This is a genomic window from Pseudomonas sp. SWRI50, assembly GCF_014269095.1.
Lineage (GTDB): Bacteria > Pseudomonadota > Gammaproteobacteria > Pseudomonadales > Pseudomonadaceae > Aquipseudomonas > Aquipseudomonas kermanshahensis.
Genome location: NZ_JABWRW010000002.1, coordinates 223,567 through 336,581 on the forward strand (window position 1 = coordinate 223,567; position 113,015 = coordinate 336,581).

A 113,015-nucleotide genomic window follows, 5' to 3' on the forward strand; every position below is an offset into this window, starting at 1 on the left:
GGGGATTGAGGGGGAAAGACCATGGTTTACAGCAGCGTTTCGGGTGCAGTCGTTGCCGCTCTGGCGGCGGGCGAGAAGGGTTCGGCGAAGGCCCAGGCTTGGCAGAAGCTGTACAAATCGGCTGAAGAGGAGGGCGGGTGCTTGGCCTCACTGGGTGGGCGGTCGGACGGCATCGATCGCACCCAGGTCGATTACTGGCTGTCGGCGCGCTTGCATCACATGCTCAAGGGGCGGCACTGGGATGCCCTGGTAGCAAAATACAGCACCAATAAGGCGAAAAAGGTGCAGGCGATCACGCTGATCCGACCACTGATCGCGAGCCCGGCACCGGCACTGTTCATCTACAAGGCAGTGACAGCCTGGGCCATCCCAAAGCTCAAGGGCACACGCCGGAAAGCGCCGCAGCCTGTCTCGGTCGAGATCCCGCTGGACGCATCGGCTTGGCGTGTTGCAGTCACTGTGGTTGCTGCCGTGGCTGCCGGCAAGGCAGCCAAGAAGCGTGTCGAAGCGCTCGAAGAGGATGTGATCATTCTGCCGGACAGCTTCTATGACATGAATACCTGGGATCTCGATGCCACGCCGGAGTCGACGCGCCGTCGCTGGAGGCTTGAGATTAACGAGAAGCTCGACGGGATGATCGACGACGCGCTGGCAGAGGTGCGGGTGATATTGGAGGCCGAAGGTCTGCTGAATAAAGAGGCTGCATGATTGCCTGTTGACATCAGTGAGCGACTGAGCGAAATTATCTCCATCCTGTCATTCCTGCGCACGTTGAGGACTGACCCAAGAAGCCCAGCCATAGTGCTGGGCTTTTTCGTGGTCAAGCTGATAGCAAAATGATGTCTGGAAATGTAGAGTCCTTTCGCACTGAGAAAGGAGTCTGCTGTGAACGATATCGTTGTCTCTTTACCGCTCGCGTTCTACTTTGATACCAAGACGCCTGTACCTATCCCTGAAATCATCAAGTCCCTTGATGGCCTAGATAAGCTGGCGAAATCGTTACCAAGATTCTTCACTGAGCTCAGCGGCGCGAAAATCGACGGTGTCGAGCTTAAGGTCGAGCGGATTGAGACAGGTAGCCTCAAAGAAAACTTCGAATGCCTCTTGATGTTCCTGACAGAGGCAGAGAAGGAAAAATTCAAGGTATGGCTTCAGGGGACGAAGATGGGGACGGGGCTGCGGTATGTGGCTTGTGCTGGTGTGGTAGCGGCCGCCTTGACCATGGTGGCTGTCGGAGCGGTTGCGGCCTACGACAGCTTCACTGGTGGTAATACTCCATCGATCCAAGCCAACAACAATACGATCATTAACATCGGCGCCGACGCCCTTTCTGTCTCGGAAGACCAGCTGAAGAAAGCGATCGACGCGGCTTTGTCCAAAGACAAGAAAAAAGCAGTTGCTGCTGCCATGAACTTCATTGCCCCAGCCGGTACTGAAAACGGCGGAACCCTATACGCGGGTGACAAGGGCGCGGAGTTGAACGTTTCCGTCGAAATGGCGCGTGACACTCCGCAGGCTCCGGATTTCAAAGTTAAGGACCAGGTGCTGGCTTACGAGCGGGTTCCCGTCTCAATCAGGGCGCTTGATCGCGACAAGGAAGACACCGGCTGGTGGATCGTGCTACCGACCATATCTGCTGAGAAAAGGCTCCGGATGACTTTTGCTGATGATGCCGATACCGCTAAAGCTAAAACTGAGTCCGAGATCGTAGCTGACGTGCTGGTCACCTACAGCCAAGACTTCAGCCAAGGGACTTTAGTGCCGAAGGGCGTCGAGATTCAGAAAATTTACTAGCGGTACCTAGTTTCACCAACAAGCCCTGGCAATTGTCAGGGCTTTTTCATTTGTGCTCCCCGCAACGGGAGGAACCGAGATGGCCCATATGCCAGAGAAAGACCCATCCTTCTGGGTGCTTGTACTAACAGCCCTAAGAGAGAACGGCCTGGCGATGGGCCTGACATTCGCCCTGACCTGGTTGCGTATTCAATACGATGGCCAAGAAACTCGCCCAGTCCGGCAGCTGATTGAGGCCACTCTTGGCGCGTTGATCGTGATGGTGGTCGGTCTGACCGTGAAGGAATTCGGCCTCAGCATCGCTTGGTCGTTCGCCACCGCTGGCTTTGTCGGCGTGCTTGGCGTTGAGCAGGCTCGCCAGCTTGGCAGGCGCTGGGCGGAACGGAAGGTCGACGGCTGATGGCCAGGCTCAAGACACTCGGTTCTCGCATCAAGGAGAGCACAGGCTCAAGGATCAAGGCGGTGACGCCCGGCAGCTGGCGTAGCGGAATGACCAGCTCCCAGCGTGGTTACGACTACAAGTGGCAGAAGGCGCGGGAGCAGTACCTCAATGACAACCCGCTATGCGTCTACTGCGAGCGGAACGGCCGCACAACTGCGGCCAGGGTTGTCGACCACATCGTTGCTCACCGTGGAGACATGGTTCTCTTCTGGGATCAGACCAACTGGCAGAGCCTCTGCAAGCCTTGCCACGACTCCGTCAAGCAGGCCGAGGAGGCGGCTGGCCTGGGTGGCTGACACGTCAGCGGATCGCCGAAACTCAATGCGGTGATCAAGAGGCACGCCAGTGACGTGCCGCGAAAGGGGTAGGGGGGGCAAAAGCTTGGGATTCTCATCTAGCTAGACCGCCACCGACCCCACGTAGACATTTTTCTCCCCCCTAAAGGTTTTTGTTAATGGTGTTAACAGACAAACAGCGACAGTTTGTTGACGCTAAGGCCCGGGGTGCGTCCAACAAAGAAGCGGCGGAAGCCGCGGGTAGCAAGCCCTCGACGGCTGCTGCCGCTGGTTCGCGCTGGGCCAATGATCCCAAGATCGCATCCGCAATTTTGGCTCGCAGAGCAGAGCTAAGTGTTAACCCTGAGCCGAAAAAGCGGCGCGGCAAAGCGAAGGCCGATGAAGCCAGTGCAGAACCAGTCGAGATCAATGAGGCCGATGGCGAGTTCCTCAGTTGTCTGCCTTCCACTGATGATCCATTGGTCTGGCTGCTCGCACTAATGAACGAGCCCCGGGCGAAGGTCTTTGATCGCCGCAATGCTGCGCAGACCGCCGTGCCTTACATCCACGGGAAGAAGGCGGAGGCGGGCAAGAAAGAGCAGAAGGCGGAGGCCGCGAAAGAGGCGGGCAAAGGCAAGTACTCCCAAAGCAAGCCGCCCCTTACCGTCGTCAAGGGGTAGCGCATGCTTTGGACTACGGCCTGCCCAGATTGGTGGCGGCGTCTGGCCGCCAGTGAATCTATCATCCCCGAACCGCTTTTCCCCCAAGAAGCAGAAGAGAGCCTTGAAGTCTTCAAAGGGCTTCGTATTGTCGATGCCCCTGGCAGTCCAACCATTGAGAGCGCATGTGCCCCATGGGTACTCGCTTTCGCAGGAGCTGTGTTTGGCAGTTACAACAGCGAGACCGGCGAACGCCTGATTCGGGAGTTCATGCTTTGCATCCCGAAGAAGAACAGCAAGTCGACCATCGCTGCCGCAATCATGTTGACGGCCTTGGTGCGTAATTGGCGGATGTCGGCCGAGTTCATCATCCTCGCGCCGACCAAAGAAATTGCCGACAACGCCTTCGTGCCGGCCAAGGACATGGTCAATAACGACGAGGAGCTGAAGGATCTGCTGCATGTGCAGCCACACCTGCGACTGATTACTCACCGGGAAACGGGAGCCACGCTAAAGGTGGTTGCCGCTGACAGCGATGTGGTCGGCGGCAAGAAGGCCGTTGGCGTGCTGATCGATGAGGCCTGGCTATTTGGCAAGAACCCTAAAGCGGCAGACATGATTCGGGAAGCCACAGGCGGCCTGCTGTCGAGGCCCGAAGGCTTCGTCATCTGGCTGACCACGCAGTCGAACGAACCGCCCGCAGGTGTGTTCCGGTCGAAGCTGAACTATGCCCGCGGCGTACGTGATGGCCGCATCGACGACAATCGATTCTTGCCGGTCATCTACGAATTCTCCAAGGAGATGATCGACAGCGGCGATGCTCGCAAGCCGGAGAACTTCCATCTGGTTAACCCCAATATGGGGTTCTCGGTCGATCGTCCAACGCTTGAGCGCTTGTTCATGCAAGCGGAGATCGACGGAGAGGCGGAGCTGCGTGGCTTCCTGGCCAAGCACCTCAACATTGAGATCGGCTTGGCGCTTATGTCTGACGCCTGGGTTGGTGCCGAATTCTGGGAGCCCCAGGCCGCCAGCTGGTTGAGCCTGGACGAGATCCTTGATCGATGCGAGGTCATCGACGTCGGCGGCGATGGCGGCGGCCTGGACGACTTGCTTGGTCTTGCAGTTGTTGGGCGTGAAGCGGGCACTCGTCGCTGGTTCCACTGGGCCCATGCCTGGGCACACCCTTCAGTGCTAGAGCGGCGCAAGTCCGAAGCCCCACGCCTCAAGGACCTTGAGGCGATTGGTGACCTGACCCTCGTCAAGCGGATCGGCGACGACGTTGAGGAATTCGCTGCCATCGTCAAACGCATCAACGAGACAGGTCTGCTGGACAAGGTCGGTCTCGATCCAGCGGGAATCGGCTCTGTTCTCGACGCCTTAGCTGATGCTGGGGTCGAAGAAGACAAGATCGTCGGCATTTCTCAGGGCTGGAAGCTCACAGGCGCGATCAAGACGACCGAGCGGAAGCTCGCTGAAGGCTCTCTGTTGCACTGCGGTCAGCCGCTCATGGCCTGGTCCTGCGGCAACGCCAAAGGGGTGCCATCGGCCAACGCCTTCTTGATCACCAAGCAGGCCTCGGGCACAGCGAAGATCGACCCGCTGATGGCTACATTCAACGCCGTTTCTCTGATCAGCCTCAATCCTGAGGGGCGCGGGGGAATGGACAATTTCATGGCCGGCATTCGGGACCCACTGATCGCATGAACGCATTTCATATTTTCATCGCCTGCGCAGTGGTCGCTTTCTGTTTGGCATGCAGCGGGGTCTGGATGCTGGCTGGTACCGGCTGGGCTTTGCTGGCTGGATCGCTGAGCTTCTTCTGCATCGCTGGCTTCATTCGCAGAGGGCTTGTCAGTGATTAAAACCCTATCCCAGGCACTGGGCGCTGCTGCCACCAAGCCTTCAGCCACCATGAGTGAGTGGCTGGGCAAGACTATCAAGCTGTCGGATGGAGGTTTCTGGAGTGCCTTTAATGGCGCCCAGTCCAGTAGTGGTAAGTCAGTCAGCGTCGACAAGGCCTTGCGCCTGTCCACAGTGTGGGCATGCGTCCGTATCATCTCGACTTCGGTAGCCGGCTTACCGTTGAGCATCTACCGGCGGATGCCTGATGGTAGTCGTGAAAGCGCCCGCGATTTCCCGCTGTACGACGTTGTGCACAACAGCCCCAACGAAGACATGGCGGCCTTTCATTTCTGGCAGGCAGTCGTTGCTTCCATGCTGCTGTGGGGAAACGCCTATTGCGAGATCCATCGCTCTGCTGGGCGCGTAATCGCCCTAGACTTCCTGATGCCTTCGAGAGTCGACCTTGAGTTCGACGACGATGGACGACTCAGGTATTTCTTCAGGCCCCGAAAGGGAGCTCGCCGAGAGATCCAGCGGCAGGACATGCTGCATATCCCAGCCTTCACCCTGGATGGCCGAGTCGGCCTTTCTGCTATTCGGTACGGCGCGGATGTGTTCGGTTCTGCGATGTCGGCAGACGATGCCGCCAATAGCACATTCCGCAACGGCATGATGCCCACAGTCGCTTTTTCGGTCGACAAGACGCTTAACCCGGCTCAGCGCGTCGAGTTTCGTGAGTACGTTAAGACAATCTCCGGGGCATTGAATGCCGGCAAGAGCCCAGTACTTGAGCAGGGCGTGAAGCCGGAGATGATCGGGATCAACCCTGCCGATGCGCAGTTGCTGGAGTCGAGAGGGCATAGCATCGAGGAAATTTGCCGATGGTTCGGCGTTCCGCCCTGGATGGTGATGAAGACCGACAAGGGCAGCAACTGGGGCACCGGCCTGGAGCAACAGCAGATCGCGTTTCTTACGTACTGCATCATGTCCTTCACAGCGCCGATCGAGCAGTGCGTGAACAAGTGGTGCATGACGGCGGTTGACCGGATCAAATTCTACGCCGAGTACTCACTTGAAGCGTTCCTGCGTGCGGACAGCGCCGGTCGGGCAGCCTATCTCAGCACGATGGGCCAGAACGGCTACCTGACTCGAAACGAAGGGCGGCGGAAAGAGAACCTTCCAAGCATGCCAGGTGGCGACGTGCTGACCGTGCAATCGAATCTGGTGCCGCTGGACCAGCTGGGCAAGCAAGACGATGGGCAGGCCGCAAGGGCCGCTCTGATGAACTGGCTCCAACAGCCCGAAAAGTAAATCACGGGAGTAATCCATGAAGCACAAGATCCAGTCTCGCGGCCTGCGCAGCGAGATGAGCCCGCGCGCGCTCGACAAATGGAATCCCGCGATCCAGGCGGCCGTCGAGAACACCTCAGACACCATCACCGTGTACGGCGTGATCGGCGAAGACTGGTATGGCGAGGGCGTCACGCTGAAACGAATCGACGCCGCCTTGCGGGCGATCGGCGAGCGTGATGTCACCGTCTACATCAACTCGCCAGGCGGTGACATGTTCGAAGGCATTGCCATTTACAACCGCCTTCAAGAACACAGCCACGAGGTCACCACCAAGGTGCTCGGCATGGCGGCGAGCGCTGCTTCGATTGTCTTCCTCGCGGGGAAGAAGCGAGAGGTGGCCAGCAGCGCCTTCCTCATGATCCACAACTGCTGGACCTGGCTCGCCGGCAATCGCAAATACCTCCGTGATATCGCCGACGATATGCAGGAGTTCGATGCCGCGATGGCTGACCTCTACGCCGAGACGAGTGGGCAGTCGGCGGAGGACATGGCCGAGCTGATGGACGACGAAACCTATATCCGTGGTAAGCGCGCCTTGGAGCTTGGCCTGGCGACTGGGGTGTTGTCTTCCAGCGAAGTTACCGAACGCGAAACCGAGGACGCGGCCCAGAACAATGCGCTCAAGGCCATGGATGTCGCTCTGGCCAAGGGGGGGATGCCTCGATCCGAGCGCCGCGAACTGTTCGCCAATTTCAAGTCCGGCATGCCTCGCGCTCCCGGCGGGGGCACGCATAACGCTGCCTCGACCGATAAGCCCAGCGCTGTCGCGCCAGACCTCTCCGCCTCTCTGAGCGCGGCAACCAATCTCCTCAATTCTCTGAAAGGAAAGTGACCATGGACTTTGAAGCCCAAGTCAAGGAACTCAACGCCAGCCTCAAGGGCATTGGCGATCAGATCAAAAGCCAGGCCGAGGCGACCGAGAAGCAAATCAAGGCTTCCGGTGAAATGAATACCGAAACGCGTGCCAAGGTCGATGAACTGCTGACCAAGCAGGGCGAGCTTCAGGCGCGCCTGGGTGAGGCAGAGCAGAAACTGGTGAATGCAAGCCGGGATCGGAGCCATCAGGAAGAGCCGCAGAAATCGGTAGGCGCTCTCGTGATCGAGAGCGAAGAAATGAAGGACATGAACTCGTCCTTCCGTGGTTCCCGCCGTGTCTCCGTGCCGCGCGCGGCCATCACCACCGCAACTGGCGGTGACCTGGTGCAGACTCAGCGCTTGCCGGGGATCATTGCCCCGCCTCAGCGCCGACTGACGGTCCGCGACCTGGTCGCGCCAGGTACCACCGAATCGAACTCCATCGAGTACGTCCGTGAAACCGGCTTCGTCAATAACGCCCGCACTGTGGCGGAGAACACTGCCAAGCCGTACTCCGACCTGACCTTCGGCCTGGCCACGGCGAACGTGCGGACCATCGCCCATTTGTTCAAAGCCAGCCGCCAGATGCTGGACGACGCCAAGGCACTGCAAAGCTATATCGACGGTCGTGCACGCTACGGCCTCACCATGGCGGAAGAAGCTCAATTGCTATACGGCAACGGCACTGGCGTGAACCTGCAGGGCCTCATGACCGTCGCTCAACTGTACGCCGCCCCGGCTGGTGTAGCTGTAGTGGGCGAGCAGCGCATTGACCGCCTGCGCCTGGCGCTGCTGCAGGCCGAACTGGCCGAGTTCCCATCCGACGGCATCGTGCTCAACCCGATCGATTGGGCGGCCATTGAGCTGACTAAGGACGGCGAGGGGCGCTACATCATCGGCCAGCCTCAGGAAGGCACCAACGCGAAACTCTGGAATCGCCCTGTGGTTTCTACCCAGGCCATGACACAGAACGACTTTCTCGTCGGTGCGTTCAAGCTCGGCGCCCAGATCTTCGACCGCATGGAAATCGAAGTGCTGATCTCGACCGAGAACGGTGATGACTTCGAGAAAAACATGGCAACGATTCGCGCTGAAGAGCGCCTGGCCTTTGCCATCTATCGCGACGAAGCGTTTGTCACTGGCCCGCTGGTCACGCCTTAACCCTTCCGCAACGCGGCGCCAGAAATGGCGCCCCAATGGAGTAATCCAATGGCACGTAAACAGGAAACACCAGCATCCACGACTGATGCGAAGGATCCAGTCTCGACCGTTGATACCAGCAGCGGCCCGTCTGGGGCTGCCGGTTCGCCTCTTTCGCCTGGCGGTGCGATCGGTCCAGCTAGCGGTGACCCTGGCAATTCGGGTGTCCCCGTAGTTGCTCCAGGCCAAGCGGAAGGCTCAAACCTGGTGCTGCCAGAAGCGCAAGTGGCTGCTGGCACTGGGTCGGATGTCGTCACGGGCGGTCAGGGTGCCAGCGCTGGCATCGCCGCAGCTGACGCTGCGGCATCCGAAGACGCCAACCATGCCGCATCATCCTTGGTCGACAGCAGCACCGGCGCTGATTCATTGGCACCAGAGGATCAGGTGAAGCTCAATCCTGCGACTCTTCAGATCTATCCGCTGCGGTCATACATGGATGAAGGCGAACTTCGCCGTCGCGGCGGCCCGGCGTATACAGTGCCGCGCCGGCACGCTGAAGAGCTGGTGCAGCGGAATCTGGCATCCCTCGAATCACTGAAGGAGTGAGGGTATGTCGGTCATCAGTTTGACCATTGCCCGTCATCACCTGCGGGACCCCGACGACGATGACGATTACCTGGAGCTCCTGATCGAGGCGGCCGAAGGGCAGGCGATGGACTATCTGAACCGTCGTTTCTATGCCGACCAGCAGGCGCTGGATGAGGCTGTCGCCGCCGGGGATGCCGGCGAGTCTCCAATGGTCTGCAACAAGCAGATCAAGGCCGCTTCGTTGCTGATCCTCGGCCACCTTTACGCCAACCGTGAGGATGTTGTGACCGGGACCATTGCCACTGAGATGCCGAAGGGCTCCGAGGCACTCCTGTCCCCGCATCGTATCGGGTGGGGCGTATGAGGGCCGGCCCGCTACGTCACCTGTTCGAGGTGACCCACCGACATGAGGAGCGCAATAAGTCTGGGGGAGCAACAGTGACGTGGCGTCCTGCAGTTCGCCCTGAAATGTGGGGCGAAGTCCGCACCCCTAATGGGCGCGTAACAGCAGTTGCTGAAAAGTTGAGTGCTGTTGTCACGGCCGAGATCATCGGTAGGCCGCGCTCAGACATCATTGCCGGGTCGCGTCTGACGCGCCGTGGGGTCACTTACCAAGTCGAGGCAGTTTTACCGGACAACGAGAACACCCTGATGAGGCTGCTCTGCTCATCGGTACCGAATCCATGAGGTGAACTATGAAAATCCGAGCACTGGGCCCGTTGACGGGCGCATCTGGCGAACGAGAGAAGGGCGAAGAGTTCGAAGTCGCCAAGGAGTACGGCGAGGGGCTGATTGCTCGCGGCTACGCCGAGGCGGTGGACGAGAAGGCCGCCAAGCCAGCGAAGGCCGACCAGGCCAAGGAGTAAGCCATGGCCCGCCGGTCAAGCATTCGCGGCGATATCCGGCTACGCCGCACGCTACGTAACATCCATCGGACGATGGACAACGAGTTGCAGCCGGCGATGCTGGAGGCGGCCAACCGCATACTGGAATCCCAGCGGCAGCTCATGCCCAAGGACACCGGCGCGGCCGCCGCAGCGCTGAGGGTGTATGTCTCGCCCAGCGGTCTGGACGCCCAGATCGGGATCCGCGGAAAGCGCGACAACCGGCGGTTCTTCTACCTGCGGTTCATCGAGTACGGGACCAAGGGTTACCTTGGAGGAAAGCGCTCTGGCAACCGCAACCGGAAGGCCTCTAACAAGAGCGACGGCACGCACTTCTTCGGCAAATATCCCGCCATGCCGGCCAGACCTGCCCACCCGTGGCTCCGGCCGTCGATGCAGGTCAACCGGGAGTACGTCATGGCAGACATCGAAGCTGCGGTGCGCCGCACGCTGCGAAAGGCAAGCCAGGGGGTAGGCAATGGCTGATCCATCACTGGCCCTGCAGGAGGCCATCTTTGCCAGGCTTCAGGCCGAGGTCAGCTGCCCGATCTATGACGGCGCGCCGCTGAACGCCGAAATGCCGTACGTCTCAATCGACCGGGAGGTCTCAGTCAACAGCAGCCCGATCTCGGGCCGCAAGCGCGAAACGCGACTGCTGTACCTGTCGGTCTGGTCTGATGCCGTGGGCCAGGCCGAGGTCAAACGCATCAACGGCGAGGTCATCGCCGCACTGGACGAACGCCGCCTCCCGCTGGAGGTGGGCCGCGCGGTATCCGTCCGGGTCGAGCAGGCCGACGCTCAGCGCGACGCAGACGGCATCACTTACCAGGGCTCGATCACCCTCCGCGTGATCACCACCCACTGAACCACCTACCGGCCGCGCCGCGGCTTTTATCCAATGTGCCTTTGGAGGAACACCCATGGCCGATGACAACCTCAACACAGCTGCCGGCTGCCGCTTCTTCCTCGGCGGCAAGACCGGCGCTGACACCGAAACTAAGTACAAGGCCGACACCTACGTCGAAGTGGGCGAGATCGAGGACCTGGGTGAGTTCGGCGATACCTTCAGTGGCGTGAATTTCACGTCGCTGAAAGACGGCCGCGTGCGGAAGTACAAGGGCACTGCCGACGCTGGCGACCTGACGCTGACCGTAGGCCTGGACAATGGCGATGCTGGCCAGAAGGCCGTCAAGACTGCCCACAAGGACCGCAGCAAGGGCGATTACAACATCAAGATTACCCTCAACGACGGCGACCCGGATGCCTCCCCAGCGATCAGCCCGACCACGTTCTACATGCGCGGGAAGGTAATGAACAACACCGTTGCACCTGGTGCTGCTGACAACGTCGTGCGCCGCAACGTCACTATCGGTATCAACTCGGACATCCTTGAGCTGCTGCCGGCCCCGGTCACCCCGTAACTCTCCCGGGGCTCCGGCCCCGGATTCACAGGACTGAGCGATGAACAACACTTTGCACGGCACTATGACCGTGAAACTGGGCGACGAGGAATTCACCCTGCGACCCACCCTCAAGGCGGTGCGCGCAATCGAGAGCCGTTTTGGTGGCCTGCGCGGTGCTTCGGAGGGGCTGCGCGCGGTCGGGGTTGATGCCTTGGCGATCATCATATCCGCTGGGGCCGACCTTGAAGTGAAGGCAGCTGAGGCCTTGCCTGAGAAGGTCTGGCAGCAAGGCGCCGCCGAGCTGACGCCGGTAGTCACCGCCTACCTGTATGCGCTCTACAATCCCCGCGGCGCCACTTCGGGAAAGGAACAAGCCGGGGCGGCGTGAGCGTCGTCGAGGACGGCAGCTACGTCGACCGGCTATTCTCGATCGCTACCGGTTGGCTGGGCTGGGCACCCGACGTGGCCTGGGTCACGCCTCTCCCGGAGCTGTTCATGGCGATGGACGCCAGGCTGGAATGGGTGAAAATGACCAACCCGTTTGGTGCGAGTGGCGCGCAAACGCCGAAAGAGAAGCCCCACGCTGCCAGTGTGGCCGATAAGCTTCGACAGGCTCTAACCGGCAGAAAACCACAGTGACCTTGTGACTGACTTTGATACCCTTCCTATTTTTGAAGAGGAGTCAGTTATGCGTGAATGGATTTGTGCTGGGGCTTTACTGATCCTCGCGGGCTGCGGGGCGGGTGATTCTGATACAAAAAATAGCTTCGAAGTAAATGGAACCATCGATGAATGGATTCTTGCAGACTATCCGGATAACTCCATAGTTATCGGTAGTGATAAGTCCGACCCTACATACGGCAAGCTCAAGGATGAAATACCACGAGTTAATAAAGAGAAGAATGAGGCCGCTCATTTAGTTGCGAGAAAATGCAAGCATGTTGTTAATGTTTTATTCTTGCGCCGAGAAAGCTCTCTTGAAGAGCTAAAATTTATAGTTGATTGCGAAAGTGGCGAGCGGTACGAGCTCACAAGCTCTGACCTGGTTAAAGGGGGCGCGGTCAAATCTAATTCCGATAAATCGATAGGAAGAGCCGACGCGATTCAGAAGTGCAAGGATTTAGTGAATGGTAAGATCCTAAATAAGCGCTCGTTGGATTTTCATGAGCTATCAGATTCTAACTATTACAAGGCTCCAAATGGCAACGTGAGGCTCGTTCTTGGGTTCGACGAGCAGGGGCTGGGTGGCGCAAAAACTAACTGGCGTGCAGCCTGCACGTTTGATGCTGACTGGAAGGGTGATGTGACCATCAACCCTAACTGATAAAACATGATTTATTAGCCTGGCCGATGCCAGGCTTTTTTTGGGGCAAAAAATGGCCGATCAACAAGTGCAGGGTATGCTCGTCCAGATCGAGGCGACTACCGCGCAGTTGCGGCGCGAGTTGTCGAGCGCTGATCAACTTGTAGCGAAGACCTCTCAGGCGATTGATCGAAATCTGGCCACGGTGGACTCTGCTTTTGATCGGGCGGGAGCGGCTGCTCAAAGCGCAGGAACACTCATGCGCGGGGCTTTTGCGGCGGTGGCAGGCGCAGGGCTGATTGGGGGTATTATTAAGCAGGTCGATGCCTACGGCCAGATGTCGGACCGGATGAGAGCTGCCGCAGGCAGCGCCGGTGAATTCCAGATGGTGCAAGAGCACCTTATGCAGACCGCTCAGGAGACATACCGGCCACTCGCCGAGGCCCAGGAGCTTTACATCCGCACTGCTGATGTGATGCGCAGTCTTGGATTTAATACTCAACAAACGTTAGACATCACTGACAGCTTTAGCTTTCTTCTTGTCACCAACGCGGCTGCCGCTGACAAGGCTGGCGCCGCCTTGGACGCATACTCCAAAGCATTGCAGACCGGAAAAGTCGAGGTGGACGGTTGGCAATCGATCCAGGCGGCCATGCCAACTATTGTTGATGCGATAGCCAGCGCGACAGGCAAGAGCGCAGCCGAGGTCCGAAAGCTGGGCAACGAGGGGAAGCTCTCGCTTGAGGACATCAACACCGGGCTTTTGCGGACGGTTGAAGTAAACCGCAAAGCCGCAGCTGACATGTCCACCAGTGTTCAAGATGCCTTGAACAACATCAGCAACGCCACTGGCACCTTCCTGGGCAAGCTGGAGGAGCAAACCGGTGCCGTCGCAGGGTTGTCTAAGTTCTTGGTGCTGTTGGCGGATAACGTCGACCTGGTAGCGGTAGCAATGGGGGGCGCAGGCGCCGCAGCTCTCACCACATATGCGGCAAAAGCCTACGTCGCTGTGAAAGCACTGTTGGCTCAGCGTGCTGCTGCGGTTAGAAGTGCAGAGGCTGCTGTAATCGCCGCTGATGCTCAAAGGCTTTTCGCTCAAGCGCAACTGCAGCAAGCTCAGGCTTCTGTGGCCGCCGCTACAGGCCTGCAGCGTTTGACTCTAGTCCAGACACAGTTAATCCCAAAACAGGCCGCGCTCACCGCCTCAACAGAAGCGCTGGCCATTGCTCAAGCTAACTTGGCCCAAGCGACTATCCGAGGCGGCCTTCTCGCCGCGCTAGGTGGCCCAGCGGGTCTTGCCGTACTGGCCGGTACTGCCGCTGCCAGCTTCCTGCTGTTGCGTGACAACTCGGATTCACTCGAAAAGAAGTTGGGCGACCTCAGTGACCCGCTCGACAAGTTGGTCGAGCGCTTCAACAAACTGAACAGCGCAACCCAGGCAGTCGCGCTGCGTGAGCTGCAAGGCAAAATCGAGGACACCCAAAGCCAGTTATCACAAGTATCTGGGTCGATTGCCGATCGCTTCGAGAATGACCTGCGCGGCGTAGGCGCGGCCGGCGTCGAAGGGCTGATGGTTGGCCTGGCACCTATGCCAGGGGAGGCCCAAAAAGCACTCGACCTGGTGCGATCTGCCGCGAACGATTTTGCGAAGGGGGCGGTGGTAGATTGGAAGGCTGTCGCCGACCAGGTACGCGGCATCCCTGGCGTGACCGAAGCAATGGCCCAGGCTATCGAAAAGGGGCAGATCAAAGCCTCCGATCTAAGTGGTGAGCTGCAGAACCTTAAGTCGAAGCTCGCCGAGCTGACAGGCGAGACTGACCGAAATACGGCCTCGACTTCTGCCAACAACGCCGCGAAGGCCGGCATGAGCACGGTGGGGCAGACTTACCTCGATACGCTGCAGAAGCAGCTGGCCGGCCTGCAAGACAATGGCGATGCCACCAAGATTGCTAATCGTTACCTTGCTGAACACACCGACCTCACCGAAACCGATCGCCTAGCGATCTTGTCGGCAGCCAGTGCCATCGAGGCGCAGAAGAAGGCCAACCAGGGCGCGAAGCAGGAAACCAAGGACGCCACCACTGCGCAGACGAAGCTGGCGCAGCAGCTCAAGGAAGCGGCAACAGCCTATCAGCAACTGAAAAAGGCTTACGACCCTGTAGGTGCCGCGTCCGATGAGTTCCAGAAGCAGACCAAGAACCTTGACCTGCTGCTGGCCGAGAAGAAGATCACCACCGAAGAATACGGCAAGGCCATTGGTGCGCTGGCCGAACAGTTCAATACTGCTGTGCAGGCTTCAAGCAGTCTGACTCGGGCAATGAAGTACCAAGCCGACCTTGAGCGTCAGCTGGCGATTGCCCGGGAGCAAGGTGACGCAGCTGCAGCAGCAGTGGGGATGGGTGACAAAGCCGCTAGCCGTGCTCAGGCCAGGCTGGCGCTTGAGCAGGACAACAACAGCAAGATCCTGGCCCTGCGCGAGGAGCTGGCCACCGCGTCGACCGCAAAGCAACGGCAGGAGCTGGAGCAACAGATCGCGCTGCGGCAGGAGTATGGCGACAAACTGGTCAAGGTGCAGGAAGACAGCTTCGCCAAGATCGATGCGGCGCAGTCCGACTGGACCAATGGCGCCTCGGCGGCTCTGCAGAACTACCTCGACAGCGCTGCCGACATAGCGGGCCAGACCCAGGACCTGTTCGGGAATGCTTTCAGTAACCTGGAGGATGGTGTCACCCAGTTCGTGAAGACTGGGAAGTTCGAATTCAAGGACTTCGCCGACTCGATCATCGAGGACCTAATCCGCATCCAGGTGCGACAGGCCGCAGCCGGCTTCCTGAGCTCGGCGTTCGGCTTCCTCGGCGGCGGCAGCGCCGCCCTCGGGAAAGGGACAATGACCGGCTTCAGCGAAGGTTCATTTGGTCCACTTGTGGCCAATGCAAAGGGCGGGGTTTACGACTCTCCTAGCTTGGCTTCGTTCTCCAACCAGGTGCACGACAGCCCTCAGATATTTGCTTTTGCCAAGGGCGCGGGCATCTTCGCTGAGGCAGGGCCAGAGGCAATTATGCCCCTGGCGCGCGGCCCTGATGGTTCGCTTGGCGTGGTGGCAATGAGTGCCGGCGGCGATAGTGGCGCAGGCTCGATCTCTTTTGGCGGCATTACCCAGCACATCCAGGTAGGCGGTCAGGCCAATGCTGCCACTATTGCCGATGTTCGACGCGCTGCAGAGCAGGGCGCGCGGGATGGCTACGAGCTCATGCTGCGTGACTTCAAGACCAATGGCGCCGGGCGGCAGATGCTGCAGCGGCGGTAACTATGCTTGGCCCGCTTCGGCGGGCTTTCTTTTGGGAGTGACCAATGGCGGAGGAATGGCCCGAGGACCTGGAGCCCACTGAGGTCACCTGGGGCGTCGTCTACAACAACCGGGGGTTTACTTCCTCGCTGTCGAACGCCCAGCAGATCGTGGCTCAGCCTGGTTCCTACTGGAAGTGCACCATGACCTTCGGATTTCTTTACGAGGAGGATGAGCGCGAGCTGACATCGCTGCTGGGCCGCCTGCATGGCATGTTTGGCACGGTAACCATTCCGTACCTCACTCGTACGCGGTCCGACAATATCGGCGCGCCGACTGTCGCTGTGGCAAACGCCCAGGCTAGCAGCATTCAATTGCAGGGCCTGCTGATCAGCCGGAAAGTGTTCAGCCGGGGTGATCTCATCACGATCAGGGGTGAAATGTTCGAGGTGGTGGAGAACGCCATGTCTGACGCTGCCGGCAAGGCCGTAATTTCAGTTAACAAGCGCATTCGCAAGTTGATCCCGGCCGGCAGCCCAGTCGAATACAAAAATCCCTACTGTGAAATGCGCCGCATGGATGACACCAACGAGTGGACCACTCAGCCGGTGGTGTCGAACTCGACCCTTCAATTCCGCGAGGCATTCTGATGGCCAATGGCGTATTTCCGTTCAGCCAAACCGTCGTCGACATCATCGCCAAGGGCAACTTCATGGCGGTCTACGCCTGCCAGTTGGACTTCCCTGATGGCATGGTCTTCGCGCACACCGGTACCGGTGACCTGGTAATCGACGGCATCACCTACCAGGGCGTAGGCACCTTTGGCGCGGTCGGCCAGTCGCAGGAGAGCAGCAACTCGGGATCGCCCATGTCCGTTGACCTGACGCTCAATGGCCTGGACACCCAAATCATCACCGAAACCTCTCTGAAGGGATGTCGGGGCCGCAACGGCAAGCTGATGTTCGTTGTGTTCGACGAGGACGGTACCTACGCGGCTGACATCCTGTTCAGCGGGCGCATGGATGCCGCCAAGTTCTCTTACGCCGGCAATGGCGAGGCAGGCAACAGCATCACGGTTCCACTCATCGACCGCATGGCCGAATGGAACCGGACCGGTACCGAGCGCTGGACCGACGAGAACCACCGGGCGCGCCGGCAGGATGACCGCTTTTTCTTCGCGATCGCCCAGATCGCTGACTGGCCCATTTACTGGGGCGCCTCCAAGGACGCACCGAAGTTCACCTACGAGACATAGCCATGCGAAAGCGCGATTGGACGACACAGCTTGCCAACACGATCAAGGCCGCCATCGAGCGGCCTTTTTCATGGGGCGAATTTGACTGCTGCCTGTTTGCCGCCGACTGCGCTCTGGCTGTGTGCGGTGTCGACCCTGCGGAGGCTTACCGGGGCCGCTACTCCTCCGAGGCCGGGGCGAAGCGCTTGTTGAAGAAGCTGCATGGCTCGCTGGAGGGAGCCTGGGACGACTGCTTTGCCCGCATTCAGCCAGGCCTGCTGCAGCGGGGTGATATCGCCCTGTACGACGGCCCAAACGGCCGCGGTGTGGCGGTTTTCTGGGCGGATGAGTTCTGGTCGGTATCCCCCGATGGGGTCTGCCGAATCGAGTGTGAGCCGTTGATGGTGTGGAGAGTTGAATGAGTTCAGCAGTCAGCAAGGTTGCCCAGATCGCTGTTGGCGCGGTGATTGGCTTTGTCCAGGGTGGGCCGTGGGGAGCCGTGGCCGGTGCGGCCCTGGCCTTCTACGTGTCGTCGCAGCAGGACAAGCTCGATACCGGCTCGCTGCGTGCCAGTGAGCCATCCAGCCAGACCCTGCGCTCGTCGAAGGCAGCTGCTCGGTACGTGTTGGGCCGCGTGAGCACCGGCGGCGTGCTCGCGTGGGGGCAGGAGCAGGCAGGCGACCAGACCGATGGCGAATGGCTGCACATGGTCTATGTGCTGTCGGAGGGCGAGATCGACGGGCTAGAGGACATCTTCCTTGGTGAAGAGGTGATCGCGGCCTACGGTGATCATGCTTCCTATGAGCTGGTCACCAACCCGACCCAGGTGAACGCTTTCCTGAAAGCCAACAGCCCGGATTGGCGAGATACCCAGATCGGCCGCGGGCTGTCGTTCGCGCGCGTCTCGTTCAAGTACAGCGCCGAGAAGTACCCCTCCGGTATCCCGGACGTGCGCTTCGTGATCCGCGGGCGCCGGGACATCTACGACCCTAGGATTGGCGTTACCGGCTACAGCGAAAACACAGCGCTGCACATCCTCTGGTTCCTGCGCAACCGCTGTGGTGTGCCGGACGACGAGATCGTATTTGCCAGCTTTGCCAACAGTGCCAGCGTCTGCGACGAGATGGTGGCCAACGCAGACGGCAGCACCGCACCGCGGTACCGCTCTGGCTGCGTGATCGGCGCCGATGAGTCGCGGACCCAGGTTATGCAGAAATTGGAGGCTGCCTGCGGTGGCAAGCTGATCCGTGTCGGCGGCCGCTGGATGCTTCAAGTCGGGGCCTACTATGGCCCGTATGACTTCGAGATCACCGAGGACATGGTCACCGGTACGGTCACGGGCAGCCCTGAACCGTCCAACGATTCGGCACTTAACACCGTGCGTGGCACCTTCATTGATCCTTCGCAGGCGTGGGCCGAGACGGACTACCCGGAAGTGTTGGTCAGCGAGTGGGTTATTGCTGACGGCGGCGAGGCGGCGGAAACCCTGTCGTTTTCCTATGTCAGCGACCCTTATCAGGCCCAGCGCCTGGCCAACATCGAGCTGCGCCGCCGCCGGGCAGGCGGGACCCTGTCGATTCCCATGAACTTCATGGGTTACAACTGCCGGCCCGGCCGGTCGGTGAAGGTCAACCTGCCGTCGTTGAACATGGTTGGCGAGTTCATCGTCACTGATTGGTCCATGAGCGCTGATAGCGGTTGTACCGTGGCAGTCTCGCAGAATGAGCCGGCGATCTTCGATGACGCAGTGGGGCAGCCCTACAACCCGATCGGCTTCATCAGCCTACCAACTGGCGGGCTGGGCAGCCCAACAGGGCTTACCTGGTCGACTCAGGACAATGCCGAGGTAGTGCAAGGCACCCTGTCGTGGCTGGCGCCGAATGGTGTGGTGACCGGCTACGCCATCACCGTACGACAGGGGGCGGCTGCAGTACAGGCGCTGCAGGTGCCGGCGACGACCCTGCAGCTTCCGCTGTCCGGGCTTCCTTCCGGTAGCTACACAATGAGCGTGGCTGCACTGGGCCCGCTGACCCGCTCCGGTGAGGCCAGTATCCCCGTGAGCATCGACGGGCCGCCAATTCCGGAGTCGTGCGTGGTTCAAGCCACCATCGACACGATCACGCTGATCCCGGGCAACACGCTGCATGGCCTGAATGGCGGCACCTACGAGTACTTCTTTTCGACCAACCCGCAGGCAACGCAAGGCGAGTACCTAGGCCAGGGTCTGACCCTGACCCACACCGGCCTGGCATTCGCCACCAACTACGCTTACTTCGTGCGCTCGAAGAATGCCTACGGAGTGAGTGCCTTCCTAAAGGTGGTGGCCTCTACGTCGAGTGATGTGGCCAACATGCTCGATGCGCTGAAGGACAAGATCGAAAATGGTCAGCTGGCCCCGGCGTTGCGGGAGGAGATTGCCTTGATCTCCGGACCACCCGACCTTCCCGGCTCGGTCAACAACCGCCTGGAAGAGCTGGACGAGCAGGTCACCGAGATCACCGACCAACTGGGCGATGCGGTCACGCAGGTCCAATCCAACCTCGACACGGCCACCCAGCAGGCTCAGCAAGCCATTAACCAAGTTGCCGAGGCGGCCCGGCAGGTGCAGCAGGACCTCGACCAGGCCACGCAGGACCTGCAGGGACAGATCGACGGTGTCAGCCAGATCGCCAAATCGCTGCCGTACAACGCCGACAAAACCTACACGGCTGGCCAGACAGTGCTCGGCGCCGACGGCAAGCTGTACCAGGCATCGAAGGCAGTACCGAAAAATACCGCGCCGCCTAATGCCAGCTACTGGACCGATGTCGGCCAAGTTGTTCAGTCGGCCAACGGGCTCGCCGCCCGCGTGCAGACCGTGGAGACCAAGGTCACCAGCCTGGAGGGCACCACCAGCTCGCAGGCGACCCAGATCACGGGTTTGCAGTCGAGCCTGACCACCACCAACCAGAATGTAACCGCTGCCCAGCAGGCCGCTCAGGACGCGGCCACCCTGGCAGGTGGTAAGGGCAAGGTTATCGTCCAGTCGGCAACGCCGGCAGTAGCCGATAGGCTGGCGCAAAACCTGTGGATCGATACCACGGGCAACGCGAACATGCCAAAGCGCTGGAGTGGCACTACCTGGGTAGCGGTCACCGACAAGGTTGCAACCGACGCAGCGGCTGCCGCAGCGAACGCGCTGACCGTGGCGCAGACCAAAGCCGATGCCTCGGCTGTCAACAACCTGTCGACCCGCGTCACTGATGCAGAGGGTGTAATCACGTCTCAGGGCCAGGCTATGACCGGCCTGAAAAACAGCTTGGTCACTACCAACCAGAACGTGTCGGCCGCGCAGCAGGCGGCGCAGGATGCTTCCACCCTGGCCGGCGGGAAGGGCAAGGTGATTGTCCAGTCTGCTGCTCCTGCCGCAGCTGATCGCCTGGCACAGAACCTCTGGATCGATACGACGGGCAATGCCAACACGCCGAAACGCTGGAGCGGCAGCGCCTGGGTAGCGGTCACTGACAAGGTGGCCACCGATGCGGCAGCCGCTGCGGCCAGTGCGTTGTCGGTTGCGCAGACCAAGGCCGATGCCTCTGCTGTTGATTCGCTGTCCACGACCGTGACTCAGCAGGGCAACACGATCACGTCGCAAGGCCAGGCACTCACTGGCCTCAACAACAGCCTGACCACCACCAACCAGAACGTCACTGCAGCCCAGCAGGCAGCCCAGTCCGCGTCGGACCTGGCCGGCGGCAAGGGCAAGGTGCTGTTCCAGGCAACAGCACCGGCGGTAGCCGATCGTGCGGCCCAGAATCTCTGGATCGACACTACCGGCAATGCCAACACCCCGAAACGCTGGAACGGCAGTGCCTGGGTGGCCGTGACAGATAAGGTGGCCACGGATGCGGCGGCTGCAGCGGCTGCGGCAAGCGCGCTGGCGCAGACCAAGGCTGATGCCTCTACCGTGACCGCTTTATCCAATACGGTCACCCAACAAGGCAACACGATTACTGCGCAAGGTCAGGCGCTGACGAGCGTGCAGGCTTCGGTCGGCAGTCTTGCCGGGAGCGGGTCCAACCTGCTGCCTTCACCTTATAGCTGGCTAACCTCAGCACTCCTGCCCGGTGTTGCGTCGGGAGGTCATGCGACAATTTCCGGTCTTGCGGTGCCTGAGTCAGATACCGGATTTGGCTACAGATTCAGCACCAATGCCGGAACTGTCGTGACCACCAGTCTTTACGTGATGCTATCGGCTACCAACAACGCGGCCGGGCGGAACATCCGCATCGAGCCGGGTACCTACTTGGTTTCAATGTATATCCAGGTCAGTGCGGAGAGTCGTGGCCGTGTCTCACTGTACGATGGGACGCACCGCTACTCCCCGGTGGTGCCGCTGTCCACGACACGAACCCGGGTGACATTCCCTGTGACGGTAACGGGTAGCGCGCTGGTATCTCTTACCATTTATCCAAACACAGATGCGCTGGCTGGAATTGTCGCGATCATCGACTCGGTAATGGTCGAAGCTCGCATCGGTGAGAGCAATACGCCGTCTCCCTATGTGGCCGGTCCAACGGCTGGCCAAGTTGGGGCACTTGCTTCGACTGTCCAGTCCATCGACGCTCGAGTCTCGCAAACTGAATCAGGTGTTAGTAGCCAGGGGAGTGCAATTACCGGTCTGCAGAATACCCTGACGACCACTAACCAGAATGTCACGGCGGCCCAGCAGGCCGCGCAAGCGGCTTCCGACCTTGCAGGTAGCAAGGGCAAAGTCATCGTGCAATCGGCCGCCCCAGCGACGGCTGACCGCCTAGCGCAAAACCTGTGGATCGATACCACCAGCGGGGCCAACACCCCCAAACGGTGGAGCGGTTCTGCCTGGGTGGCGGTGACCGATAAAGTCGCCACCGATGCGGCCGCCGCCGCGGCCAACGCGCTGGCACTGGCGCAGACCAAGGCCGACGCAACTGCCGTGAATAGCCTGGGTACCCGGGTGACGAGCGCGGAGGGAAAGATCGAGGCGCAGGGAACGGCGCTGACGAATGTGCAGGCAGCGGTAGGGAACATCGCGGGCAGCGGGTCCAACCTGATGCCTGCCGAGTACGCGGTGTTTGGCGCTACAGTGCCTGCGCTGGTGCTGGGCGGCGGGCAGACAGCCTCGGTTGAGCCTGACCCGCATGGCTTCAATGGCTATGTGCTGCGGCTACTCCAGACTTCCGGCTCCGGCACGACCTACTTTGCCCCGAACAACATTTACTCGGGTGCCAACATTGCCCTGAAGAACAAGAAGTACATTCTGGCTTGGGACGCCAAGAGTACTTCCGGTGCCAAGCAGATGCAGGTCAGCCTGCGCACGATCACCGCGGACGGTGTAGTCAGGTTTGCGCCTGGCCAGGACGTTGCTATCACCGATCAGTGGGCTCGGTACAGCGTTTTGTTCGATGTTACCAGCCCTGCATTTGTAGCTGATCGGATGGTCGTGTGCGTGTCTGCATCTGCCAATCCAAAGGACGGGATTGCCGTTCTGGTGGACCGTCTCATGCTCGAGGAGCAGGTTGGGGCTGGCGTGGAGCCATCCACGTTCACGGTAGGAAACAGCGCCGGCCAGGTCGGCGCCCTGGCAAACGCTGTCAGCCAGCTCGATGCCCGAGTGGTGCAGACTGAAACAGGATTGACCTCGCAGGGTATTGCGCTCACCGGCCTGCAGAGCAACTTGACCACCACCAATCAGAACGTGACTTCGGCTCAGCAAGCTGCGCAGTCTGCGTCGGATTTGGCTGGAGCGAAGGGCAAGGTGCTGTATCAGTCAGCCGCCCCGGCTGCAGCTGACCGTCTTGCGCAAAACTTGTGGATCGATACGACCGGCAACGCCAATACGCCGAAGCGCTGGAACGGCTCGGCGTGGGTCGCGGTGACCGATAAGGTCGCTACCGATGCGGCTGCCGCTGCTGCGGCTGCGAACGCCCTGGCCGCCACGAAAGCGGATGCCTCGGCGGTTCAATCGCTGCAAACGACTGTGACGCAGCAGGGCAACACCTTGTCATCGCAAGGCAGCAGCATTGTCAGCATCAGCGCCGCGCTAGGAAACTCGGCTCAGGAGGATGTGCTGCTTAATCCGACCTGGAACGCGGCAGGGCAACTCAAGACCGAGAACGGCGCCGTCTACCAGATGGACTATGCGAACGCCACTGATTCCGGCGTGCCCGCCAATGCTCCTGCAGAGAGGCTTCTGTGGCGGCTGAAGAAGGCGGCCGATGCCGGCTGGGGTGGTAACGTTCTGTTGTCGACCAACAAGATCGGCGATACCTACCAGATCTTCAGTCGGGCAAACGCTGGGGATGTGATTAACCTGTCGTGCCACATGTTCTGTGAGAACGCGGCGACCAACGCAGGGAAGATCGCTATCACCCCGGTCGATGCTGCCGGCGAAACCATGGGTGTCGGCAACATTCGAATCCTGGGCTATGTCGCAGCTACTGGTGGCTGGCAGTTCCTTTCGGCGCAGTACAAGATCCCGGCTGGGGCGTCTGGATTCAGGATCTATGTTGTGCCTGAGGGTGTCGCGCCGGTTGGCTTCAAGATGTGGGTCGCCAATCTGAAGGTAAGCCGGCAGGGCGCGGGCGAGTCGGCGTTGGCTTCGGCCACCCAGGCGCTCGACTCCAGAGTGTCGCAGACCGAGACCGGATTGACTTCGCAAGGCTCGGCCATCACCGGCCTGACGAACAGCCTTTCTACTACCAACCAGAACGTCACCGCGGCACAGCAAGCGGCGCAAGCTGCTTCGGACCTGGCGGGCGGAAAGGGCAAGGTGATCATCCAGAGCGCGACGCCAGGCACGGCTGACCGCCTGGCCCAGAACCTCTGGATCGACACCACGGGCAACGCCAACACGCCCAAGCGGTGGAGCGGCAGTGCCTGGGTCGCGGTGACGGACAAGGTGGCAACGGACGCCGCTAACGCTGCCGCGAGTGCACTGAGCCAGGTCGCCGCCAAGGCTGATGCGTCAACGGTCCAGGCGCTGACCAACACGGTCACCCAGCAGGGCACAACCATCACGGCGCAAGGCAGTGAAATCACCAACATCAAGGCTTCGGTCGGTGTGGTTTCGGCTGAAAACCTGCTGTTCAACCCGGCGTTTGCGGATGGTCCGGTGTTCTCTGGTTCGCCAGGGTTCAGCGTGCTGGCGCGCAACGATGCTGCGGTGCCTGCTGGGGCGCCGTCACCCCGGGTGGTGAAGTGGCCCGTGGCAACGTCTACGGGCAACAACTACCTTGGCTTCCAGAGTGCGTTGAACGTGCGGCCGCCGGAGAACGCGGTGACCTCGCAAATCGCGGTCGCTGGCGGTGAGGTCTACGACTTCGAGCTGTACGCCTACAGTTCCGTCGCGCGTCAGCATGGGTTGTGGATTCAGTTCTACGATCTCGACGGAACGAGCGTTGGCCACAATTGGGTGGTTGCCGCAGGTGACGGGGTTCGCCTTACGAATGTTGCGCAAACCTGGACGAAGCTGACGGGGCAGGCCACGGTACCGGCCGGCTGTGTGCGAATGGCGATGACGTTCCGCGTATCGGTAGGCGATGCCGCCGATGTGTTCCTGTCCTCGCCGATCGCACGCAAGCGCGCCGGCCAGGACAATGCCCAGGCGAGCGCACTGCAATCGGTAGACGCCCGTGTGTCAGTGACGGAGGGCGCGGTCTCCAGCCAGGGATCGGCCATCACCCAACTGAACAACGCCGTGGCAGGGAAGGCGGACAACAGCGCGCTGCAAAGCCTACAGGGTACCGTGACCCAGCAGGGCAACACGCTGAGTACGCAGGGACAGGCAGTCACCCAGCTCCAGAGCTCCATCAGTGGCATTGGGGGCAGCGGTTCCAATCTGCTGGCGGATGACTACAGCTGGCTCACCTCCACCACGCTTCCGGCCACGTCAGTGGGTAGCGGTGTGACTCGGGAGGGGGTGGCGGTACCGGATGCTGATTCCGGGTTCGGCTACCAGGCCGGGAGCAGTACCAATAGCTTTCTGATGCTGAGCCCGACCAACAACCTGGCCGGCTGGAACGTGCGGATTGAGCCTGGCGTGTACCTGGTGTCGATGTACATCCAGTGCAGCGCTGCCACCAACGGGCGCATCTCGCTTTACAACGGCACGCATCGGTATGGGCCCACGCTTGCCCTGCCGACGACGCGGACACGTGTGACCTTCCCGGTCACAGTCACGGAGAGCGCGAAGGTCGGCATCACCATCTACTTCAACATGAGCGCTGTTTCCGGGCTCACGGCCATCATCGACTCGGTGATGATCGAGAAGCGGGTGGGGGAGAGCAACACGCCTTCGCCGTTCGTGGCTGGACCTTCCGCGCGGGCCGTGAGCGGGCAGGCCACGGCCATCAGCCAACTGAACACCACGGTGAACCAGCAAGGGACTGCGATCACCGCTCAGGCCAGCCGCCTGGATGGGCTGTATATCCAGGTGAACCCGGAAATGGAAGGCGATAGCACCGGCCTGGCCGGCGCTATCGGCAGCCTGGTCGGTGTCTGGACCGAACAGTCGGCCCGCATTGAGGATGGTGTCGCCATGGGCAAGCGGGTGGACACTGTCCAGTCGCAGGTCGGCGATGTAGAGGGTTCGGTGCAGGCTGTGAGTGCATCGGTGCAGCAGGTGTCGGAGACGATCGCCGGGGTTGATGGACGGGTCTCGGCCATGACCACGATCAAGGCTGAAACCATCACAGGCGGTCGGAGGGTGATGGCCGGCCTTGCAATAGGGAGCGATGGGCAAACAGGAGAGATCCTGGCCTTCGCTCAGCGCTTCGCGATCGTCGACGAGTCGTCTGGGCAGGTGACCCTGCCGTTTGTTGTTTCGAACGGACAGGTGTTCATCAACCAGGCGGTGATCAACCAGGCGTTTATCCAAAACATCGTGGCCGGCATGACAATCCGCTCCCAGGCGGTGAACTCACAAGGGCTGCCCTTGCTGGAGCTGAACTTTGTGACGGGGGCAGTGAGTATTCGTGGGCAGGATGCCAACGGATCGACGCTGCTCAATAACGGCGGCTTGTACGTCTACGACGCCAACGGCATAGAGCGTACGGCGGTGGGGAGGCTCACCTGATGGCTGATCTGTACGGACTTCGGACGCGGGATGCGTCCGGGGTTATTACCCTCGATACCACGATCACCTCGGTGCGATCGTTGAAGATGATGCAGGTGACCGGCAACGGCGCATTCGACCAGTACATCTCAATACCGGAGATCCAGGCGCAATCCTTCGTGGTGGTGGATGCGTTGTATGACGGAGGCGAAAACACGACCAGCCCACAAGCCTGGTTCTCGACAGGGCAGTTGCAGTTGCGGCAGCCCTACACCCGCGCTTGGCAAGTGATGATCCTTTCGCTGGGTGGCGAGCCATTCGCTGCTCCTGGCTCCTATGGCATCCGCGCTTCGAACAACAACATTCGCACGCAGATCGATTCGGTGAACCAGGTGCTCACGGTTCGCCACAACGGCAGATTCAACATTGGCTTTCAAGGTCCTGGTAGCAAAAACCAGATCCAATGGGCCGATGTGGACTTTGCCTCGCCCATCACCACGTACGAAAGGCCTTTGGTCTTTCTTAACGCGGACAACTACATGATGGTGGGCAACTTCTCGGTCAAAGGTAGTCCTGGGAACTGGACGGGATTTCGGCTGAAGGCTTGGAACAATCAGGTGGCACACGGAGAGACTGCGCTCTATCCCATGATGATCAACTGGTATTGCGCAAGTTATCTAACGCCGTCTACCCCGTCGGGGGAATACGGGGCATCGGTCCGCAACAGCTCTGGAAGCAGGACTTTTGTCACCACTGCTAACCTAGCCCTACTCAATGGGCAGCCAGCCTCCAGTTCATTTGTTCAAGCGGGCGATCCGATAGCGAGTGGCGCCTATTACTGCCCGAGCCAGCAGATGCCTTGGACCGGTAACTATCAGGATTATGTTCTGGCCAATGCGCTGTTTTCGGTAACCAACATCGGACAGACCACGCAGCCACTGCGCGCTAACTTTGGCGGGTTCTTGCCCGGTAACAGGTCGGTGTTGCAGATGTATTGCGATAACGGCTCTGGCATTAACCCGCTTACGGCTAATGGGCGGACGCTGTTTGCGTCCAGGCCAATGAAGCCACTTTGAGGCAGCATAATGACAAAACAAGTGATCAACCTTGGCACCGCGCCGAGCGGTACAGGTGGCGATGATCGACGCAGTGCCTGGGTCAAAGCGATTGCGAACTTTGACGAGATCTACGCAGCGCTCGGTGGTAACTCGATACCTGCAGCGCTTCCAGTTGCGAAAGGCGGCACGGGCGGGACTACTGCAGCTGCTGCGCGAACAGGCCTGGGCCTCGGCGCAGCGGCTGTAGCAGCTATTCTCGGCAACGTAGCGTCAGGCACAGCGCTCCAGCAAGTGATCACCAACGCCAACGGCACGGCTTACCGATTCGCTAATGGGATGCAGGTGTGCGTGCTACCGCGGGGAAGTGGGGCTCAAACGGCCTCGGTGGGGGCGACAGCGGTAGGGAACTTTCTTTGGACATTCCCGGCGCCGTTCGCCAATTTGAATTACAGCCCCGCAGCGTCATTTGAGCCAATGCAGAGCGTGGACCACTTCGGCTATATCCACACCGGGAACTGGGGGACGGCGTCCTGCACCCTGTGGGTCCGTAACGGCCCAGCTGTTGCACAGGCATTCATTGTATCGGCCATTGCAGTTGGGAGTTGGCAGTAATGAAAATCAGTTTTTCTCCATCCTATCGGGACTATCCGCTTTCGTTATACCGAGCGGGAGACGTCCTGTACCTCAACGGAGAGCAGTTCGATTTCTCCAATCTCCCTGAAGGAGCAACTCTTCCACCTGGCGCTGTCAACAGCGAGTGGTTCAAGGGAGAGGTCACCCGGATGAATGGCGAACTCGAGTTCACTCTAATCCTGCCCCACGGATTAAACGCTCCGGAATCGACCCGCTTCCCTCAGGCCATCACCCTCTTTGGCGATGGCACTGTTCAACTCCCCCCCTACAACATCGAGGTAGAAAATGCAGATCGACTGGAGCCAGATGGTGACTCGGGAGATGAAGGAGCAGCAGCACACACAAGTCTTGGCGGCCAAGGTGACCCAGCAAATCCAGAGCCTCAGACAGGTAGCTGATTCCGCTATTGCGCCTCTCCAGGATGCTGTTGAGCTGGAGGAAGCCACCGATGCCGAGGCAGTAGCACTCAAGGACTGGAAGCGCTACCGGATTGCATTGAATCGCCTGCCCGAGCAGCCCGGCTATCCCGAATTGATCGACTGGCCGGCACAGCCCGCCTGACGCTTAGCGTTACCTCAAACCCAACCGCCGCCCGGCGGTATTTTTTGCCTGGAGAAAACCCATGCCTTTCATCGTCATCGACACCACCAACGACTACAACCCGCTGAACAAGCGCCAGTTCTCCACCGAGGCGGAGGCCGAAGCGGCTGCTACTCAGGAGCTGCGGGCCAATCCACGGGTAGTTCTGTCCACCGCGAAGGTGCTCAAGGTCTTCAAGGCTGAGGTCACGGTCACCGCCCAAGAGCCTGCCGAGGTTGAACCGCAAGTGCCGGCGGAGGAGCCAGCATGATGGCACCCCCTCGCGGCGTCCGGAACAACAACCCCGGCAATATCGATTTCAACCCACGGAATGCCTGGCAGGGTCAGTTGGGCGTCGAGGAGGGCGTGGCCAAGCCGCGCTTTGCCCGGTTCGACTCTCCCGAGAACGGTATCCGGGCCTTGGGTAAGCTGTTGCTCAACTACAGGGGTAAGGACGGTATGCCTGGCGTCGGCCGCCCAGGCATCGACACTCCCCTGGAGTTCATCAGCCGCTGGGCACCGTCCAGCGAGAACAACACGCTGGCCTATGCCCAGGCCATTGCCAAGCGCCTAGGCGTGGGCGTCCGCGACTCCACCGACATCTCCAAGCCACAGGTACTGCGTGAGGCCGTGGTCGGCATCATCGTCCACGAGAACGGTGGCAACCCCTACAAGGCCGAGGTGATCGACGAAGGTATTCGGCGGGCGCTGGCATGAAGGGCTGGTCCATATTGACGTTTGCTGTACTGCTGGCATCCCACGGGGCGGCCTATCAGCACGGTCGTTCGGTAGAGCGAGCGAACGCCGGAGAGGCATCAGCGCAACGAGACAGCGGTGACCAGCTTGCCGAAGTGATCGGCGAGCGAAGTGCCCGGCAGGAAGAACAACGACGCGCCGCAGCGCAGGAGGAGGCGAGAGCCCATGCCCAGGAAGAACGAACGATTGCTGATGCTAGCGCTGTTGACGCCGATGCTGCTGGCCTGCGGCTGCGCAGTGAAACAACCCAATTCGCTGCCGCCGTCAGTTGCCCCGGCCAGGATACCGCCGTTATCGCCAGAGGCCAGACAGCCACCCGCGCCGCCATGGTGCTCTCCGACTTGTTCGCACGGGCTGATAAACGAGCGGGAGAGCTGGCGAAAGCTTATGATCGCGCCCGGATAGCAGGTCAAGCTTGTGAGGCGTCCTACAATGCGCTGATCAAATGATCGAGACAGGACAGTGGACAAACGTTCGTTTATCGGGATGGTCGAGGCCGGCGAGCCGCTGATCCAACAAGCTGTCGACGCCATGCGTGCATATCACCTGGCTCAGTACAGTGGTGCGCCACTTGAAGAGATTGAGCGCCTGCGCCTCTTGGCTGAGTCGCTGTCTTGCGGAAAGCCTGCAGCGTTGAGTTTAAGGTGACGGCGCTGTTTGCTGAGTGTCGGCAGCGGTTTGGCCACCAAAAGTAGCTCGAAGCGATGTCCGTATCGTGGTGATGCCCTTCTATTGCATAGATGTAACTTGATTTGGTTTTTAGTTGGTATTGGTCGCGAGAATGCGGGCAACGCATAATTGGTAGCCCGCGTCGCTCTTTTGATTCACTTCAGAATCAGCGCACCGAATAAGTGGTGATGCTTTAAATCCCCAATAAATCGTCTAAATTTTCCATTCCGTTAGAATGTTTCTTGCAGAGGCTGTGGTACGTTTCTACGATTGCTCTCAGATATGTTATGGAGAATGAGCCCATCCCCTCGCCTATAAGTTGCATGGCTCTAGAACGATAGCTGAGATGCTTTGACTCGACTTCGAAAGATCGCTCTTTTCCCCCAAGTTCATCCAGTATTTGAGCTTTTAGCCTGTCGAATACTTCTGCTGGCGGATACTTGAAATCACTGCACATCTTGATAGCTAGATGCGCTACATCCATTTCGGTAGCTTCTCCAGATTTCAAAGTGGCCCGTATGCCCCGCTCATCCACCCAAAGTGATTTGTAGTTAAGCTTGAATAGGCGTGTTGCGTGGGTTATTCCAGGCTTGTTTTTTACCCCAATAGAAGAAATTAGATGAGCTAACTTTGGTATTATCAATGCGCGCTCAACGAGGCCAGGATTGATCTCGTAGAGAAGTTCAATGACGAGGTCGGATCTCATTCGCTTCCAGTATCGATTCAGGAGCTTTTCTTGGATCTGGGGCGAGGCAGTTGAAATATGCAGGGCTACGAAATACTCTTGGAATGACCGGTGAGCATAAGCGATATCTAGACCATCTTCTATGAGTAAGCATGCCGCTGCAAGCAGGTCGGATAGATAGTCTTCAGGTTTGAAGTCTTGTCTTATAGCCTGTTTGCTCTTTGTGATGTAGTTCAAGCAGCTCGTTCTAGACATTCTGAACTCGCTGCGATCGTATGTTTGGAGCGAGAAAACTGAGAAGACTCTGCCGAAGTCTTGTATGTCTAGTGATGTAAGCCTGTCTCGACTGTATCCCCCTTTGTAAGCGTCATGCCTTTGAAAAAGAGCTTCATACGCTTGATTGTAGAACAGACTTAGTTTCGAAGGTATTTCTGAGTTCTCTCCGTACGTTAAAAGCATGATAGATAGTAATAAAGGATTCGACAGAAACGACTGATGGTCTTCGAATAAACCGTTTTCCAGACCTGCACAGAATTTCGTTTTTATCTCTTCGTCATACGGGAGCTTGGTGATGAGGCCCTTAGCGGATTGCAAGTCGAGTGGTAGGACATTAAATATGGAGAAGTCATCGACTCCGTTAAGCATGTCGTCAGGTCGAGAGGATATAATGATCGGGCACAGAGGGTACTTACGCGATAGTTTTTTTATTTCCCTCATTAAGGTGCTGCGTCGTGAATGAATCACCTCGTCGTACCCATCAAAAAAGAAACAGAAATTTCCATTCTTTTTTGATTTTTCGATGTATTCACCAGATGTTTTAAATCCAAAGCTATCTAAAGTTTCGCTGATGGCTTGATCCAGACTGGCTTCACCGGCATTAAGATCTCGAAGCTCGACTAGGATCGGAGCGTAAACACCCATGCGGATACAGTCTAGAAATAAGTGCTTAATCAGCACAGATTTCCCGCTTCCGCCAGAACCTTTAATAATAATTCTTGTGTTTTGCTGCAGGCATTCAGTTATCGTTGGCTCTTGAATGTGCGTGCTATGACAGTAAATCCCAATTGGGACATAGTACTCATAGAGATCTGTGGGCTGGTTGCGAATAAAAAAAGATTTAGATTTTGAAAACTTTGAGGCAGAGTTCGTTAGGTAGTTCGAATAGGCTGACTTTACTGCAATCTGCAGTGCCTCATCTGCTTTTCCATAAGCTGCAGATATTTTATCAAAGTTTTTTGCGAGGAAACCTGCAATTGTAGCGCTCGTTATCATTTTTCTACCTGAGACTTCGACTTAGAAACAACGTTAAGGGCGACTGATCGTCAATCTTCCTGACTATGGCTAAACGCTATCATCATTTTCACTGTCATGACACCCTGCTGAGGTAGTTTTCAGCTGTGGGTTGAGCGCCTACGCTTGCTGGCCAAGTCGTTGTTCCAGGCCGTTTTCGATTATCAGCTTCGTGTCGTGGCCATGTGGCGCTGCAAGCATTTGCCGCCGCTTCACTGATCCGCTGGTCGGCAATTGCCCCCGATCACGTCTGCTTTACGATGCTGTAATTTTATACAGTATTGGTGCTCCATGTATTTCCTACTCGTTCGCCGCCGCGTGAATGGCGTGGCCATACCTTCCGATCAGATCAGGAAGGTCCAGCCCCTTAGGGCCGACATCCACGTTGGCGACCATAACAGCGAACCGCTGGGCCGGGTATCGACCCAAGCCTGGATGTTCAATCCTGCGCCGGGGCCCGACATCATCCCTCAGTTGCATGACGTTAAGGTCAATGGGCATGGCCCAGCTCGGCATCAACATCAACGGGGTCGAGGAAGTCGACAGCGCGCTGCATGCGCAGTCTTGGTGGTGCAGGGCAGAATGATGAGGGGACTACCGAGAGCATGGCTGGACGAGCTAAACGACCAATGCGCGCTGCTCACCGATCCAGATAGTCGGGCCGCTGTTCTGAGTGATATGGCCATGGCCGCGCACCGGCGTGGCGAGCTTGACGCCGACCTGTTGTGCGAGATGCTTGAGTTTGCCGAGTCAGCCCGGCTGTATGGCCTGAACGAAATTGACGCTGCATATGCCATGGGGCTGTTCGGCTACCACGAGCCTCTTACGAAATGAGGCATCTAGGTCATCAAGGGGGGGACGTAGGTTCAGGCCGCTAACGGCGCGGCCTGAGGGTCAATTCTCACACTACTGCTGCAGTACTGGAAGTCTCTATTCCGTTACGCTTTTGGGAGTGGTCGATATAGGGCCTAACACGGTCGAAGAGCAGATTTCATTAACCACTCCGGCCATCGAGCCACCTTGAATCACTGTATTTGCGCCCGGGGCTATTACTGTCCAGTTGAAGCCGGTATATGCGCCATAGGAATTTTTTCCGTTCACTTCGATACAGATAGAGTCCTTTGATCTGTCTCGGGCATCTCCCTTGGGATCAGCAGTGACATAGAAGGCGTCCCTGAATTTTGCTGCGTCAGGGTCTTTCAAATCCCGCGCCGCGATGGCCTGGGCCGACTGCACAACGCTTGTTGGCATCGGATAGCGATATAGCGTTTTTTGCTGTGCAGGCTTGGGCTGGGATGTAGGTGGCGTGGAGCATCCAGCCAGCGCAATCGCCAAGATAGGAGCGAGGTAAAGCTTCATCGGAACAATCCATTAATGTTGATGGCCTGATGATGCCATATCACCTTACCAACCAGTATTGCCTTCGAGCTTGAATTGGTTCGGTTCCCTTTTCGAGTCTGTGTGTTTGTCTATGACCACATCCTCTCTCCTTATGGACGGTTGGCCCGACAGTGAAGACAGCAGTCCATACAGCCCATTTTTAGGCTTGGCTTTCTTGAGCTTAAGCTTTCCGCTACGAATGAGCGCGACTGTTTTTTTTCGCTGTGCGTCCGCCCGCTCTCTCTCCAGAGCACGTCGATTTTCCGCCTTCTGAAGACATTTTTCTTTCTCCTTCTCCCGTTTTTGGGTGCCTGCGGCCCGTGCTTTTTTGCTCATGAATTTGCCTCCAGAAGGCCGGGGTGATAGGCCTAAATCAGTTCCAAAATTAATACGGCGCCCCTTAGAATGCGGGTTGCAACTAGGCAAATCTAGATTCGTTTTGGAACTTATTTTGTAGCTTAGACCGCATGAGGCGGCAATTCTTGGCTCTGATTGCAAATCCGGGAAAAGGCCTGGTTTAGGTCTCGAAACAGCCAGCCTCTGCAGCGCTACCGTAACGTTCGCACGTCGAATAGGTATGATCCGATGACTTCTGCACGCCGAGCGAAGTGCTGGATCTCTTTTCCTTTGAACAGTTCGTGTCCTGGTGTGCGCTCGGCGATGACGTCTCGAATGGCATCATAAAACTGTTCGTAGGCTATCGAATAGCCAAGCTCTTTGAAGGTCGCGTGCAAGGCCTGGTGAAAGCGTTCTTCATCGTTAGGGTGTCTAGTGTGCCAGGTGTCAATGTGTAGCCACGGTAGGAGAAACAGCTTGAGTGCCTTCATGTCCATGGTGAGCTTCCTGCAGGTTCGGAAAACGCGATTCTATCGACGTACAAATCGATTCCAAAACTGAAACGGCGACCCTTGCAGTATGCGGCCTGTAGCCGTGCCGTTTAGTATTTTTTTTGAAATCGATTTCGGAGCTGGCACTGCATGGATCTGGCGATTGTACTACGGTCTTGAAATCCGTTGCGCGTAGTATGGGTGGCCGGACATGACCGTGATCTACATGCGATAAAAATCCTGCTATAGCTCATGAGCGGATGAGGGGTATGTAGATTGGGAGAGTAAGACGATCTAGCCAGTTGCTAGGTAAACAAGAGTAGCAAGAGGAAACCTGAGGCTGCCAAGCACGGGAGCAACTTAGTATTTTTCTGGGTAGATGTTGTGTCTCGGCGCGACAGAATAAAAAGGATCCCCGAACAGGCCGCGATTGGCGCAACCTAGTTCGGGCCTTTAAGCGGCAAAAAATCATGCTTGCCCATGTGGCTCGTCTAACTTCAAATATCCGGCTGTCGAGACTAATTTGCTTGGCATTCGAGCCGTGCTGAGGCGAAGTTTGGCACACTGATACAGGAAGTGGTCGCGCCAGTATGGAAGGGCATGATCAATAGATCGTTTTAGTGCGAAGTCATCAAGGATATCTTGAGTGATTTCGTCATCAATTAGGTATTCGACAACGAACTCTCCTTCTATTGTTCCAAGAATTGACCTGGCATCAATTTTGTTTTTGCCTTTGGGTTTGTTTTTCGTGAGTTTCTGTGTCTTCCAGCGGGTGCCAAAACTGACGAATACTCTAAATAGTCCTTTATCTCCACTCTCTTCCTTAAATCTCTCCGAGCGCTCGATGAACTCCATTGTTTCAATGGATAGATCAGCTAGGTCGTGAGCAAACTTTGGATGGAAGTCAGGAGTAAGCTCGCTTTTGCATCCAAGCATATACACATCATGCAGCTCGACGGCCGATAAGATTTCAGATGCGGTGGCGGTCATAATCCTGCTCGCTGTAATTTGGTCTGTGCAAATATGTTTGGTTTTCTTCCTTGCCGTATAGTCGAACTTGTGGGAAGTTTTTTACTGGTTCGAAATGTTCGATAGGAAGAACGGCTGCAGTTACCATCACCAGTTGCTCCGCTGAAGGAGCATCAACTATGGTTTCAGATGCTGCAGAAATGTATCCTGCGTGCAATGCGCTTACTTGATGTTCGAATTTGCGGTTGTAATGGGATTTGGTAGGCTTGCTGGATATTATACCGATGCTAGCACGCGCTGACATTTGCAGAGGTGTTTGGATGTATGCTTTTTCAAATAGCCATCGTCTAGCTTCAGGTACCGCCTCTGCAACGCGAAGAAGATTATCCATGGCCTCCGACTGAATAATATCGTCGGCTTCGTATTTAGCGAAAGCTACCGGCCCGCCGCCAAATATTTTGCCAGCTTGAGCTTGAGTGATAGACCATTTCTTCCTAAGCATCCGCACTTCTGTGCTAGTCAATAGGCCGTCAATTTCTTTAGTTGCCGACCTAATTGTTTTTTGATTTCTTTTGCTCAGAGCGTCATCCGCGAACTCAGAGCCGCAAGCGTTGCACTCGGCGCAAATCAGAATCAAATTGCGGGTCTTTCCTTTATACGAAAAAGATTCGGTGAACTGCTTCTCAGTGACCGTCCCTTCTCCGCAAATCGAGCAGAATCTGAGGCTGTTGGTCATTGGTTTCTCCGAGGTTCTTCGAGATGGCAAGAGGCCACAATCATGATTTTTCCGCTCACGCCGATGCAGAATTTTAGGTAGTAGCAATACGTAAAATCTTTGAAGGCAGCTGGGCACCACTCATCCCGTTTGAGGGTGTAAGCATCGCAAGCGGCCCAGGGCCCACCAGGCTTGCTCTCGCACCACTCTGACTGAAGGTAGGTTCCATTGAGCACGGCTTCACGTATTAGGTTAGCGACATCAAGGTTGCTGAGGTCGAGCTTGGCGGCGTCTGCTACGCATTTCCTAGACCAGAGTAGGACATTTTGAGGCTGCACCCCACGTAGGAGTTCAACGATTTCGTTTGCCGAGTAGAGCGGTACATGCTGGATCACTCGGTCAGCGCCAACCTCAGGTAAAGGGCCCTTATGGCGGCTAACGATTGTAGTGTTTACCATAATGGTAAGTCTACTCCTAGGCAAATCTGCGTGATGGCAACAGCTCGAGATGCCTTTGGTTGGCGTCTTAGGCGCGAGATCCTATCGCAGCTATCCCGTTGTTACAATTGGGGATGCGATGAGAATCATCAGCTCAACCAGCTCAGTAGAGGGGAAGAAAACCGTTAGCCGCATCCGTATCAACAGCAGGCTGTAACAGCCTGCTATTTGGGCCCGTCTGTCGGCCTTCAGGCCGAGCATAGGCAGCGATCGGCGTGGCCTTATGTCGATTTTGAGTACTACTGCTGCAATTCTGGTAGGTACTGGTTGAACGTACAGCTGGTTCGCACCAATTTTTGTTCCCATGACTGTGTTTCGGAGGGTGGTGCAACGTATTGTGAAGGGCTGGAGAGCGTGTAAATACGGGGCCTCTCCACTTTTGGGAACTCGCCAAACCCCCAAAATTTATTTGGAGGTATGACTGAGCATCTGAAGAGGGGCCCGGTCATTATCGAGGCGTTGCTTGAGGTCGATAACAGGCGAGACTGAAAGCTCGCTAGGCGTCGCGTCGAAACCGGACAGCCAACGGCGGATGCCAGGGTGATACCAATTCTGATACCACTGATGGGTGAATGAGGGGGAGTGAAGGGGGCTTAAGCCTAGTAAAATCAACCCCTTAGCACCGCCAAACACCCCTTAAATACTGCATGGTGATGTTGGCGGTAGAAATCAAGTGCTTGTCCTGCGGGGGTTCCAGAGGTGTATTTAGGCCCTGGTGTCAGTTTTGGGCCAATTTTGGGCCAATTCGACGCGGGGCGGCAGCTTCTCCAGCTCCCTCCAGTCCGAGGAGGAGCTGATCCATTTCGCGTATGTAGAGAGCACCATCTCAACGCTATGGCCGAGCTGATTCGCGATGAACGCAGGATTCATCCCAGGCATCAGGCACAGGGTTGCGTAGGTGTGGCGGGTGTCGTACTGACGGCGATCACGGATGTCCAGCGCTTGAGCGCTGATTTGAATGGGGGGATTGTAACACTTGCATCGCAGCTCCACAGCCCACCTTTGCTTGGTTGGACCACGAAGGGCCTCGGGCAGGCGATATCACCAAAGGACCGTGTGCGTTGTGCAATGCCTCTTGACGCACGCCGAAGCACAGCTTCACCTCTAGGGTAAGTGGAACGTGCGTTGCCCTTAGTGCCCGAGGTGAAGCTGTTTGTACCGGATCATAAAAGCGGGCTTACCCTCGGATCACCTTAAGGCGCGCCCGCCCAGCGTCCGTGATGGCGTTTTCGCCTTCATCGCTGATGCGGTAGCGGCCGGACACTGACTGTGTAATGGTGAACCTCACCAGTCCGCTCTTGGACAAAGCCTCACCCACTTCAAAGCTCATTGCACGCTCTAGGTCGAAGATTTTTGTTTCTCCGATTTTATAGCGGGCAAACGCAATCAGCGCCGAATCTATCGCCGCTTGGTCTATCACCTCAACACGCATTTGACCTCCTGGTCTGAATCGCCCAGGTCCGTGGGCTTGCAGTTAACGGACCTGGAAGTTCGTAGAATGCGCAACGCTACTACGGAGCCGGGCGTGTTAGTTACTGGCTTTGCGTCCATGCTGGATGGGTGGCCAGTCATGATCGTTAGTTTTAGTCTGCGTGCGGCGCTGCAGTGTCCGTTAACGACATCTCTTTTGGAAACACGTTGATAAACGCACTAATAACAGGCTTGTCGTCATCATCGATATTGATCTTCGGTGTTTGCGACGATCGACTGATGTCCGTTGCAAAATTAGCGGCCCTCAGCGCACGTTCGATTTGCTGGCTTCCCGGGCTGTCATACAGCACTGCCTGAACGCCCGTGGCCTCTTTGGTGAGCATCAACTGCTTTATTTGTACCCGCACGCCTGCTTTGGTCAGGGCAACGGCGATCTGCTTGGAGAACGCCAACGCTTCGTCGTCGTTTCTGACGATATTGAGCAGTACGGTTGGGGCTACTTTGTCTTTTGCGAGCGCTGCCGCCAATGCCTGGAACGCGGCCTGTGCCTGCGCTGTCAGCTTTCTAGGCCGCAGGCGATGTTCAATGGCCTGGCGCTCTTTTTTCGCGGCGTCCAGTTGTGCCGTCAACGCCGCGTTCTGTTGCAGGAGCTCTTCGATTTTCAACTGGGACTGGGCGGCGGACTGGTTGGCTGTGGCGATCAGTTGGCTGGCCTCGGCCATGGACCTGTCGGACTCGCTGCTTTGCACCTCGGACGTCAGGTGCGCCAGTATGACCGCGCAGGCCGAGACTAAGGCGGCAATGATGGCGGTTGTTGTAGCAATGCTGTGAATAAGGCTGGCGTTATCTGCTGAAATTTCTGGCATTAGCGTGCTCTTGAAATTTAGTTTCCATGATTTTGCTTTTCGATTTCGCGGCAGATTGCCATAAATTCACCGTGCAAGCGACCTCTGGCGTCGACGGTCGGTGCTTGATTTGGCATGACGTGATGGCCTGCGTGGGCAAACGAATAACGCTTTGTTTACTGGTGATTGCCAGTTGTCCGATTCAGCTCACATTTCGACTGAGTACAGTTGCGCGCCGTTTGCCTTTGGCTATGGTGGCTTTAGGTATACAACTAAAGTCGTAGGAGGGGCGACATGCGGATTCGCGGCGACGTTTTCTGGGGCTGGGCTGACCCGACGCTTCACCATCGGACTCACGACGAAACGTTATGTGACGGCAGCTACATCGATGTCCAGGTGCGACTGTCGCGAACAGGCAATACGCAGATGTTCATCGGGGTTTATGCCCCTAGTGGCATGGCCATTCATGAAGAAGCATTCGATTCGCGTCCAGGCGAATCGATGACCCGTGCCTTGGCGTGGGGCGTGGGCAGGGCACGGCGGATAGCAAGCGATGCGATTCCCGTGGCCGAACAGTTCGCCTGCGCTAAGTAGCGAGCTCTGAAGGTTGCCGCGGGTTGGGCGTAGGTCAGGGTTCATCCTTGATCTTTGCTGCGACGGACCTCAGCTCACTGGCAACCCCATCGATGGACTTGATATGAGCGCGTACATCGATCTCGCTGTCTGCGGTCGCCCGGGCTTCCATGAACTTGGCGTGCCCGGTCATGGCTTTACTGAGTTCATTCAGGTGGTCGGCGGTTTTGACGAGATCGGCTTTGATGGTATGAAGCGGTTCCATGAGCGTGAGTGCGTTCCTTGAAGTGTGCGTCTACAACCCTGTCCGGCCGTTCAGCGAAGCGTGCGTGACATCAGCCACTGCTTGTTGCCCCACGCCTCGAACTGCTCAACTACCGTCCAGCCACGCTTCTCATAGTAAGCCTGTTTATCATGGGTGTGCAGGTACAAGGTTTCGAAGCCGGCAGTGCGCGCATGGGCACATAGGCGCTCAATCAGGTGCTCGGCGATACCGGCTCCTCTGGCTGCCGGGTCAACGAACACGCAGGCAAGCCAAGGGCCGAGGTCCGGGCGGGAAGGCAAGTCTTGGGCTGCTAGAGCGGCACCGCCCAACAACTGGCCTTGCTCTAGGGCAATCAGGCATTGCCAGTCACCATTGCCCTGGCCTTCTGCGAACTCGTGCTGCCATCGCGAAAGGTCGATGCCGTCGAACTCATACGTGAATTGCTGATGAATCCACTGAGCGAAGGCGTTGCAATGGTTCATGTGATTCGCGAGCCAATCAAATTGAGGCATGGGCATCCTGCACGGTAGTACCTGTTCAGCGCATCATGACACAACCCTCAAGTGGAGACGCAAGTGAAGTTTTTCATGCTAAGGCTAGTCAGTGTCCGACTTACCTGATTCATTACCTTGTACCTGTAAAACTGAGCCTTTATCGTCCGTTGCCAATAAGCCACTTTGTGCGTTGGCGGCGTTCAGCTCTGCATGCGCGATGTTCGCTGCACCCCGAAAGATAGCGCGGCTTTCTTCACCTGTTTTCAGCGTGTGCAGGTGACCATTCTGATAGAAAAATTGCGTACGGTTGGATGGCATGGGGAGCGCTCCTTGTAATGCACCACGCTTATGAGTATCTGCACGGGCTACTCTGTGCCCGCTTCACGACTATGGCTACTAGCAGAATTAACAGGTGACCGCTCTAATGAAGCTCCGATAAAATCTTCACGCTAAGCAAAACGCACCACGACCTTGGTTGATTGGAACTAAGTTGCGACGCTGGGTAGAATGCCCTGTATCTCTATTGGTCAATTGCAAATGCCTACATTTCGTATCTTTGTTTGCACCTTGTTGACTGCCAGCCTTGCCGGTTGCGCAACACCGGGTAACCCCACAGCCAGTAAGCTGACCTCCAAAACCCCTGCACAATATGCCGCCTGTGTAATGCCCAAGTGGCAAGCACTGGCGCCCCTCGCCAACCAGAAATCGATTGCCCACGGCTATCGATTGACCGCGCCAAGCGCAGTGGCCTCCGACGATGTCCTCGAGGTGGTTGAGTCGCGCGACGGCAGCCGCGCCACGTTCTATAAAGGCAGCTTCCTTTCGGGCGACAAACTGCGCCAGGCTGCAAGAGAGTGCCTGGAATGAGCTCAGTAACCTGAGCTGCCCATACCGCCCATGTTGGTAGCTGGCTGCCAGTCAGTTAAGCGTCATCGGCGGTGAATGGGGCTGCTGTGCAGCCCATCGCAGCGGCCCCCGAGGCAGCCGCCGTGTGCGGCGCGCACCTGCTTCGGCGACTTCCCCTCAGCGTGCTTCGAGTTTCGTGTTCATCCGCTGGCATTGCACTTCTGCATCGGTCCTGTTCGGGTAACTGGGTTTGAGCCGCTCCTTCGCCAGGTTGTCATAAATGTCGAACCCACCGCATACGGTCGCTGCGTAGTACCGGCTACCGACGCGGAATGACTCCTTTTCGATGGGTACCGCCGGAACGATAACGAATCTTGGTTGCATGTTTCGTGCCTCCCCAGGCAGAGACCTAAGTATTAGTCGGGCAGTTGGTAACCATCAAGCTGGCTCATGAGCAAGCGACGAATAGCCCGGGGCATGACACCAGTGATTGCACGCCCGTTCGTCGGTACAGTGGGGGCAAAGCGCCTGCCAGGCCTGCAGGCGGGTGAACAACGACCGAGACTACGGGTCTGTAGAAACACTGCGCTTGTGTGGAGAAGGGCGCTGTCATTTCTTCCACTTTTGGACAGATTTAGACCCATCAGTCGCTTTGTGTAAGGTTTTTGTAAAAGCGTCCGTTGTGCATACAAGGACCGGTATCGTGTTTGTACTGTCCAGTCCAAAGTAGCAAACGATGAACACACTTCCGTCGCAGCCCAGTGCTGAACGCGGGGCGTTCTCCAGTTTCGAGGCGTGTCGCAATACTCAGCAAGGCCCCGTGGTGATTCTGGCCTCGGGTGCTTCAGCCAGGCATTTCCCGCTGGCTGATTTTGCCCATCTGCCGATCATTGCCATGAACGGTTCAGTCGCCATGACAGCAGAGCATGGCGTGAAACCGTTTTTCTACGTGTGCACCGACAAAAGCTTCGGCCTGCAGCAACCTGATCTGTTTGCCACCGCCCTGCGTGACAGCCAACGGCTCGCGCTGTGGCCAGAGCAATTCGAGGGTGCCGACATACCAGCTGCTAGCGAATGCTATACCTTGCACAAGGCGCACACACCCGGCCTGCTCGACGGTGTGCGCGGGCACGGTGACAGTTGCGTCTGCAGCCGCGCATTGTGGAGCAAACGGGCACGGTCGATCGCCTTCAGCAAAGACTTGTCGCAGGGTTTTTTCGATGCCCGCACAGTCGCCTACGTGGCGCTGCAACTGGCTTATCACCTGGGGTTCGAAGAGGTGCTGCTGGTGGGGGTCGACCTTGACCAGACGGTGGGGCGCTTCTACGAGACCGAAGAAGGGCAACATTCACCGTGCGGACTGGACCAGCATTGGGACAGCCGCATCCTGCCGTCACTGACATTGATGGCGCGGCAAGTGGTCAATGAGCATTTTCACGTCTACAACCTGTCGGCGGCGTCGCGCATCCCGGCCGAACTGATCCCCAAGGTCAACCTGTCAGAAGCCAGGCGGATTGCCGGCTGCGGGATTGGTTGAGCAAGAAAGCGGGTGCGTGTGGCCTTGCGCCTGCGTAGAGTGCGCTGACCATCTCGCACCCTGCAGGAGCCCCCAATGTCCAGCGCCTTCACCTTCATGCAATCCCCCGTTGGCACGCTGACGCTGGTCGCCCGTGGCGAACGGCTGGCAGCCGTGCTCTGGGAGGAGGAGCGGGAAAACCGCGTGCGGCTCGGTGAGCTCCATCGTGATGACCGGTGCCCGGTACTGCTGGACACCGCCCGCCAGCTAGGCGAGTACTTTGCCGGCACGCGGCGACGCTTCGACCTGGCGTTGGATTTTGCCGGTACGCCGTTTCAGCGCGAGGTGTGGGCTGCCTTGCTGACCATTCCTTTCGGTGAAACCCGCAGTTACGGCGACATTGCCCGGCAGATCGGCAACCCCAGCGCAGTCCGTGCAGTAGGCGCGGCCAATGGCCGTAACCCGATCTCCATCATTGCGCCGTGCCACCGGGTAATTGGTGCTTCAGGCAACCTCACCGGCTTTGCCGGAGGGCTTCAGGCGAAGCAATACCTGCTGGCGCTGGAAGGCAGAGAAAGCCTGGCCTTGGCACTCTGAGCCCGGCAAACCTAAAAGATCCAGTTGGCGACCAGGCAGGCCACCAGCGCCAGCGCTGATCCGGCCATCAAGGTGTACTGACGGTGGGCCCGCCGGGCATGGGGCCGGACCTCTCGCAAGTATTCGCCAGCGGTGGGCGCACCCGGTCGATGGCGCAGGCCTTCGGCGATTTCGGCCAATTGACCCTGGATCAACAGCCCAACCAAGTAATGCGTGGATGCGTAGCTCGCCAGCGTCAACAACAGATACTTCACGCAGTCAGCACCCTCAGTGGCACAGCGGTCGCGCTGGAGTGGGTGGTATCCAGCAGAATCAGCCCTTCGCAGGTGTCATTCAGGCTGGCCAGCAGCCGACCCTGGTTATCCCAGGCCGCAGACCCACCTGCGCCGATGAACGTATCGGCAGGCCCCACGCAGTTGGCCAACAAGACGGTAAGGCCCAGCGTGCGGGCGACCTCCGGGTAATGCTCGTAGCCCTCACCAATGCCCTTGGCCGTTTTCGCCACACTGGCCAGGTACACTTGCGCGCCCTGTGCCCGCGCCTCGGCAGCATGTTCGATGAACATCGACTCGTAGCAGATGGCAGGCGCTACCCGGTGCTTGGCCACCTCGAGTACCAAGGGCTGATCGCCGGCGGCGAAGTAGGGCAGTTCATCGCCGTGCAGGCGCCGTTTGGCATACGCCTGGCGGGGCATGCCTGGGCTCAGGATCGGCATGCCGATGCGAATGCCGTGAGGCGTTGGCAAGGGCAGGCCCACGGCGACTGTGAGAGCATGCTGGTCGCACAGTGCCTGCAGTGGCTTTAGCCGTGGGGTGGATAACGGCAGGGCGAGCTGGCGGGCCAAGGTCGGCTCATAGCCGGTCAGTGACAGTTCAGGAAACACCACCAGCTCAGCACCCAGCGCCGCAGCCTGCTCGATGCAATACAGGTGACGCGCAAGGTTGCCCTGAATATCGCCTTTGAGCGACGCCAGTTGCACGGCGCAGATCTTCATCAACAGCTCCTTCCCTGGTACGAGTCAAGGGCCGAGCATACGCCTGGCCGCAACACCTGTACCAGTGAAGGGTTTTTCAGGAAGCCGCGTGCGGTGCGAAGCGCTGGCGGAACCAGTCGTTCAGCATGGCCTTTTCGGCATACAGGCGGTCGCTGCTGCTGGTCACGCGCCCCGGGCGGCTGAGGTACATCTTGTCGCTGACCCGTTCCTGCGCTTGCTGGGCAGGTTTGCCGGGCTGGCTGAGGGTGTAGCTGAGGTCGATGGTCGGCCAGGTGATTTCGCGCATGAAGCGCACATCGTAGGCATTGCTGTGCCAAGGCTCGAAGCGCCCGGCCAGGTCGATGTCACGGATGTCGATAACCAGCTGCTGGTCAGCTTGCAAGTAACGCTGGCCGAGCTTCTGCAGGTACTCGGTCAGGGCCTTCATGACATAGGCATCGGCACCCCGTTCGTAGCCGGCACTGTCGAGGCTGGCATCGCGAAATTTTTCGGGATGGTCGAATCGCACCTCGACCTGCGCAGCCGGAGCACCTTGTGCCATGCTGTTCAATGACAGCGCCACGAGCACGGCACACACGAGGGCGGTACGCATGATGCACCTCCAAGGTGAAAGACGTGTCCTTTTATTCTACGCCTGCCATGACAGCACCCGCAGAGGAAGTTTGTAATGAGTCGGTTTCGGCGGGTAGCCGCCAACCCCCTGGGTCGAGACCTGGCGGTGGGTGATATCCACGGGCACTTCGGGCGCCTTGTTCGGTGCCTGCAAGCGGTTGGGTTCAACCCCGCAGTGGACCGCCTGTTCAGCGTCGGTGACCTGGTCGACCGCGGTCCGCTCAGCCACGCGGCGCTGGCATGGCTGGACCTGCCCTGGTTTCATGCCGTGCAGGGGAACCATGAGGCGCTGGCGGTTACCTACCTGCGCGGTGGCCGGCTCGACCTGGAGATGTACCACGCCGCCGGTGGTGGCTGGTTTCTTGAGCTGCCCAAGGCCGAGCAGCGGCGTTTTGTCGAACGCTTCGAGCAATTGCCGATCGGTATGGAAGTTGAAAGTGCAGCGGGCCTGATCGGTCTGTTGCATGCCGACAGCCCCTTCGCCGATTGGCCCGTGTTACGTAGCTGGTTGGAACTGGATGACGACCCCGAGGTACGCGAAGTCTGCCAATGGTCGCGGCGCCGGCTGAAGGAGGGCGACACCCGGCCTGTGCACGGCATCCGTGCCTTGTTGGTCGGGCATACACCCGTGCTGCAGGTCAAACAGCTGGGCAATGTCTGGCACCTGGACACCGGCGGCTGGGCCAGCGGCCATTTCAGCCTGCTCGACCTGGCCACCCTTGAGCTGATCAGCCCCGCGCAAGGTGCACAAGCAACCCCCCGGCCAACACCATCAGCATGACCCCCGAAGCCCGCTCCAGCCAGGGCAAGGCGCGGGCGAAGCGCTGCAACACGCGCTGGTTGCCGATGGCCACGGCGACCAGCAGGTCCCAGAGCAGCACGATGCAGAACATCCAGCCCGCATACACCACCTTCCAGCCGACACTGCTGCTGGCGACCATGCTGGCGAGGCTGGCGTAGAACAGCGCGTTCTTGGGGTTGAGAATGCCCGACAAAAAGCCCATCGCCAGGCTGCGCCACCCACTTGGTACAGCGCCATTGCCGGCAACTGCGGCCAGGTTGGAATGCCCGGCGTAGCGCAAGAATTGTGTGCCGATGTACAAAAGGTAAGCCGCACCGGCCAGTTGCAAAGCAATGAACAACGTGCTGCCTTCGCGCAAAATCGACAGGCCGGTAAAGGCCATGGCGATGAAGGCGCCATTGGCCAACGCGATACCCAGGCACGCGCCGCTGGCGGTGCGCCAACCGCCACTGATGGAGGTGCGGGCAACCAGGAAAAAGTCTGGGCCGGGTGACAGCAGGGCTAGGAAGTGGGCGAGGGCGACGATCAGGAACTGCTCCATGGGCGGGACGACTCCGGCAGGGGAAAACCGCAGTCTGGCGTCGAGCCTGGAGCACGTATTGAAGATTATTGCGCGGGGCCTCAATGGCCTCGGTATTGCCCGGGCGTTACGCCCACGTGCGCCTTGAACACCCGCTGAAAGTGGCTTTGGTCGGCAAACCCAAGCTGATAGGCGACCTCTGCCAGCGCCAGGCCCTGGTTCAACAGAAGCCGACCGCGATTGACCCTGGCGTTGAGCAGGTAGGCATGGGGCGTCAGGCCGGTGGCTGCGCGAAACGCCCGGATCAGTTGATAACGCCCCAATCCCGTCTCCTGGGCCAACAACGTCAGGCTCAGTTGCGCAGGGTCCTCAGCCTCGATCCGCTCGACCAGGCCACTGAGCAGGGAGGCGCCCAGCGCCGGTGTCGCCTCCAGCGTCGGGTGCGAGCAGAAGTCCTGGTCCCCCATGAAAGCAATCAGCGCCGCCTCTTTCGCGCCGTTGCTCGCACTGGAGAACAACAAGGCATTCAGCGCGCAGAACTGGCTGTACAAGGCGGGCACATGGCTGATACGTGCAGGCTCACCCGCCTGCGCACCGCGCAGCCCAGACTCCAGGCGCAGTTGCGACAGCCAGTCGGCATCCACGTGCAGCATCTGGTAGCTCCAGGCCTGGCCAGGCGCCGGATTGCACGCATGCACACGCTTTGCCGGGACCATCACCAAAGTGCCGGGTGTCAGGCGTTGCTGACCACCGCTTGCGCCGGTAAACAGGCTGAAGCCGGCATCCACTGCGCCCATGGAAAAGGTCGGATGGCTATGCGCCTTGTAGCAGGCGCGGCTGTGGCAGGCGCGGCGGCTTTCGACGAAGGGCAGGGCAGTATCGCGCCAGACGCGGGCTTGTGAGCGGGGCATGAAAGGGTCCTCGACAGGAGCAAAAGCTTACCAGTAGCAGGGGACCCGTACAGTTTTTTCGGCTGGCTGTAACTTGACCCTGTGCGCGTCTGCGGTCGAAATAAGCGCTTGATGTCAGAGGACAATAAAAATGGATCTTGCCAGTTTGCTGCTGTTCATCCCCGCGTGCTTCGCCCTCAACATGGCGCCCGGGCCCAACAACCTGCTGTCGTTGCACAATGCCAGCCGCTACGGCCTGCGCACGGCCTGCGTGGCCGGTGGCGGGCGCATTGTCGCTTTCAGCGGCATGATTGCGCTGGCGGCCATGGGCCTGGCGGTGGTGCTGCATACCAGTGAATACTTGTTCCTCGCCATCAAGGTGATTGGTGCTGCCTACCTGTTCTACATTGCCTGGCAGCTGTGGCGGGCCCCTGTTGGTGAAGCCGTGGTGGCGGGTGATCACCCACGCGGCACCTGGCGCCTGGCGCGGCAGGAGTTCTGGGTGGCGGCGGGCAACCCGAAGGCCATCCTGATCTTCACAGCCTTCCTGCCGCAGTTCGTCTCGGTCGGCGGTGCTACCCCGGTCAGTGAGCAGTTCCTGTGGCTTGGCGTGCTGTTCCTGCTGCTGGAGTGGGCCGCCATCGCCATCTATGCGGGCCTTGGCGCCTATATGCAGCGCTGGTTCAGCCAACCTGGGCCGCGCCGGATGTTCAACCGGGTCAGCGCCTCCTTGCTGGGCTGCGCTGGCCTCGGTCTGCTGGCAGCGCGCCGTTAGAACTGCCAGCGCACACCCAGGTTCACGCCGCTGGCTTCCTGCTGGCGGCTGTCCAAGTTAGCGCTGTACTGCACGCCGCCGTGCAGGCTCAGCGCTTCACTCACTTGCACCACCACACCGCTTTCGAGTTGCACCGAGGTGTAGCGGTAGTCGGTCTTGATCGTGTCGAGGTCATCGAACGTCAGCGTGTCGCGGCCACCGTCGCCGTGCCACAGGTTGACCTGCGCATAAGGTTGCAGCAGGCGTCCACGGGTGCCAGTGAAGGTGCCTTCAAGGCGCGCACCCAAGCGCGCCGTTAGTTCAACCTGGGCGTCATGGCTGACGCGCGAGACGCTGTCACGAGCGGTGTCCAGCGAGACCTTCTGGGCGATCAACTGGGCTTGCGGCTCCGCGGCCCAGCGTTGCGACAGGGCGATGGGGTAGCCGGACTCCAGTGACGCTGTCCAGGCATGGCCCTTGATGTTCAGCTTGTCACCACGGTGCGAGCGCGCCCGGCCATCCAGGTCGGTGTACTGCAGCACGGCATCCAGGTACCCGCGCTGCGGCCCGACCAGTGTCCAGTAAGCGCCGACGCTGTCGCCATCGAGCTTCAGGTCACCGACGCTGCGGTCTTGTACGGCCAGGGCAAACCCTTTGACGTCGGCGTCCAGGCGACTGTGGCTGACATACACGCCGACCTGTTGGCGATAGCCGCTGTCATTGACCTTGGCATACACGTCCTGGCCGACCTTGAAGCCATACAGGTCACCGTCCAGGCTGGGGCTGACCGTGCCGGTCCATTGCTGGCGCAGCGTGCCGCCGTAGGCCTGCCCCCAGCTGGCGGGGAGCCCGCCTTGGCCGGCCAACAACTGCTGGTCGCCCTGGCGCTGGTGAAAGGTGCCCAACGCTTGGCGGGCGATGATCGCGGCGCCTCTAGGGGCAGCGGCGTACACCGGGACTTCGGGGCGGTACAGCGCCAAGGGCTTGCCCTGCACCGGCGCAGGCAGTTCAGCTTGCCCGGGCGCCGCCGCAACCACAGGCGGGGTCGCTGCCGGTTCGATCACGGGTGGCTCGCCGGGCTGCGGTGCCGGCGCCGGAGCGGGCGGGGCGACTAAGGTCGAGCGCAGGTACCAGCTGTTTTCACTGCCTGCTGTGATACCACCCTTGAACAGGCGATAGTCGTAGGCACCAACCGAAAGCGTCTGGGTCTGGACGAAAGCGTCGTTCCGGCTGACAGCGCCTTCGCGGGCTTCGACTACTTGGATACCGTTCTGTGTGGTCGCCGCGCCTGCGCCCCCCAAGTTATTGACCAGCAGGCCAGTACTGCCAGCGATAACCCCGCGGCTGACGACCAGGCGGTCGGAGGCCGCGCCATCCCCGGCCAGCACGCTGTTCACGCGCAGGGTGCCGTTGTTGCCGGTGTAATCGCCTTGAATGCTCAAGCGCCCCAGGGCATCGTTGCCCTGCGACAGGTCTATCGTGCCGGCGTTTTCGACCGACACCTTGTTGCCGTTCTGGATACTCACGATGCTGCCTTGGCGTGCGATCAGCGCGCTGCTCGCATCGATTTTGAAGCTGCCTGTACCGGTCGCGGGGAGGGTGTCGGTGCCTAGGTCGCCCAAGGTGAGGGTGTCGTCGAGGGTGAATCGGCTGGCGTTGGTCAACGCCACGGATTCCCAGTTGGTGTACAACCCACCGCGCGTCACCTGGCTGCGGTTGAACACCAGGGTGTCATTGCCAGCGCCGCCGTCGACGCTGATGTTCAAGGCCTTGGCATCGAGGCTGTCGATTGTCGCGGAGTCATCGCCAATACCCATATCGACCCGGCCGCCGATGCTGCCGCCGGACCACGTGAAGGTGTCGTTGCCGGCGCTGGCGAGCACATTCCCCTTGAGCGAACCACCACTGATGGTAATGCGGTCCTGGCCGCCGCTGGTGCTGATATTGCCGCCAATCGAGCCCCCGCGCAGCAGGATCGTGTCGTTGCCAAAGCCGCTCACCAGGTTGCCGTCGATCTCGGTTGCAACGGCAGTGTCCTGGGACATTTCGAAGTAGTTGTCAGCGAGCTTCAAGTCGACTCGCCCTATCTGGCCGCCCGAAAAGATTGCATGATCGCCATCCTCGAACGCACCGATAATGCGCCCGCCCGACATTGTGAAAGTATCGAACCCTTGGCCCTGGTTCAGCGACTGGACCGTGCCCCCGCTCATGGTGAAGGTGTCGACCTGTTGGGTTTGCGAGATCGCCCCCAGGCTGTCGCCCGGCATGACGGTCAGTGAATCAGGGTAGCCAAGCGTCGGCAGTGCGAGCAGTGGCAACGCGGCAGGGGCAAGCAGGCGGTGATAACGCATCGGCAGGTCTCCGTGTCCTCAGAAGGGGACCACTGCCTGACGCGGCGCTTAGGCGCACCGTATCGGTCCTGCCTGAGTTGTAGGGAAATGCCTGACGTTGAACAACTGGCAATAATGCTAGGTGGCCTGTTGCTACCTAGGTGCTGTCAGTCGCGGTAGAAGGTTTGCACCAAGTGGTAGCCGAACTTGCTCTTGATCGGCCCATGCACCACGCGCAGCGGCTTTTTGAAGATGACCTGGTCGATGGCGCCGACCATCTGGCCAGGCCGCACCTCACCCAGGTCACCGCCGCGCTTGCCCGACGGGCAGGTGGAAAACTTCTTCGCCAGCACGTCGAAAGCCTCGCCATTGGCGATGCGCTGCTTGAGCTTTTCGGCTTCGCCAGCGGTCTTGACCAGGATGTGGCGGGCTTGAGCTTTCATGGGACACCTGTGCTTCGGGGTAAAAAAAAGGGCGCCATTATGCCTCATTGTGCAGCGCGTTGTGGTTGCGGAACTGCTCCAGCGCCTCCGGGTTGGCCAGGGCGTCGGTGTTTTTCACCGGCAGGCCATGAACCACATCACGTACCGCCAGCTCCACCAGCTTGCCGCTGATGGTGCGCGGGATGTCGTTGACCTGGGCAATCACCGCAGGCACATGGCGCGGCGTGGTGTATTGGCGTATCACCTGGCGAATGCGTTGGCGCAAGGCTTCATCCAGCTGCAGGCCGTCGCGCAGGCGCACGAATAGCACCACCCGCACATCGCCTTGCCAGTCCTGGCCGATGGCGACGCTTTCCAGCACCTCTTCGACCTTCTCCACCTGGCGGTAGATCTCTGCCGTGCCAATGCGCACCCCGCCAGGGTTGAGCACGGCATCGGAGCGGCCGTGGATGATCAGGCCACCGCTGGCACGCTGCTCGGCATAGTCGCCCTGGGCCCAGACCCCCGGAAACTGGCTGAAGTAGGCCGCGTGGTAGCGGCTGCCATCGGGGTCGTGCCAAAAGCCCAGCGGCATGGACGGAAACGGCTGCAGGCACACCAGTTCACCTTTTTCGTCATACACGTTCTGGCGTTGCGCGTTCCAGACCTCCACCGCCATGCCCAGCCCCTTGCACTGGATTTCGCCGCGATGCACCGGCAGCGTCGGGTTGCCCAGCACGAAGCAGGCAACGATGTCGGTGCCACCGGACATGGAGGCCAGGCATACATCGGCCTTGATCTTGCGGTAAACGTAATCGTAACTGTGCGGCGACAGTGGCGAGCCGGTCGACAGCAGCAGGCGCAAGCTGGTCAGGCGGTGCGTGGCGGCAGGCTCAAGGCCTTGCTGTTCGAGTGCGGCCAGGTACTTGGCGCTGGTGCCGAAGGCATGGATGCCCTCGGCATCGATCAAGTCCAGCAGCCGCGCTGGCCCGGGGTGGAAGGGCGAGCCGTCATACAGCACCAATGTGGCACCTACAGCCAGGCCGCTGGCTAGCCAGTTCCACATCATCCAGCCGCAGGTGGTGTAGTAGAACAGCACATCATCGGCCTTGAGGTCATTGTGCAGGCCGTGTTCCTTGAGGTGCTGCAGCAGCACCCCACCGGCGCGGTGGACGATGCACTTGGGTACGCCGGTGGTGCCGCTGGAGTAGAGGACGCACAGCGGATGATCGAACGGCAGCGGGGTGAAGCGAGGCATGCCGCCGGGCTGGAAAAAGACCTCCCACAGGTCGACACGGGACGCGTGGAATTCGTCGGCGCGGGTCCCGCTGCGGGTATGGGGTACCACGATCAGTTGCTCAAGGCCTGGTAATTGGGCGCAGACCTGGTTGATCTTGTCGACCTGATCGATGACCTTGCCGGCATAGTGGTAACCGGCGCAGACGATCAGCAGCTTCGGGCTGATCTGGCCGAAACGGTCGATGATGCCGTGCACGCCGAACTCGGGTGAAGCGCTGGACCAGATTGCGCCGAGGCTGGTGCAGGCCAGCATGGCTACCAGGGTTTCCCAGGTGTTGGGCATGATGGCGGCGATGCGGTCGCCCGGTTTCACACCAGAGGCCTCGAACGCCCGTTGCAGCCCCGCGACCTCGGCGGCCAACTGCGCATGGCTCAGCACTCGGCGCTGGCCGTCTTCGCGTACGGCGATCAATGCCGGGCGGTCGTCGCGCCGGCGCAGCAGGTGTTCGGCGTAGTTCAGGGTGGCGCCGCTGAACCACTGGGCATCGGGCATTTGCGGGCCTTCGCGCAGCACGTGGCTCGGCGGCTGGTGCCAGTTAACGTGAAAGTACTCGGCAAGGCTCTGCCAGAAGGCTGAGCGCTGCTCGATGCTCCAGCGGTGCAGTGCCTGGTAGTCGTTTAATTCGAGGTTGTAGCGCAGGTTGACCCAGCGGCGAAACGCGACCATTCGGCTGGCCTCGATCTGCGCTGTGGAGGGGCTCCAGAGTACGTCGTTCATGGCGAACCTCCAGTTGTTGCGGGAGGGGGGTAGGAGCAGCCTTGCGCTGCGAAGAGGCCAGTGAAAACACTGTAAATCTTCGGCGCTATTACTGGCCTCTTCGCAGCACAAGGCTGCTCCTACCTGTCAGCGTGATGCGAGCTTCTTATTCCACTTTAGCCTTCTGCACGTCTTGCGAGGCAGACCACACGCGGTAGCGCACCTCGACGTCCTTGGGCACATACACCACCACTGGCAACTTGCTGTTGTAGCGCAGCATGAAGCCTTCGCCGACCACCGGCACGAACGCATCGGTCTTTTTGCCATCCGGGCAGGCCATCAGGGTGCTCGCAGGGCCGCCGACCTTATCCAGGCGGTAGTAGCTGTAGCCCCAGCCTTCGAGCGTGCGTTCTTCGAGGCTACCCGCCAAGCGCTGGCGGTTGCAGTCGACCTTCAGCGTCTTGCCCGCGAGAATTTCCAGTTTATAGGCCGACTCGTCAGCCTGGGCCGGCAGGTGGATGACCTGCCGGGTGAAGCCTTTTTCCGCCTCAGGATAGGGCGCGATATCCTTCAAGCTGGCAGCCATCGCCGGGGCGGCGGCAGCCAGGGTCAAGGTCAGGATCGCGGACAGTGGGCGTGGGCGCATGTAGGCCTCCTTGCAGTTGAAAAGGGTGCAAGACCATTACCAGGTCGTGGCCGGCCCTCACTGGGCCAGCCAGCCACCGTCGACATTCCAGGCGGCACCACGGACCTGGCTTGCGGCCTCGCTGCACAGAAATAGTACCAGCTCGCCCAGGTGCTCGGGGGTGACGAAGGCCAACGAAGGCTGCTTCTCGGCCAACAGGTCGTGTTGTGCCTGCTGCGGGTCTACACCCTTGGCGGCGCGGTCGTCGATCTGCTTTTGCACCAGCGGGGTCAGCACCCAGCCAGGGCAGATCGCGTTGCAAGTGACATTGCTGGCGGCCGTTTCCAGGCCCACGACCTTGGTCAGGCCCACCACGCCATGCTTGGCTGCCACGTAGGCGGCCTTGCCGGTCGAGCCGACCAGCCCGTGCACCGAAGCGATGTTGATGATCCGCCCCCAGTTGCGTGCGCGCATGCCGGGCAGGGCCAGGCGGCTGCCATGGAACACCGCCGACAGGTTGAGGGCGATGATCTTGTCCCAGCTCTCCACGGGAAATTGCTCGACCGGCGCCACGTGCTGGATACCGGCGTTGTTGACCAGAATGTCGACACCGCCGAATTCATGCTCGGCCACAGCGAACAGGGCCTCTATTTGCGCTACATCCGACAGGTCGGCGGGGTGGTGGATAGCCTTCACGCCGTGGCTGGTAATGCTGGTGATGGCCGGCGCCGGGTCGCCAAAACCGTTGAGCAGGATGTTGGCCCCAGCGCGGGCCAGCACCTGGGCGATGCCAAGGCCGATACCGCTGGTGGAACCGGTGACGAGTGCAGTCTTGCCTTTGAGGGTCATGCGAATGCTCCCAGTGCAGGTTGTGGGTCTTTTTGTAGGAGCAGCCTTGTGCTGCGAAGAGGCCGGTGAAAGCAGCTAAGATTTACAGGGTTTTCACTGGCCTCTTCGCAGCGCAAGGCTGCTCCTACAGGGGTCGTGCATTAACCATGTGGATCGAACGCTTCGCGCAGCGCATCGCCGATGAACACCAGCAGCGACAGAATCACCGCTAATGCGAAAAACGCAGTAAAGCCAAGCCAGGGCGCTTCCAGGTGCTGCTTACCCTGGGTCACCAGCTCGCCCAGTGAGGCGCTGCCGGCCGGCATGCCGAAGCCCAGGAAGTCCAGCGCAGTCAGGGTGGTAATGGCCCCGGTCAACATGAACGGCACATAGGTCAGCGTGGCATTCATGGCGTTGGGCAGAATGTGCCGCAACATCACCTGGCTGTCTGGCAGGCCCAGCGCCCGCGCGGCTTTGACGTATTCCAGGTTGCGCCCGCGCAAAAACTCGGCGCGCACCACATCGACCAGGGTCAGCCACGAAAACAGCGCCATGATCCCCAGCAACCACCAGAAATCAGGCTCGACGAAGCCGCTAAGGATGATCAACAGGTACAGCACCGGCAACCCCGACCAGACCTCCAGCAAGCGCTGCCCCAGCAGGTCGACCCAGCCGCCGTGGTAGCCCTGCAAGGCTCCGGCCGTTACGCCGATCAGCACGCTGACTAGGGTCAAGGCAAAGGCGAACAGCAGCGACACTCGGGTGCCGTACAGCACCCGGGCCAGCACATCGCGCCCCTGGTCGTCAGTGCCCAGCCAATTGCTGGTACTGGGTGGGCTGGGGGTGGGCACTTGCAGGTCGTAGTTAGGGGTGTCGGCACTGAAGGGGATGGGGGCGAACAGCATCCAGCCGCCCTGGGCCTCGATCAATTGGCGCACGTAGGCACTGCGGTAATCTGGCTGGAACGGCAATTGGCCGCCGAACTGCTGTTCGGTGTAACGCTTGAGCGCCGGGGTGTACAGCTCGCCCTTGTAACCCAGCAGCAAGGGCTTGTCGTTGGCCACCAGCTCTGCGCCCAGGCTCAGCAGCAATAGCGCTGCGAACAGCCACAGCGATACCCAGCCGAGGCGGTTGCGGCGAAAGCGTTGCAGGCGGCGGCGCGACACGGGCGAGAGCATCAGTTGGCCCTCGTGTCGAAGTCGATGCGCGGGTCGAGCAGGGTGTAGCACACATCGCCGATCAGACGGATCAACAAGCCCGCCAGGGTAAAGATGAACAGCGTGCCGAAGACCACCGGGTAGTCACGCGACACGGCGGCTTCGTAACTCATCCGGCCAAGGCCATCGAGGGAGAAGATTACTTCGATGAGCAGCGAACCTGCAAAAAACACCGTGATCAGTGCCTGGGGCAGCCCGGCCACCACCAGCAGCATGGCATTGCGCAACACGTGGCCGTACAGCACGCGCCGCTCGCTCAGCCCCTTGGCCCGGGCGGTGACCACGTACTGGCGGGAGATCTCGTCAAGGAATGCATTCTTGGTCAGCAGGGTCAGGGTGGCGAAGCCGCCGATCACCAGTGCGCCGACCGGCAGCACCAGGTGCCAGAAATAGTCGGCGACCTTGCCCAGCAGGCTGAGCTGGTCGAAGTTTTCCGACACCAGGCCGCGCACCGGGAACCAGTTCAGCGACGTGCCGCCGGCGAACAGCACGATCAGCAACAGGGCGAACAGGAACGAGGGCAGGGCGTAGCCGATCACGATCAGTGCGCTGCTCCAGGCATCGAAGCGGCTGCCATGGCGCACCGCCTTGCGGATACCCAAGGGGATAGAAACCAGATAGGTGATGAGCGTGGCCCAGAAGCCGAGCGACAAGGTGACCGGCAGCTTGTCGAGGATCAGGTCGGTGACCTTGGCCCCACGAAAGAAGCTCTGGCCGAAGTCGAGGCGGGCGTACTGGCTCAGCATCAGCCAGAGACGCTCGGGGGCTGATTTATCGAAACCGTACTGGTGTTTGATCGCCTCGATCAGCTTGGGGTCCAGGCCGCGGGTGGCCCGTGACTCGCCATGCGCCACCTCGGCCCGGGCGCCTGGTGCGCCGCCGCCGATACCCTGCAGCCGCGCCACCGCTTGCTCCACCGGGCCACCAGGCGCCGCCTGGACGATCGCGAAATTGACCAGCAGGATCGCCAGCAGCGTCGGAATGATCAGCAACAGGCGCCGCAGAATATAGGCCGTCATGGTGAGGCCTTCAGGCGTTCGGCCATCTGCGCGTTGGTCAGCGGGGTAGGGCTGACTTCCCACCAGGTGTCGAGGCCTTCGTCATAGGTGGCCTGAACCTTGGGCAAGCCAAAGCGGTTCCACCAGGCCGTGGAGCTGCCGGGCGGGTAGTAGTTGGGGATCCAGTAGTAGTTCCACTGCAGCACGCGGTCCAGGGCATGGGCATGGCGCAGCATGTCGGCTTGCGTGCTGGCGCGTACCAGGCCGTCGATCAGGCTGTCCACTGCAGGGTCCTGCAGCACCATCAGGTTGTTCGAGCCGGGGTCGTGGGCCGCTGCCGAACCGAAGTAGTTGTACAGCTCGGCCCCCGGCGACAGCGTGACTGGGTAGCCGGTCACGATCATGTCGTAGTCACGCGCCATCAGGCGGTTGACGTATTGGGCCGAGTCGACATTGCGGATGTTCAGGGTGACGCCGATCTGCGCCAGGTTGCGCTTCCATGGCAGCAGCAGGCGTTCCAGGCCAGCCTGGCCGTTGAGGAAGGTGAATTCCAGCGGCTCGCCTTGGGCGTTCACCAGGCGGTCACCCTCGGGGTGCCAGCCGGCTTGCTGCAACAAGGCCAACGCTTGCAGCTGTTGCGTGCGGATGATGCCCGTGCCATCGGTGACCGGGGCGGTGAACACGCGGTCGAAGACCTCATCTGGCACCTTGCCGCGTAATGGCTCCAGCAGTTCGAGTTCGCTGACGTCGGGCAATGCGCGGGCGGCCAGTGGGGTGTTGGAAAACACGCTCTGCTGGCGGATGTAGAGGTTGCGCATCATCTGCCGGTTGCTCCACTCGTAGTCCCAGAGCATGCCCAGCGCCTGGCGCACGCGGCGGTCGCGAAACGGCGGTTTGTCCAGGTTGAACACATAACCTTGGGCAACCTGCGGTTTGGCTGGGCCCAGGTGCGCGCGCTGCAGGCGGCCGTCGTCCAGCTGCGCGCCGTTGTAGCCGAGGGTGTAGGCCGTGGCAGAAAACTCGCGGTTGTAATCGTAGCCACCCCCTTTTAGCACCTGCCGCGCCACTTCGGTGTCGCCGAAGTATTCGATGCGCAGCGTGTCGAAATTGTAGCGGCCACGGCTGACGGGGAGGTCTTTGGCCCACCAGGTTGGGTCACGTTCAAAGCTGATGCTGCGGCCATTGTCGATCTGGCCGATGCGGTACGGGCCGCTGCCGACCGGTTTGTCGAAGCCGGCGCCGTTGGCGAAATCGCGTTGTTGCCAGTCATGCTCGGGCAGCACCGGCAGGCTGGCCAAGTCCAAGGGCAGGGTGCGGCCATGGGGTTGCCTGAAGTCGAAGCGCACGCGATGCGGGCCCTCTACGGTAACCCCAGCGACCTCGGCGAACTGGGTGCGGTACTTGAGGCTGCCTTTGCTCATCAGCAGCTCGAAGGTAAAGCGTACGTCTTCGGCGCGCACCGGCTTGCCGTCGGCGAAGGTGGCGCGGGGGTCGATCTCGAAGCGCAGCCAGGCATCGTCCGGGCCACGTTCCATGCGCCGGGCAATCAGGCCGTAGACGGTGTAGGGTTCATCGAATGAGCGCACGGCCAATGGCGCGTACAGCCAACCATCGACTTCGTTGACGCCGATGCCTTTGTCGATGTACGGCAGAACATGGTCGAACTGGCCAATCTCCATGGCCGAGCGGCGCAATATGCCGCCCTTGGGGGCGTTGGGGTTGGTGTAGTCGAAATGGTGGAAGTTTTGGTTGTAGCGGGGGGCTTCGCCGTAGACGGTCAACGCGTGGGTGGGTGCAGCGTGGGTGTTGACGGAAAAGCACAGAAACAAAACCAGCCAGCCCAGGCGATACAAGCCCTTGTAGGAGCAGCCTTGTGCTGCGAAGGCGTCAGCACGGTCAACGAAATTGCCCGGCCGGGCCACTTCACAGCGCAAGGCTGCTCCTACAGAGGCTGAGTCGTTCCTGAGGAACAACCTGGTATCAGTCCTGACGGCTGGTCACTTCCAGCAGGTGATAACCGAACTGGGTTTTCACGGGGCCCTGGACAACGTTCAGCGGCGCGCTGAAGACCACGGTATCGAACTCACGCACCATCTGGCCCGGGCCGAACGAGCCCAGGTCACCGCCTTGGCGGCTGGATGGGCAGGTGGAGTTGGCCTTGGCGACTTCGGCGAAATCGGCACCAGCTTCGATCTGGGCTTTCAGTTCGTTGCATTTGTCTTCGCTGCTGACCAGGATGTGGCGGGCGGTGGCACGTGCCATGGGTACTGCTCCTTAGGGTAAAAACGCAAGCCTAGCGCACTTGTTCGGGAAATGTCTCGCAAGGCTTGCTAGCGGCTTCCTACAGTTTTTGTGCCGCCTCGCGCAACAGGGTTTCAGTCGACGCCCAACCCAGGCAGCCATCGGTGATCGACACGCCGTACTTCAGTGCGCCTTTGCCCAGGGACTGGCAGCCATCGAACAGGTGCCCTTCGATCATCACGCCGACAATCGAACGGTCACCGGCCACGCGCTGTGCCAGCACGTTCTCGAATACCGCGGGCTGCTGCGCTGGGTCCTTGCCGCTGTTGGCATGGCTGCAATCGACCATGATCCGCGCCTGTAACCCCACTTTGGCCAACCCTTGGCGGGCCTGGGCGATGCTCGTGGCATCGTAGTTCGGGCCTTTATGGCCGCCGCGCAACACCAAATGGGTGTCGGGGTTGCCCAGGGTCTCGATGATGGCCGGGTAGCCCTGCGCATCCATGCCGAAATGGCGGTGCGGGTGCGCGGCGCTGCGCATGGCGTCGCAGGCGACGCCAATCCCGCCGTCGGTGCCATTCTTGAAGCCCACAGGCAGTTCCAGGCCACTGACCATTTCACGGTGCACCTGCGACTCGGTGGTGCGTGCACCGATCGCGGCCCAGCCCAGCAGGTCGTCGAAGTAGCCCGCGGCCATCGGTTGCAGCAGCTCGGTGGCAATGGGCAGGCCGCGCTCGATCATGTTCAGCATCAGGCCGCGCGACAAGGCGATACCGGCGTGCATGTCATCGCTGCCATCGAGGTGCGGGTCGTAGGCCAGGCCTTTCCAGCCCACCGTGGTGCGGGGTTTTTCGACGTAGGCGCGCATCACCAGCAGCAGCTTGTCATCCACTTCGCGGCTCAGCGCGGCCAGGCGGTCGGCGTATTCCAGCGCCGAGCGAGGGTCGTGAATCGAGCAGGGGCCTACCACTACCAACAGGCGTTGGTCGCGGCCTTCGAGAATGGCGCGGATGGCCTGGCGGTGGGCATGGACTTGCTGAGTGAGCTCAGCGGACAGCGGCATTTGCTGCTTGAGCAGGTGGGGGCTGGGCAGGCGCTGGCTGACGGTAGTATTGGCAGCTTGCGGTTGGTTCAGGGGCAGGGCGAGGTTCGAGGCTTGCATGGCGTTTTTCCCTGGGCGGACGGCGGGTTCTGGCCCGCGTCGTCGGCCCTATCGAGGTGTTCGACAGATCGTTGTAGGTGTGTTGGCTGCAGCGTTGCCACCCTTGAAGGACCGATCGGAGGCGGCAGGCTGGCCCGAACGGGATTGGCTAAATCGCCAGGCATAGGTGTTTGCGCAGTAATAAGTGGCGTAGTTCATGAATCTGTCCTCAAGGTAAATCGGTAATGTTCAAAGGCCTGAAAAGCAAAACCCCCGGTCGGGGAGCCGACCGGGGGTTTGAGTATTCTCATGTTCGGCGGCCCCTCGAAAGTGGGCGCCGTGTGGGTATCAGCGGCGCCTAGTGGCTAAACCAATACCCAAAATAAAAGCTGGCAGGAGCCTTGCAACCGGCAACGGCCAGCACAGGGCGCAGGGTGCGACCGGTGTGGTTGGCATGATTGCAGGTGCGTTTCGGCATGTTGCTCTCCAGTGAATGAGCCCGAGCTTACTTCAGATCAGGCGCGGCGTTCAATGGGTAAATGCAATGACGTTGATCATTGCCGGTAATGGGGGCCATGGCCTGTTCAGTGGCCGTAACGCCCCACCAAGGTTTGCGCGCCCAAGGCATGGTCTTGCAGCAACTGCAGTAGCCCATTGCGGTCCAGGTCTGCTGGCAGGATGCCGGGTTCGAGGTCGGTTGCAATCAACGTCAGCGCGTAGTGGTGCGGGTTGTCCCCGGCGGGCGGGCATGGGCCACGGTAGCTGGCGGTGCCGCGGGAGTTGCGTCCCACCGTCACGGCAGGGCTGGTCAGTCCGGCCACGCCTTCTTTCAAGCCATCCAGGCCTGGGTCGATGTTATAGGCGACCCAGTGCACCACCCCCAGGCCTTTGCCGCCATCCGGGTCGAACATCACCAGCGCCAGCGAGCGCGTCCCGGCGGGCAGGTTGTCCCAGCTCAGTTGCGGGGTGCGTTCTTCACCTGCGCCGCAGGCCGGGTCTGGCCCGACCTGTTGCAGGGCAATCACGCCACCGTCGGTGAAGGAGGAAGAACTGATCGACAGTGCGCCAGAGCCCGGCCCGGCGGCCAGTACGCTGAAAGGCAGCAGGGCAGCGAGCAGCCAGGGTTTGGCGTTCATGGCAACTCCTTGGCAGGGCGATGGAGCGCAGTGTAGTCCAGCCGAGCCTCAACGGCTGTCCTGGTCCTCAGCGGTACCGCCATCGTAGCCGGCACCGGAACCTGTGGCTTCGCCGGTGCTGTTGGAGCCGCCACTGGCGCCGTCTGCGGCATCGGTGCCGGTGTTGCTGCTGTCGTTGTCCTGGCCGCTGCCGGGGCTGTTGACGCTGCTTCCGTCACCTGCGGTCTTGCCGCCGGACTGGTCGGTTTGTGGGCGGGTGTCGGTATTGGTGGGTTCGGTGGCAGCGAAGCTGGTGCCGGTGATGGCGCCCAGGGCCAAGGCCAGGCACAGCGAAAGGGGGCGAATGCGGATCATGATGAATCTCCCGTGCGGATGATCTGTCATTCGTTTGGCTGGAGCAGGGCGGCGCGGTGCCCTCTGGGCGACGGGTGGTCACCCAGGAACACGCGTTTTCTGTGTAGGAGCAGCCTTGTGCTGCGAAGAGGCCGGTGACCACACAACAGATCTTCGCTGCTATCACTGGCCTCTTCGCAGCACAGGGCTGCTCCTACCGAGGTGGGGTTATCGGGTTTCGGCTTGCGCTGCCCCTGTGCCTTGCACCGGCTCCAGCGGCGGATGCTCTTGCGCGGCATGCATCAGGTCTTCAGTCACCCGCAACTCGGCACCAGTGGGCGAGAAGGTGGTGGAGGCCGCGAACGGCGCCGGGTGCTCGGCCGCCGGGCGCTTGCCTCGGCGCCACAGGAAGAAGCTGACCATGGCCAGGTTGACCGCTGCAAAGGCCCAGAACAGCCCGGCCTCGCCAAACGACGTCATCATCGGCGAAATCGCCAGCGGCGCCAGCGCCGAACCCAGCGAGTTGATCAGCAGCAGGCCCTGGATCATCGGCACCAGCGCGTCGGACGGTGCACGGTCGGCAGCGTGGCTGACCGCTACCGGGTACAGGGCGAACACGCCGCCACCCAGCAGGAACAGCATTGCGGGCAGCAATGACGATTCAGACGGCAAGAACACCGTAATCAACGACAGCACCACGCACAGGCCGGCCAGGGCAATCAGCACATCCTGGCGGTCCTTGCGGTCGGACCAGCGCCCAACCGGGTACTGCAGCAGCATCGCACCCAGGATCACCCAGGCCATCATGCTGCCGACCTCGCCCACGTCCAGGCCAATACGTTGGAGGTACAGCGGCAGCAGCGCATAAATGCCGGCAATCGCCACCCCCGAACCGAAGCAGCCGACCAAACCCGACGGCGCCACCCCCAGCAGTTGGCGGGGCTTCAGCGGTTCGACCTGGTCCAGCAGTGGCGACACCCGCGGCAGGATCACGATCGGCAGCACCGACAGCGCCGCCAGCATGCCCGCGAGCATGAACGGCGCGGTGTCGCCCAGGCGGGTGATTTCGCCAAGGCCTGCCTGGGCAATAACGCCGGCGCCGTAGAAGGCAATCATGTACAGCGCCAGCAAGCGGCCACGGATTTTCGCGTCGCCGGCCAGCAGCAACCAGCTCTCGATCACCAGGAACACGCCCACCGCAGCCCAGCCGTTGATCAGGCGCAGGATCGACCACCACGTAGTGTCGTAAAACAGCCCTTGCAACAGGATGGTCGCGGCGATCAGCGAGGCGAAGCTGGTGTAGGCGCGGATATGGCCGATGCGCAGGATCAGCCGGTCATTGAAGATCGCGCCAAGGGTCAAGCCAATGAAGTAACTGGACGACACAATACCGATGGTGGTGGCTGATTCACCGGCCGCGCCCAGGCGCAGGGTGGTCAGGGAAGACATGAAACCGTTGCCCAGGGCAATGATGAAAAGCCCGAGCAGGGGCGCCAGCGCCATGGCCAGCAAACGCGGAGACATACGTACCTCAAGTTGGATGAGCGGAATGAGCGCCTCTTCGGACGCGCACGCCAACTGGGCCCGAAAGGGGGCCAAGAGGCTGCACGGATGTGCCTGGGCTGGATGCGACCTGGGCAAGACTCAACCGCTGGGCCGTAAGGGAGCTGGGCCGGGCGGGGTCGGTTGAGCCTATTTCACATGGGCGGTCATGTGTTCAGGCGCGGACTCTGTCATTGCTGCCGGTTGCCACCGTTCAAGGCGACGGGCGAAAAGGAACCGCGATTCTACGTGCTTGCAACCTTTTGCCCAAGGGGCAATGGCCTGCGACGAGACGCCGCAGGGCGTCGCGACGTACAGGCTTAATTCGCCCGCTTAATAATAATTTGTACAGAAAAATAACTTTAGTCGTATTGATTCATTGTTTTGGCGGCGGGCAGTGAGTATTTATTGATCTGGATCAATACAGGTACGTAATTAATTACCGTATCAGCCTGTTGATCGACAGAACTTATCAAGCAATCAAGCCGCTCAATTGGTCCCTGCGGCATCCTGCCACTACAATGGCGGGCGCGGCCCGCAAGGGGCGCCTTGATAAACGTGTGATGCCGCTGTCCATTTAGTAGTTGCAAAAGAAGTTGCGTTTTTATAACGCGCTGTAGATTTCTATTGCCCCTGGCTTGTGCCCGTCACCGAATTAGAACGACCAGCCGATAACACCCGTTGATAAGTAACGCCTGTGTGCCCGGTATTTAACCGGGCCGAGATGAGGAGATCCCATGGCACTTGGCAGACGACAATTTTTCAAACTGTGCACGGCCGGTGCGGCGGCAGCGACCACCGTGTCGCTGGGCTTTGCCCCGGCAGTGGCCAATGCCAGCCAGTCACGCCAATACAAGCTGTTGCGCGCCAAAGAGACCCGCAACAACTGCACCTACTGCTCGGTAGGCTGCGGCATCCTCATGTACAGCCTGGGCGACGGCGCGAAAAACGCCAAGGCACGCATCTTCCACATCGAAGGCGACCCGGACCACCCGGTCAGCCGAGGTTCGCTGTGCCCGAAAGGGGCAGGGCTGGTGGACTACATCCACAGCGAACAGCGCCTGCTGTACCCGGAGTACCGCGCGCCAGGCTCGGACACGTGGCAGCGGATCACCTGGGACCATGCCATCGAGCGCATCGCCCGGCTGATGAAGGCTGACCGCGACGCCAACTTCATCGAGAAAAACGCCAAGGGCGTTACCGTCAATCGTTGGCTGTCCACCGGCATGCTGTGTTCTTCGGCGGCCAGCAGCGAAACCGGCTCGCTCGACCAGCGCTTTACCCGCGCCCTGGGTATCCTCGGTACCGACAGCCAGGCGCGGGTTTGCCACGCCCCGACGGTGTCGGCGCTGGCACCCACCTTTGGCCGTGGCGCCATGACCAACAACTGGGTGGACATCAAGAATGCCAACGTCGTACTGATCATGGGCGGCAACCCCGCCGAGGCGCACCCGGTAGGCTTCAAATGGGTGATCGAGGCGAAGATCCGCAACGGTGCCAAGGTGATCGTCGTCGACCCGCGCTTCAACCGTAGCGCTGCAGTGGCCGACCTGTATTCGCCCATTCGCGCAGGCTCCGACATCACCTTCCTGATGGGGGTGGTCAACTACCTGATCAGCCATGACCGTATCCAGCACGAGTACGTGCGCGCCTACACTAATGCCAGCCTGATCGTGCGCAGCGACTACAGTTTCGACGACGGCCTGTTCAGCGGCTACGACGCCAACACCCGGCGCTACGATCGCAGCTCGTGGGCCTATGAACTCGACGAGCAGGGCTTTGCCAAACGTGACGTGACGCTTAGCCACCCGCGCTGCGTGTACAACCTGCTCAAGCAGCATGTGAGCCGCTACACCCCGGAGCGGGTCAGCGAGCTGTGCGGTACGCCAAAGGACGACTTCCTGCAGATCTGCGAAATCCTTGCCAGCACCAGCGCACCGGACAAGACCGCCACCTTCCTCTATGCCCTGGGCTGGACCCACCACACCACGGGCGCCCAGATGATTCGCGGCTCGGGCATGATCCAACTGCTGCTGGGCAACATCGGCATGGCTGGTGGCGGCGTCAACGCCCTGCGCGGGCACTCCAACATCCAGGGCTACACCGACCTGGGGCTGCTGTCGCAACGCCTGCCGGGTTATATGAACCTGCCGTCCGACAACCAGACCACGGTCGAGACCTACCTGAAAGAAACCACGCCCAGCGCCCAGCTGCCCGGGCAGGTCAACTACTACCAGCACACGCCCAAATTTTTCATCAGCCTGATGAAGAGCCTGTGGGGCGACAAGGCCACCCCTGAGAACAACTGGGGCTTCGACTGGTTGCCCAAGTGGGACGACAGCTACGACGTACTCAACTATTCCAACCGCATGTATGAAGGCAAGGTCAACGGCTACATTGCCCAGGGCTTCAACCCGATCGCGGCCTTCCCGGACAAGAACAAGGCCGCCGAGGCCTTGGCCAAGCTCAAGTTCCTGGTAATCATCGACCCGCTGGCGACCGAGACGTCGAGCTTCTGGCAGAACCACGGAGAGTCCAACGACGTCGACCCCGCGGCGATCCAGACCGAGGTCTTCCGCCTGCCTTCCAGCTGCTTTGCCGAGGAAAACGGCTCGATCGTCAACTCCAGCCGCTGGCTGCAATGGCACTGGGCCGGGGCGGCCCCGCCCGGTGAGGCCTGGCACGATGGCAAGATCCTCGGCCACCTGTTCATGAAGCTGCGCGAGCTGTACCGCGACGAGGGCGGCGTATGCCCCGAGCCTGTGTTGAACATGGCCTGGGACTACAAGAACCCCTACGATCCAGAGCCAGAAGAAGTCGCCAAAGAGTCCAACGGCTACGCCCTGGCGGACCTGCATGACGACAAGGGCAACCTGGTGCTGCGCAAAGGCCAGTTGCTGGACAACTTCGCCCAATTGCGCGATGACGGCAGCACCGCCTGCTTCAACTGGGTGTTCGCCGGCTCCTGGACCGAGGCCGGCAACCAGATGGCCCGCCGCGACAACGCTGACAGCGGCCTGGGCTGCACCCCAGGTTGGGCGTGGGCCTGGCCGCAGAATCGGCGCATCCTTTACAACCGTGCCTCGGCCGACCCGCAGGGCAACGCCTGGGACCCCAAGCGCCAGATCATTGCCTGGGATGGCAGCCGCTGGAGCGGCAGCGATGTCCCGGACTATCCCGTAACCGCCGCGCCAGGCAGCAACGTCAACCCGTTCATCATGCTGCCCGAAGGAGTAGGCCGGTTGTTCTCGGTTGGCGCCATGAACGATGGGCCGTTCCCTGAGCATTACGAACCGATCGAAAGCCCACTGGCGTCCAACCCGCTGCACCCCAATGTCAGCAAGAGCCCGACCGCACGCCTGTACGAAAGCGACCGTGCGCGGATGGGCAGCCGTGAGGAGTTCCCTTACGTGGCCACCACCTATTCGATCACCGAGTTGTTCCGCCACTGGACCAAGCATTCGCGGCTCAACGCGATCATCCAGCCCGAGCAGTTCATCGAGATCGGCGAAGTGCTGGCCAAGGAAAAAGGCATCGTCCAGGGCGACCTGGTGCGGGTCAGCACCAAGCGCGGCTACATCAAGGCCAAGGCGGTAGTGACCAAGCGGGTCCAGCGGCTAGAGGTCGCCGGCCAGATGGTCGACACCATCGGCATCCCGTGCCACTGGGGCTTCGAGGGTGCCACCCGCAAAGGCTTCCTGGCCAACACGCTGACCCCGGGGGTGGGTGACTCCAACACCAATACCCCGGAATACAAGGCGTTCCTGGTGAACGTGGAAAAGGCCTGACGGAGCGACGCACATGTCCCTGCAATCCCAAGACATCATTCGCCGTTCGGCGACCAACGCCTTCACCCCTGCGCCGCGTGCCCGCGATCACCAGGCCGAGGTGGCCAAGCTGATCGACGTCAGCATCTGCATCGGCTGCAAGGCCTGCCAAGTGGCCTGCAACGAATGGAACGACCTGCGTGACGAGGTAGGCCACAACGTCGGCGTGTACGACAACCCGGCCGACCTCACGCCAGACACCTGGACGCTGATGCGGTTTGACGAGCACCAGGACGAAAGCGGCAAGCTGGAGTGGCTGATCCGCAAGGATGGCTGCATGCATTGCGCCGACCCGGGCTGCCTCAAGGCGTGCCCGCAACCGGGGGCGATCATCCAGTACGCCAACGGTATCGTCGATTTCCAGTCCGAGCATTGCATCGGCTGCGGCTACTGCGTGGCCGGTTGCCCGTTCGATGTACCGCGCATCAGCAAGAAGGACAACAAGGCTTACAAGTGCACGTTGTGCGTTGATCGGGTCAGCGTCGGCCAGGAACCGGCCTGCGTGAAAACCTGCCCGACCGGCGCGATCAACTTCGGCAGCAAGGCTGACATGCTGGTGCAGGCCGAAGAACGCGTGAGTGAACTGCAAGGCCGCGGCTTCGCCGGTGCCGGCATTTACGACCCGCAGGCCGTCGGTGGCACCCATGTGTTCTACGTGCTGCAACACGCCGACAAGCCGCAGCTGTACCACAAGCTCAACCCAGACCCGCGCATCAGCAGTGCGATCGAGGGCTGGAAAGGCTGGCTCAAACCGGTAGCCGCCGCGGCATTCTTCGCCACCCTGGCGGGCACGGTGTTCCACTACATCGGCGTTGGCCCCAACGAAGTCGAGGAAGACGACAAGGAGACCCTGGTATGAACAAGGACCGATTGATTCTGCGCACGCGCTTCATCGACCGGGCCAGCCACTGGTTCATGGTCATCTGCTTCTTCCTGGTGGCGATGTCGGGGCTGTCTTGGTTTTTCCCGTCGTTGAACTGGCTGAATGGCGTGTTTGGCACACCGCAGCTGGCGCGCATCCTTCACCCGTTTTTCGGGGTGGTGGTGTTCGTGGTGCTGATGTTCCTGTTCGTGCGCTTCGTCAGGTACAACCTGCCCGAGCGTGAAGACGGCATCTGGTTTCGCAACGTCAAGCGCGTGTTGGCAGGCGACCATAGCCAGCCGCTGCGCATCGGCAAATACAACGCCGGTCAGAAGATCCTGTTCTGGGGGATCATGGGCCTGATCACCTTGCTGATGCTCAGTGGCGTGATCATCTGGCGGCCGTGGTTTGCCGACTACTTCAGCATCCCGCTGATTCGGATTGCCTTGTTTACCCACGCACTGGCAGGCATCTCGCTGATCCTGTTGATCATCGGCCATGCGTACCTGGCGTTCTGGGTGAAAGGTTCGATTCGCGGCATGATCACCGGCTATGTCTCACGCAGTTGGGCCAAGTCGCACCACGATCGCTGGTATCAGCAGATCAACAGCAAGAGCGAGAAGAAATGAGCAGCATCAAACTGACGGCGGTCGAGCAGCCCACCGGGGGCGTGGGCACCATCAGCGCCTTGTTGCTGCCGCAACTGGACCAGCACTTCGCCAAGCGCGCGGCGCGCTTGCGTCACTTGGCACAGGGGCATGAGCACGCCGACTATTTGGAGTTCGCCGCCACCATCGCGCAGGCCCAGCAGCGTTTGCTCGATCATTTTCCCGTGCCGGCCAACGTGCTTGAGGCACTGACTGAGCGGCTGGGCGCAGAGGCGCCATTATCGACGCAGTTGCACTCAGGTTACTGGCAGCAAATGCTCGAGCATCTGCTCGAGGACCTGCGCACTGAAGCCAGCGACCCGGTATGCGCGGCCCTGGACAGGCTCGCCGCGCTGAGCGCCGATCAGCGCGAAGCCTGCGCCCAAGACTTGCTGCAGGGCCAATATGGCAAGGTGAACAGCGGCGAGGCGGTGTTTTTGTGGGCCGCCCTGGGGCTGTACTTCGTGCAACTGGCTGCGGCCTTGCCGGCGCATGCGCATGCGGCAGTGGGCGAGCATCGCCAGTTCTGCCCAGTGTGCGCCAGCGCGCCGGTGGCCAGCGTCATCCTCACTGGCAAGCGTGCTGGGCTGCGCTACCTGCATTGCGGGTTGTGCGAGAGTCGCTGGCACATGGTGCGGGTAAAGTGCAGCAACTGCGAGCACACCGGTAAGCTGGACTATTGGTCGCTGGAGCGTCAGGACAGTGCGGTCAAGGCGGAAAGCTGCGGTGACTGCGAAAGCTACCTGAAGGCCTTTTATTACGAGCACGACCCGGCACTGGAGCCTGTCGCCGATGACCTGGCCTCCTTGCAGTTGGATGCCGAGCTTGAAGGGCAAGGCTTTGCCCGTAGCAGTATCAACCCATTTATGTTTCCGGGTTGAAGCAGCGTAGGACTGCGGCATACTGACGCCTTTCGCACACCAGGAAGGTAAGGCTCATGCTGGCATCGTTGTTCGCCGTTCTGGCACCTGTGTTCATCGTTGCCGGCATTGGTTTTGCCTGGGCCCGCAAAGGCTTGGACTACCCCACTGAGTTCATCGCCAGGCTGGTGATGACGGTCGGCACACCGTCGCTGGTACTGTCGACCTTGAGCCGCACGGAACTGGACCCGACGGCATTTACCAGCATGGCGCTGGCCTGCCTGTTGTGCACGTTGGGCATGGCCCTGGCAGGCCTGCTGGTCAGCCGTGCCTCGGGGCAACACTGGCGTGTGCTACTGCCGGCGTTCATGTTTCCCAACACCGGCAACATGGGCCTGCCGATCAGCCTGTATGCCTTCGGCGAGCACGGCCTGGCCCTGGCGGTGGCGTTTTTCCTGACCCTGTCGATCGTGCAGTTCACGGTCGGCATGGCCATCTCCGGCACGGCAGCTTCGTTCAAGGCGCTGGTCCGCAACCCCATTGTGATCAGCCTGGCGGGTGCGATGCCCATCATCTTTCTGGATTTCGAATTGCCGCGTTGGTTGGCCAACACGGTGAACCTGCTCGGCGGTATGACCATCCCGCTGATGCTACTGACCCTGGGCGTTTCGCTGGCCAGCATTCGCCTGCGCCATGTGGGCAGCGGGATGCTGCTGGGTGGTTTGCGCATCGGCCTGGGCGCGGGGGTGGGGTGGGCGGTTGGCGTGGCCTTGGGCATGGATACGCTGGAGCGTGCGGTATTGATGGTGCAATCGGCGATGCCGGTGGCGGTGTTCAATTACCTCATGGCCGTGCGCGCCAACCGCTCGCCGGAGCAGGTGGCGAACCTGGTGATGTGTTCAACGGTGCTGTCATTCGCCTGGCTGCCGATTGTGCTGGCGGGGTGGATGTAGGAGGCCGCTACGCGGCTCATCGCTGGCAAGCCAGCTCCCACCCGAACGATGTAGCCTCCCAGTCTAGCGCCGCACCTGTGGGAGCTGGCTTGCCGGCGATGGGCTGCACAGCAGCCCCACATATTGCAGCGCAGGCAAGTTGGACTTTACTGCGCATCCCGGGTGTCGATGCTGACCACCACCGACATCCCTGGCCGCAACCGCTTCGCCTCTGGCTGGTCGGCATCCACGGTGATGCGCACCGGGATCCGCTGGGCAATCTTGACGAAGTTGCCGGTGGCGTTGTCGGCCTGCAGCAGGGCGAATTCGGAGCCGGTGGCCGGCGAAATCTGCTGCACATGGCCGTACAGCTTCTGGTGGTTCAGCGCATCCACGGTGAAACTCACCGGCTGGCCGATGCGCACCGCGGCCATCTGGGTTTCCTTCATGTTGGCGATTACCCACAGGGTATCAGGCACCAGCGCCATCAGTTGCGCACCGGAATTCACGTAGGCCCCCAGGCGCGTGCCGATCTGCCCCAGCTGGCCATCACGTGGGGCGGTCACGCGGGTGTTGTCGAGGTCGATACGGGCGAGCTCGACGGCGGCCTTGGCATTTTCCACCGAGGCCTGCAACGCGGCCCGGTTGACCACCACGGTTTCCCGGTCCTGCCGGGCGATTTCCAGGGCAGCCTTGGCCTGAGCCAGGCTGGCGACAGCAGCCGCCTGGCTGGCACGGGCAAGGTCCAGCTCGCGGCGCGACACCGAACCGTCGCTGACCAGCGCCTGGTTACGGCTGAGGTCGGCCTTGGCCTTGGCCGCCTGGGCCGTTGCATCGCCGATGGCCGCCTGGCGCTGGGCAATGGTGGCTTCGGCGCTGTTGCGTTGCTGCAGGTTATTGGCCAGTGCCGCCTGCTGCTGTTGCAACTGGGCGATGGCCTGGGCCAGGCGTTGCTTATAGATGCGGTCGTCCAGTTGCACCAGCAGGTCGCCTGCCTTGACGAACTGGAAGTCATGCACCGGCACATCGACGATATAACCACTCAGTTGCGGGCCGATGATCGTCACCTGGCCGCGCACCAGTGCGTTTTCGGTGCTCTCGATGGCACTGCCGAACGGGGGCAGGCGCCAGGCGTAGAGCACCAGCAGGATGCCGGCCAGGGCCACACAGGCAAAACTGATCGACGACAGGATGCGCATCCGGCGCGAGCGTACCGGGCTGGTCGGTTCACTGGGCGGCGGCGTGCCCTCTGGAGTTTCAGCAAGGGCAGTGGTGGTGGTCGTGCGGGTTTCGTCGGTCATCAGGTAGGCGCGCCGCGGCTAGAGTCAGGGAAGGTGGCCTTGCGGGCCGTGTACCAGAGCCAGGTGCTGCGGATGCAGATCCAGATCATGGTCAGGATAGCGATGCTGCCGATCAGCATGAACACATCGTTGTAGGCCATCACGTTGGCCTCGCGGGTGGCCGCACTGGCCAGCACGCGCATGCCGGCCTCGCTGCGCAGCGCGGGGTCGGCAAGCAGGCCGGCATACCCGCCACCGCCGCTTTGCACCCGGGCGTTGACCAGGGGTTCGAGGTAGCTGAGGCGGTCCATCAGGTGGCTGGAGTGGAATTTCTCGCGCCAAGTCTGGAAGGTGCCGAGCAGCGCCGCGCCAATCAGGCCGCCGAGGTTGTTGCAGATGCCGAACAGCACCGAAAAGCTCACCAGGTTGCGCGGGTTGGCGCGCACATGGCTGATGCCCAGGGCCATCGACGGGCCCAGGAAGAACGTGCTGCCGAAGGCCAGCAGGAACTGGCTCAGGTACATCTGCGCCGGGCGCGTGAGGTTGCTTGAACTGCTGTCCATGAACGCCCCGGTGGCCATCGCCAGCAGCGACACCAGCAACGGGATCACCAGGTGCTTGGGGTCGATGGTCAGGGCGCTGGTTGCCAGGCCCGCCACTGCACCCAACAACATGATCGCGTACAGCGTGCGCATCTGCTCGCTGCCCATGTTCAACACTTGCAGAAAACCGACCGCGCCGGTGGACTGCTCCGAGGTGACCATGCGGATCAGAATCACGCACAGGGCCAGGCGGATGATCGTGCCGCTGCCCAGCCAGCGGGTCATCAGCAGCGGGTTCTGGCGATTGTGCTCGATGGCCAGCCCACTGAATATCAGGCCAATCGACGCGGCCAGTGCCACACCGATCCAGGGCGTTTCCAGCCACCAGTCAATGCGCCCCAGCGACAGCGCGGCGCAGAGCAGGGCGGTGCCGCTGGCCATCAGGGTGAAGGTGAGAAAATCCAGTGGCTCGAAGGTCTTGAAGCGGTCGCCCGGTGGCAACTTGAGCATCAGCACGCAGCCCAGTGCGGCCAACGCCAAGCCGAGTTCGAACAGGTATAGCCCGCGCCATTCGGCGATCTGCAGCAAGTCTTCAGAGAACAGCCGCGCCAGCGGCAAGGCCAATTGCGATGCGCCCAAGCCCAGCACCATGGCCTTGAGCCGCCACTGCGCGGGGAACGCCTGGATCATGTAGTACAGGCCCAGCGAACTCAGCGCGGCGCCAACCATGCCATGGGCGGCGCGCACGGCAATTGCCGAGTTGAGGTCATTGACGAACAGGTGGCCAAAGGTGACCAGCGCATAAAGCACCAGGAACACTTCGGTGAAGGCACGCAGGCCGAACTGCTGGCGAAACTTGACCAGCAGCAGGTTGATGGACACGTTGGTCATCACATAGGCGGCCGGCAGCCAGGCCATTTCGGCGCTGGTCGCCCCCAGCGCACCCTGCAGGAACACCAGGTTGGCTGTTACCAGCGCGTTACCCAACCCACCGGTGATCGCCACCAACAGGCCCACCAGGCCAAAGGCCAGGCGTTTGGCGGGCGAGTGCAAAGGCGTGGACGGCGATCCGGGCAGGCTGGGTTTTTCGTGGGGGAGCCACTGGCGGGGAGCGTATTTGTCCATGGGCAGACTTTACGTGAGGGGCTGGGGCATTAACACCGTCTGGGCTCAAGTTTGCCGTGCGGCGTGCGTCAGTTTTGCAGTGTTTCCGGGCTATTGAAGTTGCTCAAACGCGGATCATCCTCGGCACACACCAGCGCTTGCACAGCCCCTTTCAGCAGGGCCTTCTGCAAGCTTCGCTCATTGGCCGCCCACGCCTGCTCCAGCACCGGCAACACCTTGCGCGGCAGCACACTGAACATCGGCTGCCAGTAGCCTGCCTGGCGCACCATCGCCGCACTGTCGCCGGCCACCGCCAGCCGCAGCAGGTCCTCGATCAACGGCCGATCAATCAGCGGTGCATCGCAGGCCAGCACCACCACCCATGCGTGCCGCGCCGCCGCCAGGCCTGCGATCACCCCGGCCAACGGCCCAGGGAAATCGGGGGCTGCATCGCCCACCAACTGGTCAGCATAGGCTCGATAGGCGTCCTGGTTGCGGTTGCAGGAAATGATCAGGTCATCGCTCAGCGGGCGTACCACGCGTTGCACATGCGCCACCAATGGCTCGCCTTGCCAGGCCAGCAAGCCCTTGTCGCGGCCGCCCATGCGCTGGCCGCGGCCACCGGCGAGGATGAGAATGGAACAGGGGGGCAGGGCAGCAGGCATGAAAAAGGGTTCCGGGCAGTCAATGCCAGGAACCCTCCCATGTCATGCGGTGCTTGTCCAGTCAGCGTGCGTCAAGCGCTGGAGTCGCCTCGGCTTTAGCGCCGCGACCGCGCCCGGCCAGGCGCATCACCACGACGAAGAACACCGGCACGAACACCACCGCCAGGGTGGCGCTGAGCATGCCGCCGATCACACCCGTGCCAATCGCCTGCTGGCTGGCCGAGCTGGCGCCGGTGGCGATCGCCAGGGGCACCACGCCGAGGATGAATGCCAGCGAGGTCATCACAATCGGCCGCAGACGCAGGCGGGCGGCTTGTACCGCGGCATCGACGGCATCGACACCCTGGTCCACCAAACTCTTGGCGAACTCGATGATGAGGATCGCGTTCTTGGCCGACAGGCCGATCAGGGTGATCAGGCCGACCTTGAAGAACACGTCATTGGGCATGCCCCGCAGGGTGACTGCCAGCACCGCACCGAGTACCCCAAGCGGCACCACCAGCAGTACGGCGGTGGGGATCGACCAGCTCTCGTACAACGCAGCCAGGCACAGGAACACCACCAGCAGTGACAACGCCATCAGGATCGGCGCCTGGCTGCCGGACAGCCGCTCCTGCAGCGACAGGCCGGTCCATTCCAGGCCTGCGCCGGCAGGCAGTTGCGCCACCAGGCGCTCGACTTCGGCCATGGCTTCACCCGAGCTGTAGCCTGCCGCCGGTTCACCGGAGATCGACACCGCCGGGTAACCGTTGTAGCGGGTCAGCTGCACCGGGCCGCTGACCCACTTCGCCTGGACGAAGGCCGCCAGCGGCACCATCTTGCCACTGCTGTTGCGCACATGGATTTTCAGCAGGTCTTCGACCTGGCTACGCTGGTCGCCTTCGGCTTGCACCACCACCCGTTGCATACGGCCCTGGTTGGGGAAGTCGTTGACGTAGCTGGAGCCGACGGCGGTATCCAGCACCGCGCCGATGTCGGCGAACGACACCCCCAGGGCATTGGCCTGGCGACGGTCGATTTCCAGTTGCACCTGCGGGCTTTCGGCCAGCGACGCTTCGCGCACGTTGGTCAGCACCTTGCTTTTGCCTGCACCCGCCAGCAACGCATCGCGGGCGGCCATCAGCGCGGTGTGGCCCATGCCGCCACGGTCCTGCAGACGGAACTCAAAACCGGTCGACTCGCCCAGGCCATCGATGGGCGGTGGCAGCACGGCGTAGGCCACGGCGTCCTTGAGCTGAGTGAAGGCCATCGTGGCGCGGTCGGCAATCGACTGGGCGCTGTCATCGGCACCGCGCTCGGACCAATCCTTGAGCGTGGTGAACGCCAGTGCCGCGTTCTGCCCACTGCCAGAGAAGCTGAAGCCGAGGATCAGCGTGGTGTTGCCGACACCGGGTTCCTCTGCGTTGTGCGCTTCGATCTGCGCCGCTACTTGCTCGGTGCGCATGCGGCTGGCGCCTGGCGGCAGCTGGATGTCGGTGATGGTGTAGCCCTGGTCTTCGGTGGGCAAGAACGCCGTGGGCAGTTGGCTGAAGCCATAGCCCAGCACGGCCAGCAGCACGCCGTACACCAGCAGGTAGCGACCGCTGCGCTTGAGCGCTTGCACCACCCAGCGCTGATAGCCGTTGCTCATGCTGTCGAAGCGTCGGTTGAACCAGCCGAAGAAGCCCTTGCGCTCGTGGTGCTCGCCTTTGCCCAACGGTTTGAGCAAAGTCGCGCACAGTGCTGGGGTCAGGCTCAGGGCGAGAAACGCCGAGAACAGGATCGACACCGCCATGGACACCGAGAACTGCTGGTAGATCACGCCCACCGACCCTTTCATGAAGGCCATCGGCAGGAACACGGCCACCAGCACCAGGGTAATGCCGACAATCGCCCCGCTGATCTGGCCCATGGCCTTGCGCGTGGCTTCCTTGGGCGGCAGGCCTTCTTCGGCCATGATCCGCTCGACGTTTTCCACCACCACGATGGCGTCGTCGACCAGAATGCCGATGGCCAGGACCATACCGAACAGGGTCAGCACGTTGACCGAGAAGCCCATGGCCAGCATCACGGCGAAGGTGCCCATCAGCGCCACCGGCACTACCAGGGTCGGGATCAGCGTGTAGCGCAGGTTCTGCAGGAACAGGAACATCACCGCGAACACCAGCAGCATGGCTTCGAACAGCGTGTTGATCACCTGCTGGATCGACACTTTGACGAAGGGCGAGGTGTCATACGGGATGTCGTATTTGACGCCTTCCGGGAAGTAGCGCGACAACTCCTGCATCTTGGCCCGCACCAGGTCGGCGGTTTCCATGGCGTTGGCGCCGGGGGCCAGCTGTACGCTGAATGCGGTTGCGGGTTTGCCGTTAAGGCGCGTGCCGTACTGGTACTCCTGGGCGCCGATCTCGACCCGGGCGACATCGCCGACGGTCACCGTGGAGCCGTCCGCGTTGGCGCGCAGGACAATGGCCGCGAACTCCTCTGGCGTGCTCAGCTGGCCCTTGACCAGCACGTTGGCGGTGATTTCCTGGGTGCCGCGGGCGGGCAGGTCACCAATACTGCCTGGGGCGACCTGGGCGTTTTGCGCGGCGATGGCATCAGCCACATCGTTAGGCGTGAGGTTGAAACCGATTAGCTTGCTCGGGTCGATCCAGATCCGCATGGCACGCTCAGAACCATACAGCTGAGCCTTGCCGACGCCCTTCAGGCGGCGGATCTCGTTCATCACGTTGCGCGCGAGAATATCCGACAGAGCGGTTTCGTCGAGCTTGCCGTCCTCCGAAGTCAGGGTGGCCAGCAGCAGGAAGCCGGTGGACACCTTCTCCACCTGCAGGCCTTGCTGGGTCACGGGGCGAGGCAGGCGTGACTCGACCACCTTGAGGCGGTTCTGCACATCGACCTGGGCCAGGTCCGGGTGCGTGCCAGGTTCGAAGGTGGCGGTGATGGTGGCGCTGCCCAGGCTGCTTTGCGACTCGAAATACAGCAGATTGTCGGCGCCGTTGAGTTCCTGCTCGATCAGGCTGACCACGCTCTCGTCCATGGTCGCCGCTGAGGCGCCTGGGTACACGGCGTAGATTTCCACTTGCGGCGGGGCCACGTTGGGGTACTGGGCCACCGGCAATTGCGGAATGGCCAAGGCGCCAGCGAGCAGGATGAACAGCGCGACCACCCAAGCGAACACGGGGCGGTCAATGAAAAAGTGCGGCATCAATCAGCCCCTCACTGGCGGTTGTGCTGTGCGATCGGCGGCGCGCCGGGCGCTGTGCCCTGGCTCGCTTCGACCTGCACCTGGTCGCCGGCCTTGACGTGTTGCAGGCCTTCGATAACCACTTGTTCACCGGGCGCCAGGCCTTCGCTGACCACCCAGCGGTCGCCCTGGGCGCTGCCCAGCACGACCTGGCGGTCGCTGACGCGGGCCTGCGGGTCGACCACCAGCACTTTCGGCACACCGGCGCTGTCGCGCAGGATGGCGCGCTGCGGCACGCTGAGGCCTTTGGGTTGCACCGCTTGTTCCAGGCGCACGCGCACGTAGCTGCCCGGCAGCAGGTCGAGGTCCGGGTTGGGGAACTCGCTGCGCAGTGTGATCTGGTTGGTGCTCGGGTCGACGCTGATGTCAGAGAACAGCAGCTTGCCGGGCAGCGGGTAGGCGCTGCCGTCGTCCTGAATCAGCGTGGCGCGAGCCTGGCCGTCGCCGACCTGTTGCAGCTCGCCGGCTCGCAGGGCACGGCGCAGGGCGTTGAGCTCGCGGGTCGACTGGGTAACGTCGGCATGAATCGGGTCCAGTTGCTGGATGGTGGCCAGGGGTGTGGTCTCGTTCTGCCCGACCAGCGCACCCTCAGTCACCAGTGCTCGGCCGATGCGTCCGGAAATCGGCGCGGTCACCGTGGCATACCCCAGGTTAAGGCGCGCGCGCTCCAGGGCGGCCTTGGCCTCGGCAACTTCGGCGTCAGCCTGCAGGAAGCTGGCCCGAGCATTGTCGTACTCCTGGCGGCTCACGGCCTTGTCGTCGACCAGCTCGCGGTAGCGTTGCTCTTGCAGGCGCGCTTGATACAGGTTGGCCTGGGCCTTGGCCAGGGTGGCGCGGGCGCTGTCGTGGTCGGCCTTGAACGGCGCCGGGTCGATGAGGAACAGCACGTCGCCTTGCTTGACGTCGCTGCCCTCGCGGTAGACCCGCTTGAGCACCACGCCAGCTACACGTGCGCGCACCTCCGCAGTCCGCGGTGCCAGGATACGGCCGCTGAGTTCGCTGCTGATGGCCAGCGGCTGCAGTTGCAGGGTTTCGACGCGCACCTGCGGGGTGGGCTCTTTTTCGTCCTGCTCGGCGCTGTCGCCACAGCCGGCCAGGGATATGCTCAGAAACGCCAGAAGCGCCACGGGGCGCAGGCGAGGGGGGAGGCTAGTAGGCATACGGATCTTCCGATGATGACGCGGTGTATGCTACGGCAGGCGTTCCCTTGGTGGCTGTTAATACCTGTAGGGCGAGTGTGAAAAAGTGTGAAGAAGCGTCCTGCCTCGGCGCAGGATTCTATATCCTGCCTGGACTTCCTCTTGTGTCAAAGCGCTTATGCCAAACCTTTTATTGGTCGAAGACGACAGTGCCTTGTCCGAACTGATCGCCAGCTACCTGCAACGCAATGATTTCCATGTCCAGGTGATCGCCCGCGGCGACCACGTGCTGGACGCGTTTCGCCGGCAAAAGCCTGACCTGGTGATCCTCGACCTGATGCTGCCTGGCATCGATGGCCTGCAACTGTGCCGCTTGCTGCGCCAGGAATCGCAGAGCTTGCCGATCCTTATGCTGACCGCCCGTGACGACAGCCACGATCAGGTGCTGGGCCTGGAAATGGGCGCTGACGATTACGTGACCAAGCCCTGCGAGCCCCGTGTGCTGCTGGCCCGTGTGCGCACGTTGTTGCGCCGCAGCAGCGTCAATGAGCCGCGCCTGGACAGCGATTTGATCCAGATCGGCGGCCTGCGCATCGACCTGGCCGAGCGCACCGTCAGCTGGCGCGGCGAAGAGGTGGAACTGTCCAGCGGCGAGTACAACTTGCTGGTGGTGCTGGCGCGCAACGCGGGCGAAGTGCTGAACCGCGACCGCATTCTGCAGCAACTGCGCGGCATCGAGTTCAACGGCACCGACCGTTCGGTGGACGTCGCCATCTCCAAGCTGCGCCGCAAGTTCGACGACAGTGCTGGCGAGGCGCGCAAGATCAAGACCGTGTGGGGCAAAGGCTACCTGTTCAGCCGTGTCGAGTGGGAGTGCTGACCGAGCATGCTGAAGATCCTGGTGCGCCTGTACCTGCTGATCATCGTCGCCTACGCCGGTGCGCTGCTGTTCATCCCTGACTCCATCGTCGGCCTGTTCCATGAACGCTTCATGGCGTACAACCTGGACCAGACTAAAGGCGTGCAGTCGCTGATCGTCCGCCAGTTCTACCAGGCCCCGCAAGAGCAGTGGCCAGCGGTGGAGCGAGACCTGGCCGATGCCTTCGCACCGCTTGAGGTCAAGCTGCTGCGCATGGACCAGGCCGACCTCAGCGCGGATGAACGGGCCCGGCTGGAACATGGCTTGTACGCCGTGCGCATCGCAGACTGGGGTTATTACGAGACGGTGCTGGCACCGCTCGACAAGGACTGGCTGGTGCGCCTGCATGCGCCGCCTGATCCACTGGACATCAACGTGCTGTCCTGGGGCGTGACGGTGTTGATCGGTGCAGCCATGCTTGGCTGCCTGCTGCTGTGGGTGTGGCCGCACTGGCGTGACCTGGAGCGGCTCAAGGAAACCGCCCGACGCCTGGGGCAGGGGCAGATGGCCGAGCGTACGCACATCTCGTCGCATTCCAACATCGGTGAACTGGCCGGGGTGTTCGACACCATGGCCAGCGACCTGGAACGCCATGTCAACCAGCAGCGCGAGCTGCTCAATGCCGTGTCCCACGAGCTGCGCACCCCGCTGACCCGCCTGGACTTCGGCCTGGTGCTGCTGTTCGACGAAGTGCCGGCTGCCAGCCGCAAGCGGCTATTGGAGCTGGTCGGCCATGTGCGTGAACTGGATGAGCTGGTGTTGGAGCTGTTGTCCTACAGCCGTTTGTACAACGCCGACCAGGCGCGTGAGCGGGTCGAGGTATCGCTGCTGGAGCTGGTAGACAGCGTGCTGGGCAGTTTTGCCGAAGAGCTCGACAGCCGTGGTATCCAATGGGAAGTGCGGGCCGAGCGTGAACTGCCACGCTTTGTGCTCGACCCCCGGTTGACCGCGCGGGCCGTACAGAACCTAGTGCGCAACGCCATGCGTTATTGCGACGAAAGCCTGCTGCTGAGGTTGCGGCTCGAGGATGACGGTGCCTGCCTGCTGACGGTCGAGGATGACGGGATTGGTATCCCGGTCGAGGAGCGTGAGCGGATTTTCCAACCGTTCTACCGGTTGGACCGTAGCCGTGATCGCAATACCGGCGGGTTTGGCTTGGGGCTTGCAATCAGTCGACGCGCCATCGAAGGGCAGGGGGGTACACTGACGGTGGCGCAATCGGCGCTGGGCGGGGCGCAGTTCAGGATTCGTTTGCCTGCGGGTAGTTAAGCTAGCTGCGTCCGCCCTGTAGTGAAACCCACGATTACCTATGTGCATCCCAAAGGCTAATCTATTGCCTGTAGTACGGAATCTACACGGGTTATGAAATCAGGGTATGGTCTCCCACTGCTGGTTCGTGTTGGAACGGCAGAAGTCCATTGTTGGCGTATTGTTACCCTCTTCGGCAGTCAGGCAAGCGGACAGCAGTAAGTCTGAATAAATAATTTGACCTGCAGTTCGGTACCACCCAGTTTTATCCTGACGTGCTTCTGCCGCGGTGGCAGGGCAATTGGCAAAGTCTGGGCGGCGGTTATTCATTTCAAATTTCAGGCACGGTTTCCAGCCTTCGCCTGTGGCGAAATAATTCCGAATAGTCGTGTAAATACCCACCGTTTGATACTCCCAATAGCGCTGCTGCGTTTGTGCTTCACCTGGGTCATCTTCACACTTCACAAATGCGATGCCGTCTCTTGTTTGGGCCAAGCACGCTGGAAGATTCGCGTTCTTACGTTGCACACTCCTGATTTTCTTGAACGTCGGAGGCACTGGCAGGAGGGGATAGATATTGGCTATTTGATCCCGCGTTTCGTTCAAGCGCCGTGTAGCGTGCCCAGCGGCTGGGTCTCCCAATGGAATTCCCATAAGAGACCTCATGGGGTCCGAGAATTCGGGGATTGGCGCGCATGGGCTGGTTCGAGCACATCCATAACCCATTATCGTATGGAAGCCTGGGTACATATCGTGCGTCCATCCGCGAGCGTAATTGGGGTTCACCGCGCCGGGATCCGAATACCGATCATGGTGGATACCCAGATTGTGCCCAAGTTCATGCGTCAGACTATAAAGTTGTGAAATGATGGCGGTGACAGCATTGCTTTTTCCTGGGAGGATAACCCCTATTCCGCTGGAGCCTGGCTCATACTTGGCAGAGTACACGACAACCAGATCTGCACGTAGCGCATTACGCTCCTTTAGTATGTCAGCAGAAGTGGGCGTACCTGTTGTCAGTTCGCTAAATTGCTGGCCTAGTGCTTTTCCGCCTTCATCGTAGTTGGCATCATAAAAGCCCACCAAGCGGAAAGTAATGGGCGTCTGGCTGGCCTGCATGGACTGATTAGCGTCATTCAATGCTTGCGTCAGTTCAGCGCGGTTATTCGGCTTCTTGGCCCTTAGCTGATTTGTCGTGACGAACATCACGTCGATTTCACTGTAGGGGGTTGTCGCTGCCTTGGCTTTGCTTGACGCTGTCGCCCCCGGCAGCAGCGGCTTTGCATCCGTTAGGTCGTTAGACTCATCAACCTTGATCAACACATGTTGTCCCGTGCTTACAGAGTCGATTCGATAAGGCTGGCCGTCGACCAATACCCTGCCCACCAGTTTCTCTCCAACACGAACGAGTGACAGGGCGTAGAGCGGATCGTAGTCGATCTCTCCTGGAACCGATGGGTGCGCCTGCTTCCAGGCCGAGGGCACGTAACCTATCCACCCATCAAAGCCAGGGGTGATTGTACTGAAACGGCGCAATTGGAATAGAGCTGTTTTACCACTCGGTAGCGTTACCGCAAGCGCGTGATGAGTATTGCTGACGACCTCCAGGTCGGCCTTGATCAAGGTGATTTCCTGATTTTCAGGATCCGCCAGTAACGATGCCAAGTACCCGGTCGCGTTTTTCTTCAATGTCGCGCGGTCTGGTGTTGGCTCAAGCGTAAAGAGCTGTGTTGCAGTACTTGTGTTTTCGCGCTTAGTTGGTGTAACCGACGAACAGGCTGCGAGCAATGCGCACCCTGCAATAACCAGCCATGCTTTGTTGATGATCGTTTTCACATGTCCTGCTCCTATGGAAGTCCTTAGCCCATAGCAGAGCAATTTGTGCATTGATCTGTCGCCTAGCAGTAGTGCTAGGTAAACGCAGTTGATAATGAGGCCGCTCTGTGCGTAGCACAAACCGATCCTTGCCACTGCGCTTAGCCTTATACAGCGCCTGGTCGGCCTTGACCGGCATCATGGTCAGGGTCTCTGCGTTGTCCACCCGGGCAGGTTGCCCTTATTGAAATTGTCGGTGTCGATCTGCCCCAGTGCCGGTTTGCCCGCGCACGCGGCACTGGTACTCTTGTGGGCCAAATCGTGTCGTTTGGCAGATCGTTTTTCAGGGAGTTGAACATGCAAGGCAAGGCCCGCAAGATCGTCCAGGCCATTCTTTACGAAGCCATCGCTGTTGCCTGCGTGGCACCCGCGCTGGAACTGGCGTTTGGCGCCGGGATGGCTCAATCGGCGGTGTTGTCCGTCCTTATGTCAGGGATCGCCATGAGCTGGAACATGGCATTCAACTGGGGCTTCGAGCGTTGGGAGGCGCGTCAGCCGCAACGCGAACGTACCTTCATGCGCCGGGTCTTGCATGCCTTGGGCTTTGAAGGCGGGCTGGTAGTGATTTTGTTGCCGCTGGTGGCGTGGTGGCTCGATGTCAGCCTGTGGGCGGCCTTCTTGACCAACCTGGCGCTGTTCGTGTTCTTCTTCGTGTATGCGTTCGTTTTCCAGTGGGGGTTCGACAAGGTGTTCGATGTACCGCTTTCGGCGCAGCAGGCAAAGTGTTGACTTGCTGCCCTGCGGCGGGATAAGTTCCTACCCCATGAACACCTTCTCGCACGTGAACGCCATTATTATTACCGCCATTATCAGTTTGGCGGGCTAGCGCGTACGTGCACCTAACCCGCCCTGGAGGCGGGTTTTTACTCTCTGACTCCTGGGCAACGTGAAAATAGCCAAGGAGTCATCGATGACCAGCTTCAGCGCCAACCTGCGTACCCCTGTCACGCCACAGCAACTGCTGTCGGAACAGGTACGGCGTATTCTCGCTGCACCCGTGTACGACCTGGCCATCGAAACGCCGCTGCAGGCAGCGCCAGCACTGTCCGCTAGCCTGGGCAACCAAGTGTTGCTCAAGCGTGAAGACCTGCAACCCACCTTCTCGTTCAAGATCCGCGGTGCCTACACCCGCCTGTCACGGCTGACCCCCGCCCAGCGCGAGCGCGGGGTGATCACCGCGTCGGCCGGCAACCATGCCCAAGGCGTGGCGCTGGCGGCTTCGCACCTGGGGCTGAAAGCCACCATCGTCATGCCAACCACCACGCCCTCGTTGAAAGTGGAAGGGGTGCGCTCGCGCGGTGGCCATGTGGTGCTGCACGGTGAGAGCTTCCCCCATGCACTGGCCCACGCCCTGCAATTGGCCGACAGCGAAGGTGCTACCTTCGTGCCGCCGTTCGATGACCCGGACGTGATCGCCGGCCAAGGCACCGTGGCCATGGAGATCCTGCGCCAGCGCCCAGGTGCACTGGATGCGATCTTCGTCCCGGTGGGCGGTGGTGGGTTGGTGGCGGGCATTGCGGCCTACGTAAAATACCTGCGGCCCGAGGTCAAGGTGATCGGCGTCGAGCCGGAAGACTCCAACTGCCTGCAGGCTGCCTTGGCCGCGGGCGAGCGAGTGATCCTGCCGCAAGTCGGCACCTTTGCCGATGGCGTGGCGGTTGCGCAGGTGGGGGCGCACTGCTTCGAGCTGTGCCGGCACTTCGTCGATGAAGTGATCACCGTCAACAGCGACGAACTGTGCGCAGCCATCAAGGACATCTACGACGACACCCGCTCGATCACTGAACCTTCCGGTGCCCTGGCCGTGGCCGGCATCAAGAAATACGTGGCCCGCGAAGGCGTGCAGGGCCAAACCCTGGTGGCGATCGACTCCGGGGCCAACGTCAATTTCGACCGCCTGCGCCATGTGGCGGAGCGGGCCGAGCTGGGTGAGCAGCGCGAGGCGATCATCGCCGTGACCATCCCTGAGCAGCCAGGTAGTTTCCGCGCATTTTGCCAGGCACTGGGTAAACGCCAGATCACCGAGTTCAACTACCGCTATTACCCGGGCAAGGAAGCGCGTTTGTTTGTCGGGGTGCAGACGCACCCGCTGCACGACCCTCGGGAAAACCTGCTGACCAACCTCGCCGAGCAGGGTTACAGCGTACTCGATCTGACCGACAACGAACTGGCCAAGCTGCATGTGCGCCACACTGTGGGTGGGCATGCTGCGCCGGGGGCGGATGAGCGTGTGCTGCGCTTTGAATTCCCGGAGCGGCCAGGGGCACTGTTGGGCTTTCTGGAGCGGTTGGGCAAGCGCTGGAACATCAGCCTGTTCCATTACCGTAACCATGGTGCAGCGGAGGCGCGGGTATTTGCTGCGCTGGAAGTGCCAGGGGATGAGCTGGCGACGTTGCCGCAGACGCTGGATGAGATGGGCTACCGTTATTGGGATGAGACCGAAAACCCAGCGTACAAGCTGTTTCTGGGTTGATCTGTAGGAGCAGCCTTGTGCTGCGAAGAGGCCGGCGACAGCACCCTGATCTTGGTTATGTTCACTGGCCTCTTCGCAGCGTAAGGCTGCTCCTACAGGTTGCGCGTAGCGCTGGGGTGCTTAGCGCTCACGCATAAAGAAGCCCGCCACATACTTGCGGAAGGTTTCCAGGCTCTTGAAGTCGGCATAGCGCTTGAAGTTCTCGGCATCCGGCTCCGGGCCAATCGGCTGCTCCAGCAGCGACACCGAAAGCACCCGGTCCTGATCAGAGGTCAGCACCAGCTCATCCATCACCTGCCCGCCGATCACCGGTCGACGCATCTGGACCTTCACGCCTTTGCTGGCCATCCAGTCGATCAGCGACACCAACGCCTTGAGTGGCTCACGCTCTTCGTCGCGGTACACCGGGAACAGGTGGGCGCGTGACAGCACGGGCACGCTGGCGACATGGATCAGTTCGTAAAAGTGGCTGCCAGCACTAGCAGGCGAATACAGCGCCAACGCCAAGAGCGGCCCGGCTGCACGGCTGCCTCCCCAATACAGGTGGTGGCCCTGGAAGTCGAACCCGTCCTCGCTGCGGCTATTGAACAGCTTGCGCCCTTTGATCTGGTCGACGCAGTCCAGCATCAGGCCATGCCGACGATGATTGCCGAACACCGTCGCCTCGCGCAGGCGGGCCTTGAGCATCATCATGTGCTTCATGTCCAGCCGGGTTTCCAGGTAGTTGCTGGCCGGTACCCGCTCCAGCAACGGGTAGCGGCTGGCGACGCTGCGCAGCTCGGCAAACTGCCCGGTGAGGTCTTTTTTCAGGTGGGTGGCGTAGAGGTTCAAGCCACTGATCTCGATCCAGGTCAGTAGCAGCGACAACAGCCGTTGTTGTTCGCGCCGGTCAGTGCCCTCACTGCCACTGCTGTCCTGGGCCGGGCGAAAGTCACCGATAAGTCGCAATGGCGTATCGGGTGGCAGCCAGGCCGCAGGGGGGGCGGGGTCGTCTTCGCGCTCTGCGGCTTCACGCTCGTCCTTGGTGAACGGGCAGCCAGGCGCATGCTCGGCAGTGCCTGGGTTGTTTTTCAGGAACAGCGTGCCGGTGTTGCCGTTGAGGGTCACGTTCAGCACCGGCAGCGCGTCCTTGCGGCAGTCGCAGGCCAGCCATTGGTTGGCGTTACGCACCTTCATCAGCAACTGGTTGGCCTGCAGCAGGCGAGGGCCAGCGAGCGTGCCTGTGTTGAAACCGACCAGGAGCTCTTCTTCAGCGGGGGTCAGGCTGCGGACCTGCGCGGCGGTCTTATCGATGATTCGCATTAAGGGGCAGCTCCAAGCTACGAGCCTCAAGCTTCAAGCAAAGTTGAGCCGCTTTCAACCAGTTGAGTCATGTTTGCTAGCCTGGCTGGCGTTGCGGTGGATCTTCCTTTGGCCGGAGTGCCTCGCAACAAGCCAGTAGCAGTTCAGTGCCGCTTAGCTTCAGATTTGGGTACTGTCAATTCTACGAGTTGAAGATGAGCGGGTGACGCTTCAGCATGCGGCCTAAGCAAAGGAGCTAATCGGAGACGTTTGCGATGTTCCGATTTGACGATAAACGAACGCTATGATGGGCGCATGGCCAAATGAAAAGAACAGCAATACTTGCTTACGGGGGGATTTGGCCATCTGTAAATCTTTTACAGGCTTACAACGGTGAACGCTCGGACCGGGTGACGGAACGTTATCCACTGGGCAACGGCTACCGAAACTACAGCCCTCAGATTATGCGGTTTACAAGCCCCGACGGGCTTAGCCCTTTTGGCAAAGGGGGGAGGAATGCATGCATACCGCCAGAAAGACCCAATGAACAGCGTTGATCCGTCGGGACACTTCATCGTGGCCTGTTCGCCTGTATCCGGTGAGGGCAAAAGGCCCTCCGCCGGATGTTTCCCGCAGGCGCATCACAAGGCCGAGGCGCGCCCAATTAGAGCGGGTACAAAACGCGCCGCTCAGTTACCACTGAACATCTGCGCGGCGCGGGCGCGAATCTCGTCAGGGCTGAGGTCTTCCTTGTGGGTCGAGACGAACCAGATATTGCCGAACGGGTCCTTGAGGGTGCCGCTGCGGTCGCCATAGAACTGGTCCGTCACTTCGCGCAGCTGGGTGGCGCCGCATGCCAGGGCCTGGGCATAGACCTTGTCGCAGTCTTCGACATACAAGTGCAGGCCTACAGCCGCGCCCGCGAGTTTCTGGCTGGCGGTCAGGCCACCTTCCATGTCGCAGGGGTCGCCGAGCATCAGCGACGAATCGCCGATTTTCAATTCAGCATGCCCCACGCGACCGCCCGGGGCGTCGAGGCGGAACATCTCGACCGCGCCAAAGGCTTTCTTGTAGAACTCGATGGCCTTGGCGGCGTCGTTGATGCCCAAGTAGGGGGTGATGCTGTGCTGGCCTTCGGGGATGGGTTTGGCTGCCATGTTCGCTCTCCTTTGAAACGGGCGCCGGTTGGCGCCCTTTTGCTTAGAGTCGTTTGCACAGATGGAAAATCGACAGCGGCGCTAGACCGATTTTCTATAACGGCGGCCGTTAGAAGATGTAATCGGTGGTCAGGAAACTCGATTGGCGATTGCGGATGATCTCGCTGATCAGCGTTTTGTTGGCCTCCTGGAACTTGGTCGCCACCAACGTACGGATCGAGAACACGCGCAGGGCGTCATGCACCGACAAGGTGCCTTCGGCACTGTTCTTGCGGCCGTTGAATGGGTAGGTGTCTGGCCCGCGCTGGCACTGTGCGTTGATATTGATACGGCCGACCTGGTTGGCAAAGGTGTCCACCAGGCTGCCGATGGTCGCTGGGTCGTTGCCGAACAGGCTCAGTTGCTGGCCGTAGTCGGAGTCGAGCACGTAGTCAATGACGGTTTCCAGGTCGCGATAGGGCACCACTGGCACCACTGGGCCGAACTGCTCCTCGTGGTACACGCGCATGTCATGGCTCACCGGGTACAGCAGGGCGGGGTAGAAGAACGAACCGCGGCTTTGCCCACCGCCCTCGTTGATGACCCGAGCGCCCTTGGCCGTGGCATCGGCTACTAGGCCATCGAGGTAGTCGACCTTGCCCGGTTCCGGCAATGGCGTTAGCGCCACACCGGGTTCCCATGGCATGCCAGGTTTGAGCGCGGCCAGTTTGCGCTGGAACTTTTCCAGGAAGCCGTCGACCACGTCTTCGTGGACGAACAGTACCTTCAGCGCCGTGCAGCGCTGGCCGTTGAATGACAGCGCACCCGTCACGGCCTCTTCGACCGCGTTGTCCAGGTCGACCTGGGGTAGCACGATGCCGGGGTTCTTGGCGTCCAGGCCCAAGGCTGCGCGTAAGCGGTGCGGGCGCGGGTGCAGTTTTTTCAGGTCGCTGGCGGCCTTGTGGGTGCCGATGAAGGCGAACACATCGACCAGGCCGCTGGCCATCAGCGCGCTGACGGTTTCGCGGCCGCGGCCATAAATGACGTTGATCACCCCCGGTGGGAAGCTGTCGCGGAAGGCTTCGAGCAACGGGCGGATCAGTAATACGCCAAACTTGGCCGGCTTGAACACCACGGTGTTGCCCATGATCAGCGCCGGGATCAACGTGGTGAACGTTTCGTTCAGGGGGTAGTTGTAGGGCCCCATACACAATGCAACGCCCAGCGGGGCACGTCGGATCTGGCCGAGGGTGCCCTGTTCAAGCTCGAAGCGGCTGGAGCGGCGATCGAGGTCCTTGAGCGCATTGATGGTGTCGACGATGTAATCGCAGGTGCGGTCGAACTCTTTTTCCGAATCCTTGAGGTTCTTGCCGATCTCCCACATCAGCAACTTGACCACGGCCTGGCGCTGCTCACGCATGCGCGCCAGGAAGCGTTCGACGTGCTGTATGCGTTCGGCAACGCGCATCGTCGGCCAGGCGCCACGGCCCTTGTCGTAGGCCTGCACGGCAGCGTCGAGCGCGGTGAGGGCGGTGTCGGCGTCAAGCAGCGGGGCACTGCCGAGAATGACCTGGCGCTCGCCGTCGGCTTCCTTCAGCCAGACCGGGCTGCGCACCGTGGCCAGAGGGCCGTCCCAGCGCCTGAGCTGGCCGTTCACCAAATAGTCGCGTTGTTCCAGGGGGGCTTCCAGGCGCCAGGTGTCGGGGATGTTCTCGGCGGTCGGGAAAAGTGAATCGAGCAGACGGTCCATGGGTACTGCACCTCACATATCTGAGCGGAGTTCGTGCCAGGTGAAACGCTTCAGCTTCGAGCATGCACCGGTCACAGGAAAAACACCAGTCTGGCTCAATATTGCCTGCACTGCGCCGATGCAAAACTGGGCGGCCGATGCCGGCCGCCGAGTTGCAAGGCTGGCTAGCGCATCCGCGTAGGCAGCGCCTGTCACCTGGGTAACAGGCGATTTTTCGCCGCTCGCTACAGGGGAAGGCGGAACAGATTATAGGGCGGGTGCGTCAACCACGCCTGGCGTAGCACCAGGTCAGCATCGATGGCTGCCAGGCGCCGCCAGAACTCCGTGCGGGCTTGTTGCGGGCGGGTTATGAAAAAATCGTTTTCAAGCAACGGCCTGAGGTCGCGGCGGTACTGAAGTGGCAAGCGCTGCCACAGCGCGGCCTGTTCCGGGCCCGTCCCCTCGAAGAACTCTGCATAGTCCCCCTCACACACCAGCAAATCGACTTCATGGGCGGCATTGTAAGCATCGACCTGGGCAAGCATGCCTTCGCTCAGCCACTCGCTTTCCAGGCACAGGGCTTCGGCGGACGGGCCGGGGAGGTTGAAGCCCGCTGGCAACCGCTGAAACTGGTTGCCAGACAGGTCCAGGACGAGAGGCTCGGCAACGACGTTCAGGCCTAGGGGCAGCTCGGACAGGCCACACTCGGACAGAAACAGGGTTTTCAAGTGGTCAAGCCCGTTCAGGTCTGGCGCCTCCAGCAGCGGGTTGCCCGACAGGTCCAGCACGATAAGCCCGGCACACCGGTTCAGCGCTACCTGGTTGCGGTTATCCCAAGTGATGCGGTTGTTGTCCAGATCAAGCCAGGTCAATCGATCGGGGTTGGTCACACGGGGCAGGGCGTCGAAACGGCAATTGGACAACAACAAGCGTTTCAGTTTGGGGAAGCGCTCCAAGAATTCGGCAGGGAGCTGGCTGAGTGCTGGGTTGCTGTGCAGCGATACATGCTCCACATGGGTGAAGTCATCCGGCAGGGCCAGGCTGGCCAGGTCCTGGTTTTCCAGTTCGAGGCCGGAAAGGTCGAGGCTGGCAATCCGCCCCCCGCCTGCAAGTGGCACGCTCGACAGGCGTCGCCAAGCGTTGATGATTGGGCGGATCGCCCGCTGGCGTTGGTGCAGGCGCTGGGGGTCGGGGCGGGCCCATTGCTGCAGGTTGCGGCGCAGCGTATCCAGGCGTTGTTGCAGGTCGCGCAGCCTTTGTGTCGGTGAGCGAAGGTCATTGTCTTCAGGGTCGTTGCCAAGTACATCCTCGATCTCCGAATCAGTGGCATCGGGGTACAGGCGGCGATAGGCGCCGGCCAGTGAACCTGTGTGGCGTGGGTGCGGGGGTTGCGGGTCGAGTGGGCGACCTCCACGCAGTTGGACTGGGCGAGCGCGACGCCTGGCGCGAGGCCCCCACAGCCGTTGTGCAAGGTCATCTCGGTTGTCGTTGACCCAAGCCAGGACGCGCTGGCGTAACGTACGCCCGTCGGCCTGGAGGATCGCTAGCGCGTTGCGCTGGACTTGCGGCAGTGCCTGCTCTACAGCGCGGCACAGGTCCATGTCGCGCGTGGCGGGGGCAGGGCGTTGCCCCAGGTCAGCTTCATAGCCTTCTGCACTTTTGATCACCCGGCAGACGCGGCCTGCTGAGTTGCTGCCGATATGTTCAAGCAGAGGGCCTTCGGGGCTACCCGCACGTAGCTCCAGGCGCACATCGCGCGGCCAGTCGGGCAAGCCATCGAGGGCACTGAACAGCAGGCGTTCGCTATCGGCATCGGCCCGAGCGGGAACGAGCACGCCTTCCACGGCACGTACCAGAGGCAGTTCGCTGTGCGTGTGTTCAACTTGCTGACGTAGCCAGGCAGGTAACACCGCGTCGTTTTCCCAGGCGAGGGATTGCGCGGCGCTCAGTGGCGCCAGTAGACGCCTGCCGAGTACAGCCGACAGGCGAGGGTAGGCTTCCAGCAACGTGCGTGTTGCCGGTTCGATGGGCGCATCGCCGTTATACAACCGTTCGAACAGGTTGCCCGGCGCGTCGCTGCCCAGCGCAACCACCTTCTCTTGCGCGGCCATACGTTGCAGGGTGTCGAGCAGCAAAGCCGGTGGCGGCTGCCCTTCGAGGTGCACGCGGCGCAGGTACGCGGCATCGGTCCCACAAATGCGGCCAGCCAGCTCAAGTTGTTCGGGTGTGAACGCGGCGTAGCTTTCCCCCAAACGGCGAGCCAGTATTGCGAAGGACCACTGTGATGGCTGTTCATGGCTGGCGCGCCAGGCACCCTGTTGATTGTGTTCCAGAGGTGGCTGCCAAGCGTCCTGCGCGTGTGGGTGCACAAGCCGCCACTGCTGTGTCTGCGTGTCCAGGCGCTGCTCGTAGAGGTGGCCATCCATGCGAATGAAATACCGGCCATCGTGCAGGTACTGGCCTTGAGCATTGGCGTGCAGGTTTTCCGGCAATGCCTGGCTACTGCGGTAGGGCCTGAGATCTGGCTGCCAGAGCCGGTAGCGCCCATCGGGCTTGCGAACTTCCTGCAGGCTTTCCAGCAGTGGGCTTTTGAACAACTTCGGCACCACGTGGCCAGCGACTACCAGGCCCCCGATCATGGCCAGGTTCAGGCCGACCGCCTCCAAGTGACGCAACGCCAGGTGGCGGTCACCCTGATGCCAGGCCTCATAGCCTTCGTACACTTCGCCAAGCAGTTGGCATGCCGTCACCGCCAGCATCAGCGTGCCCACGGCGGGGATGAAGAAGCCGGCCAGGTTGAGCGCGTCCATGCCGAGGTCTTCCCACGCTTGCAGGCGGTTTGCCCGGGCCGTAGCGTCGGCTTCGGCAGTCGGCACCGCCAGCTGGCGAGCTTCGCGTTTGAGGCGGTCAAGGTGCAGCGCCTGATAATAAGCAAAGGGTTCCTCGGTGATTGCCAGCCGAGTGGGGCGCAAATCCGCCTCAGGGGCCCGCTGCCATGCCTTGTCGTCGTCAGAAGCGCCTGAGGCGTCAAGGTTTTGGTGCAGCAAGTCGAGAAAGTGCTGCTGCTGACCCTGCTCCACGTACGCCATGAACGTCTGCCGGTCGGTGGGTTCCAGCAGCAGGGCCGCCAGTGCCTCGTGTACAGCCTCAAGGTCGGCGCATTGACGCAGGGCCTGGTCGTGGCCTGGCAAATAGAGCAGCAGCCCGGTGATGCCGGTGTCGATCAGCATCACCTCATGCAAGGTGATACCGAACAGTGCCAGTTGCCAGCAAGGCATCTCGTTGCCCTGCAGAAACAGGTCGACTTGGTCGCGCGCGGTGCCGGTGAGCACATGCCGTAGGTAAGCCAGGTCGGCCGCCAGGCGCAGCCTGTCCTTGTACACGGCCATGGCCTGCTCGCGTACAGGGGGCTTGGCGAAATGCTGCTCCAGATGGTCTTGGTACTGCTGCCCCAAGTCCAGCGAACGGCACAGCGTGGCAAAGGCAGCGGGTGTCAGCGGTAGTCGCTCCACTTCGTACCGTTCCGAGACCAGAGGAAAATGCGCCGGAGATGTTTGCGGGCCCAGTACCACAGTGCCTTGTAACTGGACGGTTGTGACTTGGATGTCGGGGCTCAGGGCAATGGCGCTTTGGGCGCTGAAGTGTTCGTCATCGGCGAAGTTCTGCAGCGCGGCCTGCAGCAGCGTGTCACGACGATGACTGTTCAGGTAACGCATGCCTGCCCAATGCCAGGTGCTTTCTACTCGAAGCAGTTCGGTAGCACGAAGTGGCGCGCTGCAGCCGAGTTCGGCAAGGCGTGCCGTCAGCCGGGGCTCAGCGAACGCAGTGATCTGCTCAAGCCCCTCAAGGGTGCGGGCCAAGGTGCTTTGCGAGCGCAGTAGGCGCGACTGGCTACGGTGCACGGCCTGACGAAGATCAGGCGCGGCATTTGCAAACCAGGCCTGCGTGTAATAGGCCGTTAGTTGACTTTGCCTCAAGCTGTGCCATTGAGGCGGGGCTATTTGGTGTGCCCAGGTGGGCAGCTGTGTTTCCAGCAGTGTTTGATGCGGTTCAAGCGTTGATAGGGATGGCATGTCGATGCTCCTTTATGAGGAGAGAGCATCAAACGGTATTGATTAATAACCAGGTGGTAACCCGGTATTGCCTGCAACTCAACAGGCGTCATGTGTTAGCGTCACACGATCATCAAAATAAAAAGAGAATTTTGACGTCATAAAATAGATTGGCATGCTGTCAGAGTGCCGCTTGCCAAACCGTTGCCTGGCATCTTAAATTGTTACTGAATGTGAGAGTGAAGTTTCGATAGTAATCTTTTGTATATCAGTGCGTTGGGTGTGTTTATTACAGCTAAATATGATCTTGTTCTGATCTGCCCATAGACAACATCAAAGGACGTCGAAGAAGAATGAAACAGCACTTGGCAGCGGTGGCACGAAGACTCATCTCTCCTTCGACGCGCTACGAGATCAGGCTGCTTGCCAGCCAAGTCCGTGAAGTGCTTGGCCGAGCCTGTGTCTGGCGGTGGGAGGTCGCCAGGTTCAGGCTGCAGCAGGAAAGCCCCTACGAAATCCTCTACATCGGGCGCAAGCAGCAGCGCGAGATGGCCAAGCTGCTGATTGGTGGCAAGGCTGCGGGCAACGCTCCGGTTGCCGGCAGCAGTGCAGAGCCAGACGCGTCGAACCATGTGGTGGTGGTGAGTGAAATACCCACCACAGGGGCGTTGTCCGTGCCGCACTACCTGAGTGCCGTGGTACCACTGGGGCGAACGCTGGATGACATTACCGCCCGCTACGACAGCGAGTTGCGCCGTAGCATTCGCAAGAACCGGCCGCTTTATCAGATGAGGCAGACGCTGTCGGATGAAGAAATCGCAATGGCTGACAGCCAGTTGCTGCGCCCCTATGCCACGGCCAGGCAGGGTATTCATGCTGCGCAGTTTCCCACGGACGATGTGTTCCGCATTGCCAAGAGCGTCGGGCGCCTGGACCTCATCACCTTGGGCGACGAAGTGATCGGTTGCCACCTGGGTTGTGAAGTCACGCGCGGTGGCAAGCGCTACTGGAGCACCCTGCGTTTTGGTTATAGCGAAGCGGTGTTTTCAGATGCGAAAAAACTGCGTGAGGTGAACTCCATCACCACCTTCATGGCGCTGGAGTGGGCGTTGCAACATGGCTTCGATTATTACGACATTGGCCTGTGCCTGGCGCGGCCGGATGACGGTTTGCTGAAGTGGAAAAGACGGCGCGGTGGCGACATTGATTCGTTGGGCAACCACGCCTACCTGTTCGTGCGGCTGCCCAAGACCGGGACGGCGAAATTTCTTTGGGAAACGCCAATGTTCGCGGTTGAAGGCGACAAATTGACACTGCACCTGGGCTTACCGGACGGGCCGAGCGATGAAGAGGTCGCCAGCCGGTACCACGAGATGGTCTTTGGCGGCCTGCACAAGATTTATCTCTATGGTGACAAACGTTCGGGCGAGTCGTTTATCGAGACCTTACGCACGCGTTACGCCAATTTACAGTCGCCGCCGACGATGGAAAGGATCACATCCAACTGAGTCGTTCTAAGGCTTGTGACCACGCCACTCCGGGGAGCACTTCATGGGCAGCGATATCTCCAAATTCAGCGCACCGTCTGCCGGTAAACGGCATAAGTGGACCCTCGCCGCATACAAATACATGGCGCGAAAGCGGCTTGCACGTAATTCTTCCATCGACCTGAAAAGCATCGCGTCAAAAAGCTGGGATATCGCGCCTGGTGAAACAACGGTTTCCCCGCCCGCCTTCTATTTGCCCAATCAGTTGGAGCGGGTGACGGGGTGGGAGGCAAAGCGCTTCTACCCCTACGTGCATCCCGCCCGCACGATGGAAGGTGGGCTCAGCGTGGCGCAGGGCCCTACCCGTGGGTACCTGATCAAGGACGTGTGGTTGGTCGATGGCGCGCTCTACAAAGGCAAGGCCAGCCACTGGTTATCCTTGAAACCGAGCACCTTCCCGCGGGTTGTGGTGGAGCACGAGATCGAGCGCGCGGCCATCTACTGCACGCAAAATGGCAACTCCTGGTTTGGCACCTGGTTGATGGAAGACTGCGTCACCTATGCCCTGGCCTGCAACGAGGGCGTGCCGGTGACCACTGCGCCCTCTGCGCGCTACCCACTGTTTACCCAGGCGCCGGCTTATGAAGACTGGCTGGGCATGAAGCCCCTTCGTTTGCGCAGCGCGTTTTTCCGTGAGCTGGTGCTGTTCGACGACCAGAGCAACAACCAAAGCCGCCACTTGCGCTACCGGGCCATGGGCGAAAAGCTGCTGTCGCATGTGCCCCACGAACCACACCCCGGTGTATTCATATTGCGTGGTGGCGACGGCGACTTGCGCTTCCTGCGTAATGAAATGGCCGTAGCAGAGCACCTGCGCACGCACAGGGGCTTTCGCATTGTCGACCCGCTGAAAACCGACGTGCCGAGCATTATCGCGGCGTGCGCCGGCGCCAGGGTGGTGGCTGGGGTCGAAGGCAGCCAGCTGGTTCACGGCGTGAACGTGCTGCAGGCCGGCGGCTCAGTATTGACGTTGCAGCCACCGAACCGTTTTGTCAGTTACTACAAATACCTGACAGACCGCGACCAGCAGCACTTTGGCTTTGTGGTGGGCATGCCGGAAGGCGATGGGTTCAGGATTGACATCGATGAGGTTGAGCGCACCCTGGATTTGATGCCGGTGTAGCAACCTGTTAAGCCTCAGCTAAAAGCGCCAGATTTCGTTCGTAAGGCCAACCATTAGCATTTGGTTTCTCAGCGATGAAACGCAAGGGCTTGCCTCCTTCACGTCTTCGATTGATCAGCTATCACAATAGCGCCAGCCGCCGGGGTCGCCTGTGCGGCTACTATCATTGAAATGTTTGCTATATCAGCGCCTTACACTTAATTGCCCCTACTCTGGCAGTACCGAGAAACGCCTGCAGTTTATGTGTGACGGCATTTTGACGAAGCCACCCCTTGCTCATTGAATTTTATTATGGTGTCGGATCATTGACGTAGTGTCATTGTGCCCATAAGCTCAAATCAACAGCGAGGAAGTCTCCCGCTAAACCCACCAATAAATATTTTTATTATCCTCTTTATAGGAGGGGGTTATGCGCTCGACACTGTTCATTAAATCAATCTTCTTGTTGGTGCTTTTAAGTGGCGCTGCACGCGCTGCTGATTCGTATGTCAATCAAAACAGTGTCATTCCTGTCGCAACGGCAGGGTGGTTCTTCGCCTTTGCAGTGATCGGTTTTGTTGCCGTTGCCAACAGAAGAAAGATTTAAACGTTCTCGCCTGGCAAGGGTAATAGGGGGCTTTAACAGTTGATCAATTACGGGGCTTTTTTTGAGCTGTCGGTAAATTGACGTCTGAGGTTTGTTGTTGATGGCTTCGCAGCCGCTGACAGCTTGTCAATTTTCCAACTGTTGCTATATTCCAGTGGCGACTCATCGCCATTAGCCGTAGGGTGTCGCAGCGGGCGGGTCAGGCAGGGTGTCGAGGTGTCAAGGTACAGGGCCTCCAGGAAGGTTGAGGCCATCGCAGCAGGCAGTGCGGTTGCGAAGTGGAGCGAGAGTTGGTGTGCCGTTCTCATTCAGTGCTCTTTGTCAGGCCAGTAGGCCGGAGGGACCCTCATGGTACGTTCATTGTGTTCCGCTTTTTGCGTGCTGATGCTGTGGTCTGGTACCGGCAACGCGGTCGAAAATAGCGCAGCTTATCGGCTCAGCCCTGGCGATGTTGTAATGGTGTCCGTCTGGCAAGAGGAGAGCCTGCGTCAAGAAGCCACCGTGCTACCCGATGGCAGTATCACCTTCCCCTTGGCAGGGCGGATCGATGTCGCTGGCCTTGATGTCACGGCCGTTGAAAAACAGGTCGCTGCCAAACTCGAAAAATTCCTCCCCGATCCGAACGTCAGCGTTGTCGTCAAAAGCATCGCCGGCAACCTTGTGTACGTGCAGGGCAAAGTGATCAAGCCAGGGCCCGTACAAATGGCGGGGCCCACGGCCGTATTGCAGGCCTTGAGCATGTCGGGTGGTTTGGACAAATTCGCTGACGAAAGCGACATCAAGGTGGTTCGCGGCCAGGGGGCTTCCCAACGGATTCTGCCCGTGAGATATAGGGACCTGGTTTCCGGGCGTGACATGTCCACCAACATTCAACTTCAGGCTGGCGATACGCTGGTCGTTCCTTGATCTTGCCTTAATAAGAACACTTAATGCCTCTTCTTAGAACAACTAGCATTGCAACGGCAATCATGGTCTTGCCGTTTACGGACGCGGTCCAGGCAGCAAATTGGCAGTCATCGGTGGTGGTACCGACCTCGGTCGAATACGACAGCAACCCGTTGTTGCTGTCGTCTGAAGAAAAGGGAGTGACGCGCACCATCATTGCGCCCGACTACACCCTTGTCGGTACCTTCGACCGCGACGAATTACGGTTGGGTCTTGGCATGCACGTGTTGCGCTCTTCAGACACGGACATCGTCGACGACCGCGAAGACCCCAATGTAAGCCTGGGCTGGCAACGCGACACCGAGAAAGGGCGTTTTGGCCTGGTGGCCCAGTACAACGAAAGCTCCACGTTGTCTGGCATTGTCCAGGACACCGGCGTGGTGACCACCGACGGCACGCAGAAGCTGTATACGCTGGCGGGTAATTGGAGCAGCGCCATCACCGCGCGCAGCACATTGTCCAACGAAACCAAGTACAGCCGAGCGCGTTACGACATCAACACGCTGACTGGCTACAACGAGCTTGGCAACGTGACAACCTGGACCTACGCCTGGAACGAGCGGGCCGATGTGTATACCCGGTTTGGGGTGAGGCGCTATGAGCCCGAACAGGACCTTACTGCGACCGCCTCTAACAGCTATACCCCTGCAGTTGGGGTGAAGTATCAGTTCTCGGAGCGCCTGAGTGCCGATGCGCACGTTGGCGTCAACCAGGTGTCCGGCTCTGAAGGTGGTCGGCGCGGGGAGGGCGGGGCTTCGCTGCTGTATACCGGCGTGCGTTCCGACCTCAGCTTGAGTGCCGAACGCAGCACGGTCGCCAGCGCGGAGGGTGGTTTTGCCGAGCTCGACATGGTGCGCGGTATCTACAGTTACGCGGTCAACGAGCTGACCCGCGTCGGCGCCGATGCCACCTGGCAAGACAGCAAAGGGCAAACCCCCAACACACTGCAAATGTACAGTGTCTGGGCCAGCCGGGAATTTTCGCCTTTTTGGGATCTGCGCCTATCGTTGATGTACAAGGAGCGGCGGCAGGACGATGCACCCACTGCGGATGCAACAATTGTTGGTTTGACGTTGACGTATAGGTACCCCGACCTCTGAACTTCAGCCTGGTGGCCTTTATGAAGTCTGACTACGAGCTTTCCCTTAAAGATTACATCGCCATCATCAAGGATAGGGCCCTGTTATTAGGGATCAGTATCGTAGTCATTCTTGCCGCGACCGTGGTGGTCGCGGTCAGCGTGCCACCGATCTATCAGTCCACCGGGACCATTCTGGTGGAGTCGCAACAGATTTCCCCCGAGCTGGTATCGGCGAACAACAACAGCTTTGCCGATGAGCGCATCGAGGTTATTCGCCAGCGCGTCATGACCCGCGAAAACCTGCTGCGGATCATCGACAAGTACAGCCTGTTCGCTGACAAGCGGCTCAGCGAAAGCGACAAGATCGACCAGATGCGCAATGCCATTGTGGTCGCTACCCTCAGCACGTTCGTCAGAGGGCGGGGTGAGGCCACGGTCGCATTCAATGTGTCCTTCGAGCACAAGCAAGCCCAGGTGGCCAAGGATGTCGCCAACGAACTGGTGACGCTGTTCCTCAACGAAAACCTCAAGCAGCGCACCGAGCGCGCCAACGAAACCACCGAATTCCTAACCCAGGAAGCCAACAAGCTGGGTGCCGAGCTTGCCAGCCTGGAAAACCAGCTGGCGGACTTCAAGCAAGCCCACGCCAATGCCTTGCCTGAGCACCAGTCGCTGCGCATGAGCATGCTGTCGCGTTCGGAGCTCGAATTCAGGGAGGTCGACCGCGATTACAAGACCGCGCAAGAAGAACTGCGTTACCTGGAGCTTGAACTGTCGGCGGCCAATGCCGGCTTGACCACCAAGGCTGACGGTACCCGGCCGTCCAGTGCCGACCAGCCACAAGACCTGCCCAGCCTCAAGGCCGAGTACGCCCGGCTGCTGACCAAATACAAGGACGCGCACCCGGACGTGGTTGCGGTCAAGCGCAAGATCGATGCCCTGCAAGCCAGCGGCGGCGGCAGCAAGGCTGCGTCGTCGGTCAGCCTCGATGTGGCGCGGGTGCGTGCGCGGATTGGCGCGGCTCAGGAGCGCATCACCTCACTGGCGGAGCAAAAGCGTGAGTTGGTGAAGAAGATGGAAGGCTACGAGGCGGAGATTCTTGAAGCCCCGCAAGTGGAGCGTGGCCTGGTCACCTTGATGCGCGACCACGACAACGCGCGCAAGAAGTACGAAGAAATCCGTGCCAAGGAAATGGGCGCGAAAATTACCGAAAGCCTGGAACAGGAAAACAAGGCAGAGCGTTTTGTGCTGCTGGAGCCACCGCTGCTGCCCGAAAAGCCGATCAAACCCAACCGCAAGAAAATCGCCGCCCTGGGCCTGGTGCTGGCACCGGCAGGCGGTGGCGCGTTGGTGATGCTGCTGGAAATGCTCAATCAACGGGTACGGGGTGTAGGGGCGCTAGAGAGCGTGTTGGGCAAGCGTGTGCTGGTGACGGTGCCCTTCATCACCACCCAGGCGGAACTGGCAAAGCGTAAACGCTGGCGCAACCTGCTGATCCTGGCGGTGCTTGTGCTGATTGCTATGATGGTAGTGCTGGTGCACGTGTTCTACATGCCGTTGGATGTGTTGCTGTTCAAGGCTATGGCGCGGTTTGAATAGGGAAAGCAGTGATGGACAGGATCAAGCCGGTAGTTGGCAATGGTATTCATCAAGTTTCTCCAGGTGCTGCCCAGGCACCGCAAACCGCCCAAGGGGCGGAGCCTCCAGAAGTGCCAGGGCAATTCGATTACGTGAAGACCAAGGTGGTGCCGTTGCGTGCGGAGCACCTTGAGCGCAATCGGATTGTCGCGTTCAACAAGAACTCGAACATGAGTGGGCCGATCGACCTGTTGCGCACGCAGGTGCTGCAGGCGATGGAGGAAAACGGCTGGCGCACCTTGGCCATCACCTCGCCAACACCCGAGGCGGGCAAGACGGTGCTGGCGATCAACCTGGCCATGAGTATCGCGCACCACACGACCAAGACAGCGCTGTTGGTGGACTTCGACCTGCGTCGCCCCAAGGTCGGCAGCAGCCTGGGCTTGCCGATGGAAAAGGCCCTCAACGAGTTGTTGTCTGACCAGGCCGGGCTCGAAGAGGTGTTGGTCAACCCCACGTTGCCGCGTTTTGTCGTGCTGCCAACGCGGGTGCCTATTCCGATGTCTACCGAAATGCTGTCGTCCCCGCGGGTGAACAACCTGATCAGCGACTTGCGCAGCCGCTATGAGTCGCGCATCTGCATTTTCGATTTGCCGCCGCTGTTGAGCTCAGACGATGCAATCACCGTGATGCCCAAGTTCGACTGTGTGTTGTTGGTCGTGGGCAACGGCATGAACAGCAAGCAAGAGATCGAGGAATGCCTGCACCACCTGGCGACGGTCAACCTGATTGGTACGGTGTTGAACAAGGCGGATGAGAAGCCGCGCACCTATTACTGATTATTCACTATCGGGATGCAGGAGCAGCCTTGTGCTGCGAAGAGGCCGGTGACAGCAGCGAAGATTCGCTGTGTTTTCACCGGGCTCTTCGCAGCACAAGGCTGCTCCTACACCCAATAGTGAATAGCCGCATGATTACGGCCGAGGCCACGGGTACTGCAACTCCCACCCCCAGGCGTGCGCCACGATCTGCTCCAGCGATGCATACGCTGGCCTCCAGCCCAACACATTCATCGCCTTGCCTGCATCCGCCACCAACCTGGGCGGGTCACCCGCGCGGCGGGGTGCATCGAGTGTGTGGATCTGCCGGCCCGTCACTGTGCGGGCGGTATCGATCACTTGTTGCACTGAAAAGCCCAGGCCATTGCCCAGGTTGAACGCCGTGCTGGGGCCGCCAGCGACCAGGTAGTCCACTGCCAGCGCATGTGCCGAAGCCAGGTCGGCGACATGCACATAATCACGAATACAGGTGCCATCGGCGGTGTCGTAATCCCGGCCAAACACCGTGACCGCCTCACGCCTGCCAGCGGCCGCCTGGAGGATCAACGGTATCAGGTGAGTTTCCGGCTCATGGCGCTCGCCCAGCGCCCCGTCAGGGTCAGCCCCTGCGGCGTTGAAGTAGCGCAGGCACACCGACTTCAGCCCGTAAGCACGGTCGAAGTCCTCGAGAATTTGCTCGACCATCCACTTGCTGAGCCCGTAGGGGTTGATCGGTGCCTTGCCATGCGCCTCGTCAATGGGCACATACAGCGGGTTGCCGTAAACGGCTGCGCTGGAGGAAAACACCAGCCGCTTGATGCCCGCATTCACCATCGCCTGCAGCAATGTCAGGGTGGCCGCTACGTTGTTCTGGTAGTACTTGCCAGGGGCGCCAACCGACTCGCCCACCTGAATGAACGATGCGAAGTGAAAGACTGCATCGAAGTGGCACTCGGCGAACAGCACATCCAGCGCCGGCTCGTCGGCAATGTCGAGCTTGGCCCATTGCACCCCAGGCCCTGGCGACACAAGGTCCGCCACCACCACATCATGACCCGCGGCCAGCAAGTGCTTGACCATGTGCGAGCCGATATAACCTGCGCCACCGACAACCAGAAACTTCATCCGTGCCTCCAGGACTCTGCTGTTGTACAGACGCCGCGGGTCGTCCCTGAATCGAACAGGTGGGAGTATCAGCTACAGGTCTCTTGAGACTGTAGATGGCCAAATGCCCTATTTCAAGAACAGCCAGTTGGACATGTACTGGCCATCGAACGTGATCACATAGCGCCCGTTCTGGTACGCCACTGGCAATTCCTTGAGCTGCGCGTGTGCATCGCGCGCGAACAGTTTCAGACCGCCCGCCGCCTGGATGGCCAGGGTGCCTTCGAAGGGCTCGACATTGAACGGTGTCTTGTCGTCGACCTTGGGCACAGCCCGGGTGCCCAGTGAGATCAGCAGGCTGCGAGCCTGGCCCAGCGGTTTGGCATCTAGGCTCTGCACGACGACACTGGCATAAGGCGTCTTTGCCTGTACCTCGACCTGCCCAAGGTTGAGGGTTCGACCGCCCAGCCAGCCGGTCGCCGCCTGGGTCAGGGGGGTATCGATAGTGTAGAGGCCTTGTTGCCAGTTGCGCTTGAGCTCCCCGGTATCGGTTACCGACTCGCTGGCGTCAGGGGGCAGCAACGATTGGGCAGGGTCACGCAGCACTTGGGCATCGGTCGGGATGACGCTGGGTTTCAACCAGGGCAACTCCGGCGTCTGCGGCATGGCGATCTGCAGCCTGCCTTTTTCCATGGCGGTGCGCAGCAGCAGCGAGTTGCGCGGCGTGATGTCTTGGTTGAACAAGGTGGCGGGTGTTGGCGCGAAGACGTAACGGGTGGTGGCTTGCTGCACGTCCGCACGGCGGTAGAGCAGGGCAGCCGCGGGGAGCGTGGCCAGCATGGCCGGGTCGTTGTACGCGTGCCAGTTGTCTGCCGTGCGCCAACCGCTGTTGAAGGCCTGCTGACTATAGGCATATTGCATCATGGCGTCCCAGCCTTGGTGGCTGGCCGTGCCCGCCACATACAGGGGCAGCGAATGGCGGTCGGGCAGGGGGAAGGGTTCAGCGTTCCATTCGGTGACCGTCAGGGGCAGGCCGACGACCTGGGCCGCGGCAATCCAGTTGATCATCCCGTCGCTGGTCAGCGGGTTCTTCTCGAGCTGGCCGATGGCGCCGTAGCTGTGCGCATCGATCACATCGCCCGAGGTCAGCGCGGGCAGCGCGCTCAGGCCATTGCCGCCCCAGGTGCTGGTGGTGGCAATGGGTACCTTGACCCCCAGACTGCGCAGGTGCGTAATCATTTCGACATCGAAACGGCGTTCCAGATCATTCAAGAAGAGCTTCGACGGGCCATGTTCCCAGGCGCGCCAGGTGCGGTCTGCAGGCAGGTCATTGTGCTTGGCGAAGGCGTCTGCCTGCTCCTGGTAAAGCTTGGTATGTGCGGGGACTTTTTTGTCCGGCATCAGGGCGTTGCCGTAGTGCTGGGTGATGTCGTTTTCGTTGGTGATCAAAACCGCAGCAATGGCCGGGTCGTCTTTGTAGGCTAGGCCGGTGTAGGGGTTCACATGGGTCATGTACTGCTCAATAAAGCGTTTCATGGCCTGTTGAATGCTCTTGTTCACATAGGCGTAGCCTTTAAGGTCGACCCTGGGCTCGCCCTTGGCCAGCTCCTTGAAGTCATCGATGTTGTCATTGGCGGTGAGGGCGCGCTGTACGTGCATGTCGAGCCAGACGTAGATGCCCTCGTCCTTGAGGCTTTTGACCCACAGGTCGATCTTGCGCAGCGACTCGGCATTGAGCTGCTGGGTATCGCGAATCAAGGTGCCGTCGCCAAACACGTTCGGGCTGACCCATGGGGAGTCGTGGTGGTGCAGCCGGACGAGGTTGAAACCCAGTGCCGACAGGCGTTTGGCCTGTTTGATGATTTCCTCGTCTGGCGTCTTGAACAGCGAGTACGCAGACAGGTTAGTGCCCCAGAAACGCACGGGGGTGTTGTCCTCGAACGCCAGTTGCTCGCCGGAGGCCTTTACAAAGCCGCGCTTGCCTGCCGGTTTCTCGGGAGCGTTGAGAAAAGACAGGTCGACCGGCGAGGTTTGCCAGTCAAGCTGGTCGTCGGGCCACTGCGCGGGGTCTTGCAGGCCAAAGCGCTCGGTGGGGGTTGGGCCCAGCTCGATATCGCCCGTCACGTTCAATGTCGCCTTGATCTGCTGCTGGCCGGCGCTGATGGGGTCTTTGTAGAAGAATGCGCGGATCTCGGCATTGCTGCCGGGCTCGAAGTACACCTTCGCCAGTGCAGGTTCGAAGCGCATCTCGATGCGCCTGCCTTGCGCATCCTTGCCCCAGGACCAGCCCCGGTTGTCGGGCAACAGCACGGGGGCGCCCATCTCCCCGTTGAACAGGGCCGGGTCGAACTGGAAAACGATGCCGCCGCCCATCACGTTGGTCTGCCTGCTGTGTGCGGTCAGGTCGAACGCCCAGGTCAAGGTTTGTGTTTGCGGCTTGCGGATATCCGCCGTCAGGTCGAAGTCCAACTGCTTGTTCTTGCCCTGCAGGGTGTAGCTGTAGGGCGCATTGACCTTCATGGCAGTGTAGAAGCCAGTCCAGCTCCAGTTAGCCGCCCAGAAGTCGAACTTGGCTTTCATCACCTGCCCGCCACCGCGTGTCACGCTGGGCAGGCCGTTTTGCTCTTCGACGCTGACGACCCACCCGGAGGCCCAGCCAGCCTGGGACATGACGGCCAGGCCAACGAACAGGGATACCCGCATGAAGGGGCGCAAGGGGAAACGGCTCATGGGCATCACCTGATTTGAAGGCCGGCAGCGGGAAGGTCGCTGGCCTGGCTGGAACGGAGCCTGCGCACCCGCTGTATGTAGGCCACCCCAAGCCCTGCGACCGACCAGTACACGGTGGGGATGATAGTGATGCTGCTGACGGTGAAGATGATCACCAGGATCCCCACCAGCGTCGCCAACAGCGCCCGGCCCAGTTGCCGTTGCTCGTCATCCTTGTCGGGGAACGCGCGCATGGCCTTGCGGATGCCCAGCAACACGGTGACGAAAAATGCCACGAACAGCGCGAGCCCAACCAACCCGACCCGCAGGGCCAGGCTGACGTAGGTGTTGACGATGTCGATAATGCCTTCCCCCTGAATCATCGACTGCATTTCAGGGGTGTTACGGAAGTCGAACGAACCGAACAAGGGGTTACGTTGGATCACGATCCAGGAGTTGTCGATCAAGCGTTCCCGGTAGGTGATGTTCTCTTTTTCGATATTGCCGATGAAAGGCAACAGGTCCAGCACCTTGTCGCCCCCAGGCAGCACAGTCAGCAGCGGCAGAGCCAGTACGCCGGCAAGGGCAAGCACAGTCAGGCGCTTGATGGCGCCTTTGCCCATGGCAATGAACACCACGACGATAACCACAGCGCCAATCCAGGGGCCGCGGGACAACGGCGCGAAAAGCCCGGCAGCCAGCAGCAGGGCGCCGAGCACCCGCTGCAGCTGGCTGCGCACATAGCCCTGGACGAACAGGTACAGGCCGATGGCCACACTCATCACGTAGCCCAGCGCAATTGCCTGCCCGGTGGTGGCGCTGGCCCGTAGCGAGCCACCACGGCTCAGGTAGCTGGACATGCTCCACTGCACGCCCATGGCATCGATCAGGGCGTTGTACAGCAGCCAGTGGCGGACGAACTCGGCAAAGCCGATCAGTGCCAGGACGAAGGATGCCAGTACGAATGCCAGCATGGCGTCCTTGAAATCACTGATCTCCTTGAGCCCTCGGCTGGCGACGTAGTAGGGCAAGAACACATCGACATACAGGTAGAGCGCCTGGCGCAAGGTGTCGGTCAGGGTGGTTTCACGCAGGTACAGCACACTCATCAGCACCAGGCTGGCCGCCAGCAGCTTGTCGGGCCAGGTGCGGCCGAAGCGCAGGGTATCGCTTTGCCTGCTCAGGGCCAGCGCCGCCGGCAGCAGCACGCACAGCGTCAGCAGGCGAACATGGTTGAGGTCGACCAGGTAGTTGACCACGCCAAACCCAGGTATTTGCACCGAGGCCGGCGGAATCAGGAACAGCAACATGAAAAACAGCGCCATGGCATTGCGTTCGCGCCGCCCGGCGATGTACATGATCAGCCCGGCAGCGGCCACGTACACCCAGAAGCTGTGGGAGGCGAAGGCCACCAGCGTCAGGACGAACCACAGGTTACGCCGGCGCTTGAAGTCGCTGTAGGGGATGAGGTCTGTCGCCGGGCGGCGCGCCATGACAAAAACGACGCCTGCCAGAAACAGAATGACGATCAACGCACGAAAATGTTCAGGCATTGGCTAAGGACACCTTTCCCTTGGTGGGCACGGCTAGCATCATGGCTAATTGAAACTATAGTGACTTTTAGCCAATCAGTCAGAGATTGAAGTCATGCCGTCGATTGATGTGTCAGCCTCCGCGAGCCTGCGCAAGCGCGCACTGAAGGCCGGGTCATGGAACCTGGTGTCGCTGGTGGCGTCACAGGTCATGCGCCTGGGCGGCAACCTGATCATGGCCCGTTTGTTGCTGCCGGAAATGTTCGGTGTGATGGTCATCGCCACCACGGTTTCGGTACTTTTGCACTTGCTGTCCGATGTTGGCCTGCGCCAGAACATCATCCAGAGCCACCGGGGCGACGACCCCGAGTTTCTCAATACCGCCTGGACCGTCCAGATCATCCGCGGCTTCGTCCTGTTTGCCCTGACCTTGCTGCTGGCCGCCGCCTCCTGGTTCGCGCAGTTGGCCAACCTGTGGCCGGCGGACTCCACTTACGCCGCCCCCGAGCTGCCGATGGTACTGGCGGTGACCGGCCTTTCGGCCATCATCTGGGGATTCCAATCGACCAAGATAGATGTCGCCGTACGAACTTTCCAACAGAAGCGCGTGGTATTGGTGGACCTCGCCTCGCAAGTGGTCGGTTTGATCGCGATGCTGGTGATTGGTTATTTCACCCGGTCGATCTGGTCGCTGGTGATCGCCGGCCTGGTCAGTGCCCTGGCGGGCACCTTGCTGGGGCACCTGGCGCTGAAAGGGCCGAACAACCGCCTGCAGTGGGACCGAAGCGCGCTGACCGAGCTGATCGTGTTTGGCCGCTGGATACTGCTGTCGTCGATGGTCGGCGTACTGGCCATGTACGGTGACCGAATCTGGTTTGGTGCGAGCATGACAGCGGGGCAGTTGGGGGTGTACTCGATTGCCGTGCTGATCCTCGGGTCCGTGCAGACCGGGTTGCTGAAACTGGTGGGCTCGGTAGCGCTGCCCGCGTTCAGCGAAGCCGCTCGGGAAGGTGACAAGGCACGCCTGAAGGCGCTGTACTTCCGTTTCAGGTTGCTGGTCGACCTTGTGATGCTGTTTGCCTGCGGGGTGTTCCTGACCGCCAGCCCGTTGTTGATCGGCTGGATGTACGACGCGCGCTACACCGAGGCGGGTACGATTCTTGCGATTCTTTCGCTGTCGTTCTTCACGCTGCGCTATACCTTGGCACATCAGATATGGATTGCCCTGGGCCTGACGAAATACCAGGCCATGGACAACATCATCCGGCTAGTCTCGTTATGGGGCTTGTTGCCACTGCTGCTGGCCATTGGCGGTGTCGACTACGCAATCTGGGGGGTGGCCCTGCATACCTTCCCGACGCTGCTGTTGGTGGTCTACGTTAACTGCAAGCTGGATATCTTCAGTGTCAAACGCGAGTTGGTGGTACTGCCGATGGTGGCCGTGGGGGCACTCTGTGGGCTGTTGGCGACCCGTTTCTTCGAATGGCTGTGATGAGGCCAGAGGCGGGCGATGGTGCAATGTGGGGGCGGTCGAGTGACTGATTGTTAACACTTCATCGAGATAGGTCTGGGGATCATGGGGAAGCTTACGTTGTGTACTCCGCAGTTGGGTCGTAGGGGTTTTCTCCAGAGCTGTGTCCTGCTGGGCGTTGGCGGCGCGGTGTTTGGGGTGGCCGCAGACGTTGCACGCAAACCCGTCGAAAAACCCGGGTTCGTGGTGATCAACGGCTGGGTGTTGCCTTCTCAGTACTTCCGGAACGAGCCAGCATGATCAAGGACTATCAGCAGCAGAAAACGCTGCGTGACGACTATGACTTTTGCATCATCGGGGCCGGCCCCGCTGGCATTACCCTGGGCCTGCGGCTGGCAGCTGCGGGTTGGAACGTGCTGCTGGCCGAGGGCGGTGGGCGTGAATATTCGCCGCACTCGCAAGGGCTGTATAAGTGCGCCTCGACGGGGCTCGAACTGTACGCCGAGGAAACACGCCTGCGTTACCTGGGCGGCACGTCCAACCACTGGGCAGGGCGCTGCCGGCCGTTCACCCCTTCAGACTTCGCCGTGGCGCCGCCCGGCGACTTGCCCGGCTGGCCGATCCCCTACTCGGAGATCGAGGGCTACCTGGCGGCGGCCATGGACATCGTCGATTTGCCGCCAGGCTCGGAGTTTCACGCGATGAACACCGGGCTTGCGGGTGATGACTTCGAACCCGACCGCTTCCTGCTGAGCCCTCCAACGCGCTTTGCGCAGAAGTACGCGACTGCACTGAACGAGACCCACGGGCTGGATGTGTTCATCAATTGCAACTGCGTCGACCTGGAGTTCGACAAAGCGTCGGGCCATGTGGTGGCTGCGGTGGTGTCCGATTACGACCGTCATCGTCAGCGCGTGGTGGCCAGAAACTTCATCCTGGCGACGGGCGCCATCGAGAATGCCCGGCAGTTACTGAACAGTGAATCCCTGTTGGCCGCGGGTATCGTCAACAAGGAAGGGTTGACCGGGTGTTGCTTCATGGAGCACCTGAACATCGACATGGGCACGTTCATCCTGAAGTCGGACCAGGATACCCAGATGCGTCAGTACTACACCACCGACGCCTTTGTTGAGGAATACCAGGCCGGTAAAGGCAATATCACCGCTTCACTGCTCTCGGACGTGCAGACGTATGGCCGCACGGCCGAGGTCAAACACTTTCTGGAAAACCTTGCCTGTGACATGGGCGTCGCCGACAAGATCGCCTTCTTTGCCAAGTTCAGCTGCCCGGGCGACGGTGTGATCGGCACCATGATCGAGCAGTTTCCCAACCGGCAAAGCCGCATTTCACTGCTGGACGAAAAAGACGAGTTGGGGGTGGCCAAGGTCAACGTGCATTGGGCACTGAGCGAAAGTGACAGGCACACCATCAAGTGCATCGGCACCGAACTGGCCAAGCAATTTGCCGACATGGACCTGGGCTTCGTCAAGCTCAACGATTTCGTCTACGACACATCGGTGCCGTTGAAGATGGCGCCGCATGCCCATCACATGGGCACCACGCGCATGGCAGCGTCACCTGAGTTCGGTGTGGTCGACGCCAATTGCAAAGTGTTCGGTACCCAGAATCTCTATGTGGCGGGAAGCAGTATCTTTGCCAAGGGCGGCGCGTCCAACCCAACCATGCCATTGTTGCAGTTTGCCGTCAGGTTGGCGGACCACCTCAATGAAAAGTTGAAATCGGCTACGGGTGCCGCGGTGTAACGCACGTTGTAAACGGGTTGAGTGCGATGCGGTCAGCACCAAGAAGAATGAGACCGAAGTCGCCTCAGGGATAGTTCAGAATCGCATTGATTGTGAGGCTCGCAGAATGAACGGATGGATACGGAGTGCACTGACGCGTTATGTCAACTCGACCGGGCGGGGAAGCTCGACGTACAAGAAGTTGTGTAATCCAACGGGGCGAGAGTGGGGGATCTATCTGGCCCGTTGGGGTAAGTTTCATTCAGTAGGGGACAACTTTCATATCAATACTGGGTGCAACGTTACCGACCCTGCGCTGGTGCGTATTGGTAACAACGTTGGCCTGTCGGATTGCACACTGATCGGCCACGACGGCGTGGTGGCATTGATCGAGCTCTGCTACGGGAAGCACCTCGATTCGGTCGGCTATATCGACATCAAGGACAACTGCTTCATCGGCCATGGCGCGATTGTGATGCCCCGCGTGACCATCGGGCCCGATGCGATCGTCGCTGCCGGTGCGGTGGTTACCAAGGACGTGCTGCCGGGCACCGTGGTGGGTGGCAACCCGGCCAAATTCATCTGCACCACCGAAGCACTGATCAAGAGGGTGGAGGAGCGCTGCGAAAGCTACCCGTGGATAGAACTGGTCAAACAGCGCAAAGGGGCCTTTGACCCGACCGTGGAGCCTGCCCTTGCCGCGCAACGACGGCAGTACTTCTTCGGGGACGGTAGCAATGGATAGAAAACCCGTCGATGTGATGGTGGTCAATTTCAATACTGCGTCTTTGCTGCAGCCCATGTTCGATGCGCTGCGCCAGGCCGACAGCGAAAAGCTTGCCAGTTACCTGGTCGTCGACAATGCCTCGGTCGATGATTCTGTGGAACGCATGGCCCAGGTGTGCCCCGAGGCGCTGTTGCTGAGCAACAAGAAGAACGTCGGTTTCGGGCGCGCCAATAATCAACTGCTGGCGCACTTGAAGGGCAAGTACGCACTGCTGCTGAATACCGATGCCTTCGTGGCGGCCGATTCACTGGCCAAGACCATCGAGTACATGGACAACCACCCCGAGTGCGGCGTGCTGGGCGTGCGCCTGGAGGGCCGCGATGGCGACCTGCAACCCAGTTGCCGCTACTTCCCGACACCCCTGAACGTGTTTGTCGGCCGTACTGGGCTGGGCCGTTTCTTCCCAGGCTTGAAAATGGTCGATGAGATGACCTGGGACCATGGCTCGGTACGTGAATGCGATTGGCTGCCCGGTTGTTTCTACCTGGTGCGTCGCGAAGTGCTGGACCAGGTAGGCCTGTTCGATCCGCGCTACTTCCTCTATTACGAGGAGGTTGACCATTGCAAGCGGGTCAAGGAAGCGGGCTGGAAGGTCGTCTTCTATCCCCATACCACGGTGGTGCATATCGGCGGCGAAAGCTCCAAATCGGTCAGCGAACTGGAAGCGGCCAGCCGGCAGATTTCCAGCTACCAGATCGAAAGCGAACTGCTGTACTTCCGCAAGCACCACGGCGTTGCCGGGCTGGCGTTGCACATGCTGCTGGTGTGTGTGGGTGACCTGATACTGGCACTCAAGGCTCTGTTGAAGGGGCGAGGCCGCGCGGCGATCCGGGCGTGCTGGCGGCACTGCCAGACTACCTGGTCGCTGTTGTTCAAGACACGGTTCGCAAGCCAACCCACACGGTAGGTGACGTCATGTTCGAGAATATCCGCGCCGACTTGCGTGCACACGGGGGTGATTGGGGCGCCCAGGGGTTTTGGGTATTGCTGGTGTATCGCTTCGGGCGCTGGCGCTATGGTGTGCGCCCGGCACTGCTGCGCAAACTGTTCTCCATTCTCTACAAGATCCTGTTCAAGTTCGTGCAGATCATCACGGGTGTTGAATTGCCCTGCGAGGTCGTGATCGGCCGCAACTTCGTCATCGACCATTTCGGCGGCATCGTGATCAGCGGTTATGCCCGCTTTGGCGATGACTGCCGAATTCGCAACGGTGTGGTGGTGGGGCTGAAGAATGTCAGCGAGCCGATTGCGCCGGTGTTCGGCAATAACGTCGATATTGGCACAGGGGCCAAGGTGCTGGGCAACATCCGCATCGGCAACAACGTGGTCATCGGCGCCAACGCCGTGGTGCTGGTGGACGTGCCAGACAACGCGTTGGCGGTCGGCGTGCCTGCGACCATCAAGCTGCGCAACCCCACCGAGGCGGCGCAGTGCACGGTCGAGTGAGGCCCATGGTGACAGGTATCGGCGTTGTAGTGATTGGACGCAACGAAGGCCTGCGTCTGGAGCGCTGCCTGCGCTCGTTGGCGCACGGTGCGGACCGGGTGGTGTACGTGGATTCAGGCTCCACCGACGGTTCCGTGCAGATGGCACAGGCCCAAGGGGTCGAAGTACTGGCGCTCGACATGAGCCGGCCGTTTACCGCAGCCCGGGCCCGCAATGAGGGCTTCACCCGCCTGCAACGCCTGTTGCCGTCGATGCACTACGTGCAGTTTGTCGACGGCGATTGCGAGGTGGATGCGGCCTGGCTGGGCGATGCCCAGGCCTTCCTTGATGCACGCCCAGACGTAGCGGTGGTGTGCGGGCGGCGTCGTGAACGGTTCCCGCAACGCTCGGTGTACAACCTGCTGTGTGACCTGGAGTGGGACACGCCCATCGGTGAGGCGAAGGCCTGTGGGGGGGATGCGTTGATGCGCGTCGATGCCTTCACGCAAGTGAGCGGCTTTCGCCCGGACCTGATCGCCGGCGAAGAACCGGAGCTGTGCGTCCGCTTGCGCGCCAAGGGGTGGAAAATCTGGCGCCTGGCCGCTGAGATGACCTTGCACGACGCTGCCATGACGCGTTTCAGCCAGTGGTGGCGACGCAGCTTGCGCGCCGGCCATGCCTATGCCGAGGGTGCCTTTTTGCACGGGCGAGCGCCAGAGCGCCATTGGTTGCGAGAGTCCCGCCGCGCGTGGCTCTGGGGCTTGGGCATCCCCCTGGCGATCGTGTTTGCCAGCGGCCTGCTGGGTGTGTGGGCGCTGCTGCTGTTGCTGATCTACCCGCTGCAAGCGGTGCGCCTGGCGCGTCGTGCTGGCAAGCCGACACGCGAGCGCTGGCTGCAGGCGGTGTTCCTGGTGCTCGGCAAATTCCCTGAAATGCTTGGGCAGGTAAAGTTCCTGATGAACAGGTTCTGTGCCGGCAAAGCCGTGCTGATCGAGTACAAATGAGATTCCTATGATTGCCAGATCGATAGTGAAAAGTGTGCTCACCCTGCAGCCCGGCTACTCGCTGCGGGCCTTGAACAACAAGGTCAAGCTAACGCGGCAGATCACCCGGGAGTGGCCCGCGCTGAAGGCCTTCATGCAGCGCATGTCGACGGCGCTGGGTGATGACCGGTTTGCAAGGCTTGGGGTCGATTGCATCGGTGTCGTGCAATGGCCCTACATCAGCAAGGGCTGGGAGGCGCAGGAGCGGCTCGGTGTGGTGGCGTCGCATTTTGAGGTGGTTGCCCGGCAGTTTCCCACGTTGCTGCTGCTCGATCGCGACGAGCGCCTGACCCTGTGCGACCTGTCGGCCTATTCGAAGGGCTGCGCGCTGGTGCTGGACCGGCCGATCTGGTTCAAGCGCGAAGGGGAGCTGGTGCTGAACCTGTTCCAAGGGGATTTGCGCGTGGCATCGCTGGCGTTCAGCCTGTGCCGCCAGCACGGTGAGCTGTGCGTGTTCATCGGCGCCGTGCAGGGCATTCACAAAGGCATCGACAGCGAAACTTCGCTGAACATCTACCGGGACTTGACCAAGGACTTCGAGGGCCTGCGCCCGCGCAGCTTCCTGCTGGAGGCCTTCAAGTGCATCGCCAGAACGTTGGGGGTGGTGCGCATCTACGCAGTTGGCGATGCGCACCGGCATCATCGCCATCCTTACTTTGGCGCTGACAAGGCGCACGACCTGGCCGCCCATTACGACGCCATCTGGCTGGAAAACGGCGCCACGCCTTCGGAGCGCGACGACTTCTTCAGCCTGCCGCTGGCCGCTGCCAAACGCGCCGCAGACGACATCGCCCCCAAGAAGCGTGCGATGTACCGCCGGCGTCATGCCTTGCTGGATGAGGTATTCGCGCGCGTTGAAGCGGCTTTATCAGGCAGCGAGCCCGTCCATGGGCTACAAGGGATGAAGGGGGATGTGCTTGAACGTGCATCGGCAGGGAGCCCACCGCCGGCGATCGACAGCCTGAAGTAACGGGTTGCAGTTGGTAAGGCTCATTACGCAGGCATTGATCTGGATTTATATGCGCATTGCTTACTTCATCAATCAGTACCCGAAAGTCAGCCATAGCTTCATTCGACGCGAAATTCTGGCGTTGGAGCGCCAGGGCATGGAGATCCAGCGCATTGCCTTGCGGGGTTGGGATGCCGAACTGCAGGATGACGAGGACATCGCCGAGCGGGGCAAGACCCGCTACGTGTTGCAGCACGGCCTGAAGGGGTTGTTGGCGCCCACGCTGCAGGTGCTGCGTGCCGAGCCACGACGCTTTTTCGCCACCCTGTGGTTGGCCCTGCGCCTGGGCCAGCGGGCGGATCGCGCCTGGCCCTATCACCTGGTGTACCTGGCCGAGGCCTGTCAGGTACTACTCTGGTTGCAGGCCTTTGGCGCGAAGCATGTTCATGCGCATTTTGGCACCAACTCGACCGAGGTTGTGATGCTGGCCCATGCCCTCGGCGGGCCTGCCTACAGCTTTACCGTGCACGGGCCGGAAGAATTCGACAAACCACAGTTTCTGCATGTGGGCGAAAAAGTCCGGCGCGCCGCGTTTGTGGCGGCGGTCAGTTCGTATGGGCGCAGCCAGTTGTTCCGTT

The 113,015-nt window shown here is 60.5% G+C and carries 106 protein-coding genes and 2 pseudogenes (2 of these 108 only partly in view); 64 read left to right on the top strand and 44 right to left on the bottom strand.

The genetic code is table 11. The features are described from left to right. From HU750_RS27100 to HU750_RS03365, 31 genes are all read left to right on the top strand, one after another. Positions 1-9, top strand: partial view of a hypothetical protein gene (locus HU750_RS27100; RefSeq protein WP_223843542.1) — the 3' portion only. It extends 312 nt beyond the left edge of the window; 9 of the gene's 321 nt are visible here — the last part of the coding sequence; its start codon lies beyond the left edge, outside the window; the stop codon is at positions 7-9. A 12-nt stretch (positions 10-21) separates the two neighbouring features. Further along, positions 22-708 (top strand): hypothetical protein, encoded by a 687-nt coding sequence (locus HU750_RS03220; RefSeq protein ID WP_088512198.1) that lies wholly within the window; start codon positions 22-24, stop codon positions 706-708. 177 nt (positions 709-885) lie between these two features. Further along, positions 886-1,794 carry a hypothetical protein gene (locus tag HU750_RS03225; protein ID WP_186676622.1) on the top strand — a complete coding sequence of 303 codons (909 nt, stop codon included), beginning with the start codon at positions 886-888 and terminating at the stop codon, positions 1,792-1,794. Between the two features lie 79 nt (positions 1,795-1,873). Further along, a complete protein-coding gene (locus HU750_RS03230) occupies positions 1,874-2,194 on the top strand; it encodes a phage holin family protein (RefSeq protein ID WP_088512196.1) in 321 nt (106 codons plus the stop codon). After that, positions 2,194-2,532, top strand: coding sequence for an HNH endonuclease (locus tag HU750_RS03235; RefSeq protein ID WP_088512195.1), 339 nt, complete (start codon positions 2,194-2,196; stop codon positions 2,530-2,532). The genes HU750_RS03230 and HU750_RS03235 overlap by 1 nt, the downstream gene beginning before the upstream one ends. A 158-nt stretch (positions 2,533-2,690) precedes the next feature. After that, complete coding sequence (locus HU750_RS03240) at positions 2,691-3,191, top strand: terminase small subunit (RefSeq protein ID WP_186676625.1); 501 nt, start codon at positions 2,691-2,693, stop codon at positions 3,189-3,191. 3 nt (positions 3,192-3,194) lie between these two features. Then, entirely contained in the window at positions 3,195-4,874 is a 1,680-nt protein-coding gene (locus tag HU750_RS03245) for a terminase large subunit (protein WP_186676628.1), read from the top strand. A gap of 150 nt (positions 4,875-5,024) precedes the next feature. Next, the gene (locus HU750_RS03250; protein WP_186676631.1) at positions 5,025-6,323 is read left to right on the top strand and encodes a phage portal protein; all 1,299 of its coding nucleotides are present in this window, start codon (positions 5,025-5,027) and stop codon (positions 6,321-6,323) included. A gap of 16 nt (positions 6,324-6,339) precedes the next feature. Further along, positions 6,340-7,197, top strand: a complete 858-nt coding sequence (locus HU750_RS03255) for a head maturation protease, ClpP-related (RefSeq protein ID WP_186676645.1) — start codon at positions 6,340-6,342, stop codon at positions 7,195-7,197. Positions 7,198-7,199: 2 nt separating this feature from the next. Beyond that, positions 7,200-8,381, top strand: coding sequence for a phage major capsid protein (locus tag HU750_RS03260; RefSeq protein ID WP_099453655.1), 1,182 nt, complete (start codon positions 7,200-7,202; stop codon positions 8,379-8,381). Between the two features lie 48 nt (positions 8,382-8,429). Then, complete coding sequence (locus tag HU750_RS03265) at positions 8,430-8,966, top strand: hypothetical protein (protein ID WP_186676647.1); 537 nt, start codon at positions 8,430-8,432, stop codon at positions 8,964-8,966. Between the two features lie 4 nt (positions 8,967-8,970). Beyond that, positions 8,971-9,312: a head-tail connector protein gene (locus HU750_RS03270; RefSeq protein ID WP_186676650.1), complete on the top strand. Its 342-nt coding sequence runs from the start codon at positions 8,971-8,973 to the stop codon at positions 9,310-9,312. Next, positions 9,309-9,635 carry a phage head closure protein gene (locus HU750_RS03275; RefSeq protein WP_186676663.1) on the top strand — a complete coding sequence of 109 codons (327 nt, stop codon included), beginning with the start codon at positions 9,309-9,311 and terminating at the stop codon, positions 9,633-9,635. The genes HU750_RS03270 and HU750_RS03275 overlap by 4 nt, the downstream gene beginning before the upstream one ends. An 8-nt stretch (positions 9,636-9,643) precedes the next feature. Further along, on the top strand, positions 9,644-9,814 hold the full coding sequence (locus tag HU750_RS03280; RefSeq protein ID WP_186676666.1) for a hypothetical protein: 171 nt from the start codon (positions 9,644-9,646) through the stop codon (positions 9,812-9,814). A 3-nt stretch (positions 9,815-9,817) separates the two neighbouring features. Next, complete coding sequence (locus tag HU750_RS03285) at positions 9,818-10,318, top strand: HK97 gp10 family phage protein (RefSeq protein WP_186676669.1); 501 nt, start codon at positions 9,818-9,820, stop codon at positions 10,316-10,318. Continuing rightward, positions 10,311-10,697, top strand: coding sequence for a DUF3168 domain-containing protein (locus tag HU750_RS03290; RefSeq protein WP_186676672.1), 387 nt, complete (start codon positions 10,311-10,313; stop codon positions 10,695-10,697). The genes HU750_RS03285 and HU750_RS03290 overlap by 8 nt, the downstream gene beginning before the upstream one ends. Positions 10,698-10,752: 55 nt before the next feature. Beyond that, positions 10,753-11,253, top strand: a complete 501-nt coding sequence (locus HU750_RS03295) for a hypothetical protein (RefSeq protein ID WP_186676675.1) — start codon at positions 10,753-10,755, stop codon at positions 11,251-11,253. Between the two features lie 40 nt (positions 11,254-11,293). Beyond that, entirely contained in the window at positions 11,294-11,623 is a 330-nt protein-coding gene (locus tag HU750_RS03300; protein ID WP_186676678.1) for a hypothetical protein, read from the top strand. Then, entirely contained in the window at positions 11,620-11,874 is a 255-nt protein-coding gene (locus tag HU750_RS03305; protein WP_346010835.1) for a hypothetical protein, read from the top strand. The genes HU750_RS03300 and HU750_RS03305 overlap by 4 nt, the downstream gene beginning before the upstream one ends. 49 nt (positions 11,875-11,923) lie before the next feature. After that, a complete protein-coding gene (locus HU750_RS03310) occupies positions 11,924-12,559 on the top strand; it encodes a hypothetical protein (RefSeq protein ID WP_186676681.1) in 636 nt (211 codons plus the stop codon). Between the two features lie 52 nt (positions 12,560-12,611). Continuing rightward, positions 12,612-15,845 carry a phage tail tape measure protein gene (locus HU750_RS03315; RefSeq protein WP_186676686.1) on the top strand — a complete coding sequence of 1,078 codons (3,234 nt, stop codon included), beginning with the start codon at positions 12,612-12,614 and terminating at the stop codon, positions 15,843-15,845. Positions 15,846-15,889: 44 nt separating this feature from the next. Then, positions 15,890-16,474, top strand: coding sequence for a hypothetical protein (locus HU750_RS03320; RefSeq protein WP_186676689.1), 585 nt, complete (start codon positions 15,890-15,892; stop codon positions 16,472-16,474). Further along, on the top strand, positions 16,474-17,079 hold the full coding sequence (locus HU750_RS03325) for a hypothetical protein (RefSeq protein ID WP_186676692.1): 606 nt from the start codon (positions 16,474-16,476) through the stop codon (positions 17,077-17,079). The genes HU750_RS03320 and HU750_RS03325 overlap by 1 nt, the downstream gene beginning before the upstream one ends. Positions 17,080-17,081: 2 nt before the next feature. Further along, positions 17,082-17,480: a DUF6950 family protein gene (locus HU750_RS03330; RefSeq protein WP_186676695.1), complete on the top strand. Its 399-nt coding sequence runs from the start codon at positions 17,082-17,084 to the stop codon at positions 17,478-17,480. Further along, positions 17,477-26,152 carry a phage tail tip fiber protein gene (locus HU750_RS03335; RefSeq protein WP_186676956.1) on the top strand — a complete coding sequence of 2,892 codons (8,676 nt, stop codon included), beginning with the start codon at positions 17,477-17,479 and terminating at the stop codon, positions 26,150-26,152. The genes HU750_RS03330 and HU750_RS03335 overlap by 4 nt, the downstream gene beginning before the upstream one ends. Next, on the top strand, positions 26,152-27,207 hold the full coding sequence (locus HU750_RS03340; RefSeq protein WP_099453671.1) for a hypothetical protein: 1,056 nt from the start codon (positions 26,152-26,154) through the stop codon (positions 27,205-27,207). Before HU750_RS03335 ends, HU750_RS03340 begins: the two co-directional genes overlap by 1 nt. A gap of 900 nt (positions 27,208-28,107) precedes the next feature. Continuing rightward, positions 28,108-28,383 (top strand): tail fiber assembly protein, encoded by a 276-nt coding sequence (locus HU750_RS03345; protein WP_186676703.1) that lies wholly within the window; start codon positions 28,108-28,110, stop codon positions 28,381-28,383. 61 nt (positions 28,384-28,444) lie between these two features. Then, complete coding sequence (locus HU750_RS03350) at positions 28,445-28,672, top strand: hypothetical protein (RefSeq protein ID WP_186676706.1); 228 nt, start codon at positions 28,445-28,447, stop codon at positions 28,670-28,672. Further along, complete coding sequence (locus HU750_RS03355) at positions 28,672-29,118, top strand: structural protein P5 (RefSeq protein ID WP_186676950.1); 447 nt, start codon at positions 28,672-28,674, stop codon at positions 29,116-29,118. Before HU750_RS03350 ends, HU750_RS03355 begins: the two co-directional genes overlap by 1 nt. After that, complete coding sequence (locus HU750_RS03360; RefSeq protein WP_186676708.1) at positions 29,115-29,606, top strand: DUF2514 domain-containing protein; 492 nt, start codon at positions 29,115-29,117, stop codon at positions 29,604-29,606. Before HU750_RS03355 ends, HU750_RS03360 begins: the two co-directional genes overlap by 4 nt. 13 nt (positions 29,607-29,619) lie before the next feature. Further along, on the top strand, positions 29,620-29,805 hold the full coding sequence (locus HU750_RS03365) for a hypothetical protein (RefSeq protein WP_186676711.1): 186 nt from the start codon (positions 29,620-29,622) through the stop codon (positions 29,803-29,805). Positions 29,806-30,019: 214 nt separating this feature from the next. Here the strand turns inward: HU750_RS03365 and HU750_RS03370 are convergent, their stop codons facing one another. Beyond that, positions 30,020-31,783 (bottom strand): NACHT domain-containing protein, encoded by a 1,764-nt coding sequence (locus HU750_RS03370; protein WP_186676716.1) that lies wholly within the window; start codon positions 31,781-31,783, stop codon positions 30,020-30,022. Between the two features lie 309 nt (positions 31,784-32,092). On the opposite strand from HU750_RS03370, the pseudogene HU750_RS27105 reads away from it, so the two are divergent. Then, positions 32,093-32,387 (top strand): annotated as a pseudogene (locus HU750_RS27105) (hypothetical protein). Between the two features lie 98 nt (positions 32,388-32,485). Further along, the gene (locus HU750_RS27110; protein ID WP_238348872.1) at positions 32,486-32,635 is read left to right on the top strand and encodes a hypothetical protein; all 150 of its coding nucleotides are present in this window, start codon (positions 32,486-32,488) and stop codon (positions 32,633-32,635) included. 96 nt (positions 32,636-32,731) lie between these two features. On the opposite strand, the gene HU750_RS03380 is transcribed toward HU750_RS27110, so the two are convergent. The 8 genes and pseudogenes from HU750_RS03380 to HU750_RS03410 form a co-directional block, all read right to left on the bottom strand. Then, the gene (locus HU750_RS03380) at positions 32,732-33,160 is read right to left on the bottom strand and encodes a hypothetical protein (protein WP_186676720.1); all 429 of its coding nucleotides are present in this window, start codon (positions 33,158-33,160) and stop codon (positions 32,732-32,734) included. A gap of 45 nt (positions 33,161-33,205) precedes the next feature. Further along, the gene (locus tag HU750_RS03385) at positions 33,206-33,517 is read right to left on the bottom strand and encodes a hypothetical protein (protein WP_186676723.1); all 312 of its coding nucleotides are present in this window, start codon (positions 33,515-33,517) and stop codon (positions 33,206-33,208) included. Between the two features lie 212 nt (positions 33,518-33,729). Beyond that, positions 33,730-34,014 (bottom strand): hypothetical protein, encoded by a 285-nt coding sequence (locus HU750_RS03390; protein ID WP_186676725.1) that lies wholly within the window; start codon positions 34,012-34,014, stop codon positions 33,730-33,732. Positions 34,015-34,476: 462 nt separating this feature from the next. After that, positions 34,477-34,998 (bottom strand): hypothetical protein, encoded by a 522-nt coding sequence (locus tag HU750_RS03395; RefSeq protein ID WP_186676727.1) that lies wholly within the window; start codon positions 34,996-34,998, stop codon positions 34,477-34,479. Then, on the bottom strand, positions 34,979-35,713 hold the full coding sequence (locus tag HU750_RS03400) for a type II toxin-antitoxin system MqsA family antitoxin (protein WP_186676730.1): 735 nt from the start codon (positions 35,711-35,713) through the stop codon (positions 34,979-34,981). Before HU750_RS03400 ends, HU750_RS03395 begins: the two co-directional genes overlap by 20 nt. A 1,181-nt stretch (positions 35,714-36,894) precedes the next feature. Further along, positions 36,895-37,259 (bottom strand): annotated as a pseudogene (locus tag HU750_RS27390) (site-specific integrase). A gap of 107 nt (positions 37,260-37,366) precedes the next feature. After that, positions 37,367-37,621, bottom strand: a complete 255-nt coding sequence (locus HU750_RS03405; protein ID WP_027594844.1) for a hypothetical protein — start codon at positions 37,619-37,621, stop codon at positions 37,367-37,369. Between the two features lie 151 nt (positions 37,622-37,772). Continuing rightward, positions 37,773-38,486, bottom strand: a complete 714-nt coding sequence (locus HU750_RS03410) for a hypothetical protein (RefSeq protein ID WP_186676732.1) — start codon at positions 38,484-38,486, stop codon at positions 37,773-37,775. Positions 38,487-38,759: 273 nt separating this feature from the next. On the opposite strand from HU750_RS03410, the gene HU750_RS03415 reads away from it, so the two are divergent. Continuing rightward, positions 38,760-39,059 carry a hypothetical protein gene (locus HU750_RS03415; RefSeq protein ID WP_186676734.1) on the top strand — a complete coding sequence of 100 codons (300 nt, stop codon included), beginning with the start codon at positions 38,760-38,762 and terminating at the stop codon, positions 39,057-39,059. Between the two features lie 34 nt (positions 39,060-39,093). Here the strand turns inward: HU750_RS03415 and HU750_RS03420 are convergent, their stop codons facing one another. The 3 genes from HU750_RS03420 to HU750_RS03430 all read right to left on the bottom strand — a co-directional run bounded on the left by HU750_RS03420 (position 39,094) and on the right by HU750_RS03430 (position 40,115). After that, positions 39,094-39,303: a hypothetical protein gene (locus tag HU750_RS03420; protein WP_186676736.1), complete on the bottom strand. Its 210-nt coding sequence runs from the start codon at positions 39,301-39,303 to the stop codon at positions 39,094-39,096. A gap of 50 nt (positions 39,304-39,353) precedes the next feature. Then, positions 39,354-39,815: a GNAT family N-acetyltransferase gene (locus tag HU750_RS03425; protein ID WP_186676747.1), complete on the bottom strand. Its 462-nt coding sequence runs from the start codon at positions 39,813-39,815 to the stop codon at positions 39,354-39,356. A gap of 84 nt (positions 39,816-39,899) precedes the next feature. Then, positions 39,900-40,115, bottom strand: a complete 216-nt coding sequence (locus HU750_RS03430) for a hypothetical protein (protein WP_186676749.1) — start codon at positions 40,113-40,115, stop codon at positions 39,900-39,902. 189 nt (positions 40,116-40,304) lie between these two features. On the opposite strand from HU750_RS03430, the gene HU750_RS03435 reads away from it, so the two are divergent. Then, the gene (locus HU750_RS03435; RefSeq protein WP_027594849.1) at positions 40,305-40,664 is read left to right on the top strand and encodes a hypothetical protein; all 360 of its coding nucleotides are present in this window, start codon (positions 40,305-40,307) and stop codon (positions 40,662-40,664) included. A gap of 156 nt (positions 40,665-40,820) precedes the next feature. Here HU750_RS03435 and HU750_RS27115 read toward each other — a convergent pair whose 3' ends face one another. Beyond that, complete coding sequence (locus tag HU750_RS27115; RefSeq protein WP_027594850.1) at positions 40,821-41,027, bottom strand: hypothetical protein; 207 nt, start codon at positions 41,025-41,027, stop codon at positions 40,821-40,823. A gap of 352 nt (positions 41,028-41,379) precedes the next feature. Here HU750_RS27115 and HU750_RS03440 point away from each other — a divergent pair, with 352 nt between their 5' ends. Next, positions 41,380-42,180, top strand: coding sequence for a WaaZ-like lipopolysaccharide core biosynthesis protein (locus HU750_RS03440; protein WP_186676750.1), 801 nt, complete (start codon positions 41,380-41,382; stop codon positions 42,178-42,180). 75 nt (positions 42,181-42,255) lie between these two features. Beyond that, entirely contained in the window at positions 42,256-42,756 is a 501-nt protein-coding gene (locus HU750_RS03445) for a methylated-DNA--[protein]-cysteine S-methyltransferase (protein WP_186676752.1), read from the top strand. Between the two features lie 11 nt (positions 42,757-42,767). Here the strand turns inward: HU750_RS03445 and HU750_RS03450 are convergent, their stop codons facing one another. From HU750_RS03450 to HU750_RS03460, 3 genes are all read right to left on the bottom strand, one after another. After that, positions 42,768-43,010, bottom strand: a complete 243-nt coding sequence (locus HU750_RS03450; protein WP_186676753.1) for a hypothetical protein — start codon at positions 43,008-43,010, stop codon at positions 42,768-42,770. Continuing rightward, on the bottom strand, positions 43,007-43,750 hold the full coding sequence (locus HU750_RS03455; RefSeq protein ID WP_186676754.1) for a carbon-nitrogen hydrolase family protein: 744 nt from the start codon (positions 43,748-43,750) through the stop codon (positions 43,007-43,009). Before HU750_RS03455 ends, HU750_RS03450 begins: the two co-directional genes overlap by 4 nt. Before the next feature lie 76 nt (positions 43,751-43,826). Further along, positions 43,827-44,342 (bottom strand): DUF3016 domain-containing protein, encoded by a 516-nt coding sequence (locus tag HU750_RS03460; RefSeq protein WP_085273400.1) that lies wholly within the window; start codon positions 44,340-44,342, stop codon positions 43,827-43,829. A gap of 75 nt (positions 44,343-44,417) precedes the next feature. Here HU750_RS03460 and HU750_RS03465 point away from each other — a divergent pair, with 75 nt between their 5' ends. Further along, positions 44,418-45,143 carry a metallophosphoesterase gene (locus HU750_RS03465; protein WP_186676762.1) on the top strand — a complete coding sequence of 242 codons (726 nt, stop codon included), beginning with the start codon at positions 44,418-44,420 and terminating at the stop codon, positions 45,141-45,143. Here the strand turns inward: HU750_RS03465 and HU750_RS03470 are convergent. Both HU750_RS03470 and HU750_RS03475 read right to left on the bottom strand, forming a co-directional pair. Continuing rightward, positions 45,091-45,705 carry a LysE family translocator gene (locus tag HU750_RS03470; protein ID WP_186676765.1) on the bottom strand — a complete coding sequence of 205 codons (615 nt, stop codon included), beginning with the start codon at positions 45,703-45,705 and terminating at the stop codon, positions 45,091-45,093. The two genes, HU750_RS03465 and HU750_RS03470, sit on opposite strands and share 53 nt — an antisense overlap. An 80-nt stretch (positions 45,706-45,785) precedes the next feature. After that, positions 45,786-46,595, bottom strand: a complete 810-nt coding sequence (locus HU750_RS03475) for a helix-turn-helix transcriptional regulator (RefSeq protein WP_186676769.1) — start codon at positions 46,593-46,595, stop codon at positions 45,786-45,788. Positions 46,596-46,725: 130 nt separating this feature from the next. Between HU750_RS03475 and HU750_RS03480 the strand changes: the two genes are divergently transcribed. Continuing rightward, positions 46,726-47,349 carry a LysE family translocator gene (locus tag HU750_RS03480; RefSeq protein ID WP_027594859.1) on the top strand — a complete coding sequence of 208 codons (624 nt, stop codon included), beginning with the start codon at positions 46,726-46,728 and terminating at the stop codon, positions 47,347-47,349. Here the strand turns inward: HU750_RS03480 and HU750_RS03485 are convergent. The 13 genes from HU750_RS03485 to HU750_RS03545 all read right to left on the bottom strand — a co-directional run bounded on the left by HU750_RS03485 (position 47,346) and on the right by HU750_RS03545 (position 62,119). After that, positions 47,346-49,679, bottom strand: coding sequence for an autotransporter family protein (locus HU750_RS03485; RefSeq protein WP_186676773.1), 2,334 nt, complete (start codon positions 49,677-49,679; stop codon positions 47,346-47,348). The two genes, HU750_RS03480 and HU750_RS03485, sit on opposite strands and share 4 nt — an antisense overlap. Positions 49,680-49,825: 146 nt before the next feature. Further along, positions 49,826-50,101 (bottom strand): peptidylprolyl isomerase, encoded by a 276-nt coding sequence (locus tag HU750_RS03490; protein ID WP_186676776.1) that lies wholly within the window; start codon positions 50,099-50,101, stop codon positions 49,826-49,828. Between the two features lie 37 nt (positions 50,102-50,138). After that, entirely contained in the window at positions 50,139-52,097 is a 1,959-nt protein-coding gene (locus HU750_RS03495) for an acetoacetate--CoA ligase (RefSeq protein ID WP_186676778.1), read from the bottom strand. 145 nt (positions 52,098-52,242) lie between these two features. Further along, a complete protein-coding gene (gene eco, locus HU750_RS03500) occupies positions 52,243-52,722 on the bottom strand; it encodes a serine protease inhibitor ecotin (protein ID WP_186676783.1) in 480 nt (159 codons plus the stop codon). 57 nt (positions 52,723-52,779) lie between these two features. Continuing rightward, a complete protein-coding gene (gene hbdH / locus HU750_RS03505) occupies positions 52,780-53,550 on the bottom strand; it encodes a 3-hydroxybutyrate dehydrogenase (protein WP_186676785.1) in 771 nt (256 codons plus the stop codon). A gap of 140 nt (positions 53,551-53,690) precedes the next feature. Continuing rightward, a complete protein-coding gene (locus HU750_RS03510) occupies positions 53,691-54,707 on the bottom strand; it encodes an ABC transporter permease (protein WP_186676787.1) in 1,017 nt (338 codons plus the stop codon). Then, positions 54,707-55,765, bottom strand: a complete 1,059-nt coding sequence (locus HU750_RS03515; protein WP_027594865.1) for a microcin C ABC transporter permease YejB — start codon at positions 55,763-55,765, stop codon at positions 54,707-54,709. The genes HU750_RS03510 and HU750_RS03515 overlap by 1 nt, the downstream gene beginning before the upstream one ends. Further along, positions 55,762-57,597 carry an extracellular solute-binding protein gene (locus HU750_RS03520; RefSeq protein WP_238348876.1) on the bottom strand — a complete coding sequence of 612 codons (1,836 nt, stop codon included), beginning with the start codon at positions 57,595-57,597 and terminating at the stop codon, positions 55,762-55,764. Before HU750_RS03520 ends, HU750_RS03515 begins: the two co-directional genes overlap by 4 nt. 127 nt (positions 57,598-57,724) lie before the next feature. After that, positions 57,725-58,006, bottom strand: coding sequence for a peptidylprolyl isomerase (locus HU750_RS03525; RefSeq protein ID WP_027594867.1), 282 nt, complete (start codon positions 58,004-58,006; stop codon positions 57,725-57,727). A 79-nt stretch (positions 58,007-58,085) separates the two neighbouring features. After that, on the bottom strand, positions 58,086-59,147 hold the full coding sequence (locus HU750_RS03530) for a 3-deoxy-7-phosphoheptulonate synthase (protein WP_186676788.1): 1,062 nt from the start codon (positions 59,145-59,147) through the stop codon (positions 58,086-58,088). A gap of 563 nt (positions 59,148-59,710) precedes the next feature. Next, a complete protein-coding gene (locus tag HU750_RS03535; RefSeq protein WP_027594869.1) occupies positions 59,711-60,262 on the bottom strand; it encodes a YbhB/YbcL family Raf kinase inhibitor-like protein in 552 nt (183 codons plus the stop codon). 48 nt (positions 60,263-60,310) lie between these two features. Continuing rightward, positions 60,311-60,616: a hypothetical protein gene (locus HU750_RS03540; RefSeq protein WP_099453998.1), complete on the bottom strand. Its 306-nt coding sequence runs from the start codon at positions 60,614-60,616 to the stop codon at positions 60,311-60,313. A gap of 207 nt (positions 60,617-60,823) precedes the next feature. Further along, entirely contained in the window at positions 60,824-62,119 is a 1,296-nt protein-coding gene (locus HU750_RS03545) for an MFS transporter (RefSeq protein ID WP_099453999.1), read from the bottom strand. A gap of 755 nt (positions 62,120-62,874) precedes the next feature. Between HU750_RS03545 and fdnG the strand changes: the two genes are divergently transcribed. Genes fdnG through HU750_RS03570 form a run of 5 tightly spaced genes read left to right on the top strand, consistent with a single transcriptional unit; the run spans position 62,875 to position 69,286 of the window. Continuing rightward, positions 62,875-65,925, top strand: coding sequence for a formate dehydrogenase-N subunit alpha (gene fdnG / locus HU750_RS03550; protein WP_081717572.1), 3,051 nt, complete (start codon positions 62,875-62,877; stop codon positions 65,923-65,925). Between the two features lie 13 nt (positions 65,926-65,938). After that, on the top strand, positions 65,939-66,823 hold the full coding sequence (gene fdxH / locus HU750_RS03555; protein WP_027596742.1) for a formate dehydrogenase subunit beta: 885 nt from the start codon (positions 65,939-65,941) through the stop codon (positions 66,821-66,823). Continuing rightward, complete coding sequence (locus tag HU750_RS03560; RefSeq protein ID WP_099429468.1) at positions 66,820-67,455, top strand: formate dehydrogenase subunit gamma; 636 nt, start codon at positions 66,820-66,822, stop codon at positions 67,453-67,455. Before fdxH ends, HU750_RS03560 begins: the two co-directional genes overlap by 4 nt. Further along, complete coding sequence (fdhE, locus tag HU750_RS03565; protein ID WP_186676792.1) at positions 67,452-68,354, top strand: formate dehydrogenase accessory protein FdhE; 903 nt, start codon at positions 67,452-67,454, stop codon at positions 68,352-68,354. Before HU750_RS03560 ends, fdhE begins: the two co-directional genes overlap by 4 nt. 56 nt (positions 68,355-68,410) lie before the next feature. Beyond that, on the top strand, positions 68,411-69,286 hold the full coding sequence (locus tag HU750_RS03570) for an AEC family transporter (RefSeq protein WP_186676794.1): 876 nt from the start codon (positions 68,411-68,413) through the stop codon (positions 69,284-69,286). 146 nt (positions 69,287-69,432) lie between these two features. Here the strand turns inward: HU750_RS03570 and HU750_RS03575 are convergent, their stop codons facing one another. From HU750_RS03575 to HU750_RS03595, 5 genes are all read right to left on the bottom strand, one after another. After that, entirely contained in the window at positions 69,433-70,566 is a 1,134-nt protein-coding gene (locus HU750_RS03575) for an HlyD family secretion protein (RefSeq protein WP_186676797.1), read from the bottom strand. Then, a complete protein-coding gene (locus tag HU750_RS03580) occupies positions 70,566-72,212 on the bottom strand; it encodes an MFS transporter (protein ID WP_186676801.1) in 1,647 nt (548 codons plus the stop codon). The genes HU750_RS03575 and HU750_RS03580 overlap by 1 nt, the downstream gene beginning before the upstream one ends. 68 nt (positions 72,213-72,280) lie before the next feature. Then, the gene (gene mobA / locus HU750_RS03585; RefSeq protein ID WP_186676805.1) at positions 72,281-72,856 is read right to left on the bottom strand and encodes a molybdenum cofactor guanylyltransferase MobA; all 576 of its coding nucleotides are present in this window, start codon (positions 72,854-72,856) and stop codon (positions 72,281-72,283) included. Between the two features lie 61 nt (positions 72,857-72,917). Further along, positions 72,918-76,046: a multidrug efflux RND transporter permease subunit gene (locus HU750_RS03590; RefSeq protein WP_027596749.1), complete on the bottom strand. Its 3,129-nt coding sequence runs from the start codon at positions 76,044-76,046 to the stop codon at positions 72,918-72,920. Positions 76,047-76,057: 11 nt separating this feature from the next. Further along, on the bottom strand, positions 76,058-77,245 hold the full coding sequence (locus HU750_RS03595; protein WP_099429461.1) for an efflux RND transporter periplasmic adaptor subunit: 1,188 nt from the start codon (positions 77,243-77,245) through the stop codon (positions 76,058-76,060). 157 nt (positions 77,246-77,402) lie between these two features. On the opposite strand from HU750_RS03595, the gene HU750_RS03600 reads away from it, so the two are divergent. Together HU750_RS03600 and HU750_RS03605 are read left to right on the top strand one after the other, a co-directional pair. After that, entirely contained in the window at positions 77,403-78,104 is a 702-nt protein-coding gene (locus HU750_RS03600) for a response regulator (RefSeq protein ID WP_027596751.1), read from the top strand. A 6-nt stretch (positions 78,105-78,110) separates the two neighbouring features. Beyond that, positions 78,111-79,412 (top strand): ATP-binding protein, encoded by a 1,302-nt coding sequence (locus HU750_RS03605; protein ID WP_186676807.1) that lies wholly within the window; start codon positions 78,111-78,113, stop codon positions 79,410-79,412. Positions 79,413-79,511: 99 nt separating this feature from the next. On the opposite strand, the gene HU750_RS27395 is transcribed toward HU750_RS03605, so the two are convergent. Then, positions 79,512-81,227 (bottom strand): M12 family metallo-peptidase, encoded by a 1,716-nt coding sequence (locus HU750_RS27395; protein WP_186676809.1) that lies wholly within the window; start codon positions 81,225-81,227, stop codon positions 79,512-79,514. A gap of 336 nt (positions 81,228-81,563) precedes the next feature. Here HU750_RS27395 and HU750_RS03615 point away from each other — a divergent pair, with 336 nt between their 5' ends. Beyond that, positions 81,564-81,995 carry a PACE efflux transporter gene (locus HU750_RS03615; RefSeq protein ID WP_027596753.1) on the top strand — a complete coding sequence of 144 codons (432 nt, stop codon included), beginning with the start codon at positions 81,564-81,566 and terminating at the stop codon, positions 81,993-81,995. A gap of 181 nt (positions 81,996-82,176) precedes the next feature. Beyond that, the gene (gene ilvA / locus HU750_RS03620) at positions 82,177-83,739 is read left to right on the top strand and encodes a threonine ammonia-lyase, biosynthetic (RefSeq protein WP_027596754.1); all 1,563 of its coding nucleotides are present in this window, start codon (positions 82,177-82,179) and stop codon (positions 83,737-83,739) included. 120 nt (positions 83,740-83,859) lie between these two features. Here the strand turns inward: ilvA and HU750_RS03625 are convergent, their stop codons facing one another. Continuing rightward, the gene (locus HU750_RS03625) at positions 83,860-85,041 is read right to left on the bottom strand and encodes a DUF8534 domain-containing protein (RefSeq protein WP_186676812.1); all 1,182 of its coding nucleotides are present in this window, start codon (positions 85,039-85,041) and stop codon (positions 83,860-83,862) included. Positions 85,042-85,343: 302 nt separating this feature from the next. Here HU750_RS03625 and HU750_RS03630 point away from each other — a divergent pair, with 302 nt between their 5' ends. Next, the gene (locus HU750_RS03630) at positions 85,344-85,577 is read left to right on the top strand and encodes an RHS repeat-associated core domain-containing protein (RefSeq protein WP_225935647.1); all 234 of its coding nucleotides are present in this window, start codon (positions 85,344-85,346) and stop codon (positions 85,575-85,577) included. A gap of 132 nt (positions 85,578-85,709) precedes the next feature. Here the strand turns inward: HU750_RS03630 and HU750_RS03635 are convergent, their stop codons facing one another. The 3 genes from HU750_RS03635 to HU750_RS03645 all read right to left on the bottom strand — a co-directional run bounded on the left by HU750_RS03635 (position 85,710) and on the right by HU750_RS03645 (position 91,787). Continuing rightward, entirely contained in the window at positions 85,710-86,177 is a 468-nt protein-coding gene (locus tag HU750_RS03635; protein ID WP_099429457.1) for a VOC family protein, read from the bottom strand. 109 nt (positions 86,178-86,286) lie between these two features. After that, complete coding sequence (locus tag HU750_RS03640; RefSeq protein ID WP_186676814.1) at positions 86,287-87,906, bottom strand: NADP-dependent glyceraldehyde-3-phosphate dehydrogenase; 1,620 nt, start codon at positions 87,904-87,906, stop codon at positions 86,287-86,289. 224 nt (positions 87,907-88,130) lie between these two features. Then, complete coding sequence (locus tag HU750_RS03645) at positions 88,131-91,787, bottom strand: dermonecrotic toxin domain-containing protein (RefSeq protein ID WP_346010836.1); 3,657 nt, start codon at positions 91,785-91,787, stop codon at positions 88,131-88,133. Positions 91,788-92,290: 503 nt separating this feature from the next. Here HU750_RS03645 and HU750_RS03650 point away from each other — a divergent pair. The 7 genes from HU750_RS03650 to HU750_RS03680 all read left to right on the top strand — a co-directional run bounded on the left by HU750_RS03650 (position 92,291) and on the right by HU750_RS03680 (position 99,636). Continuing rightward, positions 92,291-93,445: a GNAT family N-acetyltransferase gene (locus HU750_RS03650; RefSeq protein ID WP_186676816.1), complete on the top strand. Its 1,155-nt coding sequence runs from the start codon at positions 92,291-92,293 to the stop codon at positions 93,443-93,445. Positions 93,446-93,488: 43 nt separating this feature from the next. Continuing rightward, on the top strand, positions 93,489-94,607 hold the full coding sequence (locus HU750_RS03655) for a glycosyltransferase 61 family protein (RefSeq protein ID WP_186676817.1): 1,119 nt from the start codon (positions 93,489-93,491) through the stop codon (positions 94,605-94,607). A gap of 409 nt (positions 94,608-95,016) precedes the next feature. Continuing rightward, positions 95,017-95,193 carry an EPS-associated small membrane protein EppA gene (gene eppA, locus HU750_RS03660; protein ID WP_077068395.1) on the top strand — a complete coding sequence of 59 codons (177 nt, stop codon included), beginning with the start codon at positions 95,017-95,019 and terminating at the stop codon, positions 95,191-95,193. Between the two features lie 348 nt (positions 95,194-95,541). Then, positions 95,542-96,099 carry a polysaccharide biosynthesis/export family protein gene (locus HU750_RS03665; protein WP_027596761.1) on the top strand — a complete coding sequence of 186 codons (558 nt, stop codon included), beginning with the start codon at positions 95,542-95,544 and terminating at the stop codon, positions 96,097-96,099. Between the two features lie 23 nt (positions 96,100-96,122). After that, the gene (locus HU750_RS03670) at positions 96,123-97,238 is read left to right on the top strand and encodes a hypothetical protein (RefSeq protein WP_085273383.1); all 1,116 of its coding nucleotides are present in this window, start codon (positions 96,123-96,125) and stop codon (positions 97,236-97,238) included. Positions 97,239-97,258: 20 nt separating this feature from the next. Continuing rightward, positions 97,259-98,818: a GumC family protein gene (locus tag HU750_RS03675; RefSeq protein ID WP_099454019.1), complete on the top strand. Its 1,560-nt coding sequence runs from the start codon at positions 97,259-97,261 to the stop codon at positions 98,816-98,818. Positions 98,819-98,829: 11 nt separating this feature from the next. Then, the gene (locus HU750_RS03680) at positions 98,830-99,636 is read left to right on the top strand and encodes a CpsD/CapB family tyrosine-protein kinase (RefSeq protein ID WP_186676819.1); all 807 of its coding nucleotides are present in this window, start codon (positions 98,830-98,832) and stop codon (positions 99,634-99,636) included. Between the two features lie 135 nt (positions 99,637-99,771). Here the strand turns inward: HU750_RS03680 and galE are convergent, their stop codons facing one another. The 3 genes from galE to HU750_RS03695 form a co-directional block, all read right to left on the bottom strand. Continuing rightward, positions 99,772-100,740, bottom strand: a complete 969-nt coding sequence (galE, locus tag HU750_RS03685) for a UDP-glucose 4-epimerase GalE (RefSeq protein WP_186676820.1) — start codon at positions 100,738-100,740, stop codon at positions 99,772-99,774. Between the two features lie 108 nt (positions 100,741-100,848). Next, complete coding sequence (locus HU750_RS03690) at positions 100,849-103,455, bottom strand: cellulase family glycosylhydrolase (protein WP_420876190.1); 2,607 nt, start codon at positions 103,453-103,455, stop codon at positions 100,849-100,851. Further along, positions 103,455-104,981, bottom strand: a complete 1,527-nt coding sequence (locus HU750_RS03695; protein ID WP_186676824.1) for an O-antigen ligase family protein — start codon at positions 104,979-104,981, stop codon at positions 103,455-103,457. Before HU750_RS03695 ends, HU750_RS03690 begins: the two co-directional genes overlap by 1 nt. A 94-nt stretch (positions 104,982-105,075) precedes the next feature. Between HU750_RS03695 and HU750_RS03700 the strand changes: the two genes are divergently transcribed. The 8 genes from HU750_RS03700 to HU750_RS03735 form a co-directional block, all read left to right on the top strand. Further along, positions 105,076-106,452, top strand: coding sequence for an oligosaccharide flippase family protein (locus HU750_RS03700; RefSeq protein ID WP_186676826.1), 1,377 nt, complete (start codon positions 105,076-105,078; stop codon positions 106,450-106,452). Positions 106,453-106,727: 275 nt separating this feature from the next. Then, positions 106,728-108,194 carry an FAD-dependent oxidoreductase gene (locus HU750_RS03705; RefSeq protein ID WP_186676828.1) on the top strand — a complete coding sequence of 489 codons (1,467 nt, stop codon included), beginning with the start codon at positions 106,728-106,730 and terminating at the stop codon, positions 108,192-108,194. A 106-nt stretch (positions 108,195-108,300) separates the two neighbouring features. Beyond that, positions 108,301-108,918: an acyltransferase gene (locus HU750_RS03710; RefSeq protein ID WP_027596770.1), complete on the top strand. Its 618-nt coding sequence runs from the start codon at positions 108,301-108,303 to the stop codon at positions 108,916-108,918. Further along, a complete protein-coding gene (locus HU750_RS03715) occupies positions 108,911-109,867 on the top strand; it encodes a glycosyltransferase family 2 protein (RefSeq protein WP_186676831.1) in 957 nt (318 codons plus the stop codon). The genes HU750_RS03710 and HU750_RS03715 overlap by 8 nt, the downstream gene beginning before the upstream one ends. A gap of 8 nt (positions 109,868-109,875) precedes the next feature. Further along, positions 109,876-110,406 carry a serine O-acetyltransferase gene (locus HU750_RS03720; RefSeq protein WP_099454027.1) on the top strand — a complete coding sequence of 177 codons (531 nt, stop codon included), beginning with the start codon at positions 109,876-109,878 and terminating at the stop codon, positions 110,404-110,406. 5 nt (positions 110,407-110,411) lie between these two features. Then, positions 110,412-111,389, top strand: coding sequence for a glycosyltransferase family 2 protein (locus HU750_RS03725; RefSeq protein WP_186676834.1), 978 nt, complete (start codon positions 110,412-110,414; stop codon positions 111,387-111,389). A 7-nt stretch (positions 111,390-111,396) separates the two neighbouring features. Further along, positions 111,397-112,398, top strand: a complete 1,002-nt coding sequence (locus tag HU750_RS03730; RefSeq protein ID WP_186676837.1) for a DUF535 family protein — start codon at positions 111,397-111,399, stop codon at positions 112,396-112,398. A gap of 49 nt (positions 112,399-112,447) precedes the next feature. Continuing rightward, a protein-coding gene (locus HU750_RS03735; protein WP_186676839.1) for a glycosyltransferase crosses the window boundary here: on the top strand, positions 112,448-113,015 show its start. 635 nt of this gene lie beyond the right edge of the window; the window shows 568 of its 1,203 coding nt (coding positions 1-568); it begins with the start codon at positions 112,448-112,450; the stop codon falls past the right edge of the window.

What these genes read in the sequence shown, in the direction of transcription:
- HU750_RS03220 (WP_088512198.1), top strand. Translation starts at nt 22, where the DNA reads ATGGTTTACAGCAGCGTTTCGGGTGCAGTCGTTGCCGCTCTGGCGGCG.
- HU750_RS03230 (WP_088512196.1), top strand. Translation starts at nt 1,874, where the DNA reads ATGGCCCATATGCCAGAGAAAGACCCATCCTTCTGGGTGCTTGTACTA.
- HU750_RS03235 (WP_088512195.1), top strand. Translation starts at nt 2,194, where the DNA reads ATGGCCAGGCTCAAGACACTCGGTTCTCGCATCAAGGAGAGCACAGGC.
- HU750_RS03240 (WP_186676625.1), top strand. Translation starts at nt 2,691, where the DNA reads ATGGTGTTAACAGACAAACAGCGACAGTTTGTTGACGCTAAGGCCCGG.
- HU750_RS03245 (WP_186676628.1), top strand. Translation starts at nt 3,195, where the DNA reads ATGCTTTGGACTACGGCCTGCCCAGATTGGTGGCGGCGTCTGGCCGCC.
- HU750_RS03255 (WP_186676645.1), top strand. Translation starts at nt 6,340, where the DNA reads ATGAAGCACAAGATCCAGTCTCGCGGCCTGCGCAGCGAGATGAGCCCG.
- HU750_RS03260 (WP_099453655.1), top strand. Translation starts at nt 7,200, where the DNA reads ATGGACTTTGAAGCCCAAGTCAAGGAACTCAACGCCAGCCTCAAGGGC.
- HU750_RS03265 (WP_186676647.1), top strand. Translation starts at nt 8,430, where the DNA reads ATGGCACGTAAACAGGAAACACCAGCATCCACGACTGATGCGAAGGAT.
- HU750_RS03270 (WP_186676650.1), top strand. Translation starts at nt 8,971, where the DNA reads ATGTCGGTCATCAGTTTGACCATTGCCCGTCATCACCTGCGGGACCCC.
- HU750_RS03275 (WP_186676663.1), top strand. Translation starts at nt 9,309, where the DNA reads ATGAGGGCCGGCCCGCTACGTCACCTGTTCGAGGTGACCCACCGACAT.
- HU750_RS03280 (WP_186676666.1), top strand. Translation starts at nt 9,644, where the DNA reads ATGAAAATCCGAGCACTGGGCCCGTTGACGGGCGCATCTGGCGAACGA.
- HU750_RS03285 (WP_186676669.1), top strand. Translation starts at nt 9,818, where the DNA reads ATGGCCCGCCGGTCAAGCATTCGCGGCGATATCCGGCTACGCCGCACG.
- HU750_RS03290 (WP_186676672.1), top strand. Translation starts at nt 10,311, where the DNA reads ATGGCTGATCCATCACTGGCCCTGCAGGAGGCCATCTTTGCCAGGCTT.
- HU750_RS03295 (WP_186676675.1), top strand. Translation starts at nt 10,753, where the DNA reads ATGGCCGATGACAACCTCAACACAGCTGCCGGCTGCCGCTTCTTCCTC.
- HU750_RS03300 (WP_186676678.1), top strand. Translation starts at nt 11,294, where the DNA reads ATGAACAACACTTTGCACGGCACTATGACCGTGAAACTGGGCGACGAG.
- HU750_RS03310 (WP_186676681.1), top strand. Translation starts at nt 11,924, where the DNA reads ATGCGTGAATGGATTTGTGCTGGGGCTTTACTGATCCTCGCGGGCTGC.
- HU750_RS03315 (WP_186676686.1), top strand. Translation starts at nt 12,612, where the DNA reads ATGGCCGATCAACAAGTGCAGGGTATGCTCGTCCAGATCGAGGCGACT.
- HU750_RS03320 (WP_186676689.1), top strand. Translation starts at nt 15,890, where the DNA reads ATGGCGGAGGAATGGCCCGAGGACCTGGAGCCCACTGAGGTCACCTGG.
- HU750_RS03325 (WP_186676692.1), top strand. Translation starts at nt 16,474, where the DNA reads ATGGCCAATGGCGTATTTCCGTTCAGCCAAACCGTCGTCGACATCATC.
- HU750_RS03330 (WP_186676695.1), top strand. Translation starts at nt 17,082, where the DNA reads ATGCGAAAGCGCGATTGGACGACACAGCTTGCCAACACGATCAAGGCC.
- HU750_RS03335 (WP_186676956.1), top strand. Translation starts at nt 17,477, where the DNA reads ATGAGTTCAGCAGTCAGCAAGGTTGCCCAGATCGCTGTTGGCGCGGTG.
- HU750_RS03340 (WP_099453671.1), top strand. Translation starts at nt 26,152, where the DNA reads ATGGCTGATCTGTACGGACTTCGGACGCGGGATGCGTCCGGGGTTATT.
- HU750_RS03345 (WP_186676703.1), top strand. Translation starts at nt 28,108, where the DNA reads ATGCAGATCGACTGGAGCCAGATGGTGACTCGGGAGATGAAGGAGCAG.
- HU750_RS03350 (WP_186676706.1), top strand. Translation starts at nt 28,445, where the DNA reads ATGCCTTTCATCGTCATCGACACCACCAACGACTACAACCCGCTGAAC.
- HU750_RS03355 (WP_186676950.1), top strand. Translation starts at nt 28,672, where the DNA reads ATGGCACCCCCTCGCGGCGTCCGGAACAACAACCCCGGCAATATCGAT.
- HU750_RS03360 (WP_186676708.1), top strand. Translation starts at nt 29,115, where the DNA reads ATGAAGGGCTGGTCCATATTGACGTTTGCTGTACTGCTGGCATCCCAC.
- HU750_RS03370 (WP_186676716.1), bottom strand. Translation starts at nt 31,783, where the DNA reads ATGATAACGAGCGCTACAATTGCAGGTTTCCTCGCAAAAAACTTTGAT.
- HU750_RS27110 (WP_238348872.1), top strand. Translation starts at nt 32,486, where the DNA reads ATGGCCGCGCACCGGCGTGGCGAGCTTGACGCCGACCTGTTGTGCGAG.
- HU750_RS03380 (WP_186676720.1), bottom strand. Translation starts at nt 33,160, where the DNA reads ATGAAGCTTTACCTCGCTCCTATCTTGGCGATTGCGCTGGCTGGATGC.
- HU750_RS03385 (WP_186676723.1), bottom strand. Translation starts at nt 33,517, where the DNA reads ATGAGCAAAAAAGCACGGGCCGCAGGCACCCAAAAACGGGAGAAGGAG.
- HU750_RS03390 (WP_186676725.1), bottom strand. Translation starts at nt 34,014, where the DNA reads ATGGACATGAAGGCACTCAAGCTGTTTCTCCTACCGTGGCTACACATT.
- HU750_RS03395 (WP_186676727.1), bottom strand. Translation starts at nt 34,998, where the DNA reads ATGACCGCCACCGCATCTGAAATCTTATCGGCCGTCGAGCTGCATGAT.
- HU750_RS03400 (WP_186676730.1), bottom strand. Translation starts at nt 35,713, where the DNA reads ATGACCAACAGCCTCAGATTCTGCTCGATTTGCGGAGAAGGGACGGTC.
- HU750_RS03405 (WP_027594844.1), bottom strand. Translation starts at nt 37,621, where the DNA reads ATGCGTGTTGAGGTGATAGACCAAGCGGCGATAGATTCGGCGCTGATT.
- HU750_RS03410 (WP_186676732.1), bottom strand. Translation starts at nt 38,486, where the DNA reads ATGCCAGAAATTTCAGCAGATAACGCCAGCCTTATTCACAGCATTGCT.
- HU750_RS03415 (WP_186676734.1), top strand. Translation starts at nt 38,760, where the DNA reads ATGCGGATTCGCGGCGACGTTTTCTGGGGCTGGGCTGACCCGACGCTT.
- HU750_RS03420 (WP_186676736.1), bottom strand. Translation starts at nt 39,303, where the DNA reads ATGGAACCGCTTCATACCATCAAAGCCGATCTCGTCAAAACCGCCGAC.
- HU750_RS03425 (WP_186676747.1), bottom strand. Translation starts at nt 39,815, where the DNA reads ATGCCTCAATTTGATTGGCTCGCGAATCACATGAACCATTGCAACGCC.
- HU750_RS03430 (WP_186676749.1), bottom strand. Translation starts at nt 40,115, where the DNA reads ATGCCATCCAACCGTACGCAATTTTTCTATCAGAATGGTCACCTGCAC.
- HU750_RS03435 (WP_027594849.1), top strand. Translation starts at nt 40,305, where the DNA reads ATGCCCTGTATCTCTATTGGTCAATTGCAAATGCCTACATTTCGTATC.
- HU750_RS27115 (WP_027594850.1), bottom strand. Translation starts at nt 41,027, where the DNA reads ATGCAACCAAGATTCGTTATCGTTCCGGCGGTACCCATCGAAAAGGAG.
- HU750_RS03440 (WP_186676750.1), top strand. Translation starts at nt 41,380, where the DNA reads ATGAACACACTTCCGTCGCAGCCCAGTGCTGAACGCGGGGCGTTCTCC.
- HU750_RS03445 (WP_186676752.1), top strand. Translation starts at nt 42,256, where the DNA reads ATGTCCAGCGCCTTCACCTTCATGCAATCCCCCGTTGGCACGCTGACG.
- HU750_RS03455 (WP_186676754.1), bottom strand. Translation starts at nt 43,750, where the DNA reads ATGAAGATCTGCGCCGTGCAACTGGCGTCGCTCAAAGGCGATATTCAG.
- HU750_RS03460 (WP_085273400.1), bottom strand. Translation starts at nt 44,342, where the DNA reads ATGCGTACCGCCCTCGTGTGTGCCGTGCTCGTGGCGCTGTCATTGAAC.
- HU750_RS03465 (WP_186676762.1), top strand. Translation starts at nt 44,418, where the DNA reads ATGAGTCGGTTTCGGCGGGTAGCCGCCAACCCCCTGGGTCGAGACCTG.
- HU750_RS03470 (WP_186676765.1), bottom strand. Translation starts at nt 45,705, where the DNA reads ATGGAGCAGTTCCTGATCGTCGCCCTCGCCCACTTCCTAGCCCTGCTG.
- HU750_RS03475 (WP_186676769.1), bottom strand. Translation starts at nt 46,595, where the DNA reads ATGCCCCGCTCACAAGCCCGCGTCTGGCGCGATACTGCCCTGCCCTTC.
- HU750_RS03480 (WP_027594859.1), top strand. Translation starts at nt 46,726, where the DNA reads ATGGATCTTGCCAGTTTGCTGCTGTTCATCCCCGCGTGCTTCGCCCTC.
- HU750_RS03485 (WP_186676773.1), bottom strand. Translation starts at nt 49,679, where the DNA reads ATGCGTTATCACCGCCTGCTTGCCCCTGCCGCGTTGCCACTGCTCGCA.
- HU750_RS03490 (WP_186676776.1), bottom strand. Translation starts at nt 50,101, where the DNA reads ATGAAAGCTCAAGCCCGCCACATCCTGGTCAAGACCGCTGGCGAAGCC.
- HU750_RS03495 (WP_186676778.1), bottom strand. Translation starts at nt 52,097, where the DNA reads ATGAACGACGTACTCTGGAGCCCCTCCACAGCGCAGATCGAGGCCAGC.
- eco (WP_186676783.1), bottom strand. Translation starts at nt 52,722, where the DNA reads ATGCGCCCACGCCCACTGTCCGCGATCCTGACCTTGACCCTGGCTGCC.
- hbdH (WP_186676785.1), bottom strand. Translation starts at nt 53,550, where the DNA reads ATGACCCTCAAAGGCAAGACTGCACTCGTCACCGGTTCCACCAGCGGT.
- HU750_RS03510 (WP_186676787.1), bottom strand. Translation starts at nt 54,707, where the DNA reads ATGCTCTCGCCCGTGTCGCGCCGCCGCCTGCAACGCTTTCGCCGCAAC.
- HU750_RS03515 (WP_027594865.1), bottom strand. Translation starts at nt 55,765, where the DNA reads ATGACGGCCTATATTCTGCGGCGCCTGTTGCTGATCATTCCGACGCTG.
- HU750_RS03525 (WP_027594867.1), bottom strand. Translation starts at nt 58,006, where the DNA reads ATGGCACGTGCCACCGCCCGCCACATCCTGGTCAGCAGCGAAGACAAA.
- HU750_RS03530 (WP_186676788.1), bottom strand. Translation starts at nt 59,147, where the DNA reads ATGCAAGCCTCGAACCTCGCCCTGCCCCTGAACCAACCGCAAGCTGCC.
- HU750_RS03535 (WP_027594869.1), bottom strand. Translation starts at nt 60,262, where the DNA reads ATGAACGCCAAACCCTGGCTGCTCGCTGCCCTGCTGCCTTTCAGCGTA.
- HU750_RS03540 (WP_099453998.1), bottom strand. Translation starts at nt 60,616, where the DNA reads ATGATCCGCATTCGCCCCCTTTCGCTGTGCCTGGCCTTGGCCCTGGGC.
- HU750_RS03545 (WP_099453999.1), bottom strand. Translation starts at nt 62,119, where the DNA reads ATGTCTCCGCGTTTGCTGGCCATGGCGCTGGCGCCCCTGCTCGGGCTT.
- fdnG (WP_081717572.1), top strand. Translation starts at nt 62,875, where the DNA reads ATGGCACTTGGCAGACGACAATTTTTCAAACTGTGCACGGCCGGTGCG.
- fdxH (WP_027596742.1), top strand. Translation starts at nt 65,939, where the DNA reads ATGTCCCTGCAATCCCAAGACATCATTCGCCGTTCGGCGACCAACGCC.
- HU750_RS03560 (WP_099429468.1), top strand. Translation starts at nt 66,820, where the DNA reads ATGAACAAGGACCGATTGATTCTGCGCACGCGCTTCATCGACCGGGCC.
- fdhE (WP_186676792.1), top strand. Translation starts at nt 67,452, where the DNA reads ATGAGCAGCATCAAACTGACGGCGGTCGAGCAGCCCACCGGGGGCGTG.
- HU750_RS03570 (WP_186676794.1), top strand. Translation starts at nt 68,411, where the DNA reads ATGCTGGCATCGTTGTTCGCCGTTCTGGCACCTGTGTTCATCGTTGCC.
- HU750_RS03575 (WP_186676797.1), bottom strand. Translation starts at nt 70,566, where the DNA reads ATGACCGACGAAACCCGCACGACCACCACCACTGCCCTTGCTGAAACT.
- HU750_RS03580 (WP_186676801.1), bottom strand. Translation starts at nt 72,212, where the DNA reads ATGGACAAATACGCTCCCCGCCAGTGGCTCCCCCACGAAAAACCCAGC.
- mobA (WP_186676805.1), bottom strand. Translation starts at nt 72,856, where the DNA reads ATGCCTGCTGCCCTGCCCCCCTGTTCCATTCTCATCCTCGCCGGTGGC.
- HU750_RS03590 (WP_027596749.1), bottom strand. Translation starts at nt 76,046, where the DNA reads ATGCCGCACTTTTTCATTGACCGCCCCGTGTTCGCTTGGGTGGTCGCG.
- HU750_RS03595 (WP_099429461.1), bottom strand. Translation starts at nt 77,245, where the DNA reads ATGCCTACTAGCCTCCCCCCTCGCCTGCGCCCCGTGGCGCTTCTGGCG.
- HU750_RS03600 (WP_027596751.1), top strand. Translation starts at nt 77,403, where the DNA reads ATGCCAAACCTTTTATTGGTCGAAGACGACAGTGCCTTGTCCGAACTG.
- HU750_RS03605 (WP_186676807.1), top strand. Translation starts at nt 78,111, where the DNA reads ATGCTGAAGATCCTGGTGCGCCTGTACCTGCTGATCATCGTCGCCTAC.
- HU750_RS03615 (WP_027596753.1), top strand. Translation starts at nt 81,564, where the DNA reads ATGCAAGGCAAGGCCCGCAAGATCGTCCAGGCCATTCTTTACGAAGCC.
- ilvA (WP_027596754.1), top strand. Translation starts at nt 82,177, where the DNA reads ATGACCAGCTTCAGCGCCAACCTGCGTACCCCTGTCACGCCACAGCAA.
- HU750_RS03625 (WP_186676812.1), bottom strand. Translation starts at nt 85,041, where the DNA reads ATGCGAATCATCGATAAGACCGCCGCGCAGGTCCGCAGCCTGACCCCC.
- HU750_RS03630 (WP_225935647.1), top strand. Translation starts at nt 85,344, where the DNA reads ATGAAAAGAACAGCAATACTTGCTTACGGGGGGATTTGGCCATCTGTA.
- HU750_RS03635 (WP_099429457.1), bottom strand. Translation starts at nt 86,177, where the DNA reads ATGGCAGCCAAACCCATCCCCGAAGGCCAGCACAGCATCACCCCCTAC.
- HU750_RS03640 (WP_186676814.1), bottom strand. Translation starts at nt 87,906, where the DNA reads ATGGACCGTCTGCTCGATTCACTTTTCCCGACCGCCGAGAACATCCCC.
- HU750_RS03650 (WP_186676816.1), top strand. Translation starts at nt 92,291, where the DNA reads ATGAAACAGCACTTGGCAGCGGTGGCACGAAGACTCATCTCTCCTTCG.
- HU750_RS03655 (WP_186676817.1), top strand. Translation starts at nt 93,489, where the DNA reads ATGGGCAGCGATATCTCCAAATTCAGCGCACCGTCTGCCGGTAAACGG.
- eppA (WP_077068395.1), top strand. Translation starts at nt 95,017, where the DNA reads ATGCGCTCGACACTGTTCATTAAATCAATCTTCTTGTTGGTGCTTTTA.
- HU750_RS03665 (WP_027596761.1), top strand. Translation starts at nt 95,542, where the DNA reads ATGGTACGTTCATTGTGTTCCGCTTTTTGCGTGCTGATGCTGTGGTCT.
- HU750_RS03670 (WP_085273383.1), top strand. Translation starts at nt 96,123, where the DNA reads ATGCCTCTTCTTAGAACAACTAGCATTGCAACGGCAATCATGGTCTTG.
- HU750_RS03675 (WP_099454019.1), top strand. Translation starts at nt 97,259, where the DNA reads ATGAAGTCTGACTACGAGCTTTCCCTTAAAGATTACATCGCCATCATC.
- HU750_RS03680 (WP_186676819.1), top strand. Translation starts at nt 98,830, where the DNA reads ATGGACAGGATCAAGCCGGTAGTTGGCAATGGTATTCATCAAGTTTCT.
- galE (WP_186676820.1), bottom strand. Translation starts at nt 100,740, where the DNA reads ATGAAGTTTCTGGTTGTCGGTGGCGCAGGTTATATCGGCTCGCACATG.
- HU750_RS03690 (WP_420876190.1), bottom strand. Translation starts at nt 103,455, where the DNA reads ATGCCCATGAGCCGTTTCCCCTTGCGCCCCTTCATGCGGGTATCCCTG.
- HU750_RS03695 (WP_186676824.1), bottom strand. Translation starts at nt 104,981, where the DNA reads ATGCCTGAACATTTTCGTGCGTTGATCGTCATTCTGTTTCTGGCAGGC.
- HU750_RS03700 (WP_186676826.1), top strand. Translation starts at nt 105,076, where the DNA reads ATGCCGTCGATTGATGTGTCAGCCTCCGCGAGCCTGCGCAAGCGCGCA.
- HU750_RS03705 (WP_186676828.1), top strand. Translation starts at nt 106,728, where the DNA reads ATGATCAAGGACTATCAGCAGCAGAAAACGCTGCGTGACGACTATGAC.
- HU750_RS03710 (WP_027596770.1), top strand. Translation starts at nt 108,301, where the DNA reads ATGAACGGATGGATACGGAGTGCACTGACGCGTTATGTCAACTCGACC.
- HU750_RS03715 (WP_186676831.1), top strand. Translation starts at nt 108,911, where the DNA reads ATGGATAGAAAACCCGTCGATGTGATGGTGGTCAATTTCAATACTGCG.
- HU750_RS03720 (WP_099454027.1), top strand. Translation starts at nt 109,876, where the DNA reads ATGTTCGAGAATATCCGCGCCGACTTGCGTGCACACGGGGGTGATTGG.
- HU750_RS03725 (WP_186676834.1), top strand. Translation starts at nt 110,412, where the DNA reads ATGGTGACAGGTATCGGCGTTGTAGTGATTGGACGCAACGAAGGCCTG.
- HU750_RS03730 (WP_186676837.1), top strand. Translation starts at nt 111,397, where the DNA reads ATGATTGCCAGATCGATAGTGAAAAGTGTGCTCACCCTGCAGCCCGGC.